Source organism: Alteromonas sp. 76-1 (assembly GCF_900654235.1).
In the GTDB taxonomy this organism is placed as follows: domain Bacteria; phylum Pseudomonadota; class Gammaproteobacteria; order Enterobacterales; family Alteromonadaceae; genus Alteromonas; species Alteromonas naphthalenivorans.
Genome location: NZ_LR136958.1, coordinates 57,672 through 173,014 on the forward strand (window position 1 = coordinate 57,672; position 115,343 = coordinate 173,014).

The window sequence follows — 115,343 nt, forward strand, 5'->3', positions numbered from 1 at the left end:
ATATTCATAACACTATAATACTGTATATATGTACAGTATTATAGTGTAGAGGTTTGTATTTTCAAGATAAGGCAAATAGTTAAGTTTGTGAAGACATCTAACTATCTGAAAAAATTACTCAAATTTTTACGCTGTGCTGGCATCGTTGCTGGCAGGACTTTTTTTAGTGTTACCGCCTACCGAGCTAGTAATTAATTGGCAGGCCCCGATAAAACCATCAGCGCTGTTTTTAGACCATGCCATACGAATAGGGCCTGGCATTTCTTTAATCACGTCTCGTACATCGCTTTGCGATACATCGGTGCTGTTTAATGCAGAATCTAATGCTTCTTCTAGCGTAGCGCCTTTTTCACAGCAGGCCATTACAATACTTGAGAAGTTAAGCATAAGCGGCATAAGCGCAGTATGTTGTTGCTGACTTATCAAGCGACTTTTGTAAGCACTTTCAATGCGAGCGGCATATGTTTTTTCTAAGGCATCTGTCACTAGCACTAAGTTTTTATAAGCATGATTAACTTTATTACCACTTTGTTTTGCTGATGAGCGTGTAAGCGTAAGCTCTCGTTGCAGCGTTTGTACACGAAGTGCTAGATAAATCAAAAACAGGACAAGCAGCCCTATGATCCCAAATGCAAATATCATTACATCGCCGCCTTTTGTTCTTCTATGAATTGATTAATTTTTTGCTCTAAAATAAAGAGGGGTATAGACCCATTTTCTAAAACTGCTCGGTGAAATTTGCGCACATCGAAATGCTGCCCAAGTGCAATCTCAGCCTTTTCACGTAGCGCCTTTATTTTAATTTCACCGATTTTATAAGAGAGAGCTTGGGCTGGCCATGATATGTATCGGTCAATTTCAGTATTCACGTTATGCTCTGATAAAGCCGTATTGGACATCATGAAATCAACCGCTCTATCTCGGCTCCATCCCATGGTGTGCATGCCGGTATCTACTACAAGACGACACGCACGCCACATTTCATAGCTTAGGCGGCCGAAATTATCATAGGGGTCTTCATAAATGCCCGCTTCAATTCCTAAAAATTCAGAATACAAACCCCAACCTTCACCAAAGGCCGAAATATAAGTGTTACGACGAACCATGGGTAAATTTTCTAATTCCGCCGCTAAAGATATTTGTAAATGATGCCCAGGTACAGCTTCGTGCAATGTCAGTGCTGGAAGGGCATAAAGCGGGCGCTTATCTAGCGCATAAGTATTTACCCAATAATAACCAGGCTGATCGTCACGACTAGGATGAATATAACGACCCGTGGTGTACTTAGGGGCGATACTATCGGGAACCGGCGCTACGCCATAAGGTGTGCGAGGCAAGTATTCAAATAGCGAGGGTAATTTTGCGTCCATCTTTTTCGCTATAAAAGAAGCCTCTTTAAGTAGCTCTTCTGCGCTGGAGGCATAAAATTGTGGGTCTTCACGCAAAAAGGTAATGAATTCATCAATACTGCCATCGAAATTAAGGCTATCTACTACGCTTTGCATTTCTGCGCGAATGCGCTTCACTTCTCTTAAGCCAAGGGTGTGAATGTCTTCAGGACTCATATCTGTTGTGGTGTAATGCTTAGCGCGATTAGCGTAATAAGCTTTGCCATCAGGCCACTCGTTAGCAGCAATGGCGGCTCGGGCGCCAGGAATATACTCATCAACCATAAAGTCATAAAATGCTTGGTAAGCAGGGAAAACGCTGGTGGTGATGGCTTTGTGACCCTGTTGAGCTAAAGCTGCTTGTTGCGAGGCATCTATATGTTTGGGAAATCGGGTAAATGGGCTGTAGAACCCACTCTTCTTTGGGTCGTCCAGAATATAGGCGGCTACCGCATTTTCGAAACCTTCAAGGACCACTTTAGGTTGAGTATAACCTTCTTCTAGACCTTGACGCATATAGGCAATTTGCTGTTTAAAGTAGGGTTTAAGTGCATGCAAACGAGATATATAAGCTTGGTAGTCATCCACGCTTTTAAATGCAGACAAATTTGGCAATGATGCCATGGCACCATGAAAACCGTATTCGGAGTTTATGGGGACAAGATAAGCGCGAAAGTGATATTGGCTAATATAGTTCTCTAGCCGATATTGCTGCATAAGTAAGGAAATAAACGCTTCATCAGATAGATTATCCTTAGAATACGCTTTTAACGCTTTACGGTACGCTTGCCATTGTTGATCTTGCGTTGCCAACCCTTCCGGTGAAATATCGGGTAGCTTGTCATTTTGCGAATTATCACCTTGTCTCGAGGCTAGAAGTGGGGAAACACTAATCTCATATTCCCAAATTTCATCTAACAACGCATAAAATGACTTATCCTCGTTGGTGTTTGCCAATGAAGTAAAGTTAGTCAGAACCAGCGTAAAAAGTAACAAATAACGATACATGAGAGCCTCCGGTAACCTTAGACCGGATTATCACGGTGGGTTACTCTTTGTTAGGTGTATAAATTGGGCTAGGGAAAGGCATTACTTTATCAGACTTACTGTCTAATTTAGTAATTTTGGCTGTGCCTTTTTTACTGACCGTATCAATTCTAAGGATGTTATGCATAGGAATGTAAGTACTGGTAACGTCTGCGAACTCTGATTTGAGCTTTTCATGGCTGGGATCTACCACTATGCCGGTATGGGTATCCCACACAAATTCACCTATTTCCACAAATCCAAATAAGCCACTTTGGGAAAGTGATTTGACGTACACATCGTAGCGCTCGCCATTACTGATGAACTGCACGCGATATAAAGGGTCAGCTTTTGTCATAAAGGGGTCGTTAATTTCATGATGATTCGAAGAGCGTGAATATTACAATGGTCTATGAATACGGGCAATGGTCGAAAATCCCTTGGCTTGAACGTTACGGAATCGCTTGGGTAAGGTATTATGTAAAGACCTTAAAAATAGTGGAAATACAATGATAAAAAAACTATTACTTGGAAGTGCGATGACGGCGATGGCTTTGGCTGCCACTGCGCATAACCATGAAACGACAGAAAATAGCTTTAACCCTGATACTCAGCGTATAAAGTCACACTTATTTTTCTTAGCCGATGACTTACTTGAAGGTCGTGATACGGGTTCTCGAGGGCATGAAATTGCCGCGCTATATATTGCGACAGAATTCGCAAAATACGGTTTGAAACCAGCGGGTACCGACGGTTACATGCAGCAGGTGAGCTTCCGTAAAGCCAATCTATTGCAAGAGTCCCCCGAATTTACGCTTAACCGTAATGGCGAAAAAATTGATTTTGCTTATCCCAAAGAATATTTAGCGGGTCCTAGTTTACTTAGTGTAGATGCTAATGTTTCTGGCGAACTTGTGTTTGTTGGCTATGGCATAGTAGCTGACGAGTTGTCTCACAACGATTATGAAAATATCGATGTGGAAGGCAAAATTGTGGTTTCCCTAGCCGGTAAACCAAGTGATTTTCCTTCGGAAGAAGGTGCTCATTTTGCCTCAGGGTATCAAAAGCAAAAATACGCCGCTGAGCATGGTGCAATTGGTATGATCACCATCACCACGCCTAAAAACGAAAAAGTACGGCCTTATCAAAGTCGCTTAAGCTATATTCATACACCGCGCATGGCTTGGCTAAACGACGAAGGTCAGCCTGCCAATACCTTCCCACAAATTAAAGGTGGTGCCTATTTAAGTGAAGCTGCGGCAAAAACCTTGTTTGAAGGTGCAGAACGAGAACTTGATGATATTTATGCCGATCTTGAAGCCGATAAAGTTCCAACAGGCTTTGCGTTACCTGGCACAGTTAGCTTAAGTAAAAAGAGCACTCACGAAGTAGTGACTAGCCCCAATGTTGTTGGCGTGCTTGAAGGTTCAGATCCTGCGCTTAAAGACGAATACGTTGTTTTTTCGGCGCACTCAGATCACATCGGCTTCGCGAAAACCGTTAAAAAAGACAATATCAACAACGGCGCTATGGATAACGCATCTGGCACGTCGGTAATGCTAGAAACCGCACGCTTATTCAGCGAAATGGGCGTAAAACCAAAACGTTCGATATTGTTTGTATCAGTAACAGGTGAAGAAAAAGGATTATTAGGGGCAGATTACTTTGCTCGCAATCCTACCGTGCCGGTGACGTCAATGGTGGCAAACGTCAACCTTGATATGCCTATTTTAACGTATGAGTTTGCCGACGTAATTGCGTTTGGTGCTAACCATAGTGATTTGAAGGCCTCAGTAGAAACTGCCGCAAGTAACGCCGATATTTCATTAAGCCCCGATCCTTGGCCAGACCAAGCGTTATTTACTCGCTCAGATCACTACGCGTTTGTTAAACAAGGCGTACCAGCGGTATTTTTAGTGCCTGGGTTAACATCAAAAGATCCAGAGGTAGATGGTAGCAAAGTGTTTGGTCACTTCTTATCAACGAATTATCACAAACCTAGCGATGATATTAACCAGCCATTTAATTGGAATGCTGCTGAAGCCTTTACCAAAGTAAATGCGCAAATCGGTTGGACCCTAGCGAATCAAGAAGAGAAACCGAAATGGAATGAGGGTGATTTCTTCGGGAATACGTTCAGTAAATAACGTAGCTTTATCTTAAATAAAAAAGCAGCATGTATATGCTGCTTTTTTTGTAGGCGATTTTGATCATGTTAAGTGATTTGAAAGCCCATTGAGGTTAAACATAACCTGTATCGATGTAACGAGATAGGGTCGTTGTTGATATTCGCTAGAGAAAACATTCTAGCCTTATACCACCATGATGATTGTACGCAAATGAGCGATGTTGCACTTGGAAGATGATTTTAGAGAATATTTAAACTTATTTTTTACTAATACAGAACTAGTAAGCTTTTTTTTACTCTAAATCAGGGATTACATGGAATTTTTACGTTTGAGTTATCAATTAGTAAAAAGTATCTTCTAAATATTTAATGGCATTATTATGTTTCAGCACTTTATATTGACGCGCTTTAATCTTAGGAAAAAAGGTTGGGATGAGACAAAATCTCAATCTAAAGTTTTAACCGAAAAGTGGATGGAGAATAGATTAGAGCTGTTTGAACAGTATTGCTATTCTTCGATAAAAGCTCAAACTAAAAAAGATTTTGAATGGTTAGTGTTTTTCGATAAAACGACACCACAAGTCTTTCGTGAAAAAATTAGTGAGCTCTCTTCAAAATTTTCCAAATTCATACCTATTTATGCAGATGGAATGGACGATTTTTTACCGTCGATTACCAGAGAAATAAAAACTCGTCTCACAACGCCTTATTTAATTACAACAAGGCTAGATAACGACGACAGTCTTCATCAAGATTTTGTAAAAGAAGTACACAATCAATTCTCTAAGCAAGAATTTAGAGTTATCGATTTTGTTGACGGATATACGCTACAGGTTTCACCACGGGTAAGGTTTGGTCTGCATTCACATGTTCACAACCCATTTATGAGTTTGATTGAAAAGAGTGAAAACTTTAAAACAATATGGACTCAGGAAAGGCATGGCTATTGGCGCAGTGTAAAAGAAGTTACTCCTGTACGTGGTAAAAGGTTGTGGATGTCAGTTATTCACATTGAAAACAAAGTAAATGAATATAAAGGCTACGGTAACGTAGCAAGGAGCGCTATTGATTCATTTAATTTGCATCCGCAAGCATTAGAAAATTTCAAATCTAATGCTGAAGATCCTCAATTAAATAGCGCTGGCGCTTTTAAGCATAAGCTAAGAACAAATTGGAAAGTTAATTTTAAGCTAATAAAAAGAAGGCTTATTTCTTAGTTATTTGTTACAGGTGAAGCTAGATAGGTAAATCTAATATGCTGAACGTTATTTAACCCTATACGAATTAAAAAAGAGCTGTATGAAGTGACCCCATGAAGCTGGAAATTCCTATTACTGAGGGTCACTTTATATCGAACTGTTTTATACAAACATCTGCTTAAAAGCAGCCCATTGCTCATTGAACTGTTCAGTTGGTTTACGGGTGAAACCACTTCGAATAAACAAGTTAATGCGGCCGTCGGTGTAACAAATAAGCATGTTAGCAATTATCGCTTCATCGGCTGATAGGGTTTTTCCTTCACGCAACTTGCGCTCACGCAATACCTGCTTAAGCTGAGTCTCAAGGCGTTCAAAGAGTTTAGCTATGCGAGCACGCAATCGGTCTTGCTCTCCCATCAATGCATCACCGTTTAATATACGGGTAATGCCGGGGTTCTTTTCGGCAAAGCCTAAGATAAGGTGAAGAATTAGCTGACAGCGAGTCAGCGAGTCTTTTTCTTCGTTAACTATTTTATTAATGCGGGTAAACAAGGTTTCTTCGATGAACTCAATGAGTCCTTCGAACATTCTGGCTTTACTTGGAAAGTGGCGATACAGCGCCGCTTCTGAAACGCCCACTTTTTCAGCTAATTTTGCTGTAGTGATACGTTGACCAGGGTTTGTTTCCAACATTCCCGCTAGGGCTTGCAGAATTTGGGCTCTGCGATTTGTTTTTTTGACAGCAGGCATGATGAGAGTAATTCCTCCGCAACCGGACTTAAGAAGTCCGTTCCATGTTAAGTTGGCTCAGGCCAAATCGTTATGATGAGTTCTTGTTATTATCGACACGCAGAATACTTGTATTAGCGTATATCGTTATTTTTTATTTTTGAGTGATGTTCTAAGCTTGGCTATTGAACAATATTCTTGCTTTTAAATCGATTCGCAATAAGCAATAACAATGCCTCTGCTAACTTAGGTTTTGTCGTGGCAGGTAAGTATTTATCGCCATCGTCCCAAATCACATGCAATGCATTATTGTCGCTATTAAAGCCAAGTCCGTCTGCAGTTATGTCGTTTGCCGCAATCATATCAAGCTTTTTGTTTTTCAGCTTTCCACGGGCATACAACTCCACATCTTGGCTTTCTGCAGCAAAACCAACACAAAAAGGCTTATCAGTTCGCGTTGCAATCGTTGCTAGAATATCAGGGTTTTTAACAAAAGTAAGTGTTAACTCATCGCCGATTTTCTTAATTTTATTTTCGGCAACCTGCACAGCTTTATAATCTGCTACCGCAGCCGTGGCCACAAAAATATCGGATTGAGAAACCGCTTGCTCGCATGCCACTAACATTTCATCGGCGGTAGTCACATCAATACGCTTACATCCATCAGGGGTAGGTAAGTTTACTGGCCCCGCGATAAGAGTGACGTCGGCGCCCGCTTTAACGGCCATATCAGCAATAGCAAAACCCATTTTTCCCGAACTATGATTGGAAATGTAGCGGACCGGATCCAGTGGTTCTCGTGTTGGACCTGCTGTAATAAGGAGGTGTTTACCCAATAATATCTTATCGTTTGAGGTGCCTAGGCTTCGGCTGATGGCAGAAGCAATTTCTACCGGCTCCACCATACGGCCTGAGCCTACATCACCACAGGCTTGCTCTCCATCAGCAGGGCCTATAAATAATGCACCATGCTGCGTTAAGATACCTAAATTTACTTGTGTTGCCGTTGCTTTCCACATTTGCTGATTCATTGCAGGGGCAATAAAAGTTTTCGCTTCTGTTGCCAAGTATAAAGTGGTGAGCAAGTCGTCAGCCAATCCATGAGCCAGCTTAGCCATAATATTGGCTGTAGCGGGGGCAATAAGTAACACATCTGCCCATTTAGCCAACTCTATATGGCCCATTGCCGCTTCTGCAGCTGGGTCTAGCAAATGTTGATGTACTGGATTACCAGACACCGCTTGTAACGAAAGAGGGCTTACAAATTCAGCCGCAGAGCCTGTTAGTACAACACGTACATTCGCGCCTAGCGCGGTAAGCTTACGCACTAAATCTGGGGTTTTATAAGCGGCAATCCCACCACTAACACCAAGCAGAATATTTTGATTTGCTAAAGACATATTTGAAACATCATTTTTTACATAACCTAAGACTATCATGATGGCTATTTTTGCGGTAGCTGAACAAAAGTACGCTCGGTGCTTAACATGCACTAAATAGTAAGTCACTTAAACAAGAACTCGCCCAATGATCAGTCGATTATAAATAGACTACTGCGCTATAACCCTATATTCATTTGGTGTGTGAGAAACTAATCATGTCGATAAAAGTGTGGCCTGTTAAAGAAAGGCCTAGGGAAAAACTACTTTATTACGGTGCAGAATACTTAAGTGATGCTGAGTTAATTGCCGTTATGCTAGGCGCTGGAGTGGCGGGGAAAACCGCTTTAGGTTTGGCCAGAGATCTGTTGGAGAAAGTGGGATCGCTAAGAGGTGTGGTTGCGGCAAACGAAGCCGAATTTACCGATGTGAATGGCCTTGGTGCTTGTAAATTTGCCCAATTCCAAGCCGCCTTTGAGATATTTAGACGCAACTTAGAAATCCCACTCGCTCGACAAGACGTATTTAATAATGTGGATGATACAAAGCGTTATTTGCAAGCAAAGCTACGGGACTGTCAGCATGAAAAATTCCTGCTGTTGATGTTAGACAGTCAGCACCAACTTATTGCGTGTAGAACCATGTTTACAGGCACGATTAATAGTGCGGCGGTTTATCCCCGAGAGCTTTTAAAACAAGTGATGAAAGATAATGCAGCGGCCGTGATCTTAGTTCATAATCATCCTTCAGGCGTGGCAGAACCGAGTCAAGCAGATATTAGGCTGACCGGGGAGATCCAGAATGCGATGGCAATGATCGACGTTTCTGTTCTAGATCATTTTGTGGTCGGAGACACGGAAACGGTTTCATTTGCCCAGCGAGGCCTGTTAACATAGAATTTGTTAGTCATTCATCGAATATAATCTAGTCAAATCGTTGAAAATGATTTAGCATGTGACTCTAATGGGTAAATTTTCTGAAAGGACTAATATGAAAAAGTCAATTATTGCATTGTTTGCAGCAGCAGCTATGTCTGCTGGTGTTAGCGCTCAAGACTCTGAAGGCGGAGCTGGATCTACAGGGCTTGGTGCTGTTACTGCTCCAGTTGTAGCTACTGCTGCTGTGGTAGCTGGCGTTGTTGCTGGTGTTGTTTCTAATAATTCATCAACAGCTATTGATGATGATGGTGGCGAAGGTACAGCTACTTGTGAAGGCGATGATCCATTAGTAGATGGCGTTTGTGTTGGTACTACTAACACAGTTACAGTTACAGGTACTGCAACTGCAACCTCTACTATCACTGTTCCAGTGACATTTACTTACGCACCGACCGTACAGTAATAATAAATAGTTTCGAAAAAGCCGCTTTCATTAGCGGCTTTTTTATTTATGCCAAGAAAGTGTTCTTATTACTAAATAACAGTTGTCGAAATTTTCAATGAAAACATCCCTTTTACTGACTGCTATCAGCCTGTTGTCTCTTCTTGTCTCAGGGTGCTCCACCACTATTAATGCCTATATTAAAACCGTTAGTCTTGCCCTAGAGGATCGCACCGTTTCCTACACAGTAGATGAAATAGCGGCAAGCAAAGCAGACTTATTACAGATAAAAGCGGGTGGGCGTGATGCTGCTTCACTTGCTCTTGCTTATATTGATGGTGATAAATACCGCTGGGTATCAGGTGATAAGGTTATCTTCACCATGCATCATGGCGTGATTGTTCGTACTGAAGGACTAGATAGCGAACTGTATTATACAGGAAATTTAAAGCACAACCCCTTGGCTAGCAATGATGTTTTAGCCTACTCGTGGCAAAGAAAACTTGATTTAGAAAATGTAGGATTCGGTCTGCCTGTGAGCTCAACATGGCGAGTACACGGTGAGGAAAGCCAAACCTATCTAGGTGCTACTTTGACGGTCACTAAAATAACGGAAAGTGTTATTTTTCCAGAGACTACGCCTTATATCGACACCAACTTGGAATGGGAAAATACCTACTACCTTGACGCAAAATCGAAACAGCTTTTAGCTTCTACGCAAAAGTTTAGCCCACAAGGTGATGTATACGACATGGTCTATTTAAGTCGAGTAGTACGTTTAATGAAAAGTAAGGAGCAGTAAATAAAATGAGAGTTTTTGTTACCTTACTAATGAGTTTTTGGCTTTTACTATTTACCGCTTCTGTATCTGCCCAAGTGACTATCATAATTAATAAGCAATCTTATGAGTTTACGCAGCCGATAAGACTTAACAGTGTGTTATCCATTGTGGCTGAATCTGGTGATTGGTATTGGCCAACATCAGGCATATACAATTTAAATGACGCTTATGCTGAGCGTGAGAAAGATGCTGTTTTATCAGAAATTCGTATGGTGTTGAAAGATTACAATGCGAACAGTGATACGTACCGCGCATTAGAAAACCTTTATCAGCAGGTCTCTTCATGGACAGTATCTACGCGAGTTATCACGCCAATATCCTATAATCGTGCGCGTTTGATTGCTGAAGAAAATCCTATGTTTCAACCTGGGCGATATTTGCTTCGTATTAGTCCTCGTCCGTCAGTTGTGCACTTTTCTGGGTTAGTTATTAAACCTGGTGCTTATAGACATGGTAATGATCTTTCTATTTTTTCTACTGCAAAGTCAGTCACTAAAGCCTCAGACGCTGATAAAAGCCATGTTTTCGTGATTACTCCAACGGGCGAGGTAGAGAAGCGTGGTATTGCTTACTGGAATATTGATTACTCACAATTAATGCCAGGAAGCCAAATTTATGTACCCATTACAGGGCAGATATTCAGTTCAACATTGGATGCACTCAATACCCGCATCGCAAATTTAGCAGTACATAGGATCCTTCCTCAATGAGCGCTTTTCCTTATAAGAAAACATCTTTAGCACTCATCATTAGTGCATCAGCCTGTCCCGTCTTAGCTGATACAGATATCGTCGATACCGAATTTCGGGTGACCCCTTCGCAAATGGTGCAAGGTGGAAACGGGCTTATTCAAACCCCTACAGCGCGTATGCGTGAAGAAGGGGGCTTAGCAATCAATTATACCGATAACGGTGAATATCGCTTTTGGTCCGTAAATCTACAGTTATTCGATTGGATGGAAGCTACCGCTCGCTATACCGACGTGCGCACGCAGTTTTATAGTAATGTTGAATCGTTCAGTGGCGACCAAACCCTTAAAGATAAAGGCTTAGATGTAAAGTTTAGGTTGTGGAAAGAAGGCTACTACACGCCAGATATTTCCGTTGGTTTTCGCGACTTTGGCGGTACAGGTTTCTTTGAAAGTGAATACATTAACGCCAGTAAATCATTTGGGCCTTTTGATGTTCACTTAGGGTTAGGATGGGGCTACTTAGGTACGGCAGACGATATCACTAACCCACTTTGTGAGTTTAGAGACAGTTACTGTGATCGTCCCGCAGGATTTTCTGGGCGTGGCGGAAAAGTTGATTACGATCAGTTCTTCAAGGGAACAACGGCCTTTTTTGGTGGTATCGAGTATCAAACACCTTGGGAGCCATTAACCCTTAAACTTGAGTTTGAAGGTAACGATTATTCCTTAGATAGGGCTGGCGAGTTAGAGCAAGATTCTCGGTGGAATGTAGGCGCGTTATATCGGTGGAAAGACTTTGATTTCAGTCTGAACTATCAGCGCGGAAATACGTTTGGTTTTGGCGTAACGTATCGCTTCAACATGAATACTTTAAGCCAAGTTAAATACGATAAACCACCCAAAACCTTAATGGCTAGGCAAGTACCTGACACTATTGATAAGGTCGATAAGTCGCGGTTATATAATACGTTATATCGCTCAGCAGGGTTTGCCCTCTCTGATGCCAGCATTGAAGAAGACAAAGCTGTATTTTATGGTACTCAGTTTGCGTACCGCGACCAAGATGAAGCGATTGAGCGAATAGGGCGTATTGTTGCCTCAGAACTTCCAGATTCAGTGACGAACTATCACATTGTTGAAAATAGCGGTGGTCAACCCATGGTTGATACCACAATTGATGCTGAACAGTTTATTGCGGCAGCACGGTATGAGTCGATAGATGCGGACATCACCACGTCTTATGAACGAACTGCACCTTCCAAAGCGCTGATGGACGATTATGAGCCTACGAACACCCATGGGCTGTTCTATAGCGCTAACTTCTTCTGGACGCAATCATTCGGAAACCCTGAAGACTTCTATTTATATCAAACAGGTTTAATTTTGAATGCAGGATATGCGTTCAATAATAAGCTATCGGTTATGGGCAGTGCGCGAGTAACCTTATTAGATAACTTTGATAAATTTAACTTTTTGGTTGATAACGAAGAAACTGCATTACCGCGAGTAAGAACACGGGTACGAGAGTATGTGTCTGAGAACAAAGTGGGTATGGATACGGCTTTCATTCACTATAAAGACAATATCAGTGAGAACGTATTTGGGCAGGTATACGCCGGCTATCTAGAAACTATGTTTGCAGGTGTTGGTGGTGAGATTTTATATCGCCCTGTCGATAGCCGCTTGGCATATGGGTTTGACATAAACTATGTGCAGCAGCGAGACCCTTACAACCAATATTCAACCTTAGATTATGACGCTATCACTGGGCATGCCAGCGTGTATTGGCAACCTGAAATGCTTAAAGGTACGCAATTAACCGTTAGCGCTGGGCAATTTTTAGCGAAAGACAAAGGCGTGAATATCGATTTCGCAAAACGTTTCGATAGTGGGATTGTTGTAGGTGCTTATGCGGCTTTCACCGATGTCTCATCTGAAGAATATGGGGAAGGTAGCTTTACCAAAGGCTTCTATATCTCAATTCCTTCAGACTTATTCTTGCTGCAACCTTCGAAAGGTCGAGGAACATTCCCATGGGTGCCGATTTCTCGTGATGGTGGTCAGGTGTTGAGACGTCCAGTGCGTCTTATCGATTCCACGGCAGTACGCTCACCGTTTTACGATTAACTACTAAGGTAAGCACGAGGTAACGATTGCTTCGTGCTTACTTCCGCCATAACTAAAGCTTATTTTTACGTGTTTTTTAATAATATTAACAACACGTTACTCGCTGCTTTCTTTTATTATTTCAATAATTTCAGTGGTTGAAATAGAAGGCGTTCGAGGCAGGTAAACCACGTCGCATATATCCTTAAACTCATCAAATTTACCGTACCAATCATCACCCATCACCAGCACGTCCGCTTTGTGTTGAATAATATAATCACGTTTCTTTTCTAAAGATTCTTCCGTAAAAATTTTGTCGACAAAGCGTAAGGATGCAAGTAATTCTTCCCTACTGTGATAGGGATAAATAGGATTTCGCCCTTTTTTACTCAAATTGAGCTCATCGGAAGAAAGACCCACTATAAGAACGTCGCCTTCTGCGCGAGCACGTTTAAGTATTCTTATGTGACCAATGTGCAGTACATCAAATGTACCGAAGGTTATAACGCGTCTCAAAATGCCACCTGATTATTAGGTTTTAAGTTATTGGGTTGTAAGATATTCGGCTATGCGGTTACTGCATTTACCATCAGTGATGCCTACCATTTCTTGTGTAATTTTTTGGCGATTTGCGCTTAATTCCATCGGTTGTTTTAAACACTCTACTATTAACATATTCGCTTGAAAAGCATTGCTAGCGCGATGTGATAGCTGGTTAAACAAGGCGATATCTGGATCGAGTCGTTTCTTTAATCTCAAACTGAATAGTCCTGAGTAATTCCAGCGTGTATGAAAAAAGTCGCACCATACGATGGGGCGATCGATAGAAGCAAATTCAAAAATAGCGGATGATGCATCAGAAAGCATAATATCTGAGACCTGCATGAATGGCAGTAGGTCAAAGTCTTTTGCATTAGCTAGGTAAACATTGTCATAACGGCTCCAAGCTTCAACCCTTTGTTTTTGATATTTGTATTTAGGTTTTGTCAGGCTAAAAAAGTGAGGTTTAACAATAATATTTACGTTGCTTAGTGTTTCAGGCCAATGTGGTGGGAAACACTCGATACTTGATGGGAAAAAGGTGGGCGCATACAACACAGTAGGCTTCTTTGAATCTAGCCCTAATGTTGACAAATCGATGGTTTTTTCAGTTTCATTAAATATTGGGTCGAGTTTTGCGTAGCCTGAATTTATAAAATGTCTATCAGGGTACATTTCTTCTAATCGTTCAAGGCGGCTTTTTCCTTCAACAAACCTGACATCGAAGGGAAATTCAGAGACATCGTAATAACAAGCTTTAGGGCCGATGCCATGCAACATAAGCGCAAGGCGAGCAGTGATATGCTTTTTTTGGTCAGCATTAAAATAGGGACGATTTCCAAATACAATCCAGTCAGCGTCACTCTTACTGTAAAGAGAAAGCGTTTCAGCTTTATTGGCAATAAACTGAAATCGGAAACGTTCTTTCTCTATCACTTCTTGTTTCAAAGCATCTAAACCAAGTTCTTGATGTAAGACGAACTCACATAAAATACCCGCTTTTAACAGTATACGAGCCACAGGTATGTATTGCGGAAGGTAGTAAAGGTGTTGCACATCAAAGAGGACTTTACCTGGCATTTGGAAGGCTTCCACATCGCGGCGGCAAAGTTATTAAACAGGCGCACCGTCAATTATTATTATTTTTATTGCGTATAATCTGCGTTTAACGCAGTATAGCGCGCGTTCGTAAAACAGTAACAGAGTTCAAAGCGCGATGACTTTACACTTAAGTGTAATTTTTTAGCTCTTTTTAAAGATAATCGTCATTTTTGACTAAAAATGTGACAAAAATTGAGCTTTTTTCCTTTTCTTATTGAAATTGGGATCTGTTTGCTGTATAAAATGCGCCCTCTAATTTATAGTAATACGTCATTTGATCCAGTGACCTTTTGATAGGTGGAATCGATTGACGCGACAGTTATCGTTGTTCTGGAGACAAATCAATGTCAAGAGTATGTCAAGTAACAGGTAAGCGCCCTACGGTTGGTAATAACCGTTCGCACGCAAGAAACGCGACTCGTCGTCGTTTTTTACCAAACCTTCACTCTCACCGTTTTTGGGTTGAGAGCGAAAACCGTTTCGTTAAGCTACGTTTATCTGCTAAAGGTATGCGTATCATCGATAAAAATGGTATCGATTCAGTACTAACTGACATCCGTGCCCGTGGTGAGAAAATCTAAGGAAGCCTACAATGCGTGATAAAATTAAATTAGTTTCTTCAGCAGGTACAGGTTTCTTCTACACCACTGATAAGAACAAACGTAACATGCCTGGTAAAATGGAGATCAAAAAATTTGATCCTGTTGTACGTAAGCACGTTATGTTCAAAGAGGCCAAAATCAAGTAATAAACTTGCTTTTGTCTCCACGAAAACCCAGCCTTTGCTGGGTTTTTTGCTTTTTAGCATATGAAAATATTGCCACTGGAATATGTCAGTCTCAGGCATTACCATAAATGCTATATTCGTTAAATAGGATTGCTGGTGGCAAGACTCTCACAACGCGCGATGAACAATGTGGTTATTGTTGCCATGTTAGTCATGATTGCGCTATTTAACTTAGACAGCTTCCTTCCTAAACGTGCTGCTCCTGAATTAAGGCCGCTACTGCCACCTGACGCTTATGTACTCAAGATAGAGCATGCCACTAACAAGTTAGAGAGAAATGGGCAGCAGTGGCGTCAAGTGTCCTCTAAAGGTGCCTTGCCAGTATCAGCACAGGATCAAATTGCAGCGTGGCAAGCAGCCCAGCTTAAAACCACGTCTTTGGTAGACGATGCATTTCAATCAATTGAACCCATAGTGGTGGTTATCTGGCTAGCAGGGCAAGCAAATGGCCATGTCTTTGCGTTTTATAACAATACGCAGCCGGTTACCGTAAAGTACAATGGCGATTGGTACACACTTGAAAATACTAAGCTGCATACGCTTCTTCCTTGGCTTAGTGAACCGGCTAGTTAATTAAGCGTATTAGCCTAATCATTGCTACCTGTAACCTATGACGCTTGACCAATCTTCATTACAACGAATTAGATCACCCAAAGGTGGAGGGGAAAATGCCTGAGTTACCAGAAGTTGAAGTAAGCCGTTTAGGCGTTTCCCCCTATCTGTTAAACGAAACGATAGATAATATTATTGTACGCGAACGTAGAATGCGTTGGCCTGTTCCCGAGGATGTGGCGTTAGCTATCGGTCAAAAGGTGATAGCCGTCAAGCGTAGAGCAAAGTATCTTATGATCGAAACCGAAGCGGGCACGCTTATTTTGCATTTAGGTATGTCGGGTAAGTTGCGAGTTATTGATGCGTCTACACCTGTTGCGAAACACGATCATGTGGATATCGTGATGGCTACGGGGAAATGCTTACGTTTTAACGACCCTAGGCGTTTTGGGGCCTTCTTATGGCAACCACCAGGGGCAGCATTGAAATTACTTGCTAACCTTGGGCCAGAGCCATTAACTGACGATTTCGATGATACGCGTTTGTTCACGCTCTCTAGAGGCAAAAAAAGTACAGTAAAAAACTTCATCATGGATAATGCTGTTGTGGTGGGCGTAGGGAATATTTATGCCAACGAAGCTTTATTTTTAGCGGGTATCGACCCAAGAAGAGAGGCGGGGAAAGTCAGCAGCACCCGCTATAAAAACCTTACGCAAATCATCAAGCAGGTTTTAGCAAAAGCGATAGAACAAGGCGGCACTACATTAAAAGATTTTGCGCAAACCGATGGTAACCCAGGCTATTTTGCACAGCATTTAAATGTGTATGGAAGAAAAGGGGAGCCGTGTGAGGTATGCAAAACGCAAATACAAAGTAAAGTGATTGGCCAGCGAAATACATTCTTTTGTAAACAGTGTCAGCGCTAGTCAGAATACACGCTAGATAGAACACACTGCGCTCAATAGGCATGTTGAGCGCAGTGTGTTTTACAATAATTTTATTAAAGCGTTTTAGTCTTCGCGGCGCAGTCTATCTTGCAATGCTTGATCGACCACCGGATGGCAAAAACCACCTACTTTACCCCGATGCAGCGCCACTTCTTTTACTAATGTCGATGATATAAAAGAGTTTTCTTCTGCTGGTGTCAAAAACACACTTTCTAATTTGGGATTCAAACGGCGATTCATGTTGGCTAGCTGAAATTCATATTCGAAGTCAGATACCGCACGTAATCCGCGAATAAGAATGGTAGCTTGTTGTTCATCGGCAAAATCTGCAAGTAAGCCCGTGAAACCCACCACTTCTACATTCGGTAAATCGGCGGTAACCTTGCGAATCATTTCCACTCTTTCATCAAGGGTGAATAAGGGTTGCTTGTTGGGGTTAGCGGCAATACCAACTATTACATGAGAGAAAAGCTGTGATGCCCTTTCTATCAGGTCTGCGTGCCCATTAGTGATGGGATCAAAAGTGCCTGGATAAAGTGCTCGTGTATGCATGTTAATCTAATCTTTATTGTTGTAGGGCAACAGTATCGATAAATATGGGTAGATGCAATTGCAATTCAGCTGCTTCTATAGCCCGCTAAACAATACTGCCAGTCATCTTGAGTCCAGTAAAACTGGGTATTCAAGCCTTTCTCTTTATTCAACGAGCGTAACAAACGGGACAGGTTATCTTTCTTCCAATGGTGTCCGCGACGTTCATGACAGCGATCAAAATCTATCAACCAAATATTACGCTCATTATCCATCATAATATTTCTGATGTTCGCATCGTGATGATAAATTTGGCAGGCATGCATTTTAGCCAAAGCTTCGCCCACCGCATACCAATCATCTTTTGATAAGGGCTCTCGGGTAAGCATATGATGCAAGTCTTGGCTTGCAGGAATATTTTGTGTAATTAGATTTCCACGATAAATAAAACCACGGCGGTGGATGTGAGCGCCAACCGGTACAGGTACACGCAGGCCATGCTTTCGCATTTTAGTTAGTAAGCGAAACTCTTCAAATGGACGAGAACGCTCTACACCAAGAAAAAAATACTGATCGCTTAAGCATTTTCCAACCAATCCACCACGTTTAAAATGTCGTAGTACCCAATGCTGAGCATCATGGTCGATAAAAACAGTGGTACCACGGCCTTTGGCCTCACCGGTAATTTTATTTTGGAATAGCCAAAATTCATGACTGAACATGTCTACGCTTGGTTCAGTCATGAGTTCATCGTTATATAAGAAGTGATGCCCAGCACCTAAGTCTCGTCGTATTATCGCCATGACGTCCGTTACTTATGGTAAAATTTACCATTCTAATGAATTATTTCGGCATTTCAGCAACGAGAGAGCATTTGTGGGAAAAAAGATTTGCTTAATGCGTCTATCTGCTATTGGTGATGTCTGCCATGCAGCCGCTATGGTAACACGTATTCAAACCCATTGGCCGGACGCTGAGTTAACTTGGGTCATTGGCAAGGTAGAGTATCAGCTGGTTAAGCTAATGCCGAATGTGCGCTTTATCATTTTTGATAAAAAACAAGGCAAAGCCGCCGTTGAGAGCTTAAAAAATGCAGTGAAAGGTGAAACCTTCGACGCACTGCTTATGATGCAAGTTGCCTTGCGCGCGAACCTAGCCTCTAGAGTGATAAAGGCGAAGCGCAGAATTGGCTTCGACTGGGCCAGAAGCAAAGAGCTACACTGGTTATTCGCTAACGAGCGAGTCGCGCCACGTCAACATTCTCACGTGCTCGACGGCTTTATGGATTTTGCTGATGCGCTTGGCGTGCCAAAAGTCGATACGCCATCATGGAATATTCCTGTTAGCGAAGAAGATGAACGTTGGGGTAAAAACCAAGCTGAGGCATTAGGCGACTATGTAGTAATTGCGCCTGCCGCTAGCAAAGCAGAACGTAACTGGCTTCCAGAAAGGTACGCTGCAACTGCTGACTATTTATCACAAAAAGGTAAATCAGTCATATTAGTAGGCGGTCCTGGTGACCTCGATAAAACCACTGCCAATGCTATTTTAGCGTGTAAACCCACTATCAAAGCGGACTTTACTGGCAAAACTAGTCTTCACCAGTTATTAGTATTGTTAAAGCATGCGAGTTTAGTGCTTGCGCCTGATACCGGTCCTGCTCACATGGCTACCACAGTAGGCACGCCCGTAATTGGATTATATGCTCATTCGAACCCTATCCGCACTGGGCCATATAACAACATAGATAACACGGTCTCCGTGTACGATTCGTGTATTGAAAAGCAAAAAGGAAAAAAGTGGGAACAATTACCTTGGGGAATTCGCGCAAAGGGCGATAACTTGATGGAAGGTGTTACCACAGATGCGGTATTTTCAAAAATTAATGCCTTAGTTTAACTAATACATTAACGAATACGCACTATTTCTGGGAATTTCTTCTAACCATTATCTACACTTAGCTTATACGCGCCAATTTTTCTAAGACACGGAGAGCGCCCTTTGGTGATTATGCTCGCATTGATGAAACGAATACGAGCTTTAACTAGCAATTCAGAGTACTCAGCACTGGTGCTCAGTATGCTATTTTTAGCTTGTAGTCCAGTTGCTCTCGCACAACAGGCCGTCGTGGTCGCTAATGCGTCGGTGGATACCACATCACTGACTCAATCAGAATTACGTCAAATATTTACAGGCCACAAACAATACTGGAGCAACGGAGAAAAAATCCACGTTGTTGTTCTTGAGGATGTTCACACGCTGCACAAAGCATTTTGTCGTGAAAACTTACAAATGTTTCCTTACCAACTCTCTCGGCTTTGGGACCAACTTACGTATTCCGGTCAAGGTGTTACACCTACACGGGTATCATCCCAAGAAGCCCTTCTTAAAATGATAGAGAGTACTGCAGGCACTATAGGGTATGCAGATATCGACAAAGTAAAAAATGAAAAAATTATTAAGGTGCGTGAACAATGAATAATAAAGTGTTCGTATGGTTTTTACGCGCTGTATTTTTTACAGCTACTAGCTCAATAGTCATGGCACAAGAAGAACCCAAGTTTTCATGGCATGGATACATAGCTCAAGGGCTAACGCAGTCAATTGATAGCAATTTTATCACCGAAGATAATAATATTACCGGTGAGTTGTCGGAATTTGGTATTAACGGTCATTACCGTTTGAATAGCAATTTATCAGTAGCGGGGCAGGTGGTTTATCTTGATGCGGGAAATAGGTTTGAAAAAGGCACGAGGCTAGATTATCTGTTTGTCGACTGGACGATTCCCGATTTGGCTGGGTGGCAGGCGCAAGTGCATATTGGCCGCTTTAAAAATACTCACTGGTTATATTCAGTGACTCGCGATGTACCTCAAACGAGAGATACTACGGTTCTGCCTCAATCAGTCTACTTTGATGGCTTTCGTGATATCGCGTTAGGGAGTGACGGGCTTCAGGCAAAATTTAAGAAGTACTCAACAGACAACATTTGGGAAGTAAATTGGAGTTACGGTCATTCTCCATTGAATGACGCTCAAAGAGACTTCTTCCTAGGCGACGATGCTAATGGGAGTATAGAGCAAGACTTCGTGCACCAAGTCAGCGCTTTTTGGCAACCTGCCACAATGGCGTGGAGGGTAGGCGTAAGCTGGCTTGAGTCAGATTTTGGATACACTGCGGCACAGGAGGATAGCCGTTTAGACGGCGGTGCGAGCATCCGCAGGTTCATGTTCTCTATGCAATACTTTAGTGAAAAATGGCAGTTTAGCAGCGAGCTAGTGAGAGAATTGCAAGAATATAATGGTCTCTTCGCGCCTAATTATGTCGATAGGCTTACAGGTGAAGGCGGTTTTGTTCAATTTAGGTACCTTTTTAACAACCGTTTTAGCGGCCTTATTGGCTACGACACCTATGTGAACAACGACAATGATCCGAATGGGGAAGCTCTAGAAATAAGCTCTGGTGGCCTTGTTCCTTCTTACTTTGGTTATATGGATACAGTGACCGTTGGGGCAAGGTGGGATATCTCGCCTAGATGGCGTTTACAGGCCGAGCATCATTGGGTTGACGGAGCCGCAAGAGTGGTAAGCTTACTCGACCCTAGTATAAGAGAACATTCGCAGGAACACTGGCGTATGTGGTCTGTACAACTGATGTACTGGTTCTAGGTTCACTGATGAAAGTGGAGATGTCCTTTACCACTAAAACCATCATTATGTTGATGGCGATGGTGCTAACCGTCACGGTAGTGATATCTATGATGCTCATTCGTGAGTCTGATTCAAGCTTGGTTTTTCAGCAGCAAGAAGAGCAACTTAAAAACCAACGTCGATTGCAGCTTTTCGAGGATATTCTGCATAACCGTATGGTGTTGTGGGTAGACATGTTTAGCCACATAGAAATGTCGGAGCATCAAGATTTAGATTACTTCTATGAAAACCTTCAGCGAAATCAAGAATACCTGATGCTGAACTTTCATGTGGAGCAGCTGTATCTGTTTGACCAAGATGGCGTAGTGGGAGAGCAACCAGCTCCCATTAGTGATTTTGTTCTAAAATTGGTGCGTAGCACGCAGCAGTCTCTTAGCAGTAGAGCGTTAATTCGCTGTGAGGGTGTGTGCACACATTATTTATCAGTGCCCATTATGACCGATGACGAGGTGGTTCCTGTCGTTATTTTGTCTGCTTCATTACGTGAACTTTTGTCTTTGTTTAATCGCTCTACCGACGCCCATAAGGTCGTGATGGTTCAGAATAAGCAAGGCGATGAAAATGAACCTGCCTTAACGCTATCCAGTCAGCTTTCACAGTCTAACCAAGATTATTTAACCGAGCTCATTGCCGCCTTTCCCAAAGGCTGGAGTGTAGAAAAACTGGTAGTTAAAGGGCTTCGAATTTCGTTTCAGGGAAAAGAGCTGTCGGTAAATTTGTTGCCATTCCCCCACAGCCTGACAGAGCAACCTTACCTTATGGTTGTGCAAGATATTACTGCATTAGTACATCAAAAAGAGCAGTACGAAATACTGGTTATCATCAGTGCGATTGTGCTGTTTATCGTGTTCTCATTGCTTCTAAGGCTCTTTCTTAATCAATACCGCTTAAGGCTATTAGGTATCAGTGAAGGTTTGCCTATGCTTGCCGACCACAAATTTATCGAATACCGCAAACTGGTTGGAAAAAAGCAGCACGCTTCGCTTTGGCGATTGAATGATGAACTAGATGTGGTAGAAGATGCCGCGAATGCACTGGCAAAACAGTTGGAAGACTTCGATGGCCAAATGGCGGTGAACACTGCCAAACTTGAAAAAATGGCTATGTTTGATGTGCTTACCGGCCTACCAAATCGGAACATGTTGACCTTCCAGATTGAAAATCAACTTGCCCACTCAGCGCGAGACGATAGATTGGTTGCACTGATGTTCATGGACTTAGACGACTTTAAAAAAGTCAACGACAGCTATGGTCATGACGTGGGGGATAAGCTTTTAAAAGCCGCCGCCATGCGAATATCACGGCCTATCAGGGAAACCGATATTGCGTCACGATTTGGTGGTGATGAATTCGTTGTATTGCTATCTAGCATTGAAAACAAAGAGCAAGTGGAACACGTAGCGAAAAAAATTATCGAAGAGTTTGAACAGCCCATTGAAGTGGATGGCATGCAATTCTACGTCTCTATTAGTATCGGTGTGGCCGTGAGCCGCCATGCTAGAGCTACGCCGGTGGAGTTATTGCGCCATGCCGATATTGCTATGTACGAAGCAAAATCGAAAAAAGGGGCGGGCTTTAGAGTTTACGACGCCACCATGAACTTGAAGGTAATGAAAAAAGTTGAGCTTGAAGCCGAAGCGCGGGTGGCACTAAGAGAAAGTCAGTTCAGTTTAGCCTTGCAGCCTCAAATCGACTTGCGAACCAATGAATTAATAGGGTTCGAAGCACTGCTTCGCTGGTATCACCCTGTTAAGGGCGCTATTTCACCGGCAGAGTTTATTCCTCCGCTTGAAAATACCCCTTTCATGCTAGAGCTGGATTATTGGGTAATAGCCAAGGCTACCTACCTTATTAGAGAGCTTAACGCGAACGGTTACCCTAATGTGAAATTAGCGATTAACCTCTCTGCAGGGCAGTTTCTCGACCCCAGTCTTCCTGATTTTCTGCAGCAGCAAATTATTCGCAACGATATTTCGCCATCCCAGGTATGTTTGGAATTAACAGAAACAGTATTGGTCACCGATATTGAACGAGCAACCTCCATTATGCGTACTATTAGAGACATGGGATGCACACTGGCCATCGATGACTTTGGAACGGGTTACTCATCGCTTAGTTACTTGAAGTCACTGCCTGCCGACTTCATAAAAATCGATCGTTCATTCGTTGCCAATATTATCGAGAATGCTGATGATAGAAACATCGTGCATTCAACCATTGCTATGGTACGAAAAATGGGGTTAATTGTGGTAGCTGAAGGTATTGAAACAGCAGAGCAATTTGAGATGCTGTGCCACTTTGATTGCCAGATGGGGCAGGGGTACTTAATTAGTCGACCTATTCCAGAGTTAGACATTTGGACCACCCTAAGCAAAAACGTACACATGGGCATATGGGACAGTACGCAATCTAACGAATAGGGCTGCCTAGCCTGCTAGATTTTTAGTCATATCTAATAAGTGTGCGAAAAAGTTTACAGCTGTGAGTTTTAATACTGTTAAAACGCCCCCTTCCTTGTGTAACCTTTATATCGCTTTCTTTAAAATACATTTTTTATTAATTTCGGAGTCTGACATGTCAGCGGCATTTATCTCTCACCTGCAAGCGCAAATTGAGGCCACTAAAGAAGATGGTCTGTATAAAAAAGAGCGCGTTATTACTTCACAGCAACAAGCAGATATAGACGTGGCCAACGGCGAGCATGTCATCAACTTCTGTGCGAACAACTATTTAGGTTTGGCTAATCACCCCGACCTTATCGCTGCGGCCAAAAACGGCCTTGAAACCCATGGGTTTGGTATGGCGTCTGTGCGTTTTATTTGTGGTACGCAAGACATACACAAGCAGCTAGAAACTGAAATCAGTGGTTTCCTAGGTACCGAAGACACCATTTTATACCCTTCATGCTTCGACGCTAACGGCGGGTTGTTTGAAACTTTGCTTGGCCCAGAAGACGCTATTATTTCAGATGCACTTAACCATGCCAGCATCATCGACGGCGTACGTTTGTGTAAGGCAAAGCGCTATCGTTATGCCAACAACGACATGGAAGCTTTGGAAGATCAGCTTAAGCAAGCCATTGCCGACGGCGCACGATTCAAAGTGATTGCCACAGATGGCGTATTTTCGATGGACGGTGTTATTGCCAACCTTGCAGGTATTTGTGACTTGGCTGAAAAGTACGATGCACTGGTAATGGTAGACGATTGTCACGCCACGGGCTTTTTAGGCGAAAACGGCAAAGGTAGCCATGAGTACTGCGACGTAATGGGCCGAGTGGATATTCTCACTGGTACTTTGGGCAAAGCTATGGGCGGCGCATCTGGCGGTTACACATCAGGCAAAAAAGAAGTGGTTGAATGGTTACGTCAACGCTCTCGCCCTTACTTATTCTCAAACTCTGTTGCGCCACCTATCGTATCGGCTTCACTTAAAGTATTCGAGATGATGAAAGACGGCGCAGCATTGCGTGAACAGCTTTGGCGCAATTCAGCCCACTTCCGTTCTCGTATGGAAGATGCTGGCTTTACCCTTGCAGGTAAAGATCACGCCATCATTCCGGTAATGCTAGGCGATGCACGCATAGCTAGCGACATGGCAGACAAGCTACTTGAAAAAGGCATTTACGTGATTGGTTTCTCATACCCAGTAGTGCCAAAAGGCCAAGCCAGAATTCGTACCCAAATGTCAGCAGGGCATTCTATTGAACACGTAGATAAAGCTATTGATGCGTTTATTGAAGTAGGCCGTGAAATGGGAGTGATTGCATGAAGTCGTTAGTTAAAGCAAAAGCTGAAAAAGGTATTTGGCTTCAAGATACTCAAGAGCCTGAAGTTGGCCATAACGATTTATTAATCAAAATTCGTAAAACCGCCATTTGCGGTACCGACATGCACATTTACAACTGGGACGAGTGGTCGCAGCAAACCATACCTGTACCTATGGTAGTGGGACATGAGTATGTTGGTGAAGTGGTTGGCATGGGTCAAGAAGTACGCGGCTTTGCCGTTGGCGACCGAGTGTCTGGCGAAGGCCACATTACCTGTGGTCACTGCAGAAACTGTCGTGCTGGCCGTCGCCATTTATGCCGCAACACCGAAGGCGTGGGCGTAAATCGCCCAGGTGCATTTGCCGAATACTTAGTTATTCCTGCGTTTAACGCATTTAAAATCCCTGACAACATCTCTGATGAACTGGCTTCTATTTTCGACCCATTTGGTAATGCTGTGCACACCGCCCTTAGCTTCGACTTAGTGGGTGAAGATGTACTCATTACCGGTGCAGGTCCTATTGGTATTATGGCAGCTGCTGTGGCGCGTCACGTAGGTGCCCGTCACGTAGTTATCACCGACATTAACCCGTATCGCCTAGAACTTGCCAGAAAGATGGGCGCTACTCGCGCCGTTGATGTTAGCAAAGAAAATTTGCAAGACGTGATGAACGAACTTGGTATGAGTGAAGGCTTTGATGTTGGCCTTGAAATGTCGGGTGTACCGGTAGCCTTTCGCGACATGCTAAAGAAAATGAATCACGGCGGTAAGGTGGCCATGCTAGGTATTCCGCCACAAGATGTGTCGGTTGATTGGAACCAAGTTATCTTTAAAGGATTGGTGATTAAAGGTATCTACGGTCGTGAAATGTTTGAAACCTGGTACAAAATGGCAAGTTTGCTGCAAAGTGGCTTAGATTTATCGCCAATCATCACACATACCTTTTCGGTTGATGACTTTCAGAAAGGTTTTGATACCATGGGTTCAGGACAATCAGGCAAAGTTATACTGGACTGGCAATAATGACAGCATTTTCACACATTAGTGTACAAGACGTAGCAAACTTCAATGGCGAAGTAGCCATTGTAGATATTCGTGACCCGCAATCATTTGCCAATGGTCACATGCCAGAAGCGAAGCCGTTGAATAACGATAACTTCGCGGCCTTTGTAGAACAAACGCCAAAAGAAACCCCTGTGGTAGTGGTGTGCTATCACGGTGTAAGCAGTCAGCAAGCCGCACGGGTAATTGCTGAGCAAGGTTTTAACACCGTTTATAGTATGGACGGCGGTTTCGAAGCATGGCGATTAGGCCAGTCTGTGGTGTCTGAAAATTCGTGAGCCATCCTTTAATTGCTTTTCGTCAGCAAGGCGTGGCGCATTTACTGGCTAACTACTTAGGTAGCCAGAATATTAGTGCCACGGTTAAGCCTACTGAAGCGGGTGATGAGTTTGTTGTGTTGTTAGCAGATGATAACGACGCACTTAAAGCGCGTGCCATAACTGAAGAATTTATTCAGCAACCCAATAACCCAAAATATCAACAAGCTGCTTGGCAGCATGGTGAAAACGTCGATTTAGTGCCCTCACGTCAATTCGATGCAAAAGGGTTTATTAGCAACGCATTATCAGTGCCTTTTACTAGCATTGTGTTTTTACTTTGCGTGCTGGTATATGGTTTGTCGTTGTTAGGCTTATTCAGCCCTATCGCGCAACACCTGCTCATGCAGCCCCTCAGTGTGCTTGCCGAAAACCATGAATGGTGGAGGCTATTAGGCCCCGCATTTATTCACTTCAGCGCACTGCATATTATCTTCAATCTGCTTTGGTGGTGCATGCTAGGCGCCAAAATAGAAAGTACCTTTGGTAAAAGCATGCTGTTTGTGGTGTTTGCACTGTCGGCCATTATATCGAACGTGGCTCAAGCGATGTTTACTACGCCAGTACAAGGTAACTTAATGCTCTTTGGCGGCTTGTCAGGAGTGGTATACGCTGTAATGGGCTTTGTATGGTGGTTAGGTTGGCTGAAGCCACAGTGGGGCTTGTCGCTGCCTAAATCGGTAATAGGTTTTATGTTGGTGTGGCTAGTATTAGGCTTTGCCGATGTGCTGTGGGTAAACATGGCCAATGCGGCGCACACCGCAGGATTAATAACCGGCTGTTTATTAGCAGGGTTGCTAAGCCTTGGAGCCGATAAACGAAAGCAGGGGCAATAGCGCCAGCGGTCTTGAACAGGTGCTGCTGTGGTAGCACCTAGCCTTGATATAAATACTTGGTAAAGATAACGTTTTTGATAACCTCGCCACCGGTTTCTTTTTTCATATGATCTTGAAGTGCTTTTAGAATGGCGCGGCGAATATCTTCTCTGCCCGTTAGCGATTTTACTTTTTCTTCAGGCTGTCTGCCGAAGATATCGATGGCCGTTGCACGTAATAGCGGCATATGGTGCTCTGCTATTTCTAGCTGATCTACGTCATAAATCATTAATTCAACGGTAACGCGAACATACCCAAGTTTTCTTGAAGACTCGCCAATGTAATTGGTAACGATGTCTGGCTCTAAACCAAGATAAGCAAAATTTGCCTTTTCTTGTGCAAATGCAGGCGCGAAAGCACTACTAACTAATAGAGCGGTAGCTATAAAACGTGAAGCAAGTGACTTTGTCATGATGAGAGCCAAAAATACCAATTAATTTAGATGACAGGCTGTAGTGTAGCAAATCATAGGTTAATGACACTACTGCAAAAGTACTAAGGTACACGTAAAATCAATATGCTAGCTATTAGCAATCAGATAAACCACCATGTCACCAACAAGTGATATGATACTTTTTTTATCATGTAAAATTATGACAGAGATTTGGTAGTGAGTTTTCCTAGCAGCTTTCCCGTTGGCTTAAATGTAGAGTGGATGCAAGCCGACAGCGCGCCCCGATACAATCCATATTTAAAAAATTGGTTGCTAGACACCGGTTCGTTAACTGAGCGGGTGCAGTCGCTTTGCCATCAATTTTCGTTAAACGTGTTAGGGCAGGCTGAAACCGCACTTCATGCGAACGAACAAAGCCTGCTGTCGAATCAACTATCACATCAGCCTTCACAGGCATTTCAGGTACGAGAAGTACTGTTGTGTGGAAATGCACTGCCGTGGGTATTTGCCCGTTCCGTTATTCCTAAGCGTTTGGTTGAAGCAGAACTAGCCAATTTAGGCAGTGAACCCTTAGGTAAGCGACTGTTTAACGATGCTAGGTTTATACGCTCTGAGTTTGAATTGTGCCAGTTGCCAGCAACAGCATTAGGCTTTGAGCGCACTCAACAATTATGGGGCCGACGTTCATTATTTACGTTAGGTGAAGACAGCATGATAGTGGCCGAAGTTTTTTTACCCGATGCCCCCGTTTATTATTCAAGGTACGACAATGGCACTGAATCTTAATCTAGCCCAAAACATCAATCATATAAAACAGCATCCATCTGCGTATATTCGCCTGATGCGGCTAGACAAGCCCGTGGGGATTTATTTGCTGCTTTGGCCTACCTTTTGGGCGTTGCTTATGGCATCTGAAGGCCTACCCAGTATAGGCATTGCGCTTATTTTTACCGCTGGTGTGGTAGTAATGCGCTCAGCAGGCTGTGTTATCAACGACTACGCCGATAGAAAAGTAGATGGCAGCGTAAAGCGCACCGCCACGCGGCCATTGGCTACGGGAGAAGTGACCCCTAAACAAGCACTAACCCTGTTTGCGGGGCTAATTATACTGGCCTTCTTGTTAGTGCTGATGCTGAATTGGCAAACCGTTGCTTTATCAGTCATTGCGCTGTTGCTTGCCGCTAGCTACCCTTTTATGAAACGCTACACCCACTTGCCGCAAGTGGTATTGGGCGCGGCCTTTGGGTGGGCAATCCCCATGGCGTTTATGGCAGTGTCTGAAACTGTGCCTGCGTATGGCTGGTGGCTGTTTGTGGCCAATCTATTATGGACGGTAGCCTACGACACCATGTATGCCATGGTAGACAGAGATGACGATCTGGAAATAGGGGTGAAATCTACAGCCATTTTGTTCGGTAAGTACGACGTGCCCATTATTATTGGGCTTCAAGTCACCATGCTAGTTATTTTGTATTTTATTGGCGGGGCTATCGAAGCACATTGGCCGTATTATCTATCGCTAATTATTGGGGCAGGACTGTTTTACCGACAGTATCAATTTATCAAGAACCGACAGCGAGAAGGGTGTTTTACCGCCTTTATCGAAAATCACTATGTTGGCTTGGTGTTTACATTAGGCTTAGTGGCAAATTTTTGGATAGGTTGAGCGGTTCAGTTATTAGTTAACACAATGAACCGCTTAGCATTAATGAGTGAAAAGCTATTCGGGTTTACTTGTGTCAGTTGCTTTCGCTTCTAATTGAACAATGCGAGCTTCCATTGCGTCTAACTTTTCGCGAGTGCGAATAAGCACCTGGCTTTGAATATCGAACTCTTCACGAGTGACTAAATCAAGCTTCGAAAGCTGCGACTGTAAAATCTGTTTAATTTTACCTTCAGCGCCTTCAGCCATGTTACGCACACCCGGTGGTACGGCGTCAGCAATCTGTTTCGCTAAATCTTCGAGTTTTTTCGGATCCAACATGGATTTCCCTTATAATGCGCTTCGTTAGAATAGGCTTCTATTCTATCGGTATCGCCATTTCTTGCAATGAAAAAGCACATTAAAGAAAAGCATGGCACACATTACACCTGTTAGGTTTTAGGAACGTAATTTAGGAACGCGATGAAATTAAACGATGCGCAACAATCAGCTGTCACTTTTGTGTCGGGCCCCTGCTTAGTATTAGCCGGCGCTGGCAGTGGTAAAACTCGGGTTATTACCAACAAAATTGCGCACCTAGTTAGAAATTGCGATATGCCAGCTCGGTATATTGCAGCGGTAACCTTTACCAACAAAGCCGCTCGCGAAATGAAAGAGCGGGTAGCCGAAACCTTAGGTAAGCCAGAAGCGCGTGGTTTGAAGGTATGTACCTTTCACACCATGGGGCTAACCATTATAAAAGCCCATATTAAAGAGCTAGGCTTAAAGCCTGGTTTTTCGTTGTTCGACGATAAAGACTCGTTGGCACTGCTAACCGATTTAACCGAAGACACACTAGACGGTGACAAAGATCAGCTTTCGCTATTACAAAGCTGTATTTCAAATTGGAAGAACGACTTACTGCTGCCCGATGCGTTACTAAAGCAAGCTACCAGTACCGGTGAGCGGGAATTTGCTGAAGCTTATAAGCGCTACCAAGATAACTTACGCGCCTATAACGCCCTTGATTTCGATGATCTTATTTTGTTGCCCACACTGCTGTTAAAAACCAGTGAAACCGTACGGGCCAAGTGGCAAAACAAAATTCGTTATCTGCTGGTGGATGAGTACCAAGATACCAATACGAGTCAGTATGAACTGGTAAAACTATTGGTAGGTGAGCGCTCGCGTTTTACCGTGGTAGGCGACGACGACCAATCTATTTATTCATGGCGCGGTGCCAAGCCACAAAACTTAAACTTGCTACAGCAAGACTTTCCACGCTTGAACGTTATTAAGCTACAGCAGAACTATCGCTCTTCAGGGCGAATACTGCATTGCGCGAACATTCTTATTCAGAACAACCCCCACTTGTTCGACAAAACCCTGTTCTCTGAATTGCAATACGGCGAACCGCTTAGAGTCATAGAAGCGAAAAACGAAGAGCACGAAGCTGAACGAGTGGTAGCAGAGCTGCTAGCGCACAAGTTTATGAACCGTACCAAGTTTAAAGACTACGCTATTTTGTACCGAGGAAACCATCAAAGTCGCTTGTTCGAAAAGTTGCTTATGAGTAACCGTATTCCGTACAAAATTAGTGGCGGTATGTCGTTCTTCGGGCGTACCGAAGTGAAAGACATTATGGCTTACTTGCGTTTGTTGGTGAACCAAGACGATGACAACGCTTTACTACGGGTAATCAACACACCAAGCCGTGGTATAGGGCGGGTAACCCTAGAAAAGCTGGGGAACTTTGCGAACAGCTTAGGCGTGCCTATGTTCGAAGCAGCTTGTCACCCTAATTTAAACAGCGTGTTGTCGGATAGAGCCTTCGATGCCGTATCGGGGTTTGCCCGTTGGATAGTAGAAGTGGCCGACAATGCTACCCGAGGCGATACCAAAGATGCCCTTCGTGGCATGATCAAGTCGATGAGCTACGAAGAATGGTTATACGAGCAAAGCGCTAGCCCTAAAGCGGCTGAAATGGGCATGGCGAACGTGAGTACGCTATTTGGTTGGGTAACCGACATGCTAGAAGGCAACGAGCTTGATAGCCCTATGAACCTTACCGAAGTAGTCAACCGTCTTATTTTACGTGACATGATGGAGCGGGGTGAAGACGACGGCGATGGCGATCAAGTACAGTTAATGACCCTGCACGCTTCTAAAGGGCTAGAGTTTCCTATTGTGTTCTTAGTGGGCATGGAAGAAGGCTTGCTACCCCATCAAAGCAGTGTAGATGAAGACAACGTAGAAGAAGAGCGCCGCCTAGCGTATGTAGGCATTACCCGTGCGCAGCGAGAGCTTATTTTCAGCCTAGCCAAAGAGCGCCGCCAGTTCGGTGAAGTTATAAACCCCGAGCCAAGCCGTTTCTTATACGAGCTACCAATAGACGATCTTCAATGGGAAAATCAAAAGCCGAAAGTAAGTGCCGAAGTGCGCCAGCAAAAAGGCCAAAGCAGTATTGCTAATTTAAGAGACATGCTGGGTAAGAAATAGCGCACACGGTTACGATTGGAAGAAGGTGACGCAAGTTACTCAAAAAAACCGTGACACAAGTCGCTGTAACAAACCGTGCTAATAGCGGAATGAAAAGGTGTTAGTGATACATAGCAGGTGAAGATAGCAACTTACCGCTAGGCGTAATGAAACAGCTAGCCAGCTAGCTGTTTCATATCAAGCACAGTAGCACGAGTAAGCACTTTACCTTGGGCGTAATTACACTCAATGTCGGTAAGCGCGTTTAGCTGTGCAGGTGAATCTACACCTTCGGCAATAACCTTAAATTTAAGGTGCTCAGAAATAAGCATTACCGATTGAATAAGCTTAAGGTTTCGCTGTGAACGCGGCAGCGAACGTACAAATCTGTGGTCTATTTTGATGAAATCGAACGGGTAGGCAAATAAGTAACTAAGCGACGCTAACCCGCTACCAAAGTTATCTAGCACTAAGGTAACCCCAGCACGTTTCAACTTCTTAATGGCAGGCAAAATAAACTGCGAACGGCGGTTTAAATCGTTTTCATCAAACTCAAATACCAAGTCGTGAGGCGATATTTTGTATTCGTCTATCAGTGAAATCATCTGATTCACCATAGAGGCTTGCAGCAAATGAATAATCGAAACGTTCACCGCAATACGGCCTTTGTCTTCGCCTGTTGCTTTCGCGTGAGCCAGCAACTCGCAAGCTTTGCGTAGCTGAAACAAATCCAAATCTAGAGTTAAGCCACTTTGTTCGGCCACTTGGCGAAACTGCTCTCGGGCTATTTTGCCGAAAGTAGGGTGGCACCAACGCACATACATCTCGTTATAGAGCGTTGTGTTGTCTCTTATATCAATTACAGGCTGTAAGAAGTATTCAAACTCTTCATCGCGCAAGGCACGGCGAAATTCGTTTTCTAGCTCTAGCTCTTCAATTAGGCGGTCGCGCATGCTCTTATCGAACATAACAAATCGGCCACGGCCCAAGGTTTTCGCTTGGTACATGGCAGCATCGGCATCACGCAGCACTTCATCGGCACTGCGATAATACGACTCTAAATTAGCTATACCGATACTGGCACCCGAATACATTTCGCGGCCGTCTAACAAAAACGGTTCTGAAATAGAGTTGATAATACGAGACGCCACTTCTTGCACATCGGTTAAATCTTCAAAGTTATCGAGTAACACAACAAACTCATCACCACCTAAGCGGGCCAATAAATCGTGCCCTCGAATGCATAATGCAATACGCCTAGCCACTTCAACCAAGAACTCATCACCCGCGTGGTGGCCCAAGGTATCGTTGATAACTTTGAATCGGTCTAAGTCGATGAACAACACCGCAAAGTAGTTGTCGGTGTAGCGCTGCTTACTGGCAATGGCGAGTTCAAGCCTGCTGGTAAACATCGAGCGGTTCGGAAGGTCGGTCAGTGAATCGTGATGAGCATCGTGAATAAGCTTAAGCTCAATCTCCTTACGCTCTTCAATTTGCTGTTTTAAATATTTGTTGGCTCTATCTAGCTCGGCAGTGCGTGCAGCAACTCTAAGCTCTAGCTCACTGTTATGGCGATGAATTTCTTCAGTACTGCGTTTACGTTCCATGGTTACCGCAATATGGTGCGAAACAAAGCGCAATAGCTCTAAGTCTCTTGCGGTATATTTAGCATGCTTACCATAGGTTTGTACCGCAATAACTCCAAACACTTCGCCATCTACCACCAGAGGCGACCCTAGCCAAGAGTTGGCACTGTTTAGCATGGTTTGGGCAACAGAAACGTCTATTTCACCCGCTTCGGCAAGTTCTAATACCCTAGGCGGGTTAATCAGTTCAGCTTGACCGGTACGCAGTACAAATTCAGTTAACCCCAACCCCATAGGGCGAGATTCCACTTCCGCATGTTCCATATCACTGAAATACGGAAACTCTAGCATCTGCTTCGACTCATCAATAATAGAGATAAAGCAGTTTGGTGCACTAATAAGGCGGGCTAGAATTTCGTGCAGACTAGAATAGAAGACCGACATATCGCCTTCTAGGTTGGCTGCTAATTCAGAAATTTCAAATAAGGCTTGTTGTAACGACTCTACTTTTTGGCGCTCAAGAATTTCTTCTTGAAGGTCGTCGTTAATTTTTCTTAGCTGGCGAGTACGTTCACGAATGGTACGTTCGGTTAATTCGCGGTTTTTAACCCGGTCAACCGTGGTAACAATGTGCTGAGAAACAAACAGCAGTACTTCTAAGTCTTCTTGGGTGTAATGCACACCGTCGTCGTAGGTTTGAACTACCATAGCACCAATTACTTGGCTGCCACGTTTAAGTGGAACCCCAAGTAATTCAAACGGCTGCGAACCAACTAATTTGATGCCGTGATCTTCTGCAAATATTTCTTCTTCAGCACGTTTATAAAACAAGTGCTGACCGGTGCGCAATATAAAGCCCGTCATGCCATCCATTAACGAATCGGCGGGTAACTGCTTTACGGTTTGTTCGTCAAATTCATCAACGAAATAGGCGAAGTCGACTATTTGGCTGTCTTGTTCGTAGAAGGCAACAAAGAAGTTATCTGCGTTCATGAAGTCGGCAATGATTTCATGAATAGCGGTATAAAGGCGGTTTAGGTGACTAACAGAACTTGCAAGCTCGGAAATGTCGAATAGCGCTTTCTGAACTCGTTCAGCACGCTTATATTTATTAGTGAGTTGTTGAAGCTGCGGGATAATTTCCCGCAGCTCTTCTTCTGTCAACTCATACTGCGTTGAATCTGATGACATTCCGTTCGCCGGCAAGTAAAAATAGCTTATTCTTAGATGCGGTTAAATTACCCGATCTACATCAAAAACGCTACTTTTTCCAACACATTGTACGTAAAGATAGAAGGTTAGATACCTTCTATCATGTACTCAATTGCGGCTTTAATTTCATCATCAGAGCACGAAGCACAAGTACCACGAGGTGGCATAGCGTTAATACCGTTAAGGGCATTTTGCCATACGCCGTCTAGGCCTTTTTCGTCTAAGCGCGGCTGCCAATCAGCGGCTACGTGAACTTTAGGTGCACCAAGTACGCCAGAACTATGACACGCTACACAGGCAGAGTTATAAACATCTTCACCCGACTTAGCACCACCACCTGCAGCAGCAGGGCCAGCAGCTTCAGCGCCAGCTACGTGTATCTGACCAACCGGCTTAATACGGTTAGCAATATCGTCGTTACTCATTTCTTGTGCTTGCGCCGCAAACACCGTAAGTGCTGTAGCTGCAACAATAAACCAGGTTTTCAATTTCACATCTGTCTCCAGGCAATCATGAACTTTAATTAAAGTATAACTGGCCAGATTATAACGGTAATTCAAGCCCGAACAACTATTTGCTACCAATTACCTATAAAAAGTAAGGATAAAGTACCTTTAAAACCCATTAAAGTAAGAGAATTACACAAACCAGTTGATGCGAGCCCATGGCCTAAGTATTATTACGCCGCGCTTAAGCAGGAAGTTTAACCACACCACGTTCTTATTCCTTTAGAACAGGTTAAATTTTTATCACATTAAGCCATTTTCAATGCACCCGTAGCTCAGCTGGATAGAGCGTCGCCCTCCGGAGGCGAAGGTCACAGGTTCGAATCCTGTCGGGTGCGCCATTTTCCTCGAATTCTCTTGTCGACTTTTAACAGAACAACCGATTAAGGTAGTTGCGCTTAATCTCTGGCTATTTAAAACAACTTTTTAGATGCTTGCTTTCTCAGTCCAGAAAATATTGCCTCCGCTACGTAGGGTGGAAAGTTATCGGGAATTTTACCTTCGACTTTAGCAATAGCGTTTTCAATATTATCGACAAAGTATTCGTAGTGTGATGCAGCTTTGTCCGAAGGGTATTTCACCTGCAATGCAGTCGATACAAAATGACGAGGCTGAATATCGTTCCATTTCCAGTGCGTATTTTTGCCTTTTAAAGACATGGCCATTTTAATCTTTTGCGGCTGTAAGGCTTTTTTAGTCATTACAGGAAACGCCGACAAGACATCATATAAAGGGGTCATTTTATATGTGTTTTCAGGCTCTAGAAATACGCTAAAATTCTTACCATGACCGTCAATAGCGGCAATGAGCCAAAAAAATATCTGAGCCCTAAAAAAAGTTTCTCTATCTTTCCCGTTAGACGAAGCCGTGAGCAAATTTAAGCAGTCCTTAATTCCTGGGCCACCATCAGATTGGTATTTTTGAGCAGATGAAATGCCCATTGCCTGACAAAAGTCTTCTTGGGGTAGACGCATGAGCCATGAACCGTCAGATGCGTATTTACGGTCAAAGCGTTCAACGCTTAGAACTTTCTGGTCACCAAAGTAAAGCACCTCTGAATTAGCCACATTAAAACCAAAGGTTCTCGCCAGCTCTAGGCAAATAAATTCGTTCTCACAACTATCGGTTAAATCGATACCCACTTGCGGTAACTCGCCCATGGGTAATTTCATTATGTGACTTGTTGGTGTTGAGCCCGTCGGCTTCGCCCATTGTTGACCTGTTTTAAGTAGCGCGGTTTTTTCCTGGGCGCCAGCAATTGAAATCCGAAAGTCATCATCGTCATTTTCCATTCCAAGCGCTGTATGTTTGTAGCCTTGCAATAACTTCTCAACGTCTAGATCTGACAGAACCTTATAGTTTAGTTGTTGTACAGACTCGGTTTGTTCTGAGGCTAATTGAATAGCGCCCACACAATCTTTGCCTATCGCCGCTAAAAGATCGAACGCATGTCCAGAGCCTACATTGAACCTAGCTTGTATTTTATTTCGTATGGTTAGACTATCGGGAAGCAAATTGTCGAAGAAGTTATACACTACGTCGCCAGCGTATTTTTGCTTTGTAATAGGTAGCGACAAAGAAATAGGACGTGCGCCTGCGCGCTTCATCCAACGTTCGGTATAAGAAAAATGGAGCCCACCGCTCTTATCTTTTAACAGTGTACCTACTTTTACCCCGTTAAGGCTTACCATCAGCTCCATATTACCACTCCTGAACCCAGCCACTATCAGTCTTTTGGCCGCTTTCATTTTCTTGCTTTGGCTTAAGTTCAATAGAGAGACCGAGTTCATGCGCAATTTTAAAGAGGGTATCAATACGGGAGGTACCGGCAGAATTTTCAATAGCCGAGATGGTTTTTTGCTTTAAACCAACATGCTCGGCCACATCGGTCTGCGTTCGTGCCAGATTATTTCGATGCAGCTTTATATAATCAGCCAGTTCTTTTGAGTTATTAAGCTTCATTACGCCTCTCCACTATTGATCTCTTAAAGGCATAACTTTAAACGTAATCCCTAAAAGGTATATTAAGTTCAATATACCCTTCGCGGTATATATGTCAAATTATACCTTGCAGGGTGTAATCTATTTTAAAGACATGATTGAATGGGGGAGTTAATCGATGTAAATCGGCTAGTGCTCATGAAACTCTCAATCCCTTTATACACACTGTGTAGACGCTTTTCGCCGGGGTAGACCGATTAAGCCCTTTTCGACGAGGCCTCCTTACGAGGCGAAGGTCACAGGTTCGAATCCTGTCGGGTGCGCCATTTCTTTCTAATGGATTAATTTTCTTAGTCACAAGACTTTTCAAAGTAGTTATACTCCTTCTCACGACTTCATTTTTAAGTGCGCCAACTTGTCTTTTACTTCGCCTCACTCTATACGTAGCCCCAGCTTTGCCCAGTCATTGCTATGTTTCAGCGTTATTGTCGCGTTGATAGCGGGCGGTTTGTTTGGCTTAGGCATTAGCCTGCATGCATTAATTTTCTTGTGTTTGCTTTGGGCTGGTATTAATGCCTTTAGTTTGGGGTACAACTACCTGCAAATCCGTGAATTAATGACCAGTGCATTAACGCGGGCAATGCCGGCAATATATATTTTTATCCTCATTGGAATGGTTATCGCCAGCTTTATGCAAAGCGGGACTATCTCAACCCTAATTTATTACGGCCTAAGTTGGCTGAACCCCAGTATATTCTTGGCGGTGGGATTAATTTTGTGTGCGGTAATGTCGGTAGCCACAGGTACGTCGTGGGGCACGGTGGGTACTATGGGAGTAGTGCTAATGGGCATTGGCGAAGCCATGAATATACCGTTACCTATCATCGCTGGCATGGTAGTAGCTGGCGCTACGTTTGGCGATAAAATGTCTCCGATTTCTGATACCACCAATCTCGCGGCGATGAGTGCGGGCACCACTATTTATCGGCATATGTATGCCATGCTGCTAACTACACTGCCTAGCTTTCTTCTAACTTTCGTAATTTTTTTAGTTATAGGCTTTACCTACGCAAGCCAAAGTTTGAATGTTGAGGAGATATACAAAATCAGAGCAGCGCTTGCCAGCCACTATAACCTTGCGCCTTACATTACTTTGTTACCGCTAGTGTTGTTAACGGTAATGAGCATTAAAAAAGTTCCAGCTGAAGTTGCCATGTCATGCAGCATTCTTCTTGCCGTTATCATCGCTATTTTCTACCAAGACACCAACACAATTAGCGTACTCAATGCACTTTGGGAAAACACCCCACAAAATACAGGTATCGCAAATTTAGATGCATTACTAGGCCGGGGCGGCATCAGCAGTATGAGCTGGACGCTATTGCTCGCATTAATGGCCATAGCATTGGGCGGTATATTGCACGGTACAGGCTTTTTAGCGGCGTTACTGTCGGGCATTATTAAAAGGGTAAAGCGCACCGCAACGTTAATCGCCGTCACCATAGCATCAGGTTTCTTAGGGAACGTGGCAATGGGCGAGGCATATATCTCTATTATTTTAAATTGCCAATTGTTTAAATCAAAATATCAGCAACAGAAGCTTGATCCTTCCGTGCTTTCTCGATCAGTGGAAGAAGGCGCTACCATGACCACGGGCCTTATTCCTTGGACAACGGCGGGGGCATTTTACTCTGCAACCCTAGGGGTTGAGGTTCTCGACTACGCGCCCTATGCATTTTTTAACTATCTAAATGGTGTTGTTGCGATAACCATGGCTGCATTGGGCGTAGGTTTATTGAAAGAAAAAAGGGCACAACACCACTGACGTACCAATAAGCAGCCCGCCTGCTAAACCGGCTAATGGTTCAAACGGGTTTGCTGTCTGGTTTTCCAACGCACTCTTAACGTTTAACTGTGCACGCACTAATACCCACAGGTTATTTCAGTATTAGTGTGCGTTGTAGGGGTTCACCATCATTCTTGGCCATTTTTTAAGAAGTACAAATCAGAAAACCCCATTTTTATAAATTCGGCATCTCTATAGTTTCTTACGGTTTTTTTGTCTTTGCTGATAGAGGCAAGTTGCTGCTCAGTTTGCAAAAACTGAGTAAGGTCTATTCCTTCAGCATCGGCCACGGCTTCATGCATATTTTGATAGCGGCTGTAAGAAAAGTTTATTTCTTTTGCCACACCATTAAATTTATAACGTACTTTATGGGCCATGTTCTACTCAGGTTGGTCGATAAAAATTCGAAAACGGTTTAACCGCCATTATAAACGCAATTAGCGGTGCGTAATCAAAAAGCTTAGTAATAAAGCTATCGAGGTCGGGTGAACATTACGCGTAAACTTGCAGTCAGTTACACCAGCATACCTACAGCGTTAATCTGGTACACTGTTTCGCTAGATTGCCCGTTTAACGCTTCATTGCATAATGGCATCTATAAAAACAAAAAAAAGGAACGTGTATGAGTAGTAACGCCCAAAATGCGTCTTCAAAAAAGGCCACCACCAAACAGGAAAGCGCGTTTAGCGTTATCGACAAGCCAACGTTTTTTGGCTCTCTTATTCTTCTTCTATCGGTAACCATTCCTTTAATTATTTGGCCGGATCAAGGCGCACAGTGGGTGGCGGCCGCAAAAGACTTCGTTACCAGTAAACTAGGCGTTTTGTACTTATTGCTAGGCGTTGGCGCAGGTGGCTTCATGGTTTACATCATGTTTAGCGACATCGGCCAAATAAAACTGGGCGAGCCAGAAGAAAAACCCGAGTTCTCACCAGTATCATGGGCTGCCATGCTGTTTTGTGCAGGCATTGGGGCATCTATTTTGTACTGGTCTATGATTGAGTGGGTGTATTACTACCAAGCACCTCCGTTTCATATACAAGGCGAAACCCCAGAAGCTGCCAAGTGGGCTGCTGCCTATGGCATATTCCACTGGGGGCCGCTAGCGTGGGCTATTTACCTTATTCCTGCCGTGCCTATTGCATACTTCTATTATGTGCGTAACCACAGCGTATTAAAAATATCAGAAGCGCTAATGCCGGTTATTGGCGAAAAGCTAGCCCACGGCTGGTTAGGTAAAATTATCGATATCAGCTTTATCTTCGGCATGTTAGGCGGTGGGGCCACCACGCTAGGTTTGGCTGCGCCCATGATTAACGAAGGGGTACATGAGTTATTCGGTGTGCCCAAGTCGCTGACTACCCAAATAATTGTGCTTATAACCTGTACCGCTATATTTGGTTACAGCGCGTACGTAGGGTTAAAAAAGGGCATTAAGCTGCTGTCAGACATTAACTTTTGGCTGGCTATTGGGTTGCTGCTGTTTATTTTTATTGTAGGGCCAACCCTGTTTATGGCCAATACCGGCTTAGATGCCCTTGGCCGAGTTCTTAGCAACATTGTAAAAATGGCCACATGGCTAGAGCCATTTGCCGAATTCAATGGCTTTCAGAATACCCACTTCCCCCAAGACTGGACCATATTCTACTGGGCTTGGTGGCTGGTATTTGCACCTAGCGTAGGGCTTTTTATCGCGCGTATTTCAAGGGGCCGCACTATTCGTACAATGGTGGCGGGTTCTATGTTCTTTGGTACCATGGGCTGCTTTTTATTCTTCATGGTAATGGGGAATTACGGCTTGTATTTGCAGCTGTCGGGCGAACTAGACGTATTAACCATACTCAACCAGCAAAGCCCAACCGCAGCCATATTTGCCATGCTTCATACACTGCCATTGGACTACCTGGTTATCTTCGTATTTACCTTATTGGCGCTAATATTTACAGCAACTACCTTCGACTCTATTTCTTACATTCTAGCGGCAGTAGTACAAAAAGAAGTAGATGAAGAACCGTTACGCTGGAATCGTTTGTTCTGGGCGTTTGCGTTATCGTTCATGCCCATTGTACTTATGTTTGTAGGCGGGTTAGAAACGCTACAAACGGCATCGATAATAGGGGGCGTGCCGCTATTAGCGGTGGCCCTATTGCTGTGCATTTCCATAGTGCGGGCGGCAAACTACGACATGCGCTACCAGCCCGATTATTCTATGAAAGAAATCAACATTGGTGAATTCCCCGACGACGATCCATGGAGCGAAGAAGGCACGTGGGATATTGAAGAAGAGGGCGAAGAGGGCAAGCAGAACGAAGAGGATGTTCCCATTGCGGCTAAACCTAAACCTCGTGAACCTAAACCCCATGTTGAAGGCGACCCACACAGTAAGCCGTCGCGGCTGTAATTTATTAGTGCGAGTACGTTAAACAAAGCGCTGCCGATTGGCGGCGTTTTTTTGTTTTTAAAACAGCGCAATTAACTTTTCCTATAAGCTAGCTGTGTTACCGTTATTGGCATTAATAGCCCCGAAAGTTCCAAGCAAGTAGCACTATGTCAGTAAAGAATTATCAAAAATACTACGAACCATTAAACGCAGTACATTCGGCTGACTTTAACCGCTGTATTTACTGCGGTTGCGAAGCGGCGCGCCCCGACTTTATTCCGCCCATAAAATTTATTCACGACTGGCGAGACGTAAGCTCAAGCGCCGATTTTATTTCAGTACCCGCATGCAATGAATGCTTCGACCTACTCAAAAATGAAAACAACGGCACGCTAGAACCCAGAATCATTGTGTTAAAAAAGCTATTGGCAGCAAAGTATAAAAAAGCCGTTAGAGTATTTAACCACTGGAGCATGGATGAAATAGAAGAAATGGATATCGCGTTTCAAATAAGCCTTAAAGGCGGTATGTATTTAGGTAAAGAAGCCCTTTCACGGATCCACTTTGCTGGCTTCGATTATGAAATAAACGGCAGTACAACGCGGGTAGCAAAACCGCAGCACGACGTGTTTAAGGTGTTCGATAAAGAATTCGAGAGCTTTAGAGAAGCGCTAGCCTTTGCCAGCGACACCTACCAAATAAAGAAAAGCCGACTAAGCCAGCTTTACTTTGAGAATGATGAGAGCTTTGATAAGGCTATTGGGGTTTTTCATGGGTTGGTTGGTAAACAAGAAACGGTGGTGTTTCTCACAGGGGGGAAGTGAATTACCTCCCCTTCAATCCTTAAAAATCAGCCAGTAATAGTAACATACTTCTTATAACGAACAGTGGACACTTAGCTCACTGTTTTCTTTCGCTGTCAGCGAAAGTTGTATTGTTGTAGTTTTTACGATTTCGTCGATTTGTTGAGGTTTCAAGTCAAAATATGAAGCCATACCGATCATTTTTGGTAATACTTTATCTACTTTAATTAGGTTGTTTACGGCTTTGTTTAATTCGTCATTACATGTTTTGCTATTTACCTTCTTGAAGGATGCACTTAAATATATATCTACAACTAACGTATCTTTTTGTGTCCCAAAAAATTTGGTAAATACTTCTTGAATGTCATCGGCTTCATTTTCGGTGGGGTTCTGTGAATACAGCGTCAGGTAAAGCATTTTAAGATTATTAACGATTAATTCGAAATGGTTAACCTTGTAATTCGAAAGTTCGCTTCCGATACTTTTTGGTGCGCACAGCAATAATGAGACCACCAGTAGGCTAGATAGTAAATACTTCATGAAATTCCCTATTCAAAGTTTATTATTAATTTACGATAAAAGATTACTTTCGTGGATATTAAACAAAGCAATATTTATTTGAAAAGTATTTTACTTATCCTTTGGTATAAATATTCATATCTGATAAAGGTTTTTGACTCATCTAAAAAGATATAAAATGTAAGCTATTTTTGTAAGCTTATGGGGGTTCACTTAACGATAGTAGGACATGAAACTGCGTTGATGCAGAACACTGTTCGATAGGTTTTATAATTTATAAGGAAATTTTTATGGATATATTCGAATTAGTTTTTGCTAGTTATTTAGAAGCAGTTTCCAACTCGGTATATAACGAATTATCAGATATTCGTGGAATTGAAGTTCAAGCTCAAGTCGTCACCTATAATGACTTGGAAATTTCGTATTCTTACCAGTTATGGAAAATACAAACGAACTCAATATGTGGAATTTACGATAGAGACTTAAATGCAAAATCTAAGTGCTCGGTATCTGCAAAGAGTATGTTTGGAGAAATGTGTTCATACCTTCAGAAGAACCCCAAACCTGGTTGGCAATATTCAAAACTGAAAAATATGTATTGTTCAGCAGCTACGAATTATAAACCAATTATTGCTAGCGTGACCTTGGAAGGTAAGACAAACTCAGAAAAGAAAAGAGAAGAATGTAGCATAGCTACACTTCGTGTGATGCAATCCGCTTCTGCAGCGAACTTAGCAGCAAAAGAAAAAGCATGTAAAAAAACTAACTAACATAGCTAAGGCTCTTGTATATTTCGCACGTAATCTTAATTTTACGTAAGAAGCTCCCAAACTACATTCATTGGCTTTTCGCTTTCGTGTTTGACGTATTTAATTTCCCCGTAAAAGGTGAAGGGCGAAGCTGTCTTCCCTCTTAACTTACTCTCACGAATAAATAAGTAAACACGACTATCTATTTTGTGATGCTCAATGATTTCACGTCCACGTTTGTTACTAGGCGAGGTACTATTTTGCGACTGCCAGTGAAAGTGTTTTTCGTCTATAAAGTAGTCGTGATATTGGTGATTTTCTGCCTTTCCTTGCTTATTTAGTGTAACTAGAAGAATTTGAGCGTTCTTCTCTTTTAAGACAACGTGGCCCGACTTCCAATTACCGGGGTTAAATTCTTCATTGAAAAGAGGCGGTATTTCCTCCCGCATAAACTCTTCACCTACAAATAACTCAAGTGGGTCAACTTTCCCTTTTAGCCTAGCAAACGTCACCATATCTTCGCTTGCTGCTATATCTTCATAGTCTGGGTTCGCTGCGCGTAAGGTGTAGCTACCGTCATTATTTTTCAGTACTTTTCTCAATAGGTACTGGTTATCTCCTGCGGTGTCTTGGCGCTCAATAGCAACGGTGGTGTTGCTTATGCCGCCTGCGTTGTTAGAGGTAATTTGTTCTAGTAACAAATAATCGCCGTCATAAATTGGTGTTTTACCACCATTCATTGAGTTGCCTGAAGCGCGAGCTATGAAATGCTTGGTGGTATCCAGGCGACCAAAACCGCTCGGCATATTAACCATTTCAGAGGCTTCCGCGTCACCAGTTTTAAAATGACCGCAGGCTATTTTAATATCAGGGAAGAATGGTAACTGCTCCTTCTCAGGAAACCGCACTATATTATTGGTTGAAGGAATGTCGACAGGCGGCCGCTTGCGCTTGTAGTCTGCTAACCGTTGCTCATTTACTTCTTTTGTCATCAAACGGAATGTTTCGAGCTGACTGGCAGAAATGCTTTGATTAAAACTAAACTTATCTTGAGAGTTATTGAACCACACTATTTTCGACTCAGGCTCCAGAGTACACCAGAACTTAATCGGAAAATCACGCCAATGCGCTTTCCATTTCGCTTTACCTAAAGACTCTAATTGCTGCTTACTTTCTGGTAAGTCTGAAACCCATTCCGGATTTTCTAAAAACCATTGGTGCGCCCATTCGGTTAAGTCATCTATGCTTACCTGCGTTTGGAATGCTTTGTGTTCAATAAGCGTGGCAAGTAATACAAGCTTGTAGCATTTTGAAGTGCGGGTTACTGCAAGATCTTTAAACCATTGAAGGTGCTCTTCAAGAACTTCAAGTTCGGCAGGTGTAAGGTCGCCTTTGTTATCAACAAACTCCCACCATGAGCCACGGTTTTTGCGAAGTTTAACCATATTTGCACCGGCGGTATAAAACTCGGTGTAGGAAGGTCGTCGGCCTAACGATGACTTTAGTTTTTCATATTGCGTATCAAGTTGATCTTCTGAGAGGCTTTCAAGAAAATCAATAAATGCTAAGTCAAAGTTAACGTAACACCCGTCGGGTAGTAAGGGGTTAGGGTTCTTGGCAATACTTACTATTTCATGTCTATTTAAAGGCTTATCTTTAATGCCAGCAAACAGCATTTCTGGGCGGTTTAAAAAGCTATGATGGTTACCAACAAAATCCAGAATAACTAATCGTTCTTTACCTTCGCTGCGTCGCAGGCCTCTTCCCATCTGTTGTAAAAATAGTATTTTTGATTCTGTAGGTCTAAGTAGCAATACAGTATCTATTTGCGGTAGGTCTACGCCTTCATTAAACAGATCTACAGAAAATAATATCTGTATTTTGCCATCACTTAATCGCTCTAATGCTTCTGTCCGTGTGAGTTCTGAATCGGAGTGAACGCTTGCCGCACTTACGCCGTTTTCATTAAAGTACTTGGCCATGTAATCAGCGTGTCGTCGAGACACACAGAATGCCAGCGATACCCTTTGAGCTTTTTCCTTCCATTCACTTAATGCATGTTTAGCCCTGCCTTTTGTGGCTAATTTATTTGAAAGCTTTTCTGGATCGAAGCGTCCGTTTCTCCAAGGCAAGTGCTCATAATCGACTTCTTTATCGTAAATACCAAAATAGCTAAACGGGCTTAATACGTCACCGTTTACACCATCGAACAAGTCTTTTTGGTAAATTAGCTTGTTATCACACAACTTAAGAATGTCGCTACCATCTGTTCTATTTGGTGTGGCGGTTAGGCCCAACATGAAAGAGGGATTAAAATGCGCTAATAGTCTTTGATAGCCGTTGGCAGCAGCATGGTGAAATTCATCTACTACAATATAATCGAAGTCGTTTTGATCGAATTTATTTAAATGGCTTTCTCGTCCAATTGTCTGCACCGAAGCAAACAGCATATCGAACTCTTTGTCTTTTTGTTTTCCTCTGTACCTACCGACCTTTTTACTGGGGAGAATTTTTAAAAAGCTAGCTTCAGCCTGCAAAAGAATTTCTTCTCTATGCGCTATAAACAAGACCTTCTTAGCATTAAACTGCGCTGCATCGAACGCTGCTAAGTAGGTTTTCCCCATACCCGTAGCTAACACTACGAGGCCTTTTTTAAACCCAGAGTCACGAGCATATTCTAAAGCTTCAAGCGCCTCTATTTGGTGATCTTTTGGAGTAGGTATTTCGTGTTCGGTTTCGGAGGGAAGCGCAGAAGAAGAATACAACGGCGTTACTTTTCTAGCTGTGTTGTAACGAACTTCGTAGTCTTGAATCCAGTTATAGCTGAGTGACTTTACCTGTGGAAGAGTAAGTAGGTGGTTATATTCCTCTCGAATATTATCAATTCGAGCTTCTGCTTCACTGTCTTTGTTGTTCGGGTAATCAATACGGTAATTCCATTCTATACCGTCGGTTAAAGCCGTTTTACTGATGTTACTAGAACCGATGAATGCTGAAGCGGATACAACGCCTTGTTCGCTGTCGGTCACAAAAATGTACGATTTCAAATGAAAACTAGTAGCTTGTCGGCTCTCGAATACTTGTATATTAGCGCCACGCTCTTTCAGCAACATAAGGCGTTTCAGAGCTTGGGGCTCTGTAATATTCATATAGTCGGACGTTAAAACCGTGAGCTCTACATTTCTTGTGGAAGAGCTCATCGCAGCTTCTATATCGTCGACGATAAGGTTTAAGCCAGAGTTGCGAATGAAGGAAACGGCAATTTCAATATTCGTCGCAGTTTTAAGTGCGTCTCGAATTTCATGCAGAAGGTGCTTTTCTTGCCTGCCAGTAATTAAATAATTTTGTACTGTCATTTTTTAACTTCGGGCACAGTTTGGTTAACTTCCAAGTTAGCCAACAAATCGTAACGATCTGCGTTGCCACCATAATGCGGAGTAAATGCTTTCAAGACTAAAAATCCTTATTTATTCTGCATATACAATATCGTATTAGTTCGTACCCGACCAGTAGTACAGTTTCAGTCATTAAGGATTAGTACACAGCCCAAGTTAAGGAATTACCCACTAACCTCACCCTCCAACACCAACCCAAACTAATAAGACACCCATACCGCCAGCCACAAAAGCGAACACTGCCAGTATTAGCGATGTGCTTTTTAGAATGTCGCCATCACGGTTTTGCAAACCAAGAATAGCGGTTACTGCCACTATGTTATTGATGCACACCATGTTGCCCATGGCGGCGCCTACACTTTGTAGTGCCAGTATGGTGGTTAAGGGTAATGACAGTTGCTCGGCAATGGTGGTTTGAATACCTGCGAAGGTTAAATTAGAAATAGTGGCCGACCCTGAAAAGAATGAACCTAGTGCACCTAGTAGCGGCGCGAAGAAGGTCCAGTTTGCGCCGGTTATTTGTGCCAAGTGATGTCCTATTTGGGCTACTGCCGCGCTGTTTTGGCCAGAACTTTCGCCAAGCATCATCATGTTCACAAAGATAAGCGCACCCAGCATGGCGAAAAAAGGCGTGCGCATGCGGGAAAGGGTTTGTTGGCCTGCTGTTTTTAAGGTATTCGGCTCTGCTTGTTGGCGAAATAGCCATAAGGTTACGCTGCCTGTTACCGCAAACGGAATGATAGACGGAATATACAAAACGCTATGTTTCCAGGTTACCGCGGTATTTAAGATGTCGGTTAAGCTGGCCACTAAACTTGTGCTTATGTGGAAAGTGCCTAAAAAACCTAGGCTAATGTGTAATGCAGGTTCGGTGGCTTGTAAAAGCGCTTTTAACCCTAGTTCCGGCAGGCGAGTTAACACTAAAAGCAACACGGTGCCCCACAGCGGGAACGCGGCTTTTATTAGTGTTTTTAGTGGAACTGTATTTGATGACGGTTGTTCGATGGCAGTGGGTCGATCAGCTGTTGGTCGATTTACTGCCTCTATTCCTATTTTATATTTCGCTAACAACAGAGTAATGATTAAGCCAATTAGCCCGCCAAGTAACGAAGGGAATTCAACACCAAAATAACTTAGCCCCAAGTAGGGCAGGGTGCATGCGCAGGTGGAAAGTAGAATAAAAAGTAGGTTCTTTTTAATGTCGGCGGTATCGCTTACTACTAATCGCAATGCCAATATCACAATAATAGGGGCGGCTATGGTGTTAATAAGGGCTGCTTGCTGTGCTATTTCCCGCACGCTTTCTTGGGGAAGCTGCAACAGCGATAAGCCAAACCATACAGGTGTGCCCATGGCCCCAAAAGTAACGGGAATGGTATTTAGCACTAAACAGAACAGTGCCACTCGTAAGGCGGGAAAACCAAGGCTGTAAAGTATGGGGGCGGCAATAGCGGCCGGTGTACCAAAACCACTGGCGCCTTCAATTAGAAACATAAACGCCCAGCCTACAATCATTAGCTGGGCTACGGGGTTTTCGCTTACGCCATCTAGCGATTTACGCAAAATAGCTAAAGCGCCGGTAATTTCCATGCACTTAAAAAGGAATATAGCGCCTGCAATAATAGAAAGCGGGGTAAGTGCCAGCAATGCGCCACTTATTACATTGGCATTCACTAATTTTGCGTCTTGTTTGAATACCAACAGCACCACAATATAAGCTACCAAAGCGCTTAAAGGTAAGGCTTTGCTAGATGGCATAGGGTTCTTTTTTACCATTAAGGTAATTAGCAAAATAAGAGGTAGGTAAGAGAACGCTAAATTCATCATAGTGAGAAGGCTTCGCTTAATGTGTGCATCATATTGTGTCGGCTGCTTATTAACTTTTCCAACTTATTAGCACTCTCTAGGAAAAGAGTGTAATTAAGTGGGTTGGCTACTTTAAAAGTTGCTACTTATAATAGTTTTACATTAGAAATCTTGTAATTAACTGTCAATGTCGATTACATTAATACGGAAAGAGGTTATAAAAATAAAAAATACCTCTGCTACCTTGCCTGCGACACAACACTAATAAAAATTCGCTTAACGCCTTTGTTAGCGAGTTTATTCGCGCTAGCAAAAAGAAAGACCGCAGGGAAAGGTATGTCCAATCTAGAAAAAAGTGAGTCAGTCACCTCTGTATTTACAGAGTATAGGTGCTCATTGCGTAAAATGATTAGCCGTTATCTCTCCAGAAAAAGCGACGTCGAAGATGTTCTGCAGGAAACATTTGCTAGAACCTATGCTGCCGACAAGAAAAAATCAGTTCAATTTCCCAAACTGTATTTGTTTAAAACAGCAAAGCATCTTGTATTTAATGAAAATACTAAGGTGACTAATATGTTAACCGAATACCTCGAAGACACTGCACAAATTGAACACCCCGGCTCAACTATTAGCCCGCTAGATTCACTTAGCCATGCTGAAGAAAAAGCGTTGCTTCAACGGGCCATTGAGAACTTACCCACACAATGTAAACGTGTTACAGCTCTTCGTCTGAATAACGACTTTGCTGTTAAAGATATTGCTGACGAACTTAACTTGTCACTAAGTACAGTTGAAAAGCATCTAGCGAAAGGTATAGAGCGTTGTGACAGTTATATGCGTGAATATGTTAGTGAGTGCCAAAGTATTAAAAGTGAAGAAAAGATGCCTATAAAAAGAAAGGGGTCTTTCTGATGCCTGAAGTCGTGAATTTCCCTAATACAGTTGCCGAAATAAGGGCGCAGGCGTCTGAATGGATTGCAAAAATGCAATCGGGTCCTCTGTCTGATGTTGAACAAGCTGAACTGAAAGTGTGGGTAGCGCAAAGTCGAACACACGAAGTAGAGCTTAAAACGATGGCTGAAAACTGGGACCGCCTACACTCTTTAGGGAAGAAACATTCAGCAACATTTTCTGAGTCTTCAAATACAGAGTATGAGAGAAAAAATACGAATACTTGGTCTAAGTTCGCACTGAAGACGGCTGCAGTTATTTCGTTTTTAGCCCTAATTCCTCTCGTATATATGTTATCGATTAACCCTAATTCGAAATTCGATACCAATGGTGTTTTCGTCACAAAAATTGGGGCTCAAAAAACTATAAATTTATCAGATGGCTCTGTGGTGTTTTTAAATACAAATAGTGAACTTCGGGTTAACTACAACGAGGATTCAAGAAACCTTACGCTCATAAGGGGAGAAGCGAGTTTTGATGTAGCTAAAGATAAGTTGCATCCATTTGTTGTTAAAGCTGGTAACGGTGATGTGCAAGCCCTTGGTACTAGCTTCGCAGTTAGACTGAATGGTGAGAAAGTTGATGTGCTTGTATCGCATGGCACGGTACGAGTTAGAGCTAGTGATACCAACACCAACACTAACACTAACACTAACGCCAAAGATGAGCGTACCGAGAAACAAAAAGTAGAAGTGAGCAATGCGGAACAATCAGTGATAGCACGAGCCGGGAACCGAGTTGTTTTTGAAAAGCGTAAGGTTGAATCTGTCACCGTAGAGGCGCAAGAAACGCTAGATAGAGAGCTGTATTGGAGAAAAGGCTTTCTAGACTTTAATCAAATACCGCTGGCACAAGTTGTATCTGAAGTTGCTCGTTACACTGATTATAAAATTGTTATCTCCGATCCTACTTTGGAACATCTTAAAGTGGGTGGTTATTATCCTATCGACAATATTGAAACCATTTTTGAAACGCTAGAAATGAACTTTAATCTCGAAGTGACAGAATTAGATGGTAATACATTTTTAATTAAAAAATCATACAAAACATGAGTTTACTTTATGTTTAAAATTTATTTCAGTTTTAAGTAGCGGTTTTTTGCTCAGAATTGCTTGTAAGTTATTAAGGCTGACAGAAAGTAGACAGAGATTTACATTTCAATGACAGCCGATACGTGGGAAACATGATAGTAAGACCGAGTTTGAAGCCCGTATTCGTTTATTTTTTTATTTTGCTTACTTTTCCCCTATATGTCGCTGGGGAAGTTACGCCTGAGCAGTTAAAAAAATTGGTGTCGTTTCAAATTCAGCCATCTGTCGCTCCGGATAGCTTAAAACTATTCGCTGAGCAAAGTGGACTTGCCATATTGTTCCCACATGACTTGGTCGCCAGTTCTCATACTAATAACCTCACTGGTGACTATTCCATTCAAGACGGTCTTAACTTGTTGCTTAAGCAAACGGGTTTAGAAGGTTCGGTGTCGGCTAAAGGTACTATTTTCATTAAGGTGAAAGAGCCTCCTAGCGCGCCTGAACCAGAGCCGTCTTTGATTAGGGTAAGCACAATGAAAAACACTCAACCTAAATTCAAAGAAAAAAAGATAGTGCGTGGCATCATTGCATCCTTACTGGCAGCATCATCGGCTAATGCAGTCGCGCAAGAGAGTACTGATGCAGAAGGTAATGTCGAAACCGCTTCGGAAGAAAGAATAACTGTTGTTGGTTCACGAATTGCTGGGGCGTATGTAGGTGAAGCGTTGCCAGTAAGCGTTATTGGTGTTGATGAAATTGAAGCCATTGGTGCTGTATCTGGTGATGAGCTCTTTCGATCAATTCCACAATTTGGAGATGTAAGCTTTAACCAAACATCAGGCCAAACAAGCAGTAACTTTGCTAGGGGCGACGTTGGTTCTGTTGATTTACGTAATTTAGGGGTAGGTAGCACCCTGGTGCTTATTAACGGCAGACGCGGAGTGAACTATCCAAGCAGTCAGGCCAGTGGAACTTTAGCTCCAGTACTCACTTTCAATGCTAATACTATTCCAACCAATGGAATAAAGCGTGTAGAAATACTTCGTGATGGCGCTGGCGCTATTTATGGTTCGGATGCGGTTGCTGGGGTAGTAAATATCGTTTTAAATGACGATTTTGAAGGCGCAAAAATAGAGGCTCAGTACGGTGCCGCTGAAGGTACCAACATGGACGAGCTGAATTTAAGTGGTACCTTTGGAACAAGCTTCGCCAATGACCGCGGTAATATTACGGTTTTCGCCAACTACACCGACCGCTCTGCATTGCTAGCAACAGATCAAGAGTTTTCTGCATCAGGCGACCTTCGCCCGCTGTTCGTAGGCACGGCTTTTGAAGGTTCTGGCTCTTTAAGAAACACAAGTTCAACGAGGCCGTGGGGGAACTATCAAACTATCGGTGGTGTACCGGTTTCGCAAAACGGTGAGCTTGTTACGAGTGCTGGTGGCAGCTTTCATATTCAGCCTTCTACAAATACAGGTTGCCTGACGTCACTAGGCAATGGTATTTGCATAGATGACGGTTCAGCTTCTACAACAAGTACAGATGAAAATACGCGATGGGATGCGAGACAAAACTATCCAATATCGTTAATGCCCGATCTTGAGAGAATTAACACTTTCGCGATGGCTAAATATGATTTAACAGATGATATTGAGTTGTTCGGCGAAGCATCTTATTACCGCGGGGTAACCTCCAGCGTTCAAGACTCTCCATTTTCCATTAGTTCAATTAGCATGACAGTGCCTGAAACTAACTACTGGAATCCTTTGGGGCCAACCACTTTTGCAGATGGCTCGGTTAATCCCAATAGATTAGATGGTTTAGATATTTCTGAAGACGGCCTTCCAGTTACGCTTAGCACCCTAAGGTTTACAGATGTTGGTCCTACAACAGTAGATGTAACCGCCGAGCAGTATCGCGTGTTAGGTGGCCTTCGCGGCGCTACCGATAAGTGGGATTGGGAAACCGCCATGTTTTATAGTGAAGCTACAGTGGATGATAAGCAGCTAGGTATCGATTCTACTGCTTTGCAAGCTAGCTTGGCTTTATCTACACCCGATGCATTTAACCCATTTAACGGTGGTGATCCTGAAAACCCGGGAAGTGATAGCACCTTTAGTTCGCAGACAGCAATTGATGCAATAACTATTGTCGCTAACCGAAAAAACAAAACTACCCTTTTCCAAGTAGACCTAAACGCATCTCGACCAGACTTATTTACACTATGGGCGGGCGATGTAGGTATTGCGGTAGGGGCAGAGTTTAGAAGAGAAACACAATTAGACGACCGTGATGAAAACGTTGATGGCACAAACACATGGTACGACACGGTCACGGGAACAACTCAAGAAAGTAACTTATTTGGTGTGAGTCCAACTCCAGATAATTATGGATCTAGGAAGGTATACTCAGCGTTTGCCGAGCTAGCTATTCCGCTAGTAAATGATGATATGGATATTCCATTAATGCAGTCGCTTTCGTTACAAATTGCGGGCCGATATGAAGACTATAGCGACTTCGGAAGTGTAGCAAAACCTAAGGTGGCTGCTTCTTGGGTAGTTAACGATTTTGTAAGAATGCGTGGTTCGTACTCTGAAGGATTTAGAGCGCCTAACCTAGAGCAAGTTAACGCTTCTATTATTACTCGAGGAAATACTAGAACAGATTGGATTTTCTGCGAAGCTGACTTAAGAGCTGGAAGAATTGATAGTTTTGAAGACTGCGATGCAAGCTATGTAGCAACAGCAAGGCGTTCAGGTAACCCTGACCTTGAGGCGGAAACTTCGACAAACTGGACAACAGGTGTTGTTCTCTTGCCCGATTTTTTACCTGAAAGCTTTGGAAGCTTCACGCTGTCAGTCGATTACTGGTCGATAGAGCAAGAAGGCATTGTTGGGGTATTTGGTGGTGGGAATGCACTAATAGTAGATTATCTTGAGCGTGTGCAGGGTAACTCAAATTCCAATGTTACTCGTTTAGAGCCAGATGCTGATGATATCGCTAGGTTTGAAGGCACGGGATTAGATGCCGTTGGGCAGGTAACTTATGTGGCTGATGTTTACAGTAACTTGCAGCCTCAGAACGTAAGAGGTATCGATCTCAGTGCTATTTGGCGTAAACATAATACTGAATATGGGAATTTTGATTTAAACATTAATGCTTCACACCTTATTGAATATAGCCGTGGTGTTCCTGATGCTATTAATGCGCTTTACGATGCCCGTGATGCAGGCTTGATAAATGAGGGGACGGAATTACCAGAATCATCAGATCTCATTGAACAAAATGGTAACCCTAAATGGCGAGCTTCGACGTCACTGACTTGGGCGTACGATCAAGTTCGTGTAGGTGCTAATGCCACGTATGTGTCGAGCTTTGATGATACTTCTTTATCAAGTAATGGCGAATATTGGAGAGTAAGAAACCATACAACGGTGAACTTATATACGCAGTATACCCTTCCTGAAGACATCCTCATGGGCAGTAAAGTCAAAGTCGGTGTTCGTAACCTCTTTGACAGACAACCTCCATTAGCTGATGAAACCTACGGTTATAGAGGTTCGGTGCATTCTCCGATTCCAAGATACTTCTATATCAACATTGCCACAGAGCTTTAATTAATCAGCAACACACTGGAGAACCAGTGTGTGTTTTTTTAGATGAAAGCATCCAACCTGTATCTTCGAAAGGAACCAAAATGCAACTAAACTCCCTGCTTATTTTTGTAATAAGCATGCTAGTGGCTAGCAGTATATACGCAGAACCTGACGCTCCGTATCCTGCAAATTATCAACCACTTCCCTCTACCAGTGTCGCTATTGTTGGTGCCACGATTATGCCTGCAGATGGTGAGGAATTTATCAACGGAACCTTAATTATCCGTGACGGGAAAATTGCCGAAATGGGGCAGGATGTTCCAATACCTTCAGGGATGGATGTCATCAATGCTCAGGGAAAATGGGTCACGCCAGGCATTATCGATATGCACTCGCACATTGGTGCCTTTTCTTCTCCTAGTATCCCATCAATGCGAAATGGAAATGAAAAAACCGAAAAGAATACTGCCGAGGTATGGGTAGAACATTCTATTTGGCCTCAAGACCCCGCATTTCAACGAGCAAGAGAAGGGGGCGTTACCACAATGAATATTTTGCCCGGCTCTGCAAACTTATTTAACGGGCGCTCTGTGGTAGTTAAGAATATTCCCGCTGTTCGTGTTCAAGACATGAAAGTGCCTAACGCGGTAAAAGGGGCAAAGTTAGCGTGTGGTGAAAATCCCATTAATTACGCTGCACGCGGTAAAGACCCATTCACTCGCATGGGCAACATGAAAGGGTTTAGAAATGCATTTATTGATGCACAAAGTTATTTAAAGAAAAAGCAAAGTGGTGAAATTAAGCAAGATCTTGAGTTGGAGACAATTTCGGGAATTCTAACGGGTGAAATCACCACACATATTCATTGTTATCGCGCCGACGAAATGGCCACTATGATAGAACTTTCTCACGAATTCGGATTTAAAATTGGCACGTTTCATCACGCTACACAAGCTTATAAAATTGCCGATTTATTAGCACAAGAGGGAATTGCTGTAGCCACTTGGTCAGATAGGTGGGGGTTTAAAATGGAAGCTTATGATGCCGTACCATTAAATGCAGCATCGCTTGAGTGGGCGGGTGTGCAAACGATAATCCACTCCGATAGTAGTATATTGGCTCAAACGCTAAATGTAGAAGCGGCAAAAGCGATGGCGCAAGCAAAGCGTGCTGAGAAGAATATATCTAGAGCACAAGCATTGAAATGGGTAACACTGAACCCTGCTGAAACTCTAGGTATAGCCGATCGAACTGGTAGTTTAACGAAAGGTAAGTCTGCTGATATTGTTATCTGGAGTGACGACCCGTTTAGTATTTTCGCAAAAGCCGATATCGTGATGATTGATGGAGTGATTGTGGTAGACCGTTCTGCTCCCGTTTCTGAAACGTCTGACTTTTTAGTTGGGCAGTCTATGGAGGAGCTGGAAAATGAATAAGGTCTCACTACTAGTTATTATTCTTGCCGCCTCGTTTTTGCCACTTACTTTTGCCGATACCATTTTACTTAAAAATGGGCATGTAATTACGGCTGGGGAAGTGGGTACATTGAAAAAAGGTGATGTACTCATTGTCGATAATAAAATTGCGCAGGTAGCTAAAAATATAACAATACCTAAAGGCGCTGAGGTTATCGATTTAACCGGAAAAATAGTTACTCCTGGCTTTATTAACGCTGAAACCTTGTTGGGGATCACTGAGATATCAGGTGGTGCGAATGCGTCAGAAACGTCTTCGAATGATAAGGATTTTACCGCTGCCTATAATGTCGCTGATATTATCAACCCATACTCAACTGCGGTACCCATAGCACGTCGAGGTGGTGTAAGTAGTGCAATAGTGGCTCCACGAAGCAGTAAAGAATCACACTACGCTGGGTTAGGCGCTTGGTATTCGACCCACGATAGTAATCAACCTCAATGGGTTGTATCGGGCAAAGTTTTGTACTGGGACATGAAAGCCGTTTCAAGTGGGCGAGGGGCAACGCTACCTCGTTTACGAGCAGAATTAGCAGATGCAATTGCTTTTTCTAAAGACGAAGATAACGCTAATGTAAGTAGCTATAAAGCGAAACGATGGTCGTTATTCGACCTTCAAGCTTTAGCGCCTGCCATGCAAGGAAAAATACCTTTAGCTTTTCGGGTTAACCGCGCCTCGGACATCACGGCCATTTTAAAAATAATAGCTGATACCAATATTCGTGCGGTTATCGTGGGTGGCGCAGAGGCGTGGATGGTCGCAGACTCTATTGCTAAAGCCGGTGTGCCTGTACTTTTGAACCCTACAGACAACCTTCCCAAAAACTTCGACGTTCTTCATGCCATAAACGAAAATGCGTCAATATTACATAAAGCGGGTGTGCCCATTATTATTGGCGGTGCAACTTCCGCCCACGATAGTGGAAAGATTCGCTATTTCGCTGGTAGAGCGGTAGCGAATGGTTTACCGAAAGATATTGCTATTAATGCTATCACAAGCACTCCAGCAAGGGTTTTCAACCTTACTAATGTAGGCACCATTACAAAAGGAATGCGAGCAGACATTGCTATTTGGGATGGGGACCCACTAGAGCCTCTAACTCAAATCACTACCTTATATATTAACGGTAAATCGCAATCGCTAGTTACCCGTCAGGACCTTCTAGAGCAGCGTTATATTAATGCTGCAACAAACTATTTTTCCAATACGGCCGAAAAGGAACAACAGTAATATGAAAAAATCAGCAGTATTTCTTACAAACGTATTGGGTTTACATATCGCCCTAGTTGCCAGTGCAAACGCGACCACCACTTTAATTGATGATGTTACCGTATTTGATAGTACTGGTAAGGCTCCTTATGTGAGTGATGTGATTATTGAGAATGGACGCTTTGTATCTATTGGCAAAGATCTAAGCAAACCTGATGGCGCTTTGGTGGTTGATGGTAAAGAGTTGAGTATGGTAGCGGGATTAACGGATGTTCACGTACATTGGACCGCAAGTCGCGCTGAAGTAGCAACCGCTTTGCTAGAACATGGTGTAACCACGGTTACCGACTTTCATTCATCGCCAGATTCCTATGCGTCTAAACGCAAATGGCATGAAAGTTTAATTTCCCCTCATGTTGCGTATGCGGCCCGTATAGCTCCTCCTGGAGGTCACGGTGCCGATTGGGCCGATGAGCGTATGACAAGACTAGTGGCGTCGCCCGAAGAGGCGCAAAAAGTCATGGAATACTTAGATACCTACCAGCCCGATGTAGTGAAAGTGTTCGCAGATGGGTGGCGCTATGGTAACCCTAAAGAAGACACGGATATTAGCCTTCATGCGTTAAAAGAAATTACCAAACAAGCAAAAATGCGGGGCTGGCCGGTATTAACTCATACGGTTTCAGTCGACGGTGGTAAGCGCGCTGCTCTAGGGGGAGTATCTGCCATTGTTCATGCTATTCAAGATGAGCCTACCAGCGATGAACTCCCTGGTTTGTTAGTCGATAACAATGTGTTTTACGCGCCAACGTTGGCGGTATATGAGTTACGCCCAGATAAACTTTCGGGTTATTCAAAAATACAAATAGCGGTAGGGAAGAACAGACAGAAGTTTTCAGAGCATAACCTTCAAGCATTCATGGAAGCTGGGGTTAAACTAGCGCTAGGTACCGACTCAGGTATTGGTCGCACGCCATTTGGTGAATCTAGCGTGCATGAAATGGAATTGATGGTCGACTTTGGTGTGTCAGCAGCTGACGCCTTGATTGCAGGAACAAAGGGCAGTGCAGATGCGTTAGGTTTAGCGAGTGACCGTGGCACCATTGAAGAGGGTAAGCGAGCCGACTTCGTTCTTGTAAAAGGCTCTCCGTGGCAAAATATTTCAGATTATCGCAACATCAATGCCGTCTTTATTGATGGTGAGCAGGTGGTAGAAAACGGCAACTTAATGGGGGCGCAAGGGCCAGATACACCGCCAGCCTCCCCAGCTAAGCGGTTAATAGACGACTTCGAACGCGAAGACGGTAAAACCCAGTACGGTACTTTGCGTAAAAGCGATATCGACTACAGTTTCCCCCGTAGTCATGTACTCATGACAACTAAGCCGGGTGCGAAAGTGAACGATCATGACTTAAGTGTCGCGATAGAGCTTGAAAATAAACCTAAACCTAAAGCGGGCGTTATATTTCCGCTATCAGATGGAAGTTTCTACCCTGTAGATGCCGCTGAATTTAACGGTATTGCCTTTGAAATTAATGCAAAGCCCGGTGTGTATATTGTTGCTTTAGACAGCTACGGCGGCAAAGGAACCGTTACGATTGATGTAATCGATGGCTGGCAGAACGTTGTACTGCCTTTTGATAGCTTTACAGGCGAAGAACCTTTAGATATTAATCGTTTACTTAGCTTATCGATTAGCGTAGCAGGCAAGGGTGAAGAAGCCTATTGGATGGAATTGGATAACGTAATTTTTAATAAATAGCCAATAGAGTTGTGCGTTAGGGCTGACTAGCGCACAAGTTTTCATTCATGTTTTGGGTAAATGTATTTTAGGGTGTAGGTGAAAATGCTTCAGGAACAAAAGAATAAAAGTGTGTTGAGTAAGTGTGGGATGTTTGGCTTACTGGCTGCTGGTGTGCTTTTTCAAATTGGCTGTGCTGGTAACAAAGATATGCAAATAGAGGCCGCTGAGGTGTCTACCAACAAAACCAAGTCAAATGTGATATTCGACGATAGTTGGCTAAATATTGTAGAAGGTAATATGCCGCTCGTTATCAGCGCGCCACATGGTGGCACTATTAAACCCGATAGCATTAAAGATCGTACATGCGGTACAGGCGTTAAAGACGATAATACTGCTGAGCTGTCGTTTGAAATTGAACAGGCATTTGCTAAGCATGATAAAAAGCCATATTTGGTGGTAGCAAAAATTGCTAGAACCAAGATTGATCTCAACCGTGACTTAGAGCAAGCCAGTTGCAAAAATGAAGAGGTGGCTTATACATGGGGGCAATATCACAAGGCTATTGAATCTGCCATCGACGAGGCTATTGAAACATTTGGATATGCTTTGTATATCGATTTACACGGCCAAAGTCACCCCGTTAGACGCTTAGAACTAGGCTACTTATTAAAGACCCCAGCCCTTGAAGCAAATTACAAAGGTACTGATGCAGTGAAGAATAGCGAGTCTAAAACCTCTATTCAAAATCTGATTAACAACAGTGAAAATCTTACCGTAAAAGCAATGCTAACCGGCGAAAATGCCTTTGGTACTATAATGGAAAAATCTGGCTTTCCTGCAGTACCAAGCTTTAACGACCCTTTCCCTAAAGAGGGTGAGGCTTACTTTACGGGCGGTTATAACACCAGAAGATATACATCACCAGATTATCCGAACGTTTTTGGAATGCAAATAGAAGCTAATTTTCACGGTGTGCGTAATTCACCAGAAAATAGAGCGAAATTTGCTAAAGCATTTGCGCAGTCTATGAATGAGTATTTGGCGTTTATTGAAGCTAATTTAACACGAGTTAAATAAGCCTATAACACCTTCTCATCCTTTAGCATTTTCAAAATAGCTTCGGCGGCTTCTTGGTTGTCGTAAATCACTTTTCCTGCGCCGCCCTGGGCTTTAGCGGTGGCGGCTTTAAATCTATCGGCTGCGGTTTTGGCTTTTACTATTTTTAGCCGTTTGGGCCGTGGTTGAGCTGGGGTTATTTCCCAATCGGTTTGCGTGTTCTTGTTAGTAATAATACCAGTATCAGTAGTACCTTCATTAGAAGAGGTGCGCCCAATATTACCAGTGAGCGTAGGTGTGCTAGTGGCTTCTACTACCGTTATTTTGCCGCGCATAGCTGCACCAAAGGCACTTTGGCGGGGCGCTTGGGCGGCCATATCCACGGTGGCCACGAAAGGCAGTTTTACACGTACTTTTCTGCGTTGGCCTCGTGGTAAAGCTTGAAGTAATTCTGCGAAGCCAGCTTTTTTATTTACGCTTAATATCTCGGTAATGTTTGGTACTAACGCCATATCTATATTTTCAGCTAACACGTAAGGCAACATGCCGGACGATTCACCGTTTTCGGCGCGTATGCCTGTGAGTATTATATCTGGGCTGCTTTCAGTAAGGTTGGTGGTTAACACGGTAAGGCTATCGGTTTCTTGCGGTACGTTGAATACCTTAATTTCAGGTAGGCCCATGCCTAAGTAGTCTTTTAATACGGTGTTGGTATGTTCATTGTTGGCTGCGCCTGCGTGCATAACCTGTAACTGAGCATCGGGTAAATTTAGCCCAATTTCTATTGCTCTAGCATCTTGTTCGGCTCGCCTTGCGCGACGGGATAGCGGGTGCTCACCCATAGACACCAATACTGTTATGTTCACATTTTCTTCGCCAAGCAATTTATGCATGATGGGCTTCCAGTACGTTCGTAGGCGTTGCTTGATATGGGGTTAACACTGAAGTGTCGCTGGTGGCATTTTTGTTTTTCTGGTCGTCTTTCTGATTGCCTTTGAGTGCGCTTTTTTGCTCATGTACCAAATCGAGTAACGCGGCTAATATTGCACTGCTATCGCCTATGGCACTTAAGTCGGCGCGCTTAACCATGTCGCAGCTATCATCAGTATTAATAGCAATGACTTTGTTGCACTTTGCTATGCCTTGCATATGTTGAATAGCGCCCGATATGCCTACCGCAACATATACGTTTGCGGTAACCCAAGTGCCGGTTGCGCCCACTTGTCGTACCCGTGGCATAAAGCCATCGTCTACCGCTACGCGGCTTGCGCCTTCGGTAGCCCCTAATAGTGAAGCGGCGTGATGGAACTGATCCCAATCGGTAATGCCGTTGCCACCCGATAAGATAAAACCTGCTTCGGCCAAATTGATATCGTTAGGGTTCACGCTCACATTGCCTAAGTCTTCAATTTTTTGTTGTCTGGTACTTTCCAAGATATGTTCAGGCGCATGTTTACGTTGTTGCTCAAGGGTCGCACTTTGTAGGTCAGGTGCGTTCTGTATTACTAAAGGGGCGCATTCGTGGCGAGTGTCGCTTACTGGCTCACAGCATTCTTCTAGCACCAGCATAATATTGGTTATAGGGCGGGCAATATCAGTTTTACCTGCGCTGCCCCGGCATACTATTTGGTTGTTATTCACTTTCCATACATTGCTGGCCACAGTGGTACTAAGCTTTGCGGCTAGTCGGCGGCCTAAGTCTGCGCCGCCATGAATGCTATCTGGAAATAAAATATGCTTGGGGTTTAACTGGTTTACTAGCCGATATACATCGGCGCACCGCTGATCAGGGTTGTAGTGCTGATATTCATTACCTTCAAAATTTACCAGCCTGTCTATGCCTGCGGTGTCGAGTTTTTCTTCACTAATGGCATCAAAGAATACCGCTACTACTGCGCCTATAGCGCTCTTCTCCATAAGCGCAGGCTGGGTTGCCAATTTATGTGCTGAGCCTAAAGTATCTCTGTCATGGCTAGATAACCGCCCTGAAACCCCATCTACCACCACTAGAATATAAAAATCTGGGTGCGCCACTTTGTGTAGCGGTAGCAATATCTCTTCTTGGGCTGCTGACTTGCCGGATTGCGCAGTTTGTCTACTTAGCTGTTTATATGAATCCGCTGTGCCCGACCTATCAATTCGCTTTACGCCGTTAGGGCCAATAAAGCCTATGGTGTGTACGTTTTTGCGTAATAGGCCGCTGGGGCCTCGTTGAACTAGCAGGCCTTCTGGTACATGTAATGGATGAAGCCTGTTTCGGGCAATCCACTGCGCTCGCGGGTCGCGACGAAATAGATTAGACATCGGCGGTTTCTTCTACTAAAACCAGGGCATCTAACATTAGCTCGGCAATGTCTTTTACTTGTGGGCGTGGCTCTACAACGCCCTCTAGCATTAAGCTACATTGCGGGCAGCCTACCGCGATAATGTCAGCCTTTGTGGCTTTAGCATCTTCCATTCGCATATCGGGAATGCGCTGAGTACCGGGTATATCGGTAACGGGGGCGCCGCCACCTCCGCCGCAACAGCGCGCTTTTGTTTTGCTTCGCTCCATTTCCTTTATGTGAATACCCATGGCTTCAAGCAAGTACCTAGGGGCGTCGTATTCGCCGTTGTATCTGCCTAAATAGCAGGGGTCGTGATAGGTAAGCGATAAGGCTTTGTCGGTGCTTAAGTGTAACTTTTGATTTTTTACCAATTCGGCAAAAAAGCCGGTGTGATGATACACATCGTAATGGCCACCAAAGTCACCATATTCATTTTTAAGGCAATGAAAGGCATGAGGATCGGCGGTAACAATATGCTTAAATTGATATTGCGCCATGGTGGCAATATTGGTTTTCGCTAAGCGCTGAAAGGTGGCTTCGTCGCCTAGTCTGCGGGCGGGGTCGCCACTGTCGCATTCGCTATCGCCTAGCACGGCAAAATCCACATTAGCAGCCCGCAACAAACTTACCATGGCGCGCAAGGTGCGTTGGTTTCGCATATCGAAGGCGGCATCGCCTATCCATAATAATACGTCTGCTTTCTCCACTTGTTTGCCAAATACCGGTAAGTTCTGATCGGCTGCCCAGTTCATTCGGCTGTTAGGGGCATAGCCGTTGGGGTTGTCGGTGGTTTTTAAGTTCTCAAGCAACTCAGCACCTTTGCCCGGAGTTTGGCCTTTTTCTAAGGTTTCAAAACGGCGCATATCAACAATGGCGTCTACGTGCTCAATCATCATAGGGCATTCCTGCACACAGGCGCGGCAGGTGGTGCAAGACCATACCGTTTGCGAAGGTACTAGCACGTTCACAATAGGAATAGTGGGGCTGCCTTTATAGGTGCTGGCTTTATGTGTACTGGTTTTATTTATAACGGAGTCAGCACCGGGGTAGGGGCTGCCAGCAAATTGCGCAGTACTGCCGCCGGCCATACCCACTACCATATCTTGAATAAGTTTTTTGGGGTTAAGTGGCTGGCCTGCAGCAAAAGCAGGGCAGGCTTTTTCGCACCGGCCACACTCTACACAAGCGTCGAAACTCAGTAACTGGTTCCATTTAAAGTCTTCGGCCTTTTCTACGCCTAGCTTCGTTTTTTCAAGGTTAATGCTTTCAAGGTTAATACTTTCAAGGTTGATGCTTTTAAGGCCTGTAGAACGCCCGCCGCCAAAACGTTCTTGCCTGCGGTGAAAGCCTAAATGCAGTGCGCCCGCGAAGGCGTGCTTCATGGGGCCGCCCCAGGCCATGCCCAAATACATCTCCCCCACGCCCCAGCTTATGCCAAGCAATAACACTACGGCCAATAACCAACCCTCTGTATTTGCGGGTAATAGCCCGGTGGCAGGTAAGCTCAAAATAAAGAAGCTACTTGCATAGGTTAACAAGCTATAAGGCAAGCGCGACCACGGCCCTTTAGACAAATTAGGCGGTGGGTTCCTGCGCCGTAAAAACACAAACACAGCACCAATAAACATAAGAGCGCTACTGGCCAGCAGCGCATAGTTTAAAATAGCGCCAGTTATGCCAAATAGGTAAATGCTTAGCACTAAAACAGTAGTTAAAACAAAGCCGCCCGCGGTAGCGACATGAGTATTTGAAATGTATTTGTCGCTAGCTACTACGTGATGAAGATCTACCAAATAGCGCCTTGGAATAGAAAGTAACCCCGCCCAATGCACAGTAGAAGCTTGGCCTTGCCGCCACAAACGCACGCGGCGAACTGCTCCAATTAGCGTAAGCAGTACCGACACTAACAGCAGCACAAATAATACAGTCGGTAAAAAATCATCAGCAAACATGACACAACCTACGGTGGTTAGATTTCTTATTTTTAATTACCAACCCCATGCGGTGATTGGCTGTGTACAGAGCTTTCATTAGAAATCTTTGCATAGCCTTAATGCGTCATAAATGGCGGCGTGAGTATTACGCTGGGCTACACAGTCGCCAATTCTATACAGCAAATAGCCGGCCGCTTCTTCTGCAAGCATAGGCTGAGGTTTTGCGCTGTATAGCGCTTCAATATCCATTTGCCCTTTGTTGCGAGAATCTTGTTTTAGTTGGTAGTACAACAGCTCATCGGGGCGAGTACCGTTTTCTACCACAACTTGATCCACCACCCGTTCTTCTTGTTGCCCGGTGTATTCGTTTTCAAGTACGGCCACGAGTTTGTCGCCTTCCTTGTATACTTTTTCGAGTAACAAATCAGAGGTCATAATCACCTCTCGCTCGTACAAGCTGCGATAGTATGTGGGGAAGGTAGTGCCGCCCACCGCTGCACCTGGCTTAATATCATCGGTAACCACTTCTACTAATGCGCCATTGTGGGCTAAGAAGTCGGCAACCGATAACCCGCTGAATTCGCATATGGTGTCGTACACCAATACGTTTTTACCCGGCGAAACTTCCCCATTTAAAATATCCCACGAGCTGACTACTAAGCCGTCATCAGCTCCCCAATGCGGGTTTTGGTTAATGAACGGTGTCGCGCCGGTGGCCAGAATAACCACATCGGCATTAAACCCACGAATACTGGTTTCATCGGCGGCGGTATTAAGTTGAATATCTACGCCTAAGCGTGCGAGTTCTAGTGCGAACCAGCGGGTAATACCGGCTATTTGGTCGCGCTGCGGTGCTTTGGCTGCAATAGAAATTTGCCCGCCTAGCTCACTGCTTTTTTCTATTAGGGTTACTTTGTGGCCGCGTTCTGCGCTAACTCGCGCCGCTTCCATGCCCGCAGGGCCGCCGCCTATAACTACTACTGTGCGAATAGGGCCGTCGGTTTTTTGAATAATGTGGGGCATGGTAGATTCACGAGACGTTGCCGCATTTTGAATACACAGCACATCTAACCCTTGATATTGGCGGTCTATGCAATAGTTCGCGCCCACACACTGCTTTATTTGATCTACCTGGTTTAGCTTAATTTTGGTAATAAGATGCGGGTCGGCAATATGCGCGCGTGTCATGCCTACAAAGTCTACGTAGCCCGCTTCTAGTATGCGCTGCACTTGGTTAGGATCTTTAATGTTTTGGGCATGCATTACGGGCACGCTCACCACTTCTTTAATGCCTGCTGCTAAGTGCAAAAATGGCTCTGGCGGGTAGCTCATGTTAGGAATAACGTTAGCGAGGGTGTTGTGGGTATCGCAGCCCGAGCCCACTACGCTGAAAAAGTCGAGCAAGCCGGTATTGTTGTAATACGCGGCTATTTCTTTCATGTCGTCGTGGTTTAAGCCATCGGCGTGAAATTCGTCGCCGGTTATACGTAAACCTACAGCGAAATCGCGGCCTACTTCTTCGCGTACTGCTTTTAATACTTCCATACCAAAGCGCATGCGGTTTTCAAAGCTGCCGCCCCATTCATCGGTGCGCTGGTTTACCCGTGGGCTCCAAAATTGGTCGATTAAATGCTGATGTACGGCGGAAAGTTCTATGCCGTCTAACCCGCCAGCTTTAGCGCGGCCCGCGGCTTTGGCGAAGTCGCCAATAATGCGCTGCATTTCTTCAATTTCAATGGTTTTACAGGTAGCGCGGTGTACCGGTTCACGAATGCCGCTTGGGCTAAGTAGGGTGCTCCAATTACCGCCATCCCACCGAGAGCGTCGGCCCATATGGGTAATTTGAATCATAATTTTGCCGCCGTGTTTATGCACGGCATCGGCTAAATTTTGAAAATGAGGGATTATTCTATCGGTAGATAAATTAACTGATTTCCACCAATCTTGAGGGCTATCAATAGATACCACGCTCGACCCGCCACAAATACAAAGCCCTACGCCACCTTTGGCTTTCTCTTCGTAATATTTTACGTAGCGTTCTGTGGTCATGCCGCCTTCGGTGGCATACACCTCTGCGTGAGCCGTACTCACTACACGGTTTCGAATAGTCAGTTTATTAATTGCTAATGGCTTAAATAAGGCTTCAAACTGCGCCATGGTGTTCCCTCAAGAAATACGTATTCGCTGCAGTGCTTTTGTTTACTACGAGCTGTGTGCTACCAGCTCCAGCTACATATGCCACGTGCAGCGTGTTTCAGTTATCATTGTTGTGGCTACAGAGGAGACACTTCAAAAATGCCATAGTCGCAGCCTTCTTCGGCAGCGCATTGGGTTTGTTCAGCTTGGGTTTTTACTGTGTACCCTAGGCTTTGGGCAATTTGATCCATAGCGCCAGCAAACCAACCGGTAAACATGTAATCAACCTTGCGATTTACGTTGCCGTACTGATATACAAAGGCGGAATTCTCTAACCGAACCCGGGCAGTGCCAGCTTCTAAATTGAGCGCTTCGGTAATGAAAAAGCCCCAGCCGCGCTGAGATAAACGCTTCATGTAGTGCTCAAATACCGCCTCGCCCGATATACCGTGGGCTTCCGCTTCTTTTTCGCACCAGTAATAGGCCGATTTGTAGCCTGCTTTATAAAGAATCTCGGCGTATTTTTCTGCGCCAATTTCATCTTCAATACCCATATGGTTATTCACAAAGAAATGTCGTGGTACATAAAGCATGGGCAGGGCGTCGGTGGTCCATACGCCGGTTTCATCATCGACTTGTATTGGCATTTCAGGGCTGTGATACGACATAGTTATTCTCCCCACACTTGTTTTAAAACGTTAACCCAGTTTTCACCCATCACTTTTTTGATTTTTTGTTCCGACCAACCGTGCTTTAACATGGTGGCGGTTAGGTTGGGGAACTCGCCAAGGGTACGAATACCCAATGGGTTCACAATTTTTCCAAAGTTAGTGAGGTTACGTGCGTAACCTTTATCGTGAGTAAGCATGTCGAAGAAGGCCTTGTCGTGGCCTTGAGTGAAATCTGTGCCAATACCAACGCAGTCTTCTCCTGCAATATCAATCACGTAGTCCATAGCTTCTACATAATCGTCTACAGTAGAATCTATGCCTTTAGCTAAGAAAGGGGCAAACATGGTTACGCCAATAAAGCCGTTTCTGTCGGCGATGAATTTCAGTTCTTCATCTGACTTATTGCGAGGATGATCTTTTAACCCTGAAGGTAAGCAGTGGGAGTAGCACACAGGTTTATTAGACGCTTCAATCACTTCAATTGACGTTTGAGGGCCAACATGGCTTAGGTCGCACATAATGCCTACACGATTCATTTCGGCTACAATTTCTCGGCCAAAACCCGATAAGCCGCCGTCACGTTCATAGCAACCCGTACCCACTAAGTTTTGTGTGTTGTAGGCCATTTGCACTATGCCAATACCCAATTTTTTGAATATCTCTACATAGCCGATTTGATCTTCAAAGGCGTTCGCATTTTGAAACCCTAATATAATGCCGGTTTTACCAAGGGCTTTCGCGGTAGCGATATCAGCAGTTTTGGTTACCGGCATGATTAAGTCGCTGTCGGTTTCAAAGTACTGATTAAATTCCACAATGTTGTCTATGGTGCTTTTAAAACCTTCCCATACAGATACGGTGCAATTTGCTGCGGTTAGGCCGCCGCGATGCATATCTTCAAACAAATCTCGGTTCCATTTAGCTATCACTAAACCGTCGAATATTATCGAGTTGTCGTGCAACTCTTTTGCGTCTTGCATGGGATATTCCTTAACTAAAAGCCGCTTTTGAAATGTGCTTCGTGCTTACGATTTAAAAATTAGAATATCACTAGCAAAATGGGCGATTAGGGCTAATACGACTCATTATTTGCTAAATGCGTCGTGTCCCCTAGTTAAGTGCTGTTACGCACAGTTAAGTGCAGATAAGTAAAATTTAATATCGATGAGAAATTCCCTGATGAAAGGTTAAGAAATAAATAGGCGAGGCAGCGATAATTTAAAGGGTATGAATGTAAAGGTGGCTTTGAATTGAAGGAGGTAATAAAAAGGTTATTCAGTGCGGCTTGGGGGTATGGTCTATAAATAGTGACTTTCTGAGTAAGTGGGTGTTTACTACAGTGTTGCTACCTCAGGTGTTAACTGAGGCAGCACACTCTTATTTCTATTAAAGCCTAAGAAGACGCAGAGCTAGCCGCATTCCAATTGAGCCGGGGGAAATTGGTGAAGTTGCACTGTGCCATAGGTCGATTCGCCGCCACTGGCGTTTTCGAATTGTAGTCCTCGGTTTGCGCGTTCTTCTCGCGGTGGAATTTTAAACGCGTTTCGATAGCACTTGCTAAAGTGAGGGGTAGAAACAAACCCACAGCAAATAGCCACTTCAATAATAGAAATATTGGTTTGCTTAATAAGCTGCCTTGCGCGAGTTAAACGAATTTGCATGTAATACCGATGGGGAGAACAATGCAAATAACGCTGAAACAAACGCTCTAGCTGACGGCGCGATAAATTCACAAAACCGGCTAGCTCGTTTAGGTTCAAAGGCTCTTCAATATTAGCTTCCATCAAATGCACGATATCTTGAAGCTTAGACTGATTCGCACCAACGACATGCTGAAGCGGAATGCGCTGCATTTCTGATTCGTCGCGAATATGTTCATGGGCAAACATTTCACAAATCGCAATTTGCAGTTCTTTTCCGTATTCTCTGCCAATAAGACAAAGCATTAAATCCATAGGGGCTGTGCCACCGGAACTACACCAACGTTTATGTTCAATGGTGTAGAGTTGGTTGGTGCTTTTAATTTTGGGGAAGTCTTCTTGCCAGCTGGCTAGCATTTCCCAGTGAATGGTGCAGTTTACGTTATCTAGCAAGCCCGCTTTTGCTAATGCATAACTTCCGGTACAAATGCCACCAAGAATCACGTTTTTTCTGGCTAAATAATTTAACCAGTTTAAATCGAGTTTAGTAATACCTTCTTTTACCGCAACGCCGCCACAAACCATCACCGCCGAGTAGCTTTCATGGTTTTCGTATCGTGCGCTCACGTTAACACTCAAGCCGTCACTAGCAACCACGGGTTCACCGCTGGCGCTTATGGTAGCCCACGTGTACAGGGTTTTACCTGATAGGTGGTTTGCCATGCGCAAAGGTTCAATGGCAGATGTTAGCGCCATCATGGTAAAATTTGGCAATAACAAAAAGCCAATATGGCGAACACGATCGCCTTTTCCTTCGTACTTTGTCTGTATAGGTAGCATTGCCTTAGCCTCTAGCATTCCATGTTTTTATTATTTTTAATGGTTTTTTATTCGATAAAAGATCGACTCAAACAACCGTCAGATTAGCGATGAGGCTATGTGACGATTATTGAATCACTACAGGCAATTGCAGTATAAAAATAACGACTTTATCTATTCTAATTGCGTCATTTTTATTCAAAACACAAAGTTATTGATGTTTTATTGCACATAACGAAAGTTTTTTCTACAAGGAATGTGCAATCTCATTTATTTAGCAAGGTCGGTCAGCTTAGCCAGTGAGCCCATTAGATGTAGTAAGCTCTCTAGAAGCAGCAATGTTCACTTGCATGGTGTAACTAAACCAGTCGATAAAGTTAATTACCCCAAACTCATAAGTGGCAGAATAAGGACCTGGTTGATAGGCCATAGAATTAATGCCTCGTTGGTTGTTTTCTACCAAACGTCTATCTTGCTTATTAGTTTCATCCCATACGTAGGTAAGTCTATCAAGGTCGTAATCTACCCCTTCAACCGCGTCTTTGTGTACAACCCACTTTGTGGTTACTTCAGTTTTGCGTGGGCCAAGGGGTTTAACTTGAAAAGCAACAATGTGGTCGCTTTGCGCATGGTTCCACGAATTAGGCAGGTGCAAAATACGCATTGAACCTAACTCAGGGTTTTTAATTCGTCCCATCAGTTTTTTAACCGCAATTTTACCGTCTACGGTCATGACATGGGTGCCTTCTTTTAACGGCATACGAACAATGCGGTTGCGCTTAGCGTATCCGTGAGAAACATGCTTATGAGGAATGCCTTCTGCGTCCCATAGTGCCTGTTTCGATGCCACTAAAAACTTAAACTCATCGCTTGCTCTTGGGTCTTCCGTGTCGTCCCATTCCAACAATGAACCTAAAAGTTCTGGGTGCGAACCGCTACAGTGATAACACTCTCGATTGTTTTCTATTACCAGTTTCCAATTTGCTTCTTCTACTATGGTCTTTTCAACAGCCACTTTTGCGTTTTCTAAATCGTAGGGTTCAAGGTAATGGGTTAGATCTTCAAAGAAATCATCAATATTGGTTGGATTGTCACTAAGAGAGATATAAATATACCCCCCTGCATTTTTACAATGAACCGGGTGTAAACCGAATTTTGATTTATCAAAATCGTCGCCCATATCGGTGCCAGCGTACAGTAAATTACCATCTAGCTCGTATGTCCACTGGTGGTACGAACACACTAATTTGGCGGTTTTACCTTTTTCGGTTAAGCACAGCTTCGAGCCGCGATGTCGGCAAACATTATGGAATGCACGAACTTCACCATTTTGATCACGCACTATAGTAATGGGGCTATTGCCAATTTGCTGCGTCATGAAATTACCTTTTTTAGGAATTTCGCAGCTAAGCCCTACAAACAGCCATTCTTTTTGAAATATTTGCTCCATTTCAATATCGAAGTTGGCTTGCTCGGTGTAGAAAGGCTGGGGTAACGACAGCGAAACAGGGTGCGCTTTTAAGCTGTCAGCTATCGCTTGCTCTTTGGTACAAGGTATTGTCGAACTCGGTATAATATTTAGGTTTGCCATTCTATATGTTTCCTTGCCCTGTATGGTTTCCAGCGCTTTTATAGCGTTAGGCTGGTGAAGTGTTGGTTTTTACAGAGCCGTTGTATGTTCGACATGTGCTCTACCTGGATTTTTTGATTTTGCAGCGCCTTAATGATTAAAGCATTGCCAATAACGACAAAACTAGCGTGCAATTCCGACCTCTGGCGTTTTTTTTGCGCCTGTTTGATTGCGCGACCAAGTTTGGATTTTTGATGTTGGTGTTATTGGTTACAGGCTTGTCGTTTTTGAATAAGTGGGGCAATTCTTACTAGTAGATATTGAGCGCATATCCTGTTTAGTTTTATGGAATGTGTTCGCAATGAGCGAGAATTTTTTAACCGATGTAAATACGCAAAGCTGGGCCAACGGGCGCCACGAAGTGCAGTGCGTTAACGTTATCTATGAAACCATGGACGTGCGCACGTTTTGTTTTAAGGCAAGCTCACCGGTTATGCACTTTTTCAAGCCTGGGCAGTTTGTTACTTTTGAATTGCAGATAAACAGTGAGCAAGTATTTCGTAGTTACACTATTTCGTCTTCACCATCGGTGCCCTACAGCTTTTCCGTTACCATAAAACGCATACCCGGCGGCCAAGTGTCTAACTGGATGCACGACAATTTAAAACTGGGTGATTTACTCACCATTCATGGCCCGGTAGGGGCGTTTAACTGCTTTGATATTGCTAGCGACAAAGTGTTACTGCTATCTGGCGGGGTGGGTATTACGCCCATTATGTCGATGACACGCTGGTGGTACGACACAAACGCGAACGTAGATATCACCTTTGTTCACAGTGCTAGAACACCCAGAGACATCATTTATTACCGCGAACTAAAATTGATGGATGCGCGCATCGATAACTTCAATTTAAATATCGTGTGCGAACGCTATGAAAACGGTGAAAGTTGGAATGGGTATTATGGGTTTGTAGATCAGCGCCAGCTAGAAATTATTGCCCCTGATTTCATGCAGCGAACCATTTTTTGCTGTGGTCCGCCAGCTTATATGGATGCCATTAAAAAGCTGCTCACGGTTGTGGGTTTCAACATGGAAAATTACCATGAAGAAAGCTTTGGCTTACCGCCTACCGAAGCGCATCTAGATGCGCAGCAACAGGCCGATGACAACGCGAATATCGATATTGATACCGACGACTTACTGCAAGTTGAGTTTAGTAACAGCGGTAAATCAATCAAAATTCAACCCGATCAAACCGTGCACACCGCAGCTGCACTTGTAGGCTTGCATATTCCCAAGGGATGCGGGCTAGGCATGTGCGGCACGTGTATGGTGAAGAAAACTGCTGGCGAAGTTGAGATGTCACACAACGGCGGCATTACCGATGAAGACGTGGAAGATGGCTACATTCTAAGTTGCTGCAGCATACCGAAAGGCGATGTAGCGATAGAGTACTAAGCCTGCCATTCAGCATTATCATGACGCTTACTTTCCTACCTAAAAAATTCCGGCTAGCCCGGAATTTTTCGTTTTTGATAACCCTTTATTTACAAGCTTTTTTACAAGCCCTTTTACATGCCAAATGGGTGAATTAGCCCAAGATTTTATGCTGTGAAAAAATGTCGTTAATGGTGGCAATTGTGGCGTTAGCAGAACTATTAGCGAGTAAAACGAGGGCTAATATGCTGCTACAAGAAGTCGAAATAAACAGCAAAAAGATTCACTTTGAATCAGCTAGATACAAAGCGCCTTCGCTGAAAAGTTAGTGTCATTACATTCACATTTATTTACGACAATGTTCGCTGCTGTCGGTGCTGAGGAAAGCATAATGTTTTACAAAGATGATCAGATTGCCGAGTACGACAATGACATTTGGCAAGCCATTCTTAACGAAGAAAAACGCCAACAAGATCATGTTGAACTGATTGCGTCTGAAAACTACACCAGCGCCCGCGTGATGCAGGCGCAAGGCACTCAGCTAACAAATAAATATGCCGAAGGTTATCCAGGCAAACGCTATTACGGCGGTTGCGAACATGTCGATGTTGTAGAGCAACTTGCCATCGACAGAGCCAAAGCATTGTTTTCGGCAGACTACGCGAATGTGCAGCCTCATTCTGGATCACAAGCGAACGCCGCAGTATTTATGGCGTTACTCGAGCCTGGCGATACGGTGTTAGGCATGAGTTTGGCGCACGGTGGGCACTTAACTCATGGTTCGAAGGTTAGCTTCTCCGGCAAAATCTATCACTCTGTGCAGTACGGATTAAATGAAACTACTGGCGAAATCGACTACGACCAAGTAGCAGCCTTGGCGCGCAAGCACAAACCTAAAATGATTATTGCAGGTTTTTCGGCTTATTCACGAGTAGTAGATTGGCAGCGTTTTCGCGATATTGCCGATGAAATAGGCGCATGGTTGTTCGTTGATATGGCGCATGTGGCCGGCTTGGTGGCCGCAGGCCAATATCCTAACCCAGTGCCCATTGCCGATGTCGTTACCACCACCACGCATAAAACCCTTCGCGGCCCTCGTGGCGGGCTTATTTTAGCCAAGCACAATGAAGCATTAGAAAAGAAATTTAACTCGGCGGTTTTCCCTGGCGGTCAAGGTGGCCCATTAATGCATGTTATCGCGGCCAAAGCGATTTCGTTCAAAGAAGCCATGGAGGCAGACTTTGTTGAATACCAAAAACAGGTTATCGACAACGCGCGTGCAATGGCTGATGTATTTGAAAAGCGAACCTACAAAGTGGTGTCTGGCGGTACCGATAACCATTTATTCCTGCTCGATTTAATTGATAAAAACATGACCGGTAAAGATGCTGATGCCGCCCTTGGTAAAGCAAATATAACGGTAAATAAGAATTCAGTGCCTAACGACCCCCAATCCCCTTTTGTAACGAGCGGACTGCGCATTGGTACGCCAGCTATCACCAGTAGAGGGTTTGGAATTAAAGAAGTGACGGACCTAACCCATCGGATTTGCGATGTGTTGGACGACATTCACAGCGAAGACATGATAGCCACTGTAAAAAGTAACGTGTTGGCGCTTTGCGAGGCTCATCCGGTTTATCGATAACGTTTTAGTCATCATTTTTACTATGCCCAGTACCTACAGATGTAGGGGGTATGAATAAATAGATATTGCTGCGCGCAATTAATGAAAGGTAGAACCATGCAAAAATACTCTGGGTTCGGACTGCTAAAGCACTCCTTGAGTCACCACGAAAACTGGCAGCGAGTATGGCGGAACCCAACGCCTAAAAAGCACTACGATGCCATTATTGTTGGCGGTGGTGGTCATGGGTTGGCCACGGCCTATTACATGGCAAAAGAGCATGGCATGACCAATATTGCCGTGGTTGAAAAAGGCTACCTTGGCGGCGGGAATACAGCGCGTAACACCACAATTATTCGTTCAAACTATTTGTGGGATGAAGCGGCGCACTTGTACGAGCATTCTTTAAAATTGTGGGAAGGCTTGGCGCAAGATTTAAACTACAACCTGATGTTCAGTCAGCGTGGCGTTCTCAATTTAGGGCACACGTTGCAAGACATGCGTGATATCGAACGCAGAGTAAGTGCTAACCGACTTAACGGTATCGACTCTCAATTGCTTAACGGTCAAGAAGTACAAGATCTTGTGCCTATTTTAGATTGTTCTAAAAACGCACGTTACCCCGTCATGGGCGCATCATGGCAACCCCGTGGCGGTACAGCTCGTCACGATGCGGTGGCTTGGGGCTATGCCCGCGCCGCTGATGCCTTTGGCGTAGACTTATTACAACAAACCGAAGTAACCGGAATTCGTCGTAAAGACGGTGCAGTTTGTGGTGTAGAAACCAATCGTGGCTTCATTTCTACCAATAAGGTTGCCTGCGTAGCCGCAGGTAACTCAGGTACGCTAGCCAAAATGGTTGGCATGGAGCTGCCATTGGAGTCTCATCCATTACAGGCCATGGTGTCTGAGCCAATTAAACCCATACTCGACACAGTGGTCATGTCTAACCATGTACATGGTTACGTAAGCCAATCGGATAAGGGCGACTTAGTAATCGGCGCGGGGATCGATGGCTATTTGGGCTACGGGCAACGGGGTTCATTCAATATTCTTGAACATACCATTTCTGCCATTATCGAGATGTTTCCTATTTTTAGCCGTGTAAGACTTAATCGTGCGTGGGGTGGCATTGTTGATACCTGCCCTGATGCCTGTCCGATTATTTCTAAAACCCATATCAAGGGGCTGTATTTTAATTGCGGTTGGGGAACCGGTGGGTTCAAAGCTACGCCGGGGTCGGGCCATGTTTTTGCACACACAGTCGCAAAAGATGATCCACACCCACTTGCCAAGGCCTTTGACGTAAACCGTTTCACATCGGGTAAATTAATCGACGAACACGGCGCTGCCGGTGTTGCGCACTAAGTCAGGGAGCTCAAAACATGTTGCATATCTACTGCCCTTATTGCGAAGAATATCGCGAAGAAGAAGAGTTTCACCCCCACGGTCAAGCCCACATTGTGCGTCCGTTAGCGCCAGAATCACTAACAGATGAAGAATGGTCTCAGTATTTGTTCTTCCGCAAAAATCCCCGTGGTTTGCACCATGAAATGTGGGTGCATGCAGCCGGATGTCGAAAGTTCTTCAATATGACGCGACACACCGTGACCTACAAAATACTTGAAACCTACAAAATGGGGCAGCAGCCCAGTATTACTGCTGAGGAAGTACAATGAGCCAAGTAAACCGTCTTGAACTAGGTGGCCGCATTAATAGGCATAAAACCTTAAATTTCACTTTTAATAACAAAACCTATCAGGGTTTTGAGGGCGATACACTCGCCTCGGCATTGCTGGCTAATGGCGTTGATGTAGTAGGCAGAAGTTTCAAATACAGCCGCCCCAGAGGCATTATTACCGCAGACGCCCAAGAGCCTAATGCTATCTTTCAAATAGGCTCGAACGACGCCTCTACTATTCCGAACCCGCGGGCTACGCAAACCGAGCTGTATCAAAACCTAGTGTGCAAAGCCACCAACGGTTGGCCTAACGTGGATTTCGATTTAATGGAAACGGTAGGCAAAGTAGGCGGCGCAGCTATGCCTCCGGGCTTCTACTACAAAACCTTTATGTTTCCGCAGTCTATGTGGATGTCGTATGAAAAAATGATTCGCAAGGGTGCCGGATTAGGCAGTAGCCCGCTGCAACCCGATCCCGATACCTACGACAAAATGCATCATCATTGTGATGTGATGATTGTAGGCGCTGGCCCAGCAGGGCTATCTGCAGCGTTGGCTGCGGCGCGAGCAGGTAGTCGCGTTATTATTGCCGATGAACAAAATGAAATGGGTGGCAGCTTACTGTGCTCTACCCAATTGCTTGATGGCATGAGTGCGTCTGCTTGGGTGGCAAATACCCTAAGTGAGCTGGCACAAAATGAAAACGTTACGCTACTTCCACGTAGTACCGTATTTGGTTATTTCGACCATAACTTTTTGGGTATTAACGAGCGCCGTAGCGATCATATAGGTGAAACCGATAGCAATGGCACCCGTCAGCGCGTGCATAAAGTGCGAGCCAAACAGGTTGTTTTGGCTACGGGCGCTCACGAACGGCCATTGGTGTTTGGTAATAATGATGTGCCCGGTTGTATGTTGGCGTCTGCGGTTTCTACTTATATCAATCGTTATGCGGTAGTGCCTGGTAATACATTGGCCCTAATGACCACCAACGACAACGCCTATAAAGCAGCTATAGCGTGGCATGATGCCGGTAAACAAGTGGCGCTAATTGTAGATACACGACCTAATCCAACAGCAGGTAGTGAAGGCGATTTGGTAAAACAAGCCATGGAGTGTGGCATTAAGGTTTTATTCGGCCACGCCATTATTAACGTGAAGGGCAGTAAACGGGTGAAGTCGGTAGATGTGGCTGCTATTAGCACCAATGGCGAAAAGGTTGAAGGTGAAGTAGTGAGTTACACCTGCGATACCGTAGCCAGTTCTGGCGGTTGGAGCCCTGTACTGCATTTATCGTCGCACACAGGCAGCAAACCTGTTTGGCGTGATGATATTCAAGGCTTTGTACCAGGGAAAACTGAACAAGCACAGCTTATCTGTGGCGGCGTTAATGGCGTATATTCGTTAACTCAGGTGTTGAACGAAGGCATGCAATGCGGTGTTAAAGCAGCGCAAGCTGTTAGTGATGAATCGGTGCAAAAGCCTTTAGCGGGTAAGGAGCCATCAGCGGGTAAAGAGCCTTTAGCGGGTAAAGCGCCATCAGCGGGTGAAAAGCCTTTAGCGGAACAAGAGCTTTCAGCAGAGCTAGAACTTTCAGCACCAACATTAAAGCTTGTAGCGTCTAGCAGTGCGCCTGTTACAAAAGAGCCCGTTGAAGCACCCGCCATGGCACTGTTTCATATTCCGCATGTAAAACCTACCAGCCGAGCCCCAAAACAGTTTGTCGACTATCAAAACGACGTGACCGCGGCAGGTATCGAGCTTGCGAACCGCGAAGGCTTTGAGTCTATCGAGCATGTTAAGCGTTATACGGCGCTAGGTTTTGGAACCGATCAAGGCAAGCTAGGCAACATTAATGGCATGGCTATTACTGCAAAGTCACTAGGTAAAACTATTCCTGAAACAGGCACCACAATTTTTCGGCCTATGTATACGCCGGTTACCTTTGGGGCGCTGTCGGGCAGCGATGTGAAGCACCTTTTCGACCCGGCACGTTTTACCGCCATGCACAGCTGGCATTTGGCCAATGGCGCAGAGTTTGAAGACGTAGGCCAGTGGAAACGGCCATGGTATTTCCCTAAACCAGGGGAAACCATGCAGCAAGCGCTGCAACGTGAATGTTTAGCCACGCGCAATAGCGTGGGTATTTTAGATGCTTCAACGCTAGGCAAAATAGACATTCAAGGCAAAGACGCACGAGAATTTTTGAACCGTGTTTATACCAACCCATGGAGCCAATTAGCGGTAGGGAAATGTCGCTACGGGGTAATGTGTAAAGAAGACGGTATGGTGTTTGACGATGGGGTAACCTCGTGTATTAACGATAACCGCTTTTTAATGACCACCACCACAGGCGGCGCACCGGCGGTATTAAGCTGGCTAGAGTTGTGGCACCAGACAGAATGGCCAGAACTAGAAGTTTACTTCAGCACGGTGACCGATCATTGGTCTACCATGACGATTTCAGGCCCTAATAGCCGCAAAGTGTTAGAAAAGCTTACTGATGCTGATGTGAGCAACGACGCTTTTCCTTACATGGGCTGGATTGCCACAGAAGTGGCTGGTGTGAAGGCGCGTATATTCCGTATTTCGTTCACCGGGGAATTGTCGTTTGAAATAAATGTGCAAGCCAACCATGGCCTTCATACCTGGGAAGCAGTAATGGCTGCAGGTGAAGAGTTCGATATCACCCCTTACGGCACAGAAACTATGCACATATTACGGGCTGAAAAAGGGTTTATTATAGTGGGGCAAGATACCGATGGTTCGGTAACGCCACAAGATTTAGACATGAATTGGGTGGTTGGGAAGAAGAAAGAATTTAGTTACCTAGGTAAACGCTCTTGGACCCGCGAAGATAACCAGCGTAACGATCGGAAGCAATTTGTAGGGTTAAAACCGAAAGATAAAAACTACGTATTGCCCGAAGGCGCGCAGCTTGTATTCGATCCTGATGAAAGTATTCCTATGACCATGGTGGGGCATGTTACCTCTAGCTATTACAGTGCTTGCTTGGGTCACTCTTTTGCATTGGCCGTGGTGAAAGGAGGTTTGCAGCGCATGGGGCAGTCGGTTTTTGTTCCTCTTGCCGATGGCACCACAGTGGAAGCCGAGATATGCAGTTCTGTATTTTATGATGCTAAAGGAGAACGTCAAAATGTCTAATAGGGTTAATGTACAGTCGCCTTTATACCATGCAGATTTTCCGTCATTGGCTTCCCTGGGTTCTTCGGCTTTACCGAGTGATACTTTAACGAGTGATAGAAAAACCGATGGTAGTGTGTGTCTTCGTGAAGCTAAGTTGCTAGGGCACCTTAACTTACGAGGTAATAGTAACAACACAGAATTTAAAGAGGGCGTGGAAAAAGTACTAGGTTTAGCGTTACCGCTAGCCCCTTGTACTTCGGCGCAAAATGACGACGCTACTATTATGTGGTTATCGCCTGATGAGTGGCTAATTATCGTTGAAGGCGGAAGAGAAGAAACAATAGAAGCGACCTTAAGAAAAAGCATCACTGGCCACTTTGCGGTGTCTGACATTAGTGGTGGGCAAACTATTCTTGAAATCAGCGGGCCTGATTGCATTAAGGTGCTGCAAAAATCAACGGGCTACGATTTTCACCTGAAGCAGTTTCCTGTTGGAAAGGTTATTGGTACCGCATTTGCTAAATCGTCTACTCATATTCGCCGCACTGGTGAGTACAGTTTTCAGCTTATTGTACGGCGTAGCTTTGCTGATTATTTTTGGTTGTGGTTGCAACAAAGTAGCCAAGAATATGGCTTGCGTGTAACCCTTTAATTGGGTCTGCATCTTTATATTTCGTGAAAGGAACAGTAATGGCGCTGCCTACAAATACTCAACAACAAAGTGCGCAAGCACAAATTATTACCGCTAGCTGTTCAAGTAAGTTAGGTACGGTAGATGTGGTTACCCGTTATTTGTATCAAAATGGTTTCTACATTACCGAAATTCATTCTTTTGATGATACAGAAAACGGGCAGTTCTTTATTCGTATTGAATTTCGGCCCGACAATGGCGCTGATTTTGACAGACAAGCCTTCTTTGAGGGCTTTAGCCCACAAGCAGATAAGTTCGATATGCAGTGGCAGTTGGTAGCAAAAGCGTATAAACCTAAAATTGTGATCATGGTGTCTAAGCAAGATCATTGCTTAAATGATTTGTTATATCGTTGGCGGGTGGGCAGTTTAGCGGTAGATATTCAAGCTATAGTGTCTAATCACCCCGACTGCGAAAGCCTGGCAAAATGGCATAATATTCCTTATTACCACTTTCCTATTAGCAGCGAAACCAAAGCCGAACAAGAAGCCTTAGTGTGGGGAGTCATTCAGCAATATGATACGGACTTGGTGGTACTTGCCCGCTATATGCAGGTGTTATCGAACGACATGTGCGTGAAGCTAAAAGGCCGAGCCATAAATATTCACCATTCATTGCTGCCTGGCTTCAAAGGGGCCAAGCCTTATCATCAGGCTTATGAAAAAGGCATAAAGCTAGTAGGTGCTACTGCCCATTATGTTAGCGATGAACTAGATGAAGGGCCTATTATCAGCCAAGGGGTGGAAACGGTGGATCATGGTTTCTTACCGCAAGATTTAGCCGCAAAAGGGCGAGATGTAGAGTGCTTAACCCTAGCTCGTGCGGTGCAAAACCACATTGAAAACCGCATATTTCTTTACGGTCAAAAAACCGTGGTGTTCACTAAGTAACGCCACGGCTATGCTAGAAAGCCTATCGCTAGAACTTCACCTTAGTGCTTACATCAAAACTTGAGGTACAGGCTTTTCTTAAAACTAGCAGTCTGTTCTAACAAAGACTGCTAACTCAGCTTTTCTTTTGGGTCAGGCTTCTGGGTTAGGAATCGGTTCTACCTCTGGTGCGTGCTTATACTCTGACTCACCGGCTAAAGGCGCCTGTGAATCATCAGGCTCTTCTTCATCAATACCCATTTCAATAACCTCATGGGTAGTTTTGCTCACGTTAACAAACGGCATGAAGTGTTCGCGCTCCACTTTGTGGAATTTAATGCGGTAAATCGTCCAGCAAGCCAAAATGAAGAAGGCGAAGGCAGAAACGACAAACAAGGCATGCTGGGTGTATTTAATTAAAGAAGACACCACCATGGGCCCAAATACACTGCCTAAGCTGTTCATCATTAACACACCGCTACCAATTTCAATTACCGACAGATCAGTATTATCGTTTGCGTGGGCTAAGCACAGTGCATAAAGCGGAAAGACTAAACCGCCAAACAAAAACATGGTAATGAATATAAACGATGGGCTTTCGAAAAATGGCTGTACGGCCACAATACATATAATAAACCCAACAATAGCCAGGCCAGCAATGACGAGGCGTCGGTCAATAAAGTCAGATAATCGACCTAATGGATATTGCAACGCGGCGCCCCCAAGCAGGGTGATGGCCATAAAAATACCGACTTGTCCCGCATCAAGGCCATTGCTGTCTGCGGCCACAGGCCCTAAAGCCCAAAAACCGCCCGTAACAAAGCCGCCCAAGAAGGCACCCACCATGGCTATTTGCGATACTGACATAATGCGTTTAAAGCTGAATTTTATGTCTGGGATAGGGTTTGGCGCGGTGCGTGAGGTTAACCCAATAGGCAATATGCCTAATACTAGTAGCGCAGCGGCCAGCATGAAGAGCCTTTCAAAGCCAATATCGAAACCGACTAACAATTGCCCTACACAGATGGCAAACAACGTAATCACCGCATATATCGACAATATACTGCCACGATGATCAGAGCTGGTTTTCTCGTTAAGCCAGCTTTCAATTACCATGTAGATACCCGCCATCGACCATCCCATTAGCAATCGGGCTATTAACCATGATTCAAAATGGTTCACCATGCCAATGAACAACATAGAGGCAGTGGTAAGGGCAATTAACACAGTAAACACTCTGATATGACCTACTCGTGCCACAAGTTTAGGCACGCTTAAGCAGCCAAATACAAAGCCAAGAAAATAGCTAGAGCCAATATAACCGATGGTAGACGGCGCCCAATCTAGGCTTACCGCATATAAAGGCACAATGGTGTATTGCAGGCCGTGGCCCATCAGTAAAATAGCTGCTGAGAGCAACAAAGAAAACATAGATTGAAGTAATACGCGCATAACTGTACTCAATGCGACGGGTTCTAGCGCCAAATGTACTAGAACCAAATTTGCCAATACGAAAAGCGCTAGTACGAACCGAACTAGCGCCAACAATATAACCTATTAGTTTTGGAGCATTAAAAGCCTTCGGGTGGATCTATATTCCGATGGTTTTTAGCAGGCTTAGGTTCCAGCATATTGCCACGAGCTACGCGGTATACCAGCACAAATAATGAAGCGTTTACACAAATAATGATAAACATGGCGGGCAGTCCACCTAAATTCGACATCATTTTAATACCGTCAATACTGGCAAAGCTCACCATTACCCACGCGATAACACCAATACTAATACCCCATACGAATTTTAGCATCAACAAAGAGCCCGAGTTCGCACTCGCATCTTCGGTAGTATCTGTGGCGCATTCAACATTTGCCGCTGTCTCTGGTTGGTCGGTATCAGCAGAGCATAAGTTACTCATGGTATCGGTGTTGGAATCTGCTGCAGTTACGTAAGATATAAACGTGATACAAATAAATATTGTCGCCACAATAGCGCTAATGGGCAGGTTGTCGAATAGCGAGTAAATCGCGCCTTCAGCACCGTTTGCATCCATCGCTTGGCGAATACCACCATTTAGTTCTTGGTCGAAAAATAAGGTGCTGCCAGAAAATGTAGACATCCATACCATGGCGAATAAGGCAGGCAGTACTAAGTTCACCACAATGAACTGCCTAACGGTGTAACCGCGGGCAATTCTTCCAAGGAACAAAGCGACTACCGGTGCCCATGCGTACCAATTTGCCCAATAGAACACTATCCATAACTTCGGCCAGTCGTCGTTCGGGCCTGTGTAGGTGTTTAAACTACGCGCGAAAAAGTGAGTGCCGTAGTCAATTAACCCTTCAATACCTAAAGAAAAAACGTAGCTGGTGGGGCCAAAGAAAAGTACAAATATACAGGCGACTATAAAAATTTTAGCGTTCAGGTTGGATAACTTGGCAATACCTTTTTGTAACCCACTTACCGCAGATGCCACAAAAGTGATAACAATGGCGGCACACACTAATGCCATTACAGTTTTGGTGTTAGGCAACCCCAATACCGACTCTAGCCCGCCGCTTAACATCAGCACCCCGGTGCCTAACGATGATGCCATACCGGCAACTAACGCAAACAAGGCAATAGCATCGATAACCTTGCCTGTCGTTGGCGTGATCAACTTGCCCAAAAATGGTCTTAGTGACGAGCCAAGCGAAAAGGGCATTTGTAAATTGTAAAAACACAGGGCGAACACCAAGGCAGGTAAGCAATAAATGGCATAGGGCGTAAATGTCCAATGCATAAACATGGTGGCCATAGTAAATACTGCAGCCATTTCGCTTTGTGGTTCTATGTTGAGTGACACGGGCGGTTCATAGAAATGAAACATCGGCTCGGCCGCACTCCAAAACAAAATGCCGGTGGCCAATGTGGTACACAAAGTAATAGAAAACCACTGCCATTTAGAGAGTAATGGGGTGGCACGGCTACCCCCAATTCTAATTTTGCCTAATGGAGAGAAAAAAGTGGCGATAAGTGACAGCAGTAAGCACAACGTAGAAAAGCTAAACAGCCATGCGAAGGTATCTAATATCCAGTCGTTAATACCGGATACCACCCGAAGGAAGTGAGGTAAATCGATAAAGCTAAACACCATGGCGGCCAGCAGTAGGAGAAACGGAGGCCAAAATACGCTGTGTTTAATATCGTTTTTAAAATCAAAGCGTAGCCATGTAGGGGGCTTATTTATGAGGCCTTTTTTTGCTTTTAATGCTTTAGCTGCATTATGAGACATTTTTTACCTTCTTTTACTTATTGTTTGCTATACGAAGCAGCGTTCTAAATTTTTAAGGTAAAGCCAAGATTTGGTGAATGTATATTTCAAATGGCAATCACAGTGTGAATGTGTGTTTGTGCCCAGTTTTTGTTCTCACCATACTTCTTGTCAATTATTGTCGACTGCGAAAAGTGAACAACCTTTGTTCGGTTATTGCTTATTAATGATGCCATCGTTCTAATCAAAAAATAGCAGTGAGTATGTTCACTCGCATTAATGAATAGCGTTCTTCGTGACAGATTAGCATTCAAGGGTGTTGATTATTTAATTATAACGACCCATAACTTTCTAAATACGCCGCTACAAGTTTAAAAATTATTTGCGTTTCTTATGTTGTTACAACAACTAATTTTTAAGCTTGTAAATTATCTAACACTTTTAATTTACACCTGAAATTATTTTCGGATTTACCTTTTTCATTCTATTTTTAGTTTTAAATTAATTAAAACCAATTTTTAGTATATAGAAATAAAATTCGTATGTCTTATATGAACCGGTAAATGTCTCATTTTGAAAAGTGAAACATATCTACAGTGCTTTAATTAGCGGCTATTCAGTGTGAAAATTAATTTAACGAGTAAGCCATGATCAGCCTCTTCGATGTATGCAGTGCGTGTGACGTTAAACAGAAGCTATGGCATCTGAGGCAGGTCTTAGGTTACATCTGCGAAGTGATTTTTAGCATCCAGTCGAAGAAGTGCTTAATATCAGGTTTGTCTTTGTCTTCCTTACGACAAATTATGCCCCAGCTTCCAGAAAACGTGGTTTCGTGCTCACAGGGTTTTACCAATCGGCCCATGCGTAAATCGTCGTCTATAAAGGGGCCATTTACCAAAGCCACCCCTTCATTGTTAATGGCCATTTCAAGGGCAACGGCTTTTGTATCAACCACCATATAAGGTGTGATAACACCGGGTGTAACATTGGCACTTTCAAACCAGCGCTTCCAATAATCTACTTCGGTTTCTACAGAAAGTAGGGGTAAATTTAGTAGATCTTCTGGTGTTATTTTACCGTCATATTTTTCAAGTAAGGCTGGGCTACACACTGCGTATACACGGGAGTCGAAGATAGGCTCCCAATGATACCGGTCTGAAGGTGTGGTATCGCAGTACACAATGCCAACATCGGAAGATTCTTCGTCGAACTCCCATTTCGATGCATAGGTATCAAGTTGCACATTCACCGTGGGGTGTTCATCATGAAAAGCGGGTAACTGGCGAGCGAGCCAGCGAATAGATAAGGTGACATAAGTTTGTACTCGCAGGGGGGCGTGCTCTACCGCTTTTTTAACGGTGGCGACACCTAAAGCAAGCTGTTCAAGGGCTTCAAGCACATAGGGATAAAACAACTTACCTTCATCGCTAAGAACTACATTTCTGCCGTCGCGATTAAATAGTTTTACCCCTAAATGTTCTTCTAAGTTTTTGATTTGATGGCTAATTGCTGGGTGCGTTAAATTTAACTCTTCCGCCGCAGCGCGGTGGCTCAGTCTGCGTGCAGCGGCCTCAAAACCGCTTATGGTACTGAGTGGCGGAAGTAACCGACGTTCCATTTAAAGACCTTTATCGTAGAAAATTATCACAACATAACTACCAAACAATGGTGCAGAATCCAACTAATAACTATTAATAAACCAGCTAAAGTCGTTGTCTTTACACTTAAACGCACAAGCTAAAATGCACTAGCCCTAAACCAATAAACTGAAGGCAACCCGCTCAGGTTGCCTTCTAGTAAAGGTGCGGCTTAATGCGATATTTCTCAATCAAGCAAGCGATAGGTGGGCATATTGGCTTTAGTAATCGCTCCTTAGCGGTACCACAACTTCATAGCCTTTTTCTTCTGGCTCGTCGTCAACCATAAACGCGGGGAAGCCTTTACCTAGTACTTTAACGTCGCATGCATCTTCCATTCTGCGGATGATATTAGGCGAATATTCACGAGGGCCGTAACGCTCTTCACCGTCTTTAAAAATATCTACCATTAAAGGTGCTAGCTCTAAAGGGATGCCTGCACGCTTTGCTACTTCGTCAAACAGGCCGACATCTTTTGATACTAAATCCATAGTAAAGCCAATATCACGGCTCCCGTTCAGTATTACCTGAGATTCAGTTTCGTGAACAAATGAATTCCCCGACGATGCCTTAATGGCTTCATAGGCTACGTTCATATCCATACCCATCACTTTAGAAACCGTTAATGCCTCTGACAACGCAGCAAGGTGCACTGTGCATAGGTAGTTAGTTACTACTTTTAGGGTTGATGCAGAACCAAGCTCGCCGGTGTGAAGAACACGTCTGCCCATAATGGTCAGAATAGGTAGAACGGTATCGAACGCTTCACGGTCGCAGCCTGCAAAAATAGAAATATTACCGGTATCGGCACGATGGCAGCCCCCAGATACTGGGCAATCGACAGGCATGGCACCCTTTTCTTTTACTAGTGCGCCAATGCGGCGAACTTCGGCCTCATCGGTTGTACTCATTTCTAGCCAAATTTTACCAGGGCTAATACCTGCCAACACGCCATCTTCGGCTTCCATAACGTGAGAACACGCAGCGGGAGAAGGCAAGCATGTGAATATAACGTCACACTTTTCAGCTATTTCTTTTGCTGAGTCGGCAGACTTGGCGCCACGAGCAACAAAGTCTGCGACGAATTCTGGATTTAAATCTCTAACGGTAAGGTCGCAGCCGTTACGTATTAAGCTTCCTGCTAATTTGCCACCCACATTACCTAATCCGATGAATCCTATCTTCATGTGTTTACCTTTTTATTATATTTCGGTGTGCCATTGCAAAGCACAGCTGTTGGCTTATTGGAGTTCGTATCGCTCCAAGAAATCCGATAGTTATATAAAAATGGATTGGGTAAAAATGATAAATTTTGGGTGTATGGTTAATTTTTCTAACCAATGACGTTTTGCTTATTTGGGGCCCTAAAAAGCCGGAATGAAGCGAAAAGAATGCTGGATTAGCGAGGAAGTATAGTAAAGCCGTGTGTCTCTGTACCTTTGTATCTTGGCACCTGTGCAGCCCCGCACCGGAGCGCCCTTAATGACTGGCGGTATGGCTAAACGATATGGGCAGACAATTGGCGAGCCGCCTGCACAAGATTTTTTGAATAGTCGCGAGCGCTTTGTTTACTTAAAAAATCGGCGTTTATCACTACACTTATTGCCGCAATAGGCTCGTTTCTTAAATTCAGCACTGGCGCGGCAATACAGCAATAATGGCTACCGTTCTCTCGCTGAGTTACGGCATACCCCAAGCGTTTAGCCCGCGCTAACTCTTCGTGTATTTTTGGCAACTGTTGACTGATGCTAGGGTCGTGCTTTTCTTCTACATCAAAGTAATTCTTTTGTAATGCGGAAGATTGCATAGACAAGATGGCTACCCCAGATGCAGAGCAATGCATGGCAGTGGTTTGCCCTAAATGAAAGGTTAAAGGGCCGCTCAGTGAAGAGTCTACCTTTGCTACTGTTACCACCCGATTACCTACTGGGGAATACAGAAAAATAGATTTATGAATTTCGTTTTTTAAAATTTCTGCCACGGGATAAAAAAACGGGATGATGCTTTGCTTGTTGTAAATCGTGGAGGCAATTTGAAAAATTTTAGAGCCAATGCAGTAGGCTTTTTTACGATTAGGATCAAGGGCAATCATCTGATGCTCTAACAGCGCGTTGATAATACGGTGCCCACTGGCCGGCGGCATATCAAGCTGAGAGCAAATTTCAGAAAGGGTTAAAGGGTACGATGATGTAGCAATTAAATTCATCATTAAAATAGAGGCATCTACAGCCGGCGCTTTTGACTTTGCTTTTAACGTTTCCATCGACCACTTGCCACTATTTTATATATAAAAAAATAATCTTACGTTATCTCGCGTAGTAAGGCCAGCAAGCTAACAGGGCTATTCTATGATTAGTTGAAGATGGAATTCTTCTATATGTATGTAATTAAAGATCTAAAGGCGGGCGAGTTAGGTGAAAGTAATTAAAAGCGTCGGCTGGTTGCGTACATCAGTGGGTGAAATAAACCAAAATGGGCTATTTAACGCATTAGTCTGACGTTAAAAAGTGGAAAATATGGGGTATATTTTTTCATATATGGAATCAATATTCTAAATATAATAAAAGTTTGACTTGAAATTTTAACCCTGCTTACAATGAATTAATTAAGATTTAAGGCATGCCCATGAGAATCGAAAAAAACTTCATTAATAATGAATTTGTTAGTACTCCTCCAAGTTCATTGATAGACGTTTATGATCCTGCAACTGAAGCGCTTATTGCTCAGGTTCCTGCGGCAAGCCCAGAAGAAGCTGCATCGGCAATTGAAAGTGCTACCGAAGCACAACGCGCCTGGCGAAAGCTTACTAGCATAGAGCGTGGTGGCTACTTACAGAAGTTGGCTGACACCCTTGTATTACGCAAAGATGATATTGGTGCTGCGCTGGCTGAAGAGTCAGGGAAGAGCCTTGAAGACGCCACCAACGAAGCTGTGTATGCCGCTGATATTACTCGTTATCATGCTGAATGGGCACGTCGTATCGAGGGAGAAATTATTCCCAGCGATACCCCAGATGAAAACCTGCTCTTGCAACGAGAAGCTATTGGCGTTGTGGTGGCATTAATTCCATTTAACTACCCTGTTTACACCTTTCTTCGCAAAATTGCGCCAGCGCTTATTACTGGGAATACGGTAGTCGTTAGACCCAGCAATAACACGCCCTGTTCAGCATTTGCCATTGCCAAAGTGATTCAAGAAGCGGGCATTCCTAAGGGCGTAGTGAATGTACTTACCATGACCCACGCGACGGCTGAGCTTGTGTGTACGCACCCTAAAGTGGGCATGATTACTCTGACAGGAAGTGTTGGTGCTGGACGAAAAGTTTTAGAGTATTCACAAGTGAATATTGCTAAATCGTCGTTAGAGCTAGGCGGTAAAACCCCCGCAATTGTTGAGCCAGATGCCGACTTAGAAAAAGCCGCTAGAGAAATAGTAGGTTCTAAAAATACAAACTGTGGCCAGCTTTGTACGGCAGTAGAGCGGGCTTATGTGCATGAAGATATTTACGATGAATTTGTAGCCTTGCTACATAAAAACATGAAAAGCCAACAGTTTGGTAGCCGTGTAGACAACCCAGGTTTCATGGGGCCATTAGTCAACGGCAATGCACGTTTGAACATTCATCAAATGGTGGAAAGAGCCATTGATGATGGGGCTAACCTAGAGCTTGGTGGCTTCATTCCTGAAGGCAAAGGCTATTTTTACCCGCCGACCTTACTGACCAATTGCCGCCAAGACATGGAAATCGTCCAAGAAGAAATTTTTGGGCCAGTATTACCCGTCTTGAAATACTCAAATGTAGATGAAGCGCTGGCGTTAGCTAACGATCACCAGTTCGGATTAGCGTCTGTGATTTATACCGAAAATTACCGTACCGCAATGAAAGTGGCGAATGAAATGGAGGCGGGTGAAGTGTATATCAACCGCACACCATCCGACCCTTATCAAGGTTTTCATGCTGGGTGGAAACGCTCTGGTTTGGGCGGTGATGATGGTAAGCACGGTATGCTGGAATACACGCAAACTCGTTTGGTCGTACTTAAATACTAGCGCGTTAAGGCTTCGCTGTAAGCGAATATTGTTGGGCGTTAGTGGTGAGTCATTACATTCTTTAAAATACGCTGGCACTGTGGTGCTGGTGAAAAAGGTAAAACCATGAAAGTTGTTTCTTGTGAATCTTATATCGTTGCTACACCGCCGCCTCATGTAGGGGGGATGTACTGGATTTTTGTTTCACTCAGAACCGACTGTGGTATTGAAGGTATTGGCGAGGTTTACGCCGCTACGTTTCATCCGAGTGTGATGACCCATGCCATTGAAGACGTTTTCGATCGTTACTTAAAAGGTTTCGACCCGCATCATGTAGAGCGCTTCTTTCGCGCAGCCTATTCTAGCGGGTTCACACAGCGCCCCGACTTAAGCATGATGGGTGTAGTCAGTGGGTTAGAAATGGCGTGCTGGGATATTATCGGTAAGGCAGCAGGAAAACCTGTTTACGAACTTATCGGTGGAAAAATTCACGATAAACTGCGTACCTATACCTACCTATATCCTGAAAATGAAGACGGCGATTACGATTACGATAACCTAGAACTGGCGGTTGAATGTGCTCAGAAAAATATGGAGCAAGGTTTCACCGCGTTGAAATTTGACCCCGTAGGGCCTTATGGCAATTACTGCGGTCATCAACTGTCTCTAGAAGCTATCGACAAAGCCGCCACTTTCTGTGAACGCATTCGCAAAACCGTGGGGAATAAGTGTGATTTACTTATGGGCACCCATGGTCAAATGACTCCGGCAGGTGCTATTCGTTTAGCCAAGCGTCTAGAGCCGTTCGATCCTTTATGGTTTGAAGAGCCTGTTCCTCCTGGTCAAGCATCCGCTATGGCCGAAGTGGCAAAAAATACTAGTATTCCCGTGGCTACCGGCGAGCGCTTAACCACGAAATACGAGTTCTTCGATTTACTTAGCCATGGTGCCGCGTCTATTTTGCAAATGAATTTAGGTCGGGTAGGCGGCATTCTAGAGGCGAAGAAGATAGCCAGTATTGCAGAAGTGCATTATGCCCAAATAGCGCCCCATTTATACAACGGCCCTGTTGGCGCGGCTGCCAGTGTGCAACTTGCCACCGCAACGCCGAACTTCCTTATTCAAGAAAGTATAATGACGTGGGACGGTTTTCATGCCGACGTTTTACAAGAAAAAATTGAATGGAAAGACGGCTACATAATTCCGTCTACCAAGCCTGGCTTGGGTGTAGAGCTAAATATGGATGTGGTGAAAGCGCATTCGCCCTATACAGGAAAAACCCTACATCTATCCATGGATGCCAAGCCTTACGATGTAAAAGAACAGTCTAATCAAGACTGGAAACGGTAGGGCAAACATGAGTACCCCTGAGTACGACTTTATCATTACCGGTGCAGGGTCAGCAGGATGTATTCTTGCTGATAGGCTCAGTGAGTCTGGTGACTATTCCGTACTCTTGATTGAAGCTGGGGGTAAAAACCGATTACCTTGGATAAAGCTGCCTATTGGTTTTGCGAAAACCTATTACCACCCCACCTACAACTACATGTACTACAGCGAAGAAGAGCCCAACATGGCTGGGCGCAAAATGTACGCACCGCGCGGTAAAGGTCAGGGTGGTTCGGGCTCCATTAATGCAATGATTTATGTACGTGGGCAAGCCTCAGACTTCGATGCGTGGGCACAAGCAGGCAACGAAGGCTGGTCGTATGCCGATGTATTACCTTATTTTAAAAAGCTAGAGCGACACCCGTTAGGCGACACCGAACACCATTCTGGCAGCGGAAAGGTAGGCATTACCCAAATGAAAAAAGGGGCACACCCTTTTTGTCGTTATTATTTGAAGGGCGCAGAACAGCTTGGCTTCACATTAAACGACGACTTCAATGGTGCTCAGTTTGAAGGTATAGGTATTTACGACGCCAATATCTACAAAGGCTTTCGCCATTGCAGTAACTCAGCGCATCTTAAGCCTGCACTAAAGCGCCCTAACTTGCATGTATTGCGCGATACGGTGGTCGAAAAAGTATTATTCAATGAAGACAAACATGCCTACGGTGTACAAGTAAACACCGCTGGGGTTCAGCAAACCCTTAAAGCGAAAAGAGAAGTTGTGCTATCAGCTGGCGCGGTAGATTCGCCAAAGTTACTTCAGCTTTCTGGGGTGGGAGATACTTGTCTACTAGGTAAGTATGATATTCCTGTTGTGACTCACTCTCCTGCTGTAGGGCAAAATCTTCAAGATCATTTATGTGTTAGTTACTACTTCAAAGCAAAAGTAAAAACATTGAACGACGATTTAGGGTCGTTGTTCGGACAAGCTAAAGCGGCGCTACAGTATGTATTTACTCGTAGCGGACCTTTATCGATAAGCGTTAACCAAGGTGGAGGCTTTGTAAAAGGGGCTGATACCGAAGCGTTGCCTAATCTTCAGTTGTACTTCAACCCCATGTCATATCAAATTCCGGCCGATCCTAATGCTAAGTTAGCGCCGGACCCTTATTCAGGTTTTCTAGTCGCGTTTAATTCTTGCCGGCCTAGTAGTAAAGGCACGGTAGAGTTGTCATCGAACAATCCCAGCGACAAGCCATTTATCCGTCCCAACTATTTATCTACCGAGAAAGACATAGAGGAAGTGCGTCAAGGGAGCCGCCTCATCAGACGCTTAATGCAAGCTCCCGCACTAAAAGCAGTCACCGCTGAAGAAGTAAAACCGGGGGTTGCCGTTAATGATGACGATAGCATGCTGCAGTACTTTAGAGAGCAAGGCGGGTCGATTTACCACCTTTGTGGAACCTGTGCCATGGGGCCTGAGCAGAGTAATGCTGTGGTAGATGCAAGACTGAAAGTGCATGGTGTCACTGGCCTTCGTGTTGTAGATGCTTCCATTTTTCCAAATATCACGTCGGGCAACATCAACGCACCTGTAATGATGGTGGCTGAAAAAGGCGCCGATTTAATTTTAGAAGATCAATTGAATTTATAGTTTTGGCTTATTTTGTTTTGCGCAAGCAGTAAATTTAAGCCTGGCTTGATTTTCTAAAAACGACCGAATAGTGCTTATTACGTTAAAGAAATTTTGGTTTTATCTAATTTCTATTTTTTCAATTTAATTCTATTAACTTGTTATGTCTTAAATTAGTAAAAATATCAGTGATATTAAAAACTGATACGTCAATGTTGCCAATTATATGTGAAAATTTTTAACCGACTTGCGCATAGGTTAGAAATTTTAATGAATAATCAAATAATGCTCAATTGTGCCTTTATCATATTTCGATTTATGATTGATGAATAAATGAGCAAAATAGTTTTAAGAGGTTTTATACATGCCATCCACGTTGTTGAATAAATCAGATCCTGCGAACTTTTCACTCGAAGATTGGGTGGGTTTTTCAAAAGATTTGGAAATACAATCTGATTTGTTCATAAATGGTGGTTATGTGTCTGCGGTGAGTGGTGAAACCTTTGATTCCATCAATCCGGCTAATGGTGATGTTAATGCCAAGGTCGCGTCAGCAAGTGATGCAGATGTCGATGCGGCAGTGAGTTCTTGTAAAGCCGCATGGGATGATGGTCGTTGGAGACATATGCCTCCTCGTGAGCGCATGAATGTACTTTTACGATTAGCTGACTTGGTCGATGAACATGCAGGCGAGCTTGCATTGCTAGATAGTCTAGATATGGGTAAGCCCATTACAGACTGCTTAACTATTGATATACCTGAAGTGTCAGTGTCACTGCGATTCTTTGCCGAGTGTATTGATAAAGTGAGTGGTTCAGTCACCAACACCGAAAATAACGCACTACATATGATTCAGCACGAACCACTAGGCATAGTGGGGGCCATTTCTGCATGGAATTATCCGCTACTTATGGCCATTTGGAAGGTGGCGCCTGCGTTAGCTGCAGGTAATTGCGTTGTATTGAAGCCTTCAGAGCAGGCTCCGCTTAGTTGCACGCGATTTGCTCAGCTGTTTATAGAAGCCGGCGGCCCTGCTGGTGTGTTTAACGTGATAAATGGTTATGGCCATATAGCCGGTAAGGCGTTAGCGCTGCATATGGATGTAGCCAAAATAAGTTTTACAGGGTCTACCGCGGTTGGCAAAAAGCTAATGATGTATTCCGGTGAATCAAATTTGAAACGGGTAGCGTTAGAAACCGGTGGTAAAAGTCCGCAAATATTTATGCCAGACCTTGCTGATTTAGATCAGGCTGTAGATATCGCCATCGCCGGTATATACGACAACGTAGGCCAAGTATGTAACGCAGGTTCTCGATTGTTGGTTCATAGCGATATTCACGATGCCTTTGTAGAAAAGTTTATCGAGAAAAGCCGCGAAGTATATCAACCGGGCAATCCATTAGACCCAGCCACTAGTTTAGGCCCCATGGTGTCACTACAACAACGCCAAGGGGTGTTGGAAAAAATTGAAGCAGGTACTAAAGAAGGGGCAAAACTGGCGTTTGGCGGAGAAGTCCCTTCAGACTTAGCGCATGGCGCCTATATACAGCCAGCACTATTTACCCAAGTCAGATCCGATATGTCTATTGCCCAAGAAGAAATTTTCGGCCCTGTTGTGGCGTTAATTCCTTTTGATGACGAAGCGCAAGCACTAAAAATTGCGAACGATTCTAAGTATGGACTGGCGGCGGGCTTGTGGACGTCTGATTTAAATACCGCGCACAGAATGACAAAGTCGATTGAAGCAGGCGTTATTTGGGTGAACTGCTTTGGTGACGGTGATATGACCCAACCGTTTGGTGGTTATAAACAGTCGGGTAATTCTAGAGACAAATCTCTGGCGTGTTTTACCGCTTATACCCAAAGCAAGTCTACGTGGATAAACCTAGCGTAAAGGCAGCACAACCAAATTCAAATAATAAACAAATTCAAATAATAAAGATGTAAGGCAATAAAAACACAAGCAGTACCCTTAGTAACAACATAACGAGTGTGTAAGAGAATTATAATAAAAATTGGAGATATTCATGAGAATGTTAAGAAAGACGAAAGTCAATTATGCAGTATGTATAGCGATGGCGGCTGCTGTAGATGTTCCTCTAGCGTTTGCGGATATTCAAGAAACACAGCCAGCAACTGAACAAGTTGCTGAAGAAGCACAACCCACTAAAAAGCCCAAAAGGGCGGCTATTGAGCTTATTGAAGTAACGGCAACCCGCCGAGCTCAAAGTATTCAAAGTGTACCTATTTCAGTCACCGCACTGAGTGAAAGAGCACTTAAAGAAAACAACATTTCTAAGTTCGATGATTATATAGAAATGATCCCTAGCGCAAGCATGGGTGGACGTGGCCCAGGTCAATCTGACGTTTATATTCGCGGGTTAGCATTAGGTCATAACGGTATTACCGGTACTGAATTTACACCAGCACCAACCGTAGGCTTATACCTGGATGACATGCCAATTAGTGCAACAGGGCGTAACTTAGATGTTTACGTAACCGATGTTGAACGCTTAGAAGTACTTGCAGGCCCACAAGGCACTTTGTTTGGCGCCAGTGCCCAAGCAGGTGCGTTACGTATTATCACGAACAAGCCGGATTCGGGCGGTTTTGATGCGGGATTCGAATTAGATTATTCACAAACTAAAGGCGGCGACGACAGCACGTCAATTGAAGGCTTTGTCAATATTCCTATCATTGAAGATGAGTTGGCGGTACGTATTACTGCATACAATGATAAGCAAGGTGGCTATATTGACAACGTCTACAGCACGTTCACGCTAGACCCAACTATTAACCCTAATGCAAATCCAGACTTCTTTAATAATGGTGATGTTGAACAAGGTTTAAAAGACCAGTGGGTTGACGCAACCTATACCGAAATAGACAATGAAGAGTTTGTTGAAGACGATTTTAACGACAGCGAATATATTGGGGTTCGTTTAGGCGTTAGCTGGGAACCTACGGCTGACTTTAGCGTACTGCTACAACACACCCATCAAGATTTAGATGTGGATGGTGTATTTGACTATGATCCTACATTAGGTGAAATGAACGTTGCCCGCTTCGATGAAGATAAGCTTGAAGATAGCTTTGACCTAACCTCTTGGACCATTGAGAAACAGCTAGAGTACGTAGACATCGTTTATACCGGTGGCTACTTAGACCGTGATATCTATCAAACTGTTGATTACATTGGTTACAACAACAGTGGCGCATTTGCTGCCGATTACTATACCTGTACCTACACCGAAGTAAGAAATTGCTTAGATCCAAGTAAACGTTTTGTAGGGCAAGTAACCAACGAACGTTTAACTCACGAAATTCGTTTCAGCTCGCCGTACGATAAGCCTGTTCGTGGTGTGCTTGGTTTGTTCTATGACGATCAAACTATTACCCATGATGGCGAGTACGACTACGCGGCTGCACCAGAGCTTGGCTTCTTCCAAAATAGGCCAAACGTAGGTTCTACAGCAAACAATCCTGACTTCAGAGAGCCTGGTGTTACCTTCATAAACGACTTGACCCGTGAAGAACAGCAAACGGCTATTTTTGGTGAGCTAGCGTGGGACATTACTGACAAACTTACCGCCACGGCAGGTTTACGTTATTACGAGCTAGAAGCCACATTCTTAGGTTCATCTGCCTTCGCCAATACCAGCGTGTTTGGTGCGACAGAAGACTTCCCTGATTATGGCCGTAACTATGATGTTAGTTTGGCAGATATCTCACCGTTAGAACAAGACGGCACCATCACCAAGTTCACATTAGACTATCAGTTCAGCAAAGATATTTTGGTCTACGCGACATATTCAGAAGGCTATCGCCCAGGCGGCTTTAACCGACTATCTGGCCCTGCAATTAATACCAACAATTTGCCAGAATTTGAAAACTTCGTGGTACCTGATACCTACGAAAGTGATGAAGTGGTTAACATGGAGCTAGGTTGGAAAACCACGTTTAATAACGGTAATCTGAAGATTAACGGGGCGATTTATAAAATTGATTGGGACAACATTCAAGTCGCCATTCTAGATAGCGCCAACATCTTACAATTAACCTTTACTGACAACGTGGCTGACGCAGAAATTCTAGGTATAGAACTTGATGCGGCTTGGACAGCTACCGACAACTTAACCTTATTCGCCGCTGTGTCTAATAACCATTCGGAAATTACCGATTTGGTAAGTGGTATTTCGTTTACCTTGGCACCTGAAGGCAGTGAATTAGCGCTGTCGCCAGAACTTAACTACAGCTTACGCGGTCGTTATGACTGGTCGGTGAAAAACGTAGATGCTTACGGTCAAGTTACTCTTCAATATACTGACGAGAGCTATAGCTCCATGTATATCGACACCCGTGAAAAGCAAGACAGCTACACCCTAGTTAATGCTTCAGTAGGTGCAAACTTTGATGAGTGGGGAGTTGAACTATATGTTGATAACCTTACTGACGAAGTTGCAGAAAAATACATTAATACTATCGATGATATAAGACGGGTAACCACCAATCGCCCTCGTACCATTGGTATGCGTGTTTCCTATGCATTTGACTAATGTAAGCCGCTAGACAATACGTATCATAAAGCGGCTTATCCATAGCCGCTTTTTGTTTATAAAGGCAAGTCGTGTATGCTAATTCTATGATTGATAAAACAGTTTTTGGTCTGTTTTTAAAGGAACATGTATCGCCTTTAAAAAGTTAGTCAAGCCACACTAAAGGGGCAATTAGCGATTGAGATAGGCTCATGTATTTGGGTGTTTTATACCCATGAACGCTAAATCTCATAGTAATAATTAAATAAGAATAAGTAGGTTACTAGTATCAATAACAACATTAGCAAAGACATTACTGAAGCCAAGCTGTTGTTGCAGAAAAAGCAATTTTCAAACGCACTAGCTATTACCTCAAGTCTACTTACTCGTTACCCGGATAACATTGACGCGTTGTATTTAACGGCAGTGTGCCATCGCTACTTGCAACAACCGCAGCTTGCATTATCTACTCTGAACACACTTAAAAGTTACCATCCAAATTACGCCAGAGCGTACCAAGAAGAAGGTCATAACTATCGTTTAAGCAACAGCCGATCAGCGATTGCTGCTTATGAAAAAGCAGTACAATTAAATGCAGCACTCATTGCAAGTTGGAAAAATTTAAGCGAGCTTTACCGCGCAGAAGGCCAAGAATGGTCTGCGGATCACGCTCAAAATCAAGTGGATTATTGGTCTAGCATGCCCCAAGCATTGGTGAGTGTTAGTAGTTTAATCAACGAAGATAACGTGATTAAAGCAGAAGAAATATGTCGATTCTTTCTAAAAAAACAACCTAAGCACACCGAAGCAATGCGCTTGCTTGCTGCTATTGGTGTGAAACACAAGGTGTTAGATGACGCTGAGTTTTTGCTAGAAAGCTGCTTACACTTCGATCCTGAATTTCATCAAGCGCGATTAGACTACGTAAACGTTCTGCACAAAAGGCAGCGATACGAGCAAGCGTTGGAGCAAGCACTGCTGTTGCGCAGTAAGTCACCGGATGATGTGCGCTATCAAATGGCCGTGGCGAACGAAAGCCAAGCCGTGGGTGAATTCAATCAATCCATTGCTATTTATAATTCCATACTTGAACAGTTGCCGGATAATTCTGGCGTACTTATTATGCTTGGGCATGCGTATAAAACGGTGGGGGACACCGACAATGCCGTTGCCGCTTATCGAAAAGCAGGGGCTTGCCAAGTCAACTTTGGCGACGCGTATTGGAGCTTAGCAAACCTTAAAACCTACCATTTCAGTACTGATGAAATAGCAATGATGCAACGTCATGAGCAAGCGCCAACAACCGCCTTTGAAGATAGATTTCATTTAAGTTTTGCTTTAGGAAAAGCATTTGAAGACGCTAGTGATTACTCACAAGCCTTCTCTTACTATGCCAAAGGGAATGCCCTTAAAAAGCAGCAGTTGCGGTATCAAGCTGCCCGGGTTGATGCTGAATGTAAGGCGCAAATAGAAGTATGTACTCCAGCATTATTTTCAAAACAGGCTGACACTCACAGTCTACCGAATACGCTGAGTAAGCAAGACAGCAGACCAAGGCCGATATTTATCGTAGGCCTACCGCGAGCTGGCTCTACCTTGTTAGAGCAAATCTTGTCATCCCATTCCATGGTTGATGGCACCATGGAACTACCTAACATTATGTCGCTAGCTCATCGTTTAAATGGGCGTGGCGGTAATGATAGGCCAAAGCGCTATCCGCAAGTTCTCGCTGAACTGTCGACTGAGCAATTAGCTAAATTTGGCGATGATTTTATTAAAGACACAGAAGTTTATCGCCAAGGCGCGCCTTACTTTATAGACAAAATGCCAAACAACTTTAGGCATATAGGTCTTATCCAATTAATTCTACCCGATGCCATTATTATTGATGCACGCCGCGACCCCATGTCATGCGGGTTCAGCATCTTCAAGCAGTTGTTTGCGGAAGGGCAGGAATTTAGTTACAACCTTGAAGATATTGGAAAGTACTACAATAATTACGTTGAGCTGATGGATCACTGGAACACAGTGCTACCAGGTAAAATTTTAAAGATGCAGTATGAAGCTGTGGTCACTGATTTTGAAGAACAAGTACATAGGCTACTAGATTTTTGCGGGCTACCCTTTGAAGAGGGGTGTTTAGATTTCTACAAAACGAAACGCTCAGTAAGAACCGCTAGTGCCGAGCAAGTTCGCCAGCCTATTTATCAAAGCGGAATGCAGCAATGGAAGCATTTTGAATCTGATTTAGGGCCATTAAGTGCCTTGGTGTCAACATTGAAGTAGCCCTTTATAGCCAAAGCTAGCTTATTCGCGGTAAAGTACGAACCAGGTATTATACTTTAGTATAATAATATAGCCGTTGCAGTAACCCGAAAGGAAGCATCGTGGTCAATAAAGTTTCTAAATCATCAGTCTTAATTTCTATATTCTGCGTAGTATTTATTGGCATCGTGGCGGTATTAGCTAATATCTTGTGGATTGAAAGTAAGCGGTTTAGTAACGACGCTATCAGCCAACAATTCGACGTCCTGCATCAAAACTTTCAGAGTCAAATAAAACACGGCATATTAAATGCGCGTTCCATTGCGATCCAAGAAAGTAAAAGTACCCTTATTGTCGATGCGCTCGAGGAAGGTAATGCTAAACGTTATCTAACTGAACATTGGTCAGCGCTTTTCGATGCCTATCCAAGTTTACAGCAAATCCGTTATATTGCCCTTGATGGTAATGAACAACTACGGGCTGAAAAGTCATCCGGAAGCCTTATTTGGCGAGACACCCAAGACCTGCAAAACAAAGCTGATCGATATTATTTTATTGAAGCTGTTGAATCATCAAAAGACTATTACATTTCGCCCCTAGATTTAAATAAAGAACGGGGGGTAATAGAACTGCCTTATCGCCCAACAATTAGAAGCGTTGCTAAATACCGTATTGATGGAGAAGTTTTAGGTCTAATTGTATTGAACTTCGATTTACGTGAAGTCTTTTCACGTTTGAACGAGTTGCAATCCACAAACGCACATTGGTTAATAAATCCCGACGGCTTTTTCCTCGCATCACCTAGCGACACGGCGTGGGGATGGTTACTCGACAAGCCTAAAAACCAAGTAAGTATGCAATTTCCAGGTTTTGAAAATCGACTCAATGGCAGCGAAGATGACATACCGGATAGGAATTTCACTAGTCGATATAAACACGGCATTATTCCTATTAAGCAAAATGGTACTGAAGACACAGATATTGAAGATGAATTTTACTGGTTAGTGATGGAAAAGCCACCAGAGGCTGTGGCGTATTTGGAGCGCACCAAGCATTTTATTGGTTTGGGCTTTGCGGTGGCGACTTTGTTTTTAATAAGCTTGGCGTACTTATTAATACGGCTTCTTAGGCAATTAAACTTAGAAAAAGAGCTTGCCATAAAGGCAAAGATTAAAGCCACCAATGCGGAAAAGTCTAAAGCTGATTTTCTTGCCAGAATGTCACATGAAATTCGAACGCCTATGAATGGTGTATATGGTCTACTGCAAATCACGCTGGGTGAGCGTAACTATAAAAAAATCAACGATAATATAGAGCAAGCTATCACAAGCTTTTCTTTATTAAGCCGAATTATTGATGATGTGCTCGATTTTTCTAAAATTGAAGCCGGTAAACTCGATATGGTTGAAGCCCCATTCCGTTTAGATAGTTTACTTAATCAAGTGGGTAAGATGATGGGGCGTGCAGCTTACGGTAAACACATTGAACTATGGATTGATGTTGACCCTAAATGCCCTAAACATGTTGTGGGCGATGCAGTTAGGCTTAATCAAATTATCAGTAACTTAATTAGTAATGCCATCAAATTTACCTCTCGTGGGGAAGTGAATTTAAGCGTAGAACTACTAAACGAAAACGAAGATACCGTTCAACTAGGGTTTGAGGTTCAAGATACGGGTATTGGCATGACTGAAAACCAAGCCAACCAAATATTTGGGGCGTTTACTCAGGCTAGCCGCGACACCAATGCTAAATTCGGAGGCACTGGTCTGGGGCTAAGTATAGCGAAGCAGTTAGTGGAGATGATGAACGGTAAGATTGGCGTAATTAGTCAGCAGGGTAAAGGCAGTAAATTCCATTTTAATGTGTTACTTAAAAAAGCATCGGCAGCACAAGCAGACAGCTTAAGCGAGCAAGATGTTATGTGTTATCAGGCCATTGTGCTTACGCAAAATGTGAATGTAGAAACCGGCATTCAGCGTCAATGCTCTGTTCTTGGGTGGCCTTCCTATGTGGCGAAAAGTGTTGAAGACTTATTGGTTCATAAGTCGTCGAATAGCCTACCTAGGGTCATTCTCATAGATGAAGCAATCTTAAGTGTTATTAGCAAAGAAGCACTGGCCGATTGGCAGCGAGAACAAAAAGAAATAACCCATTTGGTTGTGGTTTCGCACAACACAAAAAGCTTTGAAAAAGACAGCTTGGTGTTCTTTGATGACCTTTTGTACAAACCTTTTACGCCGTCTACATTGTACGATACGGTTATTTCTTGCAACCAATCTATCGATAAATTAGCTGAAAAGCCTGTGGTTGAAGATGATGAAAAACTTCTGACTAAAACCTTAATTTTAGTGGTGGAAGACAACCCAATTAATCAACAAGTTGCCGGCGCTATGCTCAAAAGCGCGGGTGCCGTTGTTAAATTTGCTGAGAATGGGCAAGAGTGTTTAGATCTTCTTCTGAGTGGGTTTAAACCCCACTTAATATTAATGGATATGCAAATGCCGATTATGGGTGGTGTAGAAGCAGCTGAGCACATTCGCGCAAATTCTACCTGGGATAATATCCCTATTTTAGCCATGACTGCTAACGCCATGGAAGCCGACAGAAAGCGTTGTATTAACGCAGGTATGCAAGGGCATATTATAAAACCTGTGGTGAAACAAGATCTTATTACCCAAGTTAAATCGAGACTTCCCGACAGCTAGTATTTTTAAATGTTAGCAGTGGCCGAGAGCGTTAGTTTCCTCGGCCAACTCACTGACTTCATACATATTTTGAACAAGGCAAAATGCCGATCATTTTTGCTTAAAAAGCAGGCGCTCTCCCTCTCTTGCATTGTAAATGCTAATAATTATCATTTGTGATCTTTATCTACTTCCGTATAATCCTCCTCGACTAAAAACTAAATCAAAATCACTGTAGAGAACACAATGAAACTGACCACGCTTTTTGCGCTTACCCCTATTGCGCTTGCTTTTTCAATTAACGCCCAAGAAACTCAAACAGATACTGCAACTGTAGAAGAGTCTCAGGTCGAGAAAATTCATATTGTCGGTGTACGTCAAAACCGCGTGAGTCGCGGGGCGACTGGCTTAACAATGGAGCTAAGCGAAACGCCTCAGTCAATCAGCCTTATCTCTGAAGAGCTAATGCAGTCGTTTGGTGCCTACAATGTTAACGATGCACTTAAACTTGCACCGGGTATTAACGTAGAAGAGTGGGAAACTAACCGTACAAACTACACAGCCCGTGGTTTTGAAATTAAAAATACGCAAATTGATGGCGTAGGTTTACCTAACGACTGGGGAATTGTCACTGGTGCGCTGGAAGCCTACGGCTATGAAAAAATTGAAGTTATTCGTGGTGCCAATGGACTGCTAACCGGTGTAGGCAATTCATCAGGTACATTAAACTATGTACGTAAGCGCCCCACCAATGAAGAAGGCGGAGAAGTAACAGTGAGCGCGGGCTCGTTTGATTTTAAACGCTTGCAGGCGGATTACTCTACGTTGCTAACCGAAGATGGCCGTTGGGCTGCACGTTTTGTAGGTGCTATAGAAGATAAAGAATCCTACTTAGATGGCTTAGAGAACGACCGCACCTTTTTATATGGTGTAGTAGATGGGCAACTTACCGATAACGCCACCATAACGTTGGGCTACTCTTACCAAGATGCCAACACCGATGGAAACAATTGGGGCGGGTTAGTATTTAATTACACAGACGGCACACAAGCCGAGTGGGATGTTAGTGATACCACAGCGCAAGAGTGGGCAATGTGGGACACTGAAAACACTAATGCCTTTGTTGAATTCGACTATATTTTCGATAACGACTGGCAAGTGAAAGTGAGCTACAACTACCGCGGCTACGAAGAGCAAGATAAGTTGTTTTATGCTTATGGTGCTATCGATAGAGACACAGGCTTAGGTTTAATAGGCTGGCCAGGTCGTTATGATTCAGACATAGATTCAAACTTAATCGAAGCGCGTACTTTTGGTACTTTCGAGCTTTTCGGTCGCCAACATGAAGTGAATGTTGGTGTGAGCCACGCCTCAAGCAGCGATACCATGTATCAATATGGTTTCGACTATGCCAATACGCCAGCCTATGGCGCGACGCCAGCGTTCCCCTATGCATTTGATGCCATTGCCGAGCCAGACTGGTTTGACGCGGTGCTGTATTCTGATATTGAACAAGATCTTACCCGCTATTTTGGCTCTACCAAAATAAGCGTCACCGATGAACTGTTTGTTATTGCGGGCTTTAACGCGATTGATTTTGAGCGCAGTGGTAACAATGCGGGCACCATTATCGACAATGAAGAAAGTGAAGCTAGCCCATATGTTGGGGCGACCTATGCGGTAACTGAAAACATCAATACTTATGTAAGTTATTCAGATGTGTATCAGCCGCAAGAGCAATATGACTTATCTGGTCAATTTTTAGCACCCACTAAGGGCAAAAACTTCGAAGCAGGTGTAAAAGCGCAGTGGTTAGACGACACTCTATTAACGACTTTTGCTTACTTTACTGCTGAACAAGAAAATCTAGCTGCTTTTGCGGGTATTAACCCAGAAAACCAGCAGTACTACTACGAAGGTGTATCGGTAGAGTCTGACGGTTTTGAGGTGGAAGTGGTCGGTCAGATTACTGATGCACTGCGTGTTCAAGCGTCGTATACGGCTATTGATGTGGAAGATGAAGCGGGCAATGATGCGAACCTATGGGCTCCACGTGATGTAGTGACTTTCCAGCTAGGTTATGAACTACCAGCAGTACCAGCACTTACCGTTGGATTAGGCGGTAGATGGCAATCTGAAATCAGCAACACCGATTACAACGTAGAGCAGGGCAGCTACTTCTTAGCAAATGCCTATGCCACCTACGCGGTAACTAACGACCTTACGTTGCGTGCAAACATCAACAATATTTTTGACGAAAAGTACATTACCAGCCTACACACCATAGGCTTTTATGGTGCACCAGTGAATGGTTCTGTGAGCCTGACTTACGCATTCTAAAATGTAATAGAAAGAACACTAAAAAGCGCCTTCGGGCGCTTTTTTTATGTAGGTGCAACTTAGCGAGAGAGCAATAACATGGCAAACCTGTGACTGCATCAAAAGATGTCAGCGTGTTTTTGCACGGTATCGTTCAACCAATCTAAAAATACATTCACTCTGGCCAAGTGCCTTACATCGCGATGAGTTGCTAGCCAAAAGGTGCGGGTAATGTTTATTTTATCTTGCAGTACCGGTTGTAGTTCATGGGCATTCTTGGCAATAAAATGAGGCAGAATACCTACGCCCGCTTTGTTTCGTAGCATTTGAAATTGCGCATTAATACTGGTGCTTTTAAGGGCGTGAAGCGGTGAAAGCAGCGATTCTTCAATGAAATTAAGCTGTGGCGCATAAATTAAATCGGGCACGTAACTTACCAGGTTAAACGGACTTAGTTGCTCGATAGACGTTGGAGCACCATGCGCTGCTACTAGATCTTCATGCATGTATAAATTTAAGCGGTAGTCGGTAAGCCTTTTAGTGTACAGCAAGCCTTTCGTGGGCTTTTCTAGCAAAATGGCAATATCGGCTTCCCGTTTATTGATATTTAAAAAGCCGCTGTTTGCCACTAACTCTACGCAAATAGCGGGGTAGCGCTGCTTAAACTCTGCCAATGCTGGGGCTAACACCCAAGAGCCAAACCCTTCAGAAGCACTAACCCTTACCGTGCCGGAAAGCTCCTGACGTTCATCGGTTAAGTCATTTCTTGCTTCTAAAATATGCCTCTCTGCATGTTCTATGTAATTGACTAAGCGCCTACCGTGATCGGTAAGCAAATAGCCTTTGTTACTTAGCTCGAACAAATTGCAATTAAGGGCTGTCTCCAGCCTTTTTACACGCCGAATAAGCGTGGTGGCATCAAGGTGTAAGTTTCTGGCAGCAATACTAATTTTTCCATTTCTAGCGAGGCCAAGAAACAGTCTTAAGTCATCCCAGTTCACATGATTACCTTTTTAACTTGCTGCAAAAATGCAGCACTGTGCTGTAACTATATTGACTTGCGGTTTTTAACGCAAGGTTTCAAAATTGTAAATAATCTGTTTTTTATTTTTAAGTTGTCGAGGTAGGTCATGAGAACCGTAACGCATTTTATTGAAGGCAAAGATTACACAGCTGAAGGCGAGCGTCACGCCGATGTGTTCGCTCCTAACACAGGAAAGGTTCAAGCCCACGTTACGCTGGCTACCGTGGAAACGGTAAATTATGCTGTTGAAGTAGCCCAAAAAGCCCAGCGTGAATGGGCAGCCACAAACCCTCAGCGCCGTGCACGGGTTATGTTTGAATTTAAACGCCTTGTTGAACAAGACAAAGACAGGCTTGCCCAATTGCTATCGAGCGAACACGGTAAAGTGCTATCCGACGCCCAAGGTGACATTCAACGAGGGCTAGAGGTTATTGAATTTGCTTGCGGCATTCCTCATGCGCAAAAAGGGGAGTACACCGATAGCGCAGGGCCGGGTATTGATGTGTATTCCATGCGCCAGCCCTTAGGTGTAGTGGCGGGGATCACGCCGTTTAACTTCCCAGCAATGATACCCATGTGGATGTTTGGCGTAGCCATTGCCTGTGGCAATGCCTTTATTTTAAAACCTTCTGAGCGCGATCCATCGGTGCCTGTTGAGCTAGCCAAACTCATGTTGCAAGCAGGGTTACCTAAAGGTGTATTGAACGTAGTACATGGTGACAAAGTGGCGGTAGATGCCTTGCTTGATCACCAAGACGTGAAAGCGGCGAGTTTTGTAGGTTCATCTGACATTGCCAATTATGTTTACGAGCGGGGTGCACGAGCCGGCAAACGTATTCAAGCCATGGGCGGTGCTAAAAACCATGGCATAGTGATGCCAGATGCAGACTTAGATCAGGTGGTGGCTGATTTAGTGGGTGCTGCGTATGGGTCTGCGGGCGAGCGATGCATGGCATTGCCTGTGGTAGTACCCGTAGGTGAGGGCACCGCAGAAAAGCTTATCGACAAGCTTATCCCTGCTATAAAAGCCATAAAAGTAAGTCACTCTGAAGATGAGTCGGCCCATTACGGCCCTGTGGTAACAGCTACCCATAAATCACGGGTTGAAGAATACATTGAACTAGCTATTTCAGAAGGCGCGAACCTTATTTACGATGGTCGCACTTCGCAAATACCTCAGCAAACTAACGGCTATTTTATTGGGCCAACGTTATTCGACAATGTCACTGCCGATATGCGCTCTTATCAAGAAGAAATCTTCGGGCCTGTGCTTCAAATTGTTCGCGCCACCGACTTTAACCACGCGGCATCGCTGGCAAGCGATCACCAATACGGTAATGGTGTGGCTATTTACACGCGAAACGGCCATGCCGCCAGAGAGTTTGCGCAACGTGTGAACGTGGGCATGGTAGGCATTAATGTACCCATTCCAGTCCCTGTGGCTTATCACACCTTCGGCGGCTGGAAGCGTTCGGCCTTTGGCGATACCAATCAGCATGGTATGGAAGGGGTTAAATTTTGGACCAAAGTGAAAACCGTTACCCAGCGATGGCCTGATGGTTCTGATACTAACGACAATGCGTTTGTTATTCCTACCATGGAATAGGCCGAGTTCAACGACATAAATTTGGAGTGAATGATGACTAAAAAAATTGCGTTTATTGGCCTAGGCAATATGGGCTCGGGTATGGCTAGAAACCTAGTGAAAAACGGGTTTAGCGTATTAGCATTTGATTTAAGCAGCGATGCTATGGCCATGGCAAAAGAGAATGGCTGTGAATTAGCCGAGTCTGCCAAGCAAGCCGTAGAGCGCTGTGATGCAGTGGTAACCATGTTACCGGCTGGCAAACACGTTAAGGGCATATACGAAGAAACCGTATTGCCCAATGCAAAATCAGGTACCTTGCTATTAGATTGTTCAACCATAGATGTGGCCACTGCCAAGGAAGTCGGCGGCATGGCAAAAACGCAGGGCTTGCTTATGGTAGACGCACCAGTATCTGGCGGCACCAAGGCTGCAGGCGACGGCACCCTTACTTTTATGGTGGGAGGAGAAAGTGCTGCCTTCGAACAGGCAGAAAAAGTACTTTCAGCCATGGGTAAGAAAATTATTCATGCGGGGGAATGTGGGGCAGGGCAATCCGCTAAAATTTGCAACAACATGCTGCTAGGAGCCAGCATGATTGCTACCTGTGAAGCGTTTCAACTAGCTGAAAAGCTAGATTTAGATCCACAGGTATTTTTCGATATTGCCTCGAATGCATCAGGTCAAACATGGTCGATGACCAGCTACTGCCCCGTAAAGGGGGTAGGCCCAGCGAGCCCTGCCGATAATGACTTTGCCGGTGGTTTTGCCGCGGCGCTTATGGTGAAAGATCTGACCTTAGCCATGCAGGGCGCTGAGTCTGTGGGAGCAAAAGTGCCGATGGGAGAAAGAGCTGCCGAGTTATATCGTGCGTATTGTGAACAAGCACAAGAAAACGGTGGGCTGGATTTTTCTTCTATTATCAAAACCCTTTAGCTCAACGCTTCTATCTTTAGGATTTTAGCTAAAAAGCTCTGCTTAAAACTTGATTATTCAAGGTGTAAAAAAGGTGCAAGAAAGGCAAAGGCGACTTTCATTTTTTGCACCTTTACCAGGTTCGATATTCTTTTACTTTCCATACAAAAATCCTCGCTTACGCTTCTAAGCAATATCTGTTTTAAAAACTTCAGCTTACTAATAGCTCAACACTACGTTTTGTTGATTTAGAACAAAGATGCTTCCGCCCTAATGGGTACACTGGGTTATTAGCTAGAAAACCGTTAATTAATTAAATCACAGGGGCAACATATTCGTTCCCCACACCGTGAAAACACTCGCGCTTTTTATACAGCGAGATTCATTACACAGGAAGCGTTGCCGTGAAGACAGTGAAGAAGACCCCCTTCGTTTTAGTTTTTTTGTTTATGGTATTGTTAGTGCTTGGCTATAACGCCTTATTCGGTGATGCAGAACAAGAAGATGTGGTGTCGAGCAATGGGCGGATTGAAGCGATCGAAATTGGTATTGCTGCCAAGGTAGCGGGAAGAGTAGAAGCTATTTTTGTAGATGAAGGCGAGCAAGTAGAAGAGGGAATGCTAGTCGCAGAGCTTGATACTACAACGATTAAAGGTCAGCTTCGTCAAGCTAATGCCCAGCGTGTGCAGGCGCAAAGTGCAGTAGCCGCGGCGCACATGGCCATTGCTCAACGTGAGAGTGAAAAGGTGGCCTTACAGGCCGCGTTGCTTCAAACCGAAGCCGAACTAAAAGCGGCAGAAGCTCATGCAAGACGCACCAATGAATTATCAAAAACCGGTGCGGTGTCGAAACAGTTAGCCGAAGATAACTTAACCACGGTAGAAAGTGCGAAGGCGGCAGTGAATGCTGCTTCGGCAAGACTTGCTGCCGCAGACGCTACCATTGAAGCCTCTAAATCTCAGTACTTGTCAGCCCAAGCGGCGGTAACGGCAAGCGATGCCACCATCGCGCAAATTGAATCTGAAATAGACGATATGTTATTAAAAGCACCGCGTAACGGGCGTATTCAATACCGTGTTGTGCAACCTGGTGAAGTGGTTGCAGCGGGTGGGCGTGTATTAAGCCTTGTGGATTTAACCAATGTTTATATGACGTTCTATTTGCCTGCTACCCAAGTAGGGCGGCTTTCTATTGGCTCTAAAGCGCGTATTGTTTTAGATGCTGCATCTGATATTTCTATTCCCGCCAGCATTTCTTATGTGGCAGATGTCGCGCAATTTACGCCTCGTTCAGTGGAAACTGAAAGTGAGCGAGAAAAATTGATGTTCCGAGTAAAAGCACAAATTCCAAAAGACTTGCTGCAAAAGCATATTGAAAAAGTGAAGACAGGCCTGCCTGGAGTGGTATGGGTAAAGCTTGATGACAATGCCGCGTGGCCAAGTGATGTGCCTGAATTGGTTGCGCTATGAAAGACGTCATTACCTGCGAAGGTCTGACGGTTCATTACAAATCAACTACCGCCATCGCAGGCATCTCACTTCAAATTCCGCGCGGTGCAACGGTAGGTTTCATTGGGCCTGATGGCGTGGGGAAATCTACGCTTTTATCGCTTATTGCTGGTGAACGCGCGTTGCAACAAGGTACGCTTAATGTCCTTGATGGCGACATGCGTGAGCGGGCTCACCGAGAAGCCATTTGTGCGGATATTGCCTACATGCCTCAGGGATTGGGCAAGAACCTATATCCCACCTTATCGGTTGAAGAAAACTTACAGTTTTTCGCCAAGCTATTTGGGCACGGACGCGCCGAGCGTCGCAAACGTATCGACAATTTAACTAAGCGCACCGGGCTATTTCCTTTCCTATCACGGCCCGCGGGCAAGCTGTCTGGTGGAATGAAGCAAAAGTTAGGCTTATGCTGTGCCCTTATTCACGACCCCAAATTGCTGATTTTAGATGAGCCTACTACCGGTGTAGACCCGTTAGCGCGCAGTCAATTTTGGCGCTTAATTGCGGATATTCGAAAAGGGCAGGTTGATCTAACTGTGCTGGTTGCCACCGCGTACATGGATGAAGCGCAGCAATTTGAACATCTTATTGCCATGAACGAAGGCAAGGTGTTAGCCACAGGTACGCCGAAAGAACTGCTGGCGAAAACCCAAACGGATAATCTAGAGTCGGCATTTATTGCCCTATTGCCGGAATCGATAAAACGTAATCACTTGCCCGTGGTTATAACCCCTATTGATGAAAGCGCTCACGCACCTATTGCCATAGAGGCGAAAAGTCTCACCATGAAGTTTGGTGATTTTACAGCGGTAGATAACGTCAGCTTTTCTATTAAAAAAGGCGAAATATTTGGCTTTCTGGGGTCGAATGGCTGTGGTAAATCGACCACCATGAAAATGCTAACTGGGTTACTACCACAAACCTCCGGCGAAGCATGGATGTTAGGCAGTGTATTAGATCCTAACGACATTGCCACGCGATACCGTGTGGGCTATATGTCACAAAGCTTTTCCTTGTATACCGAACTTACCGTTGAACAAAATCTGGTATTACACGCGCGGCTATTTACGCAGTCCGATAACCAAGATAACAAGCAGCGCGAAGCCCGCGTACAAGAGATGCTACAGCGCTTTTCACTTAGCCAATACAAAGATGCTCTACCCGCATCGTTGCCTTTAGGGTTACGTCAACGGTTGTCGCTGGCAGTAGCCATGGTACACAAGCCTGAGGTGTTGATTCTTGATGAACCCACATCAGGGGTTGATCCCATAGCGAGGGATAATTTCTGGCGACTACTTATTAGCTTAGCCAGAGAAGATGGCGTCACTATCTTTATTTCAACACACTTTATGAACGAAGCGGCAAGGTGCGATCGCATTTCGCTTATGCACGCTGGCAAAGTGCTGGTAACTGATTCACCTGAGGCCATTGTGGCCCACAAGCAAGCTGCGACCTTAGAAGAAGCGTTTATCGACTACTTAGAAGCCGCGCAGCCAAGTAAAGATGATGTGCAAAGCGAAGAGGCTAGCTTGAAGAAAGGTGTTTCTTCAGCGGGACAAGAAGCCAGCCCGGAAAAAGAAGATACCCGCGCAGTGCCTGCGGCTACAAAACAAAAGAGCCGCTATAAACAGTCGCTACAACGTTTAATGAGTTATGCCACCCGTGAAACGCTGGAGTTAATGCGCGACCCTATCCGCTTAACCATGGCATTTTTAGGCTCTATCGTATTGATGCTGGTCATTGGCTATGGCATAACCATGGATGTAGAAGACTTACAATATGCGGTGTTCGACCGCGACAAGTCTGCCATTAGTGAGCAATACACCAATAGCCTTGCAGGTTCACGATATTTCGTCACTCAACCTGATATTACCAGTTATGAAGATATGGACCGGCGAATGAAAAGTGGCGAGTTGTCACTGGCTATTGAGATACCGCCGGACTTCGGGCAAAAGCTACATAAAGGTGAGAACGTACAAATTGGCGCATGGATAGATGGCTCTATGCCTTCTAGAGCCGAAACTATCGAAGGCTATGTTGAAGGCATTCACTTAACCTGGTTGTTAGAACAAGCTTCTCAAATGAGCACAACCACTTCTACCTCGCTGATTGATGTGCAATCTCGCTATTTGTATAACCCAGATATTAAAAGCTTAGTTGCCATTGTACCTGCGGTTATTCCAATGCTGTTATTGATGATACCGGCGTTGCTTACTTCATTAGCCGTGGTGCGAGAAAAAGAACTGGGATCAATTATTAATTTGTATGTAACGCCAGTATCGAAACTCGAATTTTTGCTGGGTAAACAAGTGCCCTATATCCTTACTTCGTTTGTAAGCTTCATTTTATTGGTACTGATGGCGGTGTACTTTTTTAAAGTACCGCTTAAAGGCGATGTCTTCGCGTTTGCCATAATCGCGTTATTGTTTGTGACCTTTTCTACCAGTTTTGGCTTGTTGGCGTCTGTTTTTACCAACAGCCAAATTGCCGCTATTCTACTTACTACCATAGGAACCATGGTACCTGCGGTACAATTTGCAGGCATGATTACGCCGGTTTCAGCGCTAGAGGGTATTGGTAAAGTTATTGGAGAAATGCACCCCATAAGCTACTTCTTGTTAGCCAGTCGAGGCATTTTCAGCAAAGGGTTAGGGTTTGGCACTTTAGATTTTGCGGTATATGCCATAGCGATTGGCATTCCCGTTACCCTTTGGTTGTCAGTGGTGCTGCTTAAGAAACAGGAACGCTAAGACATGAAGATGAATAATGTATTACACCTTAGCGTAAAAGAACTGTGGAGCTTATGGCGCGACCCTGTGATGTTGGTGCTCATTTTCTATGTATTCACCTTAAACATTTACACTGCGGCCACAGCAGTACCTGAATCTTTGCACAATGCGCCTATCGCGTTTGTGGATCACGACCGTTCGCAGCTTTCTCATCGGGTAATAGACGGCTTCGTGCCACCATATTTTTTAACACCTGATATTATTACAGATCAAGAGGTTAACCCCAGCTTAGATACAGGCAAGTACACCTTTGTAGTGACCATACCGCCTGAATTCGAAAAAGATGTGATGAAGGGGTCAGTACCTGATGTACAAGTTAACGTAGATGCTACCCGCATTAGCCAAGCTTTTACTGGTAATGGCTATATTACGGAAATTATCGGCGAAGAGGTGGCCGCTTATGTGGCTGGGTATAAGTCAGAAACCAGTTACATTGTAGACTTAATCATGCGCGCACGGTTTAACCCCGCGTTAGAAAGTTTTTGGTTTGGCTCCGTTATGGAGCTCATTAATGCGGTGACCATGATTGCCATTATTTTATCGGGCGCCGCGCTTATTCGAGAAAAAGAGCGGGGTACGGTAGAGCACTTGCTGGCAATGCCGGTATCTAGCAGTGAAATTATGTTGTCGAAAATTGCCGCTACATTGTTGATGGTATGGCTTGCTACACTCATGTCTGTGTATTTAGTGATTCAATATGTACTGGGCGTTCCCATAAATGGCGACGTGTGGTTATTTATGCTGGCGGTGGCCATTCACCTGTTTGCGGTGAGTAGTTTAGGTATATTCATGGCAACCATTGCGCGCTCTATGCCACAGTTTGGGCTTTTACTTATCTTAGTACTACTACCGCTTCAGTTGCTGTCTGGTGGTGTAACACCAAGAGAAAGCATGCCTGACTTAATTCAAAATATTATGCTTATTGCGCCTAATACTCACTTTGTTATGGCATCACAAGGTGTGCTGTACAGAGGAGCTGGGCTAAGTGTGGTGTACCCTCAACTTATTGCGCTAACATTTATTGGTGGGGTATTTTATTATATTGCCCTACGTCGATTTAAAAGCACCGTGGGTAGCATGGCATGATCTTCTACATGGCACGAGCTACTAATAAATGGGGTATACATGCCCTATGTCGTAAAAACCAAACTTAACTTAAGCCACGCTAAAGTAATCACTTTAGCGTGGCTAACAGCCCTTACTGATACTTTCTAAGCTCTATGCGCGACACCATGCCTTTATGCACTTCATCAGGGCCATCAGCTAATCGTAGTGCGCGAGCACCTGCAGCAAAGCGTGCTAATGGGAAGTCGCTACACATGCCAGCACCACCATGAATTTGCAGTGCCATGTCGACGACCGATTGCAGCATGTTTGGCACCACTACTTTAATGGCAGATATTTCTGTCATGGCGTGCTTCACCCCAAGGTTATCTATCTTCCATGCTGCGTGAAGGGTTAATAGCCTTGCTTGCTCTATGGCCATTCGAGCTTCAGCAACACGCTCTAAATTACCGCCTAAGCGGATAATAGGCTTACCAAACGCGACCCGTTCGTGCCCACGCTTAAGGGCAAGTTCAAGTGATTTTTCAGCCATGCCGATAGCGCGCATACAATGGTGAATACGGCCAGGCCCTAAGCGCCCTTGAGCTATAGCAAAGCCTTTGCCTAACCCCATCACTAGGTTTTCTTTGCTTACCCGTACATTATCAAAATGCATTTCACCATGACCGTAAGGGGCATCGTAATCGCCGTAGGCATCGAGCATACGGGTTATGGTAATTCCTGGTGTATCTAGTGGCACAATCACCATGCTATGGCGGCTATGTTTGTCGTTTTCAGGGTTAGATAAACCCATGAATATAGTAAATGCAGCGTTGGGATGACCTAAACCAGTAGACCACCATTTTTTGCCGTTAATCACGACATCATCGCCATCTTCAATAATGGTCGCTGCCATATTGGTGGCGTCAGAGGAGGCTACGTCAGGCTCTGTCATGCCAAACACGGAGCGTATTTCACCTGCTAGCAATGGGGTAAGCCACTTGGCTTTTTGGGCATCGTTACCAAAGTGATAAAGCACTTCCATGTTTCCCGTATCTGGCGCGTTACAGTTGAATATTTCAGGGGCGAAAAGAAATCTGCCCATGCGCTCTGCCATAGGCGCATATTCAAGAGTAGTTAACCCTTTGCCAAGCTCAGCATCTGGCAAAAATAAATTGGCTAACCCTGCCTCGCGCGCTTTTTGTTTAAGTGCCTCGGTGCCAGGGTGTAACTTCCATTTTTTCCAATCACCGTGGTGGTTCTCTTTATGATGAAAATCATAAACTTCATTTTCAATGGGCTCGATATGTTCAGCAATAAATGCATCAAGTTTTTCGAGTAGGGCGTTTGTTTTATCGTTATGCGAAAAATCCATGACTATCCTCGGGTGCTTAACAAATGGCTAGTAGCTTAAAAAGCAGTGGGTAATAAATTTGATAGCTATAGCCTAGTTTAGTTACTAGAATGAATGAAATGAAATATCGTCCACCAGTATTGTGAATACTATTCATTATATTGTGATGTTGGGATGCGCTTTTAACAGCCGTTTTTAACAACCGCTTTTAACAGCCGTTTTTAACAACCGCTTTTAACCGCCAGTTTAAAGGCCAGTTTCAATAGGTGGCTTTAGCATAGTTTTACAGCACAGCTTTACAGCACGGCTTTACAGCATAGTGTGGTGGTAGGTGGTTTAGGTAGTAAAGGGGAGCCTTAATGCAAGATAATCGGCAATTTGAAAAGCTCGATTTAAACTTACTGAAAGTGTTTGAAGCTTTGTGGCAGCAGCGCAACATGACTCATGCGGCGGAGTCGCTGCATATCACCCCATCAGCGGTTAGCCACGCTATGCGACGGTTTCGCGAAATTCTTGGCGACCCACTATTTGCTCGTGAAAAAAATCATATGCTGCCTACGGCCGCCTGCGAACGGTTAGCACCTCAAATTCTAGAGGCGTTAGCCAATATTCGTCGTGCATTAAGTGAATTTACCGTCTTTAACCCCGCTCACAGCCATCAGCGTTTCGTTATTGCCATGCAAGAGTCGTTAGAACTTAGTGTGTTACCGGCACTATTGGCCAAGCTTGAAGTGCATGCGCCTAATGTTGAAATTGTCAGTGCGCGATTAAATCGCGACACCATGGTAGCCGACTTAAGCAATCGCAATTTACATTTAGTGGTAGACATTGGCCGACCTATTTCACCGCCGGTTGAACATTGTTTGCTAACCCGTGATAACTACGCTGTATTAATGAATACACAGCATGCTTTGCGTAACAGCCTAAGTGCAGAGGCGTATTTACATGCGCGGCATATTACTGTGTCGAATCGAATAAAAGGAGCCTCGGTAGAGGAGATTGCCCTACAGCAACTTGGCGTAAGTCGACCTTCACTATGGCGGTGTCAAAACTATCGGGCCGCGGCAGAAGTTACCGCGAATACCAACGCACTACTAACCTTACCAGGCTCTATTGCCAGTGCGCTTGCTGACGAAAACTTAAGTATCGCAGCACTGCCCTTCAACCTACCCGCATTGGAAACACATCTGTACTGGCATCAGCATCAAGAAGGTGAGCCAGGGTTAATGTGGCTTAAGGCTCTGGTATTACAGTTGTTTGCGTAATCTGGTTATTGCGTGTAATGTTTGCTAGTATTTCAGCATAAATTATTGGCTTGCTGTGCTATTTTCTTGCAGTGCTGTAAAAGGTCACATAGAAAGCGCACATAATATTAATGGCAGTGTTCAACGCCTTGAGAACTCAAATGAAGATCCACACCATTTCTGGCTACATTCAACACATATACCTGGCTGAGCACGAGCATGGCCTACTGTTGTTAGATGGGTGTAGTCGCGCAGACGTTGAAACGGTGAGCCAGTTTATTACTGATACTTTACATCGGCCATTAAGTGACTTAAAACTCATTGTG

The 115,343-nt window shown here is 44.1% G+C and carries 90 protein-coding genes and 1 tRNA gene (2 of these 91 cut by a window edge); 56 read left to right on the forward strand and 35 right to left on the reverse strand.

Translation table 11 applies throughout. The features are described 5' to 3' along the window. From imuA to ALT761_RS00240, 4 genes are all read right to left on the reverse strand, one after another. A protein-coding gene (gene imuA, locus ALT761_RS00225) for a translesion DNA synthesis-associated protein ImuA (RefSeq protein ID WP_129735615.1) crosses the window boundary here: on the reverse strand, positions 1-8 show its 5' portion. It extends 706 nt beyond the left edge of the window; only the first 8 of its 714 coding nucleotides appear in the window; the start codon lies at positions 6-8; the stop codon falls past the left edge of the window. Positions 9-126: 118 nt separating this feature from the next. Beyond that, the gene (locus ALT761_RS00230; protein WP_129735616.1) at positions 127-642 is read right to left on the reverse strand and encodes a hypothetical protein; all 516 of its coding nucleotides are present in this window, start codon (positions 640-642) and stop codon (positions 127-129) included. Continuing rightward, positions 642-2,396, reverse strand: a complete 1,755-nt coding sequence (locus ALT761_RS00235; RefSeq protein WP_129735617.1) for a DUF885 domain-containing protein — start codon at positions 2,394-2,396, stop codon at positions 642-644. Before ALT761_RS00235 ends, ALT761_RS00230 begins: the two co-directional genes overlap by 1 nt. Positions 2,397-2,436: 40 nt before the next feature. Beyond that, entirely contained in the window at positions 2,437-2,772 is a 336-nt protein-coding gene (locus ALT761_RS00240; protein ID WP_129735618.1) for a DUF1820 family protein, read from the reverse strand. Positions 2,773-2,923: 151 nt separating this feature from the next. On the opposite strand from ALT761_RS00240, the gene ALT761_RS00245 reads away from it, so the two are divergent. After that, entirely contained in the window at positions 2,924-4,561 is a 1,638-nt protein-coding gene (locus ALT761_RS00245) for a M28 family metallopeptidase (RefSeq protein ID WP_129735619.1), read from the forward strand. Positions 4,562-4,922: 361 nt separating this feature from the next. After that, positions 4,923-5,759 (forward strand): glycosyltransferase, encoded by an 837-nt coding sequence (locus tag ALT761_RS00250; RefSeq protein WP_129735620.1) that lies wholly within the window; start codon positions 4,923-4,925, stop codon positions 5,757-5,759. A 144-nt stretch (positions 5,760-5,903) separates the two neighbouring features. Here the strand turns inward: ALT761_RS00250 and slmA are convergent, their stop codons facing one another. Together slmA and coaBC are read right to left on the reverse strand one after the other, a co-directional pair. Next, positions 5,904-6,491, reverse strand: coding sequence for a nucleoid occlusion factor SlmA (slmA, locus tag ALT761_RS00255; protein ID WP_013786158.1), 588 nt, complete (start codon positions 6,489-6,491; stop codon positions 5,904-5,906). Between the two features lie 161 nt (positions 6,492-6,652). After that, a complete protein-coding gene (gene coaBC / locus ALT761_RS00260) occupies positions 6,653-7,870 on the reverse strand; it encodes a bifunctional phosphopantothenoylcysteine decarboxylase/phosphopantothenate--cysteine ligase CoaBC (protein WP_129735621.1) in 1,218 nt (405 codons plus the stop codon). 197 nt (positions 7,871-8,067) lie between these two features. On the opposite strand from coaBC, the gene radC reads away from it, so the two are divergent. From radC to ALT761_RS00285, 5 genes are all read left to right on the forward strand, one after another. Next, complete coding sequence (gene radC, locus ALT761_RS00265) at positions 8,068-8,745, forward strand: RadC family protein (RefSeq protein WP_129735622.1); 678 nt, start codon at positions 8,068-8,070, stop codon at positions 8,743-8,745. A 94-nt stretch (positions 8,746-8,839) separates the two neighbouring features. Then, the gene (locus ALT761_RS00270) at positions 8,840-9,190 is read left to right on the forward strand and encodes a hypothetical protein (RefSeq protein WP_129735623.1); all 351 of its coding nucleotides are present in this window, start codon (positions 8,840-8,842) and stop codon (positions 9,188-9,190) included. 97 nt (positions 9,191-9,287) lie between these two features. Beyond that, the gene (locus ALT761_RS00275) at positions 9,288-9,971 is read left to right on the forward strand and encodes a YjbF family lipoprotein (RefSeq protein ID WP_129735624.1); all 684 of its coding nucleotides are present in this window, start codon (positions 9,288-9,290) and stop codon (positions 9,969-9,971) included. A 5-nt stretch (positions 9,972-9,976) separates the two neighbouring features. Beyond that, on the forward strand, positions 9,977-10,720 hold the full coding sequence (locus ALT761_RS00280; RefSeq protein WP_129735625.1) for a capsule biosynthesis GfcC family protein: 744 nt from the start codon (positions 9,977-9,979) through the stop codon (positions 10,718-10,720). After that, positions 10,717-12,828, forward strand: a complete 2,112-nt coding sequence (locus tag ALT761_RS00285; protein WP_129735626.1) for a YjbH domain-containing protein — start codon at positions 10,717-10,719, stop codon at positions 12,826-12,828. The genes ALT761_RS00280 and ALT761_RS00285 overlap by 4 nt, the downstream gene beginning before the upstream one ends. Positions 12,829-12,924: 96 nt before the next feature. Here the strand turns inward: ALT761_RS00285 and ALT761_RS00290 are convergent, their stop codons facing one another. After that, positions 12,925-13,323 carry an adenylyltransferase/cytidyltransferase family protein gene (locus ALT761_RS00290; RefSeq protein ID WP_013786151.1) on the reverse strand — a complete coding sequence of 133 codons (399 nt, stop codon included), beginning with the start codon at positions 13,321-13,323 and terminating at the stop codon, positions 12,925-12,927. A gap of 27 nt (positions 13,324-13,350) precedes the next feature. Next, positions 13,351-14,427, reverse strand: a complete 1,077-nt coding sequence (locus tag ALT761_RS00295; RefSeq protein ID WP_129735627.1) for a CDP-glycerol glycerophosphotransferase family protein — start codon at positions 14,425-14,427, stop codon at positions 13,351-13,353. 365 nt (positions 14,428-14,792) lie between these two features. Here ALT761_RS00295 and rpmB point away from each other — a divergent pair, with 365 nt between their 5' ends. The 4 genes from rpmB (at position 14,793) to mutM (ending at position 16,713) form a co-directional block, all read left to right on the forward strand. Further along, a complete protein-coding gene (gene rpmB, locus ALT761_RS00300; RefSeq protein ID WP_013786149.1) occupies positions 14,793-15,029 on the forward strand; it encodes a 50S ribosomal protein L28 in 237 nt (78 codons plus the stop codon). 11 nt (positions 15,030-15,040) lie between these two features. Further along, a complete protein-coding gene (rpmG, locus tag ALT761_RS00305; RefSeq protein ID WP_013786148.1) occupies positions 15,041-15,196 on the forward strand; it encodes a 50S ribosomal protein L33 in 156 nt (51 codons plus the stop codon). Between the two features lie 135 nt (positions 15,197-15,331). Beyond that, a complete protein-coding gene (locus ALT761_RS00310; protein ID WP_232043507.1) occupies positions 15,332-15,808 on the forward strand; it encodes a hypothetical protein in 477 nt (158 codons plus the stop codon). A gap of 95 nt (positions 15,809-15,903) precedes the next feature. Then, positions 15,904-16,713, forward strand: a complete 810-nt coding sequence (gene mutM, locus ALT761_RS00315; protein ID WP_129735628.1) for a bifunctional DNA-formamidopyrimidine glycosylase/DNA-(apurinic or apyrimidinic site) lyase — start codon at positions 15,904-15,906, stop codon at positions 16,711-16,713. Positions 16,714-16,797: 84 nt separating this feature from the next. Here mutM and coaD read toward each other — a convergent pair whose 3' ends face one another. Beyond that, positions 16,798-17,286: a pantetheine-phosphate adenylyltransferase gene (coaD, locus tag ALT761_RS00320; protein WP_013786145.1), complete on the reverse strand. Its 489-nt coding sequence runs from the start codon at positions 17,284-17,286 to the stop codon at positions 16,798-16,800. 65 nt (positions 17,287-17,351) lie between these two features. Further along, positions 17,352-18,068: a 3-deoxy-D-manno-octulosonic acid kinase gene (locus tag ALT761_RS00325; protein WP_129735629.1), complete on the reverse strand. Its 717-nt coding sequence runs from the start codon at positions 18,066-18,068 to the stop codon at positions 17,352-17,354. A gap of 94 nt (positions 18,069-18,162) precedes the next feature. On the opposite strand from ALT761_RS00325, the gene ALT761_RS00330 reads away from it, so the two are divergent. The 8 genes from ALT761_RS00330 (at position 18,163) to glpG (ending at position 26,960) form a co-directional block, all read left to right on the forward strand. Further along, positions 18,163-19,164, forward strand: a complete 1,002-nt coding sequence (locus tag ALT761_RS00330) for a glycosyltransferase family 9 protein (protein WP_129740529.1) — start codon at positions 18,163-18,165, stop codon at positions 19,162-19,164. A 123-nt stretch (positions 19,165-19,287) separates the two neighbouring features. Continuing rightward, entirely contained in the window at positions 19,288-19,743 is a 456-nt protein-coding gene (locus ALT761_RS00335) for a substrate-binding domain-containing protein (protein ID WP_172602925.1), read from the forward strand. After that, a complete protein-coding gene (locus tag ALT761_RS00340) occupies positions 19,740-20,933 on the forward strand; it encodes a hypothetical protein (protein WP_129735631.1) in 1,194 nt (397 codons plus the stop codon). Before ALT761_RS00335 ends, ALT761_RS00340 begins: the two co-directional genes overlap by 4 nt. Before the next feature lie 8 nt (positions 20,934-20,941). Continuing rightward, positions 20,942-23,395, forward strand: coding sequence for a bifunctional diguanylate cyclase/phosphodiesterase (locus ALT761_RS00345; RefSeq protein ID WP_129735632.1), 2,454 nt, complete (start codon positions 20,942-20,944; stop codon positions 23,393-23,395). A gap of 154 nt (positions 23,396-23,549) precedes the next feature. After that, positions 23,550-24,746: a glycine C-acetyltransferase gene (gene kbl / locus ALT761_RS00350; RefSeq protein WP_129735633.1), complete on the forward strand. Its 1,197-nt coding sequence runs from the start codon at positions 23,550-23,552 to the stop codon at positions 24,744-24,746. After that, a complete protein-coding gene (gene tdh, locus ALT761_RS00355) occupies positions 24,743-25,768 on the forward strand; it encodes an L-threonine 3-dehydrogenase (protein ID WP_129735634.1) in 1,026 nt (341 codons plus the stop codon). Before kbl ends, tdh begins: the two co-directional genes overlap by 4 nt. After that, entirely contained in the window at positions 25,768-26,085 is a 318-nt protein-coding gene (gene glpE / locus ALT761_RS00360; RefSeq protein WP_129735635.1) for a thiosulfate sulfurtransferase GlpE, read from the forward strand. The genes tdh and glpE overlap by 1 nt, the downstream gene beginning before the upstream one ends. After that, on the forward strand, positions 26,082-26,960 hold the full coding sequence (glpG, locus tag ALT761_RS00365; RefSeq protein ID WP_129735636.1) for a rhomboid family intramembrane serine protease GlpG: 879 nt from the start codon (positions 26,082-26,084) through the stop codon (positions 26,958-26,960). Before glpE ends, glpG begins: the two co-directional genes overlap by 4 nt. Before the next feature lie 37 nt (positions 26,961-26,997). Here the strand turns inward: glpG and ALT761_RS00370 are convergent, their stop codons facing one another. After that, positions 26,998-27,411 carry a flagellar basal body-associated protein FliL gene (locus ALT761_RS00370; RefSeq protein WP_129735637.1) on the reverse strand — a complete coding sequence of 138 codons (414 nt, stop codon included), beginning with the start codon at positions 27,409-27,411 and terminating at the stop codon, positions 26,998-27,000. Between the two features lie 198 nt (positions 27,412-27,609). Here ALT761_RS00370 and ALT761_RS00375 point away from each other — a divergent pair, with 198 nt between their 5' ends. Next, a complete protein-coding gene (locus tag ALT761_RS00375; protein WP_129735638.1) occupies positions 27,610-28,179 on the forward strand; it encodes a chorismate--pyruvate lyase family protein in 570 nt (189 codons plus the stop codon). Next, positions 28,163-29,059, forward strand: a complete 897-nt coding sequence (gene ubiA / locus ALT761_RS00380) for a 4-hydroxybenzoate octaprenyltransferase (RefSeq protein ID WP_442858136.1) — start codon at positions 28,163-28,165, stop codon at positions 29,057-29,059. The genes ALT761_RS00375 and ubiA overlap by 17 nt, the downstream gene beginning before the upstream one ends. A gap of 54 nt (positions 29,060-29,113) precedes the next feature. Here ubiA and ubiK read toward each other — a convergent pair whose 3' ends face one another. After that, a complete protein-coding gene (gene ubiK, locus ALT761_RS00385) occupies positions 29,114-29,377 on the reverse strand; it encodes a ubiquinone biosynthesis accessory factor UbiK (RefSeq protein ID WP_129735639.1) in 264 nt (87 codons plus the stop codon). Positions 29,378-29,518: 141 nt separating this feature from the next. On the opposite strand from ubiK, the gene rep reads away from it, so the two are divergent. Beyond that, complete coding sequence (gene rep / locus ALT761_RS00390) at positions 29,519-31,534, forward strand: DNA helicase Rep (protein WP_129735640.1); 2,016 nt, start codon at positions 29,519-29,521, stop codon at positions 31,532-31,534. Positions 31,535-31,689: 155 nt separating this feature from the next. Here the strand turns inward: rep and ALT761_RS00395 are convergent, their stop codons facing one another. Beyond that, the gene (locus ALT761_RS00395; protein ID WP_129735641.1) at positions 31,690-34,290 is read right to left on the reverse strand and encodes a sensor domain-containing phosphodiesterase; all 2,601 of its coding nucleotides are present in this window, start codon (positions 34,288-34,290) and stop codon (positions 31,690-31,692) included. Positions 34,291-34,397: 107 nt separating this feature from the next. Beyond that, the gene (locus ALT761_RS00400; protein WP_013786129.1) at positions 34,398-34,805 is read right to left on the reverse strand and encodes a c-type cytochrome; all 408 of its coding nucleotides are present in this window, start codon (positions 34,803-34,805) and stop codon (positions 34,398-34,400) included. 276 nt (positions 34,806-35,081) lie between these two features. Between ALT761_RS00400 and ALT761_RS00405 the strand changes: the two genes are divergently transcribed. Beyond that, positions 35,082-35,158 (forward strand) — tRNA-Arg (locus ALT761_RS00405). Between the two features lie 72 nt (positions 35,159-35,230). Here ALT761_RS00405 and ALT761_RS00410 read toward each other — a convergent pair. After that, positions 35,231-36,517: a type II toxin-antitoxin system HipA family toxin gene (locus ALT761_RS00410; protein WP_129735642.1), complete on the reverse strand. Its 1,287-nt coding sequence runs from the start codon at positions 36,515-36,517 to the stop codon at positions 35,231-35,233. Between the two features lies 1 nt (position 36,518). Further along, the gene (locus tag ALT761_RS00415) at positions 36,519-36,779 is read right to left on the reverse strand and encodes a helix-turn-helix domain-containing protein (RefSeq protein WP_129735643.1); all 261 of its coding nucleotides are present in this window, start codon (positions 36,777-36,779) and stop codon (positions 36,519-36,521) included. A 394-nt stretch (positions 36,780-37,173) separates the two neighbouring features. Between ALT761_RS00415 and nhaC the strand changes: the two genes are divergently transcribed. After that, positions 37,174-38,583, forward strand: a complete 1,410-nt coding sequence (nhaC, locus tag ALT761_RS00420; protein ID WP_129735644.1) for a Na+/H+ antiporter NhaC — start codon at positions 37,174-37,176, stop codon at positions 38,581-38,583. Between the two features lie 149 nt (positions 38,584-38,732). Here nhaC and ALT761_RS00430 read toward each other — a convergent pair whose 3' ends face one another. Continuing rightward, positions 38,733-38,981 (reverse strand): DUF2960 family protein, encoded by a 249-nt coding sequence (locus ALT761_RS00430; protein ID WP_129735645.1) that lies wholly within the window; start codon positions 38,979-38,981, stop codon positions 38,733-38,735. A gap of 245 nt (positions 38,982-39,226) precedes the next feature. Here ALT761_RS00430 and ALT761_RS00435 point away from each other — a divergent pair, with 245 nt between their 5' ends. Next, on the forward strand, positions 39,227-41,005 hold the full coding sequence (locus tag ALT761_RS00435; RefSeq protein ID WP_129735646.1) for a BCCT family transporter: 1,779 nt from the start codon (positions 39,227-39,229) through the stop codon (positions 41,003-41,005). A 146-nt stretch (positions 41,006-41,151) separates the two neighbouring features. Next, entirely contained in the window at positions 41,152-41,808 is a 657-nt protein-coding gene (locus ALT761_RS00440) for a hypothetical protein (protein WP_129735647.1), read from the forward strand. A 51-nt stretch (positions 41,809-41,859) separates the two neighbouring features. Here ALT761_RS00440 and ALT761_RS00445 read toward each other — a convergent pair whose 3' ends face one another. Beyond that, positions 41,860-42,327 (reverse strand): hypothetical protein, encoded by a 468-nt coding sequence (locus ALT761_RS00445; protein WP_129735648.1) that lies wholly within the window; start codon positions 42,325-42,327, stop codon positions 41,860-41,862. A 269-nt stretch (positions 42,328-42,596) separates the two neighbouring features. Here ALT761_RS00445 and ALT761_RS00450 point away from each other — a divergent pair, with 269 nt between their 5' ends. Beyond that, positions 42,597-43,076, forward strand: coding sequence for a hypothetical protein (locus ALT761_RS00450; protein ID WP_129735649.1), 480 nt, complete (start codon positions 42,597-42,599; stop codon positions 43,074-43,076). A 41-nt stretch (positions 43,077-43,117) separates the two neighbouring features. Here the strand turns inward: ALT761_RS00450 and ALT761_RS00455 are convergent, their stop codons facing one another. Continuing rightward, positions 43,118-46,411 (reverse strand): DUF3427 domain-containing protein, encoded by a 3,294-nt coding sequence (locus ALT761_RS00455; protein WP_129735650.1) that lies wholly within the window; start codon positions 46,409-46,411, stop codon positions 43,118-43,120. A 216-nt stretch (positions 46,412-46,627) separates the two neighbouring features. Next, positions 46,628-48,277, reverse strand: a complete 1,650-nt coding sequence (locus ALT761_RS00460; RefSeq protein ID WP_129735651.1) for an L-lactate permease — start codon at positions 48,275-48,277, stop codon at positions 46,628-46,630. A 315-nt stretch (positions 48,278-48,592) separates the two neighbouring features. On the opposite strand from ALT761_RS00460, the gene ALT761_RS00465 reads away from it, so the two are divergent. The 7 genes from ALT761_RS00465 (at position 48,593) to ALT761_RS00495 (ending at position 59,340) form a co-directional block, all read left to right on the forward strand. Next, on the forward strand, positions 48,593-49,168 hold the full coding sequence (locus tag ALT761_RS00465) for an RNA polymerase sigma factor (protein ID WP_129735652.1): 576 nt from the start codon (positions 48,593-48,595) through the stop codon (positions 49,166-49,168). Beyond that, on the forward strand, positions 49,168-50,259 hold the full coding sequence (locus ALT761_RS00470; RefSeq protein ID WP_129735653.1) for a FecR family protein: 1,092 nt from the start codon (positions 49,168-49,170) through the stop codon (positions 50,257-50,259). The genes ALT761_RS00465 and ALT761_RS00470 overlap by 1 nt, the downstream gene beginning before the upstream one ends. A gap of 131 nt (positions 50,260-50,390) precedes the next feature. After that, positions 50,391-53,855: a TonB-dependent receptor gene (locus ALT761_RS00475; RefSeq protein ID WP_129735654.1), complete on the forward strand. Its 3,465-nt coding sequence runs from the start codon at positions 50,391-50,393 to the stop codon at positions 53,853-53,855. Positions 53,856-53,935: 80 nt separating this feature from the next. Then, the gene (locus tag ALT761_RS00480; protein ID WP_129735655.1) at positions 53,936-55,270 is read left to right on the forward strand and encodes an amidohydrolase; all 1,335 of its coding nucleotides are present in this window, start codon (positions 53,936-53,938) and stop codon (positions 55,268-55,270) included. Then, the gene (locus ALT761_RS00485; protein WP_129735656.1) at positions 55,263-56,540 is read left to right on the forward strand and encodes an amidohydrolase family protein; all 1,278 of its coding nucleotides are present in this window, start codon (positions 55,263-55,265) and stop codon (positions 56,538-56,540) included. The genes ALT761_RS00480 and ALT761_RS00485 overlap by 8 nt, the downstream gene beginning before the upstream one ends. A 1-nt stretch (position 56,541) precedes the next feature. Continuing rightward, positions 56,542-58,281 carry an amidohydrolase family protein gene (locus tag ALT761_RS00490; protein ID WP_172602829.1) on the forward strand — a complete coding sequence of 580 codons (1,740 nt, stop codon included), beginning with the start codon at positions 56,542-56,544 and terminating at the stop codon, positions 58,279-58,281. An 84-nt stretch (positions 58,282-58,365) separates the two neighbouring features. Next, positions 58,366-59,340 carry an N-formylglutamate amidohydrolase gene (locus ALT761_RS00495; protein ID WP_129735658.1) on the forward strand — a complete coding sequence of 325 codons (975 nt, stop codon included), beginning with the start codon at positions 58,366-58,368 and terminating at the stop codon, positions 59,338-59,340. A 2-nt stretch (positions 59,341-59,342) separates the two neighbouring features. Here the strand turns inward: ALT761_RS00495 and ALT761_RS00500 are convergent, their stop codons facing one another. The 8 genes from ALT761_RS00500 to ALT761_RS00535 form a co-directional block, all read right to left on the reverse strand. Then, entirely contained in the window at positions 59,343-60,212 is an 870-nt protein-coding gene (locus ALT761_RS00500) for an electron transfer flavoprotein subunit beta (protein WP_129735659.1), read from the reverse strand. Next, complete coding sequence (locus ALT761_RS00505; RefSeq protein ID WP_129735660.1) at positions 60,205-61,623, reverse strand: electron transfer flavoprotein subunit alpha/FixB family protein; 1,419 nt, start codon at positions 61,621-61,623, stop codon at positions 60,205-60,207. The genes ALT761_RS00500 and ALT761_RS00505 overlap by 8 nt, the downstream gene beginning before the upstream one ends. Continuing rightward, on the reverse strand, positions 61,616-63,598 hold the full coding sequence (locus ALT761_RS00510; RefSeq protein ID WP_129735661.1) for a (Fe-S)-binding protein: 1,983 nt from the start codon (positions 63,596-63,598) through the stop codon (positions 61,616-61,618). The genes ALT761_RS00505 and ALT761_RS00510 overlap by 8 nt, the downstream gene beginning before the upstream one ends. Before the next feature lie 78 nt (positions 63,599-63,676). Continuing rightward, on the reverse strand, positions 63,677-65,737 hold the full coding sequence (dgcA, locus tag ALT761_RS00515) for a dimethylglycine demethylation protein DgcA (RefSeq protein WP_129735662.1): 2,061 nt from the start codon (positions 65,735-65,737) through the stop codon (positions 63,677-63,679). 116 nt (positions 65,738-65,853) lie between these two features. Further along, the gene (locus ALT761_RS00520) at positions 65,854-66,384 is read right to left on the reverse strand and encodes a 4-vinyl reductase (RefSeq protein WP_129735663.1); all 531 of its coding nucleotides are present in this window, start codon (positions 66,382-66,384) and stop codon (positions 65,854-65,856) included. A 2-nt stretch (positions 66,385-66,386) separates the two neighbouring features. After that, positions 66,387-67,367 (reverse strand): dipeptidase, encoded by a 981-nt coding sequence (locus ALT761_RS00525; protein WP_129735664.1) that lies wholly within the window; start codon positions 67,365-67,367, stop codon positions 66,387-66,389. A gap of 429 nt (positions 67,368-67,796) precedes the next feature. After that, positions 67,797-68,867, reverse strand: a complete 1,071-nt coding sequence (locus ALT761_RS00530) for a GlxA family transcriptional regulator (protein WP_129735665.1) — start codon at positions 68,865-68,867, stop codon at positions 67,797-67,799. Between the two features lie 271 nt (positions 68,868-69,138). Beyond that, the gene (locus ALT761_RS00535) at positions 69,139-70,437 is read right to left on the reverse strand and encodes an aromatic ring-hydroxylating oxygenase subunit alpha (RefSeq protein ID WP_129735666.1); all 1,299 of its coding nucleotides are present in this window, start codon (positions 70,435-70,437) and stop codon (positions 69,139-69,141) included. Between the two features lie 340 nt (positions 70,438-70,777). Between ALT761_RS00535 and ALT761_RS00540 the strand changes: the two genes are divergently transcribed. The 7 genes from ALT761_RS00540 to purU all read left to right on the forward strand — a co-directional run bounded on the left by ALT761_RS00540 (position 70,778) and on the right by purU (position 79,887). Beyond that, a complete protein-coding gene (locus ALT761_RS00540) occupies positions 70,778-71,875 on the forward strand; it encodes a hybrid-cluster NAD(P)-dependent oxidoreductase (protein ID WP_129735667.1) in 1,098 nt (365 codons plus the stop codon). 370 nt (positions 71,876-72,245) lie between these two features. Then, entirely contained in the window at positions 72,246-73,499 is a 1,254-nt protein-coding gene (gene glyA, locus ALT761_RS00545) for a serine hydroxymethyltransferase (protein ID WP_129735668.1), read from the forward strand. A 96-nt stretch (positions 73,500-73,595) separates the two neighbouring features. Further along, positions 73,596-74,846, forward strand: a complete 1,251-nt coding sequence (locus tag ALT761_RS00550) for a sarcosine oxidase subunit beta family protein (protein ID WP_129735669.1) — start codon at positions 73,596-73,598, stop codon at positions 74,844-74,846. Between the two features lie 17 nt (positions 74,847-74,863). Beyond that, positions 74,864-75,157 carry a sarcosine oxidase subunit delta gene (locus tag ALT761_RS00555; RefSeq protein ID WP_129735670.1) on the forward strand — a complete coding sequence of 98 codons (294 nt, stop codon included), beginning with the start codon at positions 74,864-74,866 and terminating at the stop codon, positions 75,155-75,157. Continuing rightward, complete coding sequence (locus ALT761_RS20735) at positions 75,154-78,324, forward strand: sarcosine oxidase subunit alpha (protein WP_129735671.1); 3,171 nt, start codon at positions 75,154-75,156, stop codon at positions 78,322-78,324. The genes ALT761_RS00555 and ALT761_RS20735 overlap by 4 nt, the downstream gene beginning before the upstream one ends. Further along, complete coding sequence (locus ALT761_RS00565; protein ID WP_197724984.1) at positions 78,317-78,958, forward strand: sarcosine oxidase subunit gamma; 642 nt, start codon at positions 78,317-78,319, stop codon at positions 78,956-78,958. The genes ALT761_RS20735 and ALT761_RS00565 overlap by 8 nt, the downstream gene beginning before the upstream one ends. Before the next feature lie 38 nt (positions 78,959-78,996). Next, positions 78,997-79,887, forward strand: a complete 891-nt coding sequence (gene purU, locus ALT761_RS00570; protein WP_129735672.1) for a formyltetrahydrofolate deformylase — start codon at positions 78,997-78,999, stop codon at positions 79,885-79,887. A 132-nt stretch (positions 79,888-80,019) separates the two neighbouring features. On the opposite strand, the gene ALT761_RS00575 is transcribed toward purU, so the two are convergent. The 5 genes from ALT761_RS00575 to ALT761_RS00595 all read right to left on the reverse strand — a co-directional run bounded on the left by ALT761_RS00575 (position 80,020) and on the right by ALT761_RS00595 (position 87,017). Then, positions 80,020-81,318 (reverse strand): MFS transporter, encoded by a 1,299-nt coding sequence (locus ALT761_RS00575; RefSeq protein WP_129735673.1) that lies wholly within the window; start codon positions 81,316-81,318, stop codon positions 80,020-80,022. Positions 81,319-81,437: 119 nt separating this feature from the next. Then, entirely contained in the window at positions 81,438-83,138 is a 1,701-nt protein-coding gene (locus tag ALT761_RS00580) for a BCCT family transporter (protein ID WP_129735674.1), read from the reverse strand. A 700-nt stretch (positions 83,139-83,838) separates the two neighbouring features. Next, the gene (locus ALT761_RS00585) at positions 83,839-84,735 is read right to left on the reverse strand and encodes a LysR substrate-binding domain-containing protein (protein ID WP_129735675.1); all 897 of its coding nucleotides are present in this window, start codon (positions 84,733-84,735) and stop codon (positions 83,839-83,841) included. A gap of 240 nt (positions 84,736-84,975) precedes the next feature. Further along, positions 84,976-85,941 carry an NAD(P)-dependent oxidoreductase gene (locus ALT761_RS00590; protein ID WP_129735676.1) on the reverse strand — a complete coding sequence of 322 codons (966 nt, stop codon included), beginning with the start codon at positions 85,939-85,941 and terminating at the stop codon, positions 84,976-84,978. A gap of 311 nt (positions 85,942-86,252) precedes the next feature. Then, the gene (locus ALT761_RS00595; protein WP_129735677.1) at positions 86,253-87,017 is read right to left on the reverse strand and encodes an IclR family transcriptional regulator; all 765 of its coding nucleotides are present in this window, start codon (positions 87,015-87,017) and stop codon (positions 86,253-86,255) included. Between the two features lie 362 nt (positions 87,018-87,379). Here ALT761_RS00595 and aldA point away from each other — a divergent pair, with 362 nt between their 5' ends. The 8 genes from aldA (at position 87,380) to ALT761_RS00635 (ending at position 103,575) form a co-directional block, all read left to right on the forward strand. Beyond that, positions 87,380-88,804 (forward strand): aldehyde dehydrogenase, encoded by a 1,425-nt coding sequence (gene aldA / locus ALT761_RS00600; protein ID WP_129735678.1) that lies wholly within the window; start codon positions 87,380-87,382, stop codon positions 88,802-88,804. A gap of 105 nt (positions 88,805-88,909) precedes the next feature. Then, positions 88,910-90,133 carry a mandelate racemase/muconate lactonizing enzyme family protein gene (locus tag ALT761_RS00605; protein WP_129735679.1) on the forward strand — a complete coding sequence of 408 codons (1,224 nt, stop codon included), beginning with the start codon at positions 88,910-88,912 and terminating at the stop codon, positions 90,131-90,133. A gap of 7 nt (positions 90,134-90,140) precedes the next feature. Beyond that, positions 90,141-91,769, forward strand: coding sequence for a GMC family oxidoreductase (locus tag ALT761_RS00610; RefSeq protein ID WP_129735680.1), 1,629 nt, complete (start codon positions 90,141-90,143; stop codon positions 91,767-91,769). Between the two features lie 343 nt (positions 91,770-92,112). Continuing rightward, a complete protein-coding gene (locus ALT761_RS00615; protein ID WP_129735681.1) occupies positions 92,113-93,642 on the forward strand; it encodes an aldehyde dehydrogenase in 1,530 nt (509 codons plus the stop codon). Between the two features lie 133 nt (positions 93,643-93,775). After that, on the forward strand, positions 93,776-96,304 hold the full coding sequence (locus ALT761_RS00620; protein ID WP_232043508.1) for a TonB-dependent receptor: 2,529 nt from the start codon (positions 93,776-93,778) through the stop codon (positions 96,302-96,304). Between the two features lie 309 nt (positions 96,305-96,613). Beyond that, positions 96,614-98,569, forward strand: coding sequence for a tetratricopeptide repeat-containing sulfotransferase family protein (locus ALT761_RS00625; RefSeq protein WP_232043509.1), 1,956 nt, complete (start codon positions 96,614-96,616; stop codon positions 98,567-98,569). A gap of 101 nt (positions 98,570-98,670) precedes the next feature. Continuing rightward, positions 98,671-101,256, forward strand: a complete 2,586-nt coding sequence (locus ALT761_RS00630; protein WP_129735683.1) for a hybrid sensor histidine kinase/response regulator — start codon at positions 98,671-98,673, stop codon at positions 101,254-101,256. Between the two features lie 225 nt (positions 101,257-101,481). Further along, the gene (locus ALT761_RS00635; RefSeq protein WP_129735684.1) at positions 101,482-103,575 is read left to right on the forward strand and encodes a TonB-dependent siderophore receptor; all 2,094 of its coding nucleotides are present in this window, start codon (positions 101,482-101,484) and stop codon (positions 103,573-103,575) included. Positions 103,576-103,673: 98 nt separating this feature from the next. Here the strand turns inward: ALT761_RS00635 and ALT761_RS00640 are convergent, their stop codons facing one another. Beyond that, positions 103,674-104,555: a LysR family transcriptional regulator gene (locus ALT761_RS00640; protein ID WP_129735685.1), complete on the reverse strand. Its 882-nt coding sequence runs from the start codon at positions 104,553-104,555 to the stop codon at positions 103,674-103,676. A 129-nt stretch (positions 104,556-104,684) separates the two neighbouring features. On the opposite strand from ALT761_RS00640, the gene ALT761_RS00645 reads away from it, so the two are divergent. The 5 genes from ALT761_RS00645 (at position 104,685) to ALT761_RS00665 (ending at position 112,461) form a co-directional block, all read left to right on the forward strand. Next, positions 104,685-106,184 carry a CoA-acylating methylmalonate-semialdehyde dehydrogenase gene (locus tag ALT761_RS00645; protein ID WP_129735686.1) on the forward strand — a complete coding sequence of 500 codons (1,500 nt, stop codon included), beginning with the start codon at positions 104,685-104,687 and terminating at the stop codon, positions 106,182-106,184. A 33-nt stretch (positions 106,185-106,217) separates the two neighbouring features. Next, positions 106,218-107,099: a 3-hydroxyisobutyrate dehydrogenase gene (gene mmsB, locus ALT761_RS00650; protein ID WP_129740533.1), complete on the forward strand. Its 882-nt coding sequence runs from the start codon at positions 106,218-106,220 to the stop codon at positions 107,097-107,099. Between the two features lie 383 nt (positions 107,100-107,482). Then, positions 107,483-108,547: an HlyD family secretion protein gene (locus ALT761_RS00655; protein ID WP_232043511.1), complete on the forward strand. Its 1,065-nt coding sequence runs from the start codon at positions 107,483-107,485 to the stop codon at positions 108,545-108,547. Next, positions 108,544-111,336, forward strand: coding sequence for a ribosome-associated ATPase/putative transporter RbbA (gene rbbA / locus ALT761_RS00660; protein ID WP_129735687.1), 2,793 nt, complete (start codon positions 108,544-108,546; stop codon positions 111,334-111,336). The genes ALT761_RS00655 and rbbA overlap by 4 nt, the downstream gene beginning before the upstream one ends. A gap of 3 nt (positions 111,337-111,339) precedes the next feature. Further along, on the forward strand, positions 111,340-112,461 hold the full coding sequence (locus ALT761_RS00665; RefSeq protein ID WP_013786109.1) for an ABC transporter permease: 1,122 nt from the start codon (positions 111,340-111,342) through the stop codon (positions 112,459-112,461). 112 nt (positions 112,462-112,573) lie between these two features. Here ALT761_RS00665 and ALT761_RS00670 read toward each other — a convergent pair whose 3' ends face one another. Continuing rightward, the gene (locus ALT761_RS00670) at positions 112,574-113,794 is read right to left on the reverse strand and encodes an acyl-CoA dehydrogenase family protein (RefSeq protein ID WP_013786107.1); all 1,221 of its coding nucleotides are present in this window, start codon (positions 113,792-113,794) and stop codon (positions 112,574-112,576) included. Positions 113,795-114,132: 338 nt separating this feature from the next. Between ALT761_RS00670 and ALT761_RS00675 the strand changes: the two genes are divergently transcribed. Together ALT761_RS00675 and ALT761_RS00680 are read left to right on the forward strand one after the other, a co-directional pair. Beyond that, a complete protein-coding gene (locus ALT761_RS00675; RefSeq protein WP_129735688.1) occupies positions 114,133-115,038 on the forward strand; it encodes a LysR family transcriptional regulator in 906 nt (301 codons plus the stop codon). 140 nt (positions 115,039-115,178) lie between these two features. Then, positions 115,179-115,343, forward strand: partial view of an MBL fold metallo-hydrolase gene (locus ALT761_RS00680; protein ID WP_041453117.1) — the 5' portion only. Its footprint extends 597 nt past the window's final position; only the first 165 of its 762 coding nucleotides appear in the window; it begins with the start codon at positions 115,179-115,181; the stop codon falls past the right edge of the window.

Bases quoted from the DNA above. Each gene is read 5' to 3' on its own strand.
- mutM (WP_129735628.1), top strand. From the start codon at position 15,904: ATGCCTGAGTTACCAGAAGTTGAAGTAAGCCGTTTAGGCGTTTCCCCC.
- ALT761_RS00295 (WP_129735627.1), bottom strand. From the start codon at position 14,427: ATGCCAGGTAAAGTCCTCTTTGATGTGCAACACCTTTACTACCTTCCG.
- ALT761_RS00230 (WP_129735616.1), bottom strand. From the start codon at position 642: ATGATATTTGCATTTGGGATCATAGGGCTGCTTGTCCTGTTTTTGATT.
- ubiK (WP_129735639.1), bottom strand. From the start codon at position 29,377: ATGTTGGATCCGAAAAAACTCGAAGATTTAGCGAAACAGATTGCTGAC.
- ALT761_RS00530 (WP_129735665.1), bottom strand. From the start codon at position 68,867: ATGCTACCTATACAGACAAAGTACGAAGGAAAAGGCGATCGTGTTCGC.
- ALT761_RS00675 (WP_129735688.1), top strand. From the start codon at position 114,133: ATGCAAGATAATCGGCAATTTGAAAAGCTCGATTTAAACTTACTGAAA.
- ALT761_RS00335 (WP_172602925.1), top strand. From the start codon at position 19,288: ATGAAACGAATACGAGCTTTAACTAGCAATTCAGAGTACTCAGCACTG.
- ALT761_RS00285 (WP_129735626.1), top strand. From the start codon at position 10,717: ATGAGCGCTTTTCCTTATAAGAAAACATCTTTAGCACTCATCATTAGT.
- ALT761_RS00525 (WP_129735664.1), bottom strand. From the start codon at position 67,367: ATGCAAGACGCAAAAGAGTTGCACGACAACTCGATAATATTCGACGGT.
- ALT761_RS00500 (WP_129735659.1), bottom strand. From the start codon at position 60,212: ATGCATAAATTGCTTGGCGAAGAAAATGTGAACATAACAGTATTGGTG.
- ALT761_RS00460 (WP_129735651.1), bottom strand. From the start codon at position 48,277: ATGATGAATTTAGCGTTCTCTTACCTACCTCTTATTTTGCTAATTACC.
- aldA (WP_129735678.1), top strand. From the start codon at position 87,380: ATGAGAATCGAAAAAAACTTCATTAATAATGAATTTGTTAGTACTCCT.
- ALT761_RS00240 (WP_129735618.1), bottom strand. From the start codon at position 2,772: ATGACAAAAGCTGACCCTTTATATCGCGTGCAGTTCATCAGTAATGGC.
- mmsB (WP_129740533.1), top strand. From the start codon at position 106,218: ATGACTAAAAAAATTGCGTTTATTGGCCTAGGCAATATGGGCTCGGGT.
- ALT761_RS00510 (WP_129735661.1), bottom strand. From the start codon at position 63,598: ATGTTTGCTGATGATTTTTTACCGACTGTATTATTTGTGCTGCTGTTA.
- ALT761_RS00670 (WP_013786107.1), bottom strand. From the start codon at position 113,794: ATGGATTTTTCGCATAACGATAAAACAAACGCCCTACTCGAAAAACTT.
- purU (WP_129735672.1), top strand. From the start codon at position 78,997: ATGGCGCTGCCTACAAATACTCAACAACAAAGTGCGCAAGCACAAATT.
- slmA (WP_013786158.1), bottom strand. From the start codon at position 6,491: ATGCCTGCTGTCAAAAAAACAAATCGCAGAGCCCAAATTCTGCAAGCC.
- ALT761_RS00520 (WP_129735663.1), bottom strand. From the start codon at position 66,384: ATGTCGTATCACAGCCCTGAAATGCCAATACAAGTCGATGATGAAACC.
- ALT761_RS00610 (WP_129735680.1), top strand. From the start codon at position 90,141: ATGAGTACCCCTGAGTACGACTTTATCATTACCGGTGCAGGGTCAGCA.
- ALT761_RS00585 (WP_129735675.1), bottom strand. From the start codon at position 84,735: ATGGAACGTCGGTTACTTCCGCCACTCAGTACCATAAGCGGTTTTGAG.
- ALT761_RS20735 (WP_129735671.1), top strand. From the start codon at position 75,154: ATGAGCCAAGTAAACCGTCTTGAACTAGGTGGCCGCATTAATAGGCAT.
- ALT761_RS00665 (WP_013786109.1), top strand. From the start codon at position 111,340: ATGAAGATGAATAATGTATTACACCTTAGCGTAAAAGAACTGTGGAGC.
- rpmB (WP_013786149.1), top strand. From the start codon at position 14,793: ATGTCAAGAGTATGTCAAGTAACAGGTAAGCGCCCTACGGTTGGTAAT.
- ALT761_RS00535 (WP_129735666.1), bottom strand. From the start codon at position 70,437: ATGGCAAACCTAAATATTATACCGAGTTCGACAATACCTTGTACCAAA.
- ALT761_RS00480 (WP_129735655.1), top strand. From the start codon at position 53,936: ATGCAACTAAACTCCCTGCTTATTTTTGTAATAAGCATGCTAGTGGCT.
- ALT761_RS00250 (WP_129735620.1), top strand. From the start codon at position 4,923: ATGTTTCAGCACTTTATATTGACGCGCTTTAATCTTAGGAAAAAAGGT.
- ALT761_RS00485 (WP_129735656.1), top strand. From the start codon at position 55,263: ATGAATAAGGTCTCACTACTAGTTATTATTCTTGCCGCCTCGTTTTTG.
- ALT761_RS00345 (WP_129735632.1), top strand. From the start codon at position 20,942: ATGAAAGTGGAGATGTCCTTTACCACTAAAACCATCATTATGTTGATG.
- ALT761_RS00645 (WP_129735686.1), top strand. From the start codon at position 104,685: ATGAGAACCGTAACGCATTTTATTGAAGGCAAAGATTACACAGCTGAA.
- glyA (WP_129735668.1), top strand. From the start codon at position 72,246: ATGTTTTACAAAGATGATCAGATTGCCGAGTACGACAATGACATTTGG.
- rpmG (WP_013786148.1), top strand. From the start codon at position 15,041: ATGCGTGATAAAATTAAATTAGTTTCTTCAGCAGGTACAGGTTTCTTC.
- ALT761_RS00370 (WP_129735637.1), bottom strand. From the start codon at position 27,411: ATGACAAAGTCACTTGCTTCACGTTTTATAGCTACCGCTCTATTAGTT.
- ALT761_RS00635 (WP_129735684.1), top strand. From the start codon at position 101,482: ATGAAACTGACCACGCTTTTTGCGCTTACCCCTATTGCGCTTGCTTTT.
- tdh (WP_129735634.1), top strand. From the start codon at position 24,743: ATGAAGTCGTTAGTTAAAGCAAAAGCTGAAAAAGGTATTTGGCTTCAA.
- coaD (WP_013786145.1), bottom strand. From the start codon at position 17,286: ATGCATACACGAGCACTTTATCCAGGCACTTTTGATCCCATCACTAAT.
- ALT761_RS00445 (WP_129735648.1), bottom strand. From the start codon at position 42,327: ATGAAGTATTTACTATCTAGCCTACTGGTGGTCTCATTATTGCTGTGC.
- ALT761_RS00245 (WP_129735619.1), top strand. From the start codon at position 2,924: ATGATAAAAAAACTATTACTTGGAAGTGCGATGACGGCGATGGCTTTG.
- ALT761_RS00430 (WP_129735645.1), bottom strand. From the start codon at position 38,981: ATGGCCCATAAAGTACGTTATAAATTTAATGGTGTGGCAAAAGAAATA.
- ALT761_RS00455 (WP_129735650.1), bottom strand. From the start codon at position 46,411: ATGACAGTACAAAATTATTTAATTACTGGCAGGCAAGAAAAGCACCTT.
- ALT761_RS00415 (WP_129735643.1), bottom strand. From the start codon at position 36,779: ATGAAGCTTAATAACTCAAAAGAACTGGCTGATTATATAAAGCTGCAT.
- ALT761_RS00555 (WP_129735670.1), top strand. From the start codon at position 74,864: ATGTTGCATATCTACTGCCCTTATTGCGAAGAATATCGCGAAGAAGAA.
- kbl (WP_129735633.1), top strand. From the start codon at position 23,550: ATGTCAGCGGCATTTATCTCTCACCTGCAAGCGCAAATTGAGGCCACT.
- ALT761_RS00590 (WP_129735676.1), bottom strand. From the start codon at position 85,941: ATGAAGATAGGATTCATCGGATTAGGTAATGTGGGTGGCAAATTAGCA.
- ALT761_RS00450 (WP_129735649.1), top strand. From the start codon at position 42,597: ATGGATATATTCGAATTAGTTTTTGCTAGTTATTTAGAAGCAGTTTCC.
- ALT761_RS00505 (WP_129735660.1), bottom strand. From the start codon at position 61,623: ATGTCTAATCTATTTCGTCGCGACCCGCGAGCGCAGTGGATTGCCCGA.
- ALT761_RS00280 (WP_129735625.1), top strand. From the start codon at position 9,977: ATGAGAGTTTTTGTTACCTTACTAATGAGTTTTTGGCTTTTACTATTT.
- rep (WP_129735640.1), top strand. From the start codon at position 29,519: ATGAAATTAAACGATGCGCAACAATCAGCTGTCACTTTTGTGTCGGGC.
- rbbA (WP_129735687.1), top strand. From the start codon at position 108,544: ATGAAAGACGTCATTACCTGCGAAGGTCTGACGGTTCATTACAAATCA.
- dgcA (WP_129735662.1), bottom strand. From the start codon at position 65,737: ATGGCGCAGTTTGAAGCCTTATTTAAGCCATTAGCAATTAATAAACTG.
- glpE (WP_129735635.1), top strand. From the start codon at position 25,768: ATGACAGCATTTTCACACATTAGTGTACAAGACGTAGCAAACTTCAAT.
- ALT761_RS00440 (WP_129735647.1), top strand. From the start codon at position 41,152: ATGTCAGTAAAGAATTATCAAAAATACTACGAACCATTAAACGCAGTA.
- ALT761_RS00340 (WP_129735631.1), top strand. From the start codon at position 19,740: ATGAATAATAAAGTGTTCGTATGGTTTTTACGCGCTGTATTTTTTACA.
- coaBC (WP_129735621.1), bottom strand. From the start codon at position 7,870: ATGTCTTTAGCAAATCAAAATATTCTGCTTGGTGTTAGTGGTGGGATT.
- ALT761_RS00565 (WP_197724984.1), top strand. From the start codon at position 78,317: ATGTCTAATAGGGTTAATGTACAGTCGCCTTTATACCATGCAGATTTT.
- ALT761_RS00465 (WP_129735652.1), top strand. From the start codon at position 48,593: ATGTCCAATCTAGAAAAAAGTGAGTCAGTCACCTCTGTATTTACAGAG.
- ALT761_RS00475 (WP_129735654.1), top strand. From the start codon at position 50,391: ATGATAGTAAGACCGAGTTTGAAGCCCGTATTCGTTTATTTTTTTATT.
- ALT761_RS00620 (WP_232043508.1), top strand. From the start codon at position 93,776: ATGAGAATGTTAAGAAAGACGAAAGTCAATTATGCAGTATGTATAGCG.
- ALT761_RS00615 (WP_129735681.1), top strand. From the start codon at position 92,113: ATGCCATCCACGTTGTTGAATAAATCAGATCCTGCGAACTTTTCACTC.
- ALT761_RS00580 (WP_129735674.1), bottom strand. From the start codon at position 83,138: ATGTCTCATAATGCAGCTAAAGCATTAAAAGCAAAAAAAGGCCTCATA.
- ALT761_RS00470 (WP_129735653.1), top strand. From the start codon at position 49,168: ATGCCTGAAGTCGTGAATTTCCCTAATACAGTTGCCGAAATAAGGGCG.
- ALT761_RS00550 (WP_129735669.1), top strand. From the start codon at position 73,596: ATGCAAAAATACTCTGGGTTCGGACTGCTAAAGCACTCCTTGAGTCAC.
- ALT761_RS00325 (WP_129735629.1), bottom strand. From the start codon at position 18,068: ATGGCGATAATACGACGAGACTTAGGTGCTGGGCATCACTTCTTATAT.
- ALT761_RS00495 (WP_129735658.1), top strand. From the start codon at position 58,366: ATGCTTCAGGAACAAAAGAATAAAAGTGTGTTGAGTAAGTGTGGGATG.
- ALT761_RS00605 (WP_129735679.1), top strand. From the start codon at position 88,910: ATGAAAGTTGTTTCTTGTGAATCTTATATCGTTGCTACACCGCCGCCT.
- ALT761_RS00235 (WP_129735617.1), bottom strand. From the start codon at position 2,396: ATGTATCGTTATTTGTTACTTTTTACGCTGGTTCTGACTAACTTTACT.
- ALT761_RS00330 (WP_129740529.1), top strand. From the start codon at position 18,163: ATGCGTCTATCTGCTATTGGTGATGTCTGCCATGCAGCCGCTATGGTA.
- ALT761_RS00540 (WP_129735667.1), top strand. From the start codon at position 70,778: ATGAGCGAGAATTTTTTAACCGATGTAAATACGCAAAGCTGGGCCAAC.
- ALT761_RS00395 (WP_129735641.1), bottom strand. From the start codon at position 34,290: ATGTCATCAGATTCAACGCAGTATGAGTTGACAGAAGAAGAGCTGCGG.
- ALT761_RS00595 (WP_129735677.1), bottom strand. From the start codon at position 87,017: ATGGAAACGTTAAAAGCAAAGTCAAAAGCGCCGGCTGTAGATGCCTCT.
- ALT761_RS00410 (WP_129735642.1), bottom strand. From the start codon at position 36,517: ATGGAGCTGATGGTAAGCCTTAACGGGGTAAAAGTAGGTACACTGTTA.
- ALT761_RS00275 (WP_129735624.1), top strand. From the start codon at position 9,288: ATGAAAACATCCCTTTTACTGACTGCTATCAGCCTGTTGTCTCTTCTT.
- radC (WP_129735622.1), top strand. From the start codon at position 8,068: ATGTCGATAAAAGTGTGGCCTGTTAAAGAAAGGCCTAGGGAAAAACTA.
- ALT761_RS00435 (WP_129735646.1), top strand. From the start codon at position 39,227: ATGAGTAGTAACGCCCAAAATGCGTCTTCAAAAAAGGCCACCACCAAA.
- ALT761_RS00270 (WP_129735623.1), top strand. From the start codon at position 8,840: ATGAAAAAGTCAATTATTGCATTGTTTGCAGCAGCAGCTATGTCTGCT.
- ubiA (WP_442858136.1), top strand. From the start codon at position 28,163: ATGGCACTGAATCTTAATCTAGCCCAAAACATCAATCATATAAAACAG.
- ALT761_RS00490 (WP_172602829.1), top strand. From the start codon at position 56,542: ATGAAAAAATCAGCAGTATTTCTTACAAACGTATTGGGTTTACATATC.
- ALT761_RS00575 (WP_129735673.1), bottom strand. From the start codon at position 81,318: ATGCGCGTATTACTTCAATCTATGTTTTCTTTGTTGCTCTCAGCAGCT.